Source organism: Campylobacter sp. S4:11 (assembly GCF_024723695.1).
Classification (GTDB): Bacteria; Campylobacterota; Campylobacteria; order Campylobacterales; family Campylobacteraceae; genus Campylobacter_D; species Campylobacter_D jejuni_C.
Window position 1 is genome coordinate 1 of the sequence record NZ_JANQDC010000001.1, and the last position, 115,343, is coordinate 115,343.

At 30.0% G+C, this 115,343-nt stretch carries 116 protein-coding genes and 2 pseudogenes (2 of these 118 only partly in view); 102 read left to right on the forward strand and 16 right to left on the reverse strand.

The features are described from left to right. Positions 1–405 precede the first annotated feature (405 nt). From CAMP5053_RS00005 to CAMP5053_RS00125, 25 genes are all read left to right on the forward strand, one after another. Complete coding sequence (locus tag CAMP5053_RS00005) at positions 406–4,197, forward strand: class I SAM-dependent DNA methyltransferase (protein ID WP_337217031.1); 3,792 nt, start codon at positions 406–408, stop codon at positions 4,195–4,197. Then, positions 4,194–5,828, forward strand: coding sequence for a hypothetical protein (locus CAMP5053_RS00010; protein WP_337217032.1), 1,635 nt, complete (start codon positions 4,194–4,196; stop codon positions 5,826–5,828). Before CAMP5053_RS00005 ends, CAMP5053_RS00010 begins: the two co-directional genes overlap by 4 nt. A gap of 34 nt (positions 5,829–5,862) precedes the next feature. Continuing rightward, positions 5,863–6,318, forward strand: coding sequence for a hypothetical protein (locus CAMP5053_RS00015; RefSeq protein ID WP_337217033.1), 456 nt, complete (start codon positions 5,863–5,865; stop codon positions 6,316–6,318). A 69-nt stretch (positions 6,319–6,387) separates the two neighbouring features. Further along, positions 6,388–8,343 carry a pentapeptide repeat-containing protein gene (locus CAMP5053_RS00020; protein WP_337217034.1) on the forward strand — a complete coding sequence of 652 codons (1,956 nt, stop codon included), beginning with the start codon at positions 6,388–6,390 and terminating at the stop codon, positions 8,341–8,343. Between the two features lie 100 nt (positions 8,344–8,443). Then, positions 8,444–10,387 (forward strand): BCCT family transporter, encoded by a 1,944-nt coding sequence (locus tag CAMP5053_RS00025; protein ID WP_337217035.1) that lies wholly within the window; start codon positions 8,444–8,446, stop codon positions 10,385–10,387. Positions 10,388–10,429: 42 nt separating this feature from the next. Then, positions 10,430–11,965, forward strand: a complete 1,536-nt coding sequence (locus tag CAMP5053_RS00030; RefSeq protein WP_337217036.1) for an ABC transporter substrate-binding protein — start codon at positions 10,430–10,432, stop codon at positions 11,963–11,965. An 11-nt stretch (positions 11,966–11,976) separates the two neighbouring features. Further along, entirely contained in the window at positions 11,977–12,915 is a 939-nt protein-coding gene (locus CAMP5053_RS00035) for an ABC transporter permease (RefSeq protein ID WP_337217071.1), read from the forward strand. Further along, entirely contained in the window at positions 12,908–13,684 is a 777-nt protein-coding gene (locus CAMP5053_RS00040) for an ABC transporter permease (protein ID WP_263679538.1), read from the forward strand. Before CAMP5053_RS00035 ends, CAMP5053_RS00040 begins: the two co-directional genes overlap by 8 nt. After that, positions 13,681–14,454 (forward strand): ATP-binding cassette domain-containing protein, encoded by a 774-nt coding sequence (locus CAMP5053_RS00045; RefSeq protein ID WP_337217037.1) that lies wholly within the window; start codon positions 13,681–13,683, stop codon positions 14,452–14,454. Before CAMP5053_RS00040 ends, CAMP5053_RS00045 begins: the two co-directional genes overlap by 4 nt. Next, positions 14,438–15,109: an ATP-binding cassette domain-containing protein gene (locus tag CAMP5053_RS00050; protein WP_257943448.1), complete on the forward strand. Its 672-nt coding sequence runs from the start codon at positions 14,438–14,440 to the stop codon at positions 15,107–15,109. The genes CAMP5053_RS00045 and CAMP5053_RS00050 overlap by 17 nt, the downstream gene beginning before the upstream one ends. A 116-nt stretch (positions 15,110–15,225) precedes the next feature. Then, on the forward strand, positions 15,226–15,645 hold the full coding sequence (locus CAMP5053_RS00055; RefSeq protein ID WP_039629108.1) for an NAD(P)H-quinone oxidoreductase subunit 3: 420 nt from the start codon (positions 15,226–15,228) through the stop codon (positions 15,643–15,645). Further along, positions 15,624–16,121, forward strand: coding sequence for a NuoB/complex I 20 kDa subunit family protein (locus CAMP5053_RS00060; protein WP_039619352.1), 498 nt, complete (start codon positions 15,624–15,626; stop codon positions 16,119–16,121). The genes CAMP5053_RS00055 and CAMP5053_RS00060 overlap by 22 nt, the downstream gene beginning before the upstream one ends. Then, on the forward strand, positions 16,121–16,912 hold the full coding sequence (locus CAMP5053_RS00065; RefSeq protein WP_039629104.1) for an NADH-quinone oxidoreductase subunit C: 792 nt from the start codon (positions 16,121–16,123) through the stop codon (positions 16,910–16,912). Before CAMP5053_RS00060 ends, CAMP5053_RS00065 begins: the two co-directional genes overlap by 1 nt. A 1-nt stretch (position 16,913) precedes the next feature. Further along, positions 16,914–18,140, forward strand: coding sequence for an NADH dehydrogenase (quinone) subunit D (nuoD, locus tag CAMP5053_RS00070; protein ID WP_039619347.1), 1,227 nt, complete (start codon positions 16,914–16,916; stop codon positions 18,138–18,140). Next, a complete protein-coding gene (locus CAMP5053_RS00075; protein ID WP_039619346.1) occupies positions 18,137–18,364 on the forward strand; it encodes an NADH-ubiquinone oxidoreductase subunit E family protein in 228 nt (75 codons plus the stop codon). Before nuoD ends, CAMP5053_RS00075 begins: the two co-directional genes overlap by 4 nt. Beyond that, on the forward strand, positions 18,361–19,077 hold the full coding sequence (locus CAMP5053_RS00080; protein WP_214118733.1) for a hypothetical protein: 717 nt from the start codon (positions 18,361–18,363) through the stop codon (positions 19,075–19,077). Before CAMP5053_RS00075 ends, CAMP5053_RS00080 begins: the two co-directional genes overlap by 4 nt. Beyond that, entirely contained in the window at positions 19,074–21,527 is a 2,454-nt protein-coding gene (locus tag CAMP5053_RS00085; RefSeq protein WP_337217038.1) for an NADH-quinone oxidoreductase subunit G, read from the forward strand. The genes CAMP5053_RS00080 and CAMP5053_RS00085 overlap by 4 nt, the downstream gene beginning before the upstream one ends. Beyond that, positions 21,524–22,522 (forward strand): NADH-quinone oxidoreductase subunit NuoH, encoded by a 999-nt coding sequence (gene nuoH / locus CAMP5053_RS00090; protein ID WP_133319476.1) that lies wholly within the window; start codon positions 21,524–21,526, stop codon positions 22,520–22,522. The genes CAMP5053_RS00085 and nuoH overlap by 4 nt, the downstream gene beginning before the upstream one ends. Positions 22,523–22,530: 8 nt before the next feature. Further along, complete coding sequence (gene nuoI, locus CAMP5053_RS00095; protein WP_214126238.1) at positions 22,531–23,163, forward strand: NADH-quinone oxidoreductase subunit NuoI; 633 nt, start codon at positions 22,531–22,533, stop codon at positions 23,161–23,163. Continuing rightward, positions 23,156–23,662: an NADH-quinone oxidoreductase subunit J gene (locus tag CAMP5053_RS00100; RefSeq protein WP_337217039.1), complete on the forward strand. Its 507-nt coding sequence runs from the start codon at positions 23,156–23,158 to the stop codon at positions 23,660–23,662. Before nuoI ends, CAMP5053_RS00100 begins: the two co-directional genes overlap by 8 nt. After that, on the forward strand, positions 23,662–23,973 hold the full coding sequence (gene nuoK, locus CAMP5053_RS00105; protein ID WP_087699810.1) for an NADH-quinone oxidoreductase subunit NuoK: 312 nt from the start codon (positions 23,662–23,664) through the stop codon (positions 23,971–23,973). The genes CAMP5053_RS00100 and nuoK overlap by 1 nt, the downstream gene beginning before the upstream one ends. Next, a complete protein-coding gene (nuoL, locus tag CAMP5053_RS00110) occupies positions 23,961–25,763 on the forward strand; it encodes an NADH-quinone oxidoreductase subunit L (protein ID WP_337217040.1) in 1,803 nt (600 codons plus the stop codon). Before nuoK ends, nuoL begins: the two co-directional genes overlap by 13 nt. A 1-nt stretch (position 25,764) precedes the next feature. Beyond that, a complete protein-coding gene (locus tag CAMP5053_RS00115; RefSeq protein WP_261544925.1) occupies positions 25,765–27,234 on the forward strand; it encodes a complex I subunit 4 family protein in 1,470 nt (489 codons plus the stop codon). Beyond that, positions 27,234–28,637 carry an NADH-quinone oxidoreductase subunit N gene (locus tag CAMP5053_RS00120; protein WP_087699773.1) on the forward strand — a complete coding sequence of 468 codons (1,404 nt, stop codon included), beginning with the start codon at positions 27,234–27,236 and terminating at the stop codon, positions 28,635–28,637. Before CAMP5053_RS00115 ends, CAMP5053_RS00120 begins: the two co-directional genes overlap by 1 nt. 61 nt (positions 28,638–28,698) lie before the next feature. Continuing rightward, positions 28,699–31,020: a tetratricopeptide repeat protein gene (locus CAMP5053_RS00125; RefSeq protein WP_087699771.1), complete on the forward strand. Its 2,322-nt coding sequence runs from the start codon at positions 28,699–28,701 to the stop codon at positions 31,018–31,020. Here CAMP5053_RS00125 and miaA read toward each other — a convergent pair. Beyond that, positions 31,017–31,886: a tRNA (adenosine(37)-N6)-dimethylallyltransferase MiaA gene (gene miaA / locus CAMP5053_RS00130; RefSeq protein ID WP_214100006.1), complete on the reverse strand. Its 870-nt coding sequence runs from the start codon at positions 31,884–31,886 to the stop codon at positions 31,017–31,019. The two genes, CAMP5053_RS00125 and miaA, sit on opposite strands and share 4 nt — an antisense overlap. A 69-nt stretch (positions 31,887–31,955) precedes the next feature. Here miaA and mqnP point away from each other — a divergent pair, with 69 nt between their 5' ends. The 22 genes from mqnP to purF all read left to right on the forward strand — a co-directional run bounded on the left by mqnP (position 31,956) and on the right by purF (position 47,606). Beyond that, positions 31,956–32,831: a menaquinone biosynthesis prenyltransferase MqnP gene (gene mqnP, locus CAMP5053_RS00135; protein WP_087699766.1), complete on the forward strand. Its 876-nt coding sequence runs from the start codon at positions 31,956–31,958 to the stop codon at positions 32,829–32,831. Then, complete coding sequence (locus CAMP5053_RS00140; RefSeq protein WP_261544928.1) at positions 32,822–33,325, forward strand: hypothetical protein; 504 nt, start codon at positions 32,822–32,824, stop codon at positions 33,323–33,325. The genes mqnP and CAMP5053_RS00140 overlap by 10 nt, the downstream gene beginning before the upstream one ends. Further along, positions 33,318–33,839 carry a hypothetical protein gene (locus tag CAMP5053_RS00145; protein ID WP_087699764.1) on the forward strand — a complete coding sequence of 174 codons (522 nt, stop codon included), beginning with the start codon at positions 33,318–33,320 and terminating at the stop codon, positions 33,837–33,839. The genes CAMP5053_RS00140 and CAMP5053_RS00145 overlap by 8 nt, the downstream gene beginning before the upstream one ends. A gap of 9 nt (positions 33,840–33,848) precedes the next feature. Beyond that, a complete protein-coding gene (gene moaA, locus CAMP5053_RS00150) occupies positions 33,849–34,817 on the forward strand; it encodes a GTP 3',8-cyclase MoaA (RefSeq protein ID WP_214135784.1) in 969 nt (322 codons plus the stop codon). Continuing rightward, on the forward strand, positions 34,817–35,566 hold the full coding sequence (locus CAMP5053_RS00155; protein ID WP_337217041.1) for a 7-carboxy-7-deazaguanine synthase QueE: 750 nt from the start codon (positions 34,817–34,819) through the stop codon (positions 35,564–35,566). Before moaA ends, CAMP5053_RS00155 begins: the two co-directional genes overlap by 1 nt. After that, the gene (locus tag CAMP5053_RS00160) at positions 35,563–36,147 is read left to right on the forward strand and encodes a 6-pyruvoyl trahydropterin synthase family protein (RefSeq protein WP_214126232.1); all 585 of its coding nucleotides are present in this window, start codon (positions 35,563–35,565) and stop codon (positions 36,145–36,147) included. The genes CAMP5053_RS00155 and CAMP5053_RS00160 overlap by 4 nt, the downstream gene beginning before the upstream one ends. Beyond that, positions 36,147–36,344, forward strand: coding sequence for a hypothetical protein (locus tag CAMP5053_RS00165; protein WP_087699757.1), 198 nt, complete (start codon positions 36,147–36,149; stop codon positions 36,342–36,344). The genes CAMP5053_RS00160 and CAMP5053_RS00165 overlap by 1 nt, the downstream gene beginning before the upstream one ends. Before the next feature lie 2 nt (positions 36,345–36,346). After that, positions 36,347–36,757, forward strand: coding sequence for a hypothetical protein (locus CAMP5053_RS00170; RefSeq protein WP_214126230.1), 411 nt, complete (start codon positions 36,347–36,349; stop codon positions 36,755–36,757). Next, a complete protein-coding gene (locus CAMP5053_RS00175) occupies positions 36,757–37,419 on the forward strand; it encodes a 16S rRNA (uracil(1498)-N(3))-methyltransferase (protein ID WP_087699753.1) in 663 nt (220 codons plus the stop codon). The genes CAMP5053_RS00170 and CAMP5053_RS00175 overlap by 1 nt, the downstream gene beginning before the upstream one ends. A 77-nt stretch (positions 37,420–37,496) precedes the next feature. Continuing rightward, positions 37,497–37,697 (forward strand): 50S ribosomal protein L31, encoded by a 201-nt coding sequence (gene rpmE, locus CAMP5053_RS00180; RefSeq protein WP_012662118.1) that lies wholly within the window; start codon positions 37,497–37,499, stop codon positions 37,695–37,697. Continuing rightward, the gene (gene rsmI / locus CAMP5053_RS00185; RefSeq protein WP_214126228.1) at positions 37,697–38,515 is read left to right on the forward strand and encodes a 16S rRNA (cytidine(1402)-2'-O)-methyltransferase; all 819 of its coding nucleotides are present in this window, start codon (positions 37,697–37,699) and stop codon (positions 38,513–38,515) included. The genes rpmE and rsmI overlap by 1 nt, the downstream gene beginning before the upstream one ends. A 19-nt stretch (positions 38,516–38,534) precedes the next feature. Continuing rightward, on the forward strand, positions 38,535–39,215 hold the full coding sequence (gene rlmB, locus CAMP5053_RS00190; RefSeq protein WP_337217042.1) for a 23S rRNA (guanosine(2251)-2'-O)-methyltransferase RlmB: 681 nt from the start codon (positions 38,535–38,537) through the stop codon (positions 39,213–39,215). Beyond that, positions 39,208–40,083, forward strand: coding sequence for a hypothetical protein (locus CAMP5053_RS00195; protein ID WP_087699747.1), 876 nt, complete (start codon positions 39,208–39,210; stop codon positions 40,081–40,083). Before rlmB ends, CAMP5053_RS00195 begins: the two co-directional genes overlap by 8 nt. Beyond that, a complete protein-coding gene (locus CAMP5053_RS00200; protein WP_087699745.1) occupies positions 40,077–40,883 on the forward strand; it encodes a hypothetical protein in 807 nt (268 codons plus the stop codon). The genes CAMP5053_RS00195 and CAMP5053_RS00200 overlap by 7 nt, the downstream gene beginning before the upstream one ends. 11 nt (positions 40,884–40,894) lie before the next feature. Continuing rightward, positions 40,895–42,097 carry an LL-diaminopimelate aminotransferase gene (locus CAMP5053_RS00205; protein ID WP_087699743.1) on the forward strand — a complete coding sequence of 401 codons (1,203 nt, stop codon included), beginning with the start codon at positions 40,895–40,897 and terminating at the stop codon, positions 42,095–42,097. Between the two features lies 1 nt (position 42,098). Further along, positions 42,099–43,352: a homoserine dehydrogenase gene (locus CAMP5053_RS00210; protein WP_214099994.1), complete on the forward strand. Its 1,254-nt coding sequence runs from the start codon at positions 42,099–42,101 to the stop codon at positions 43,350–43,352. Next, positions 43,352–43,690 carry a YraN family protein gene (locus CAMP5053_RS00215; RefSeq protein ID WP_087699740.1) on the forward strand — a complete coding sequence of 113 codons (339 nt, stop codon included), beginning with the start codon at positions 43,352–43,354 and terminating at the stop codon, positions 43,688–43,690. Before CAMP5053_RS00210 ends, CAMP5053_RS00215 begins: the two co-directional genes overlap by 1 nt. Before the next feature lie 50 nt (positions 43,691–43,740). Next, the gene (trxA, locus tag CAMP5053_RS00220) at positions 43,741–44,055 is read left to right on the forward strand and encodes a thioredoxin (protein ID WP_039619298.1); all 315 of its coding nucleotides are present in this window, start codon (positions 43,741–43,743) and stop codon (positions 44,053–44,055) included. Between the two features lie 117 nt (positions 44,056–44,172). Then, positions 44,173–45,111 carry a thioredoxin-disulfide reductase gene (gene trxB / locus CAMP5053_RS00225; RefSeq protein ID WP_214099993.1) on the forward strand — a complete coding sequence of 313 codons (939 nt, stop codon included), beginning with the start codon at positions 44,173–44,175 and terminating at the stop codon, positions 45,109–45,111. 102 nt (positions 45,112–45,213) lie between these two features. Beyond that, a complete protein-coding gene (locus CAMP5053_RS00230) occupies positions 45,214–45,465 on the forward strand; it encodes a PepSY-like domain-containing protein (RefSeq protein ID WP_391527392.1) in 252 nt (83 codons plus the stop codon). Between the two features lie 71 nt (positions 45,466–45,536). After that, the gene (gene dapB, locus CAMP5053_RS00235) at positions 45,537–46,265 is read left to right on the forward strand and encodes a 4-hydroxy-tetrahydrodipicolinate reductase (RefSeq protein ID WP_047208648.1); all 729 of its coding nucleotides are present in this window, start codon (positions 45,537–45,539) and stop codon (positions 46,263–46,265) included. After that, positions 46,266–47,606, forward strand: a complete 1,341-nt coding sequence (gene purF, locus CAMP5053_RS00240; RefSeq protein WP_087699734.1) for an amidophosphoribosyltransferase — start codon at positions 46,266–46,268, stop codon at positions 47,604–47,606. A gap of 3 nt (positions 47,607–47,609) precedes the next feature. Here purF and CAMP5053_RS00245 read toward each other — a convergent pair whose 3' ends face one another. The 4 genes from CAMP5053_RS00245 to ilvE are packed head-to-tail and all read right to left on the reverse strand — an operon-like array spanning position 47,610 to position 50,686. Continuing rightward, entirely contained in the window at positions 47,610–48,140 is a 531-nt protein-coding gene (locus tag CAMP5053_RS00245) for a DUF2393 family protein (protein WP_087699732.1), read from the reverse strand. Then, the gene (locus CAMP5053_RS00250; RefSeq protein ID WP_087699730.1) at positions 48,141–48,677 is read right to left on the reverse strand and encodes a DUF2393 family protein; all 537 of its coding nucleotides are present in this window, start codon (positions 48,675–48,677) and stop codon (positions 48,141–48,143) included. An 11-nt stretch (positions 48,678–48,688) separates the two neighbouring features. After that, positions 48,689–49,759, reverse strand: coding sequence for a prohibitin family protein (locus tag CAMP5053_RS00255; protein WP_087699728.1), 1,071 nt, complete (start codon positions 49,757–49,759; stop codon positions 48,689–48,691). A 12-nt stretch (positions 49,760–49,771) separates the two neighbouring features. Next, positions 49,772–50,686 (reverse strand): branched-chain-amino-acid transaminase, encoded by a 915-nt coding sequence (gene ilvE / locus CAMP5053_RS00260; protein WP_087699726.1) that lies wholly within the window; start codon positions 50,684–50,686, stop codon positions 49,772–49,774. Positions 50,687–50,783: 97 nt separating this feature from the next. Here ilvE and CAMP5053_RS00265 point away from each other — a divergent pair, with 97 nt between their 5' ends. The 11 genes from CAMP5053_RS00265 to CAMP5053_RS00315 all read left to right on the forward strand — a co-directional run bounded on the left by CAMP5053_RS00265 (position 50,784) and on the right by CAMP5053_RS00315 (position 61,650). Beyond that, complete coding sequence (locus CAMP5053_RS00265; RefSeq protein ID WP_087699724.1) at positions 50,784–50,990, forward strand: tautomerase family protein; 207 nt, start codon at positions 50,784–50,786, stop codon at positions 50,988–50,990. Next, positions 50,987–51,448, forward strand: coding sequence for a thioredoxin-dependent thiol peroxidase (gene bcp, locus CAMP5053_RS00270; protein ID WP_337217043.1), 462 nt, complete (start codon positions 50,987–50,989; stop codon positions 51,446–51,448). Before CAMP5053_RS00265 ends, bcp begins: the two co-directional genes overlap by 4 nt. Next, entirely contained in the window at positions 51,442–52,515 is a 1,074-nt protein-coding gene (locus tag CAMP5053_RS00275; RefSeq protein WP_337217044.1) for an epoxyqueuosine reductase QueH, read from the forward strand. The genes bcp and CAMP5053_RS00275 overlap by 7 nt, the downstream gene beginning before the upstream one ends. 68 nt (positions 52,516–52,583) lie before the next feature. After that, a complete protein-coding gene (fabZ, locus tag CAMP5053_RS00280; RefSeq protein ID WP_039619275.1) occupies positions 52,584–53,024 on the forward strand; it encodes a 3-hydroxyacyl-ACP dehydratase FabZ in 441 nt (146 codons plus the stop codon). Beyond that, positions 53,024–53,815: an acyl-ACP--UDP-N-acetylglucosamine O-acyltransferase gene (gene lpxA / locus CAMP5053_RS00285; RefSeq protein ID WP_087685677.1), complete on the forward strand. Its 792-nt coding sequence runs from the start codon at positions 53,024–53,026 to the stop codon at positions 53,813–53,815. The genes fabZ and lpxA overlap by 1 nt, the downstream gene beginning before the upstream one ends. Next, a complete protein-coding gene (gene clpX / locus CAMP5053_RS00290; RefSeq protein WP_337217045.1) occupies positions 53,808–55,037 on the forward strand; it encodes an ATP-dependent Clp protease ATP-binding subunit ClpX in 1,230 nt (409 codons plus the stop codon). Before lpxA ends, clpX begins: the two co-directional genes overlap by 8 nt. A gap of 2 nt (positions 55,038–55,039) precedes the next feature. Continuing rightward, positions 55,040–56,077, forward strand: coding sequence for a rod shape-determining protein (locus tag CAMP5053_RS00295; protein ID WP_012662095.1), 1,038 nt, complete (start codon positions 55,040–55,042; stop codon positions 56,075–56,077). Then, on the forward strand, positions 56,067–56,807 hold the full coding sequence (mreC, locus tag CAMP5053_RS00300) for a rod shape-determining protein MreC (protein WP_087699719.1): 741 nt from the start codon (positions 56,067–56,069) through the stop codon (positions 56,805–56,807). The genes CAMP5053_RS00295 and mreC overlap by 11 nt, the downstream gene beginning before the upstream one ends. Before the next feature lie 89 nt (positions 56,808–56,896). Continuing rightward, positions 56,897–57,868: a catalase gene (locus CAMP5053_RS00305; RefSeq protein WP_337217046.1), complete on the forward strand. Its 972-nt coding sequence runs from the start codon at positions 56,897–56,899 to the stop codon at positions 57,866–57,868. A 99-nt stretch (positions 57,869–57,967) separates the two neighbouring features. Then, a complete protein-coding gene (gene carB / locus CAMP5053_RS00310; RefSeq protein ID WP_214099988.1) occupies positions 57,968–61,231 on the forward strand; it encodes a carbamoyl-phosphate synthase large subunit in 3,264 nt (1,087 codons plus the stop codon). After that, complete coding sequence (locus CAMP5053_RS00315) at positions 61,228–61,650, forward strand: Sua5 YciO YrdC YwlC family protein (protein WP_087699713.1); 423 nt, start codon at positions 61,228–61,230, stop codon at positions 61,648–61,650. The genes carB and CAMP5053_RS00315 overlap by 4 nt, the downstream gene beginning before the upstream one ends. On the opposite strand, the gene CAMP5053_RS00320 is transcribed toward CAMP5053_RS00315, so the two are convergent. Continuing rightward, a complete protein-coding gene (locus CAMP5053_RS00320; RefSeq protein WP_087699711.1) occupies positions 61,647–62,681 on the reverse strand; it encodes an isoaspartyl peptidase/L-asparaginase family protein in 1,035 nt (344 codons plus the stop codon). The genes CAMP5053_RS00315 and CAMP5053_RS00320 overlap by 4 nt on opposite strands. A 185-nt stretch (positions 62,682–62,866) precedes the next feature. On the opposite strand from CAMP5053_RS00320, the pseudogene CAMP5053_RS08570 reads away from it, so the two are divergent. The 5 genes and pseudogenes from CAMP5053_RS08570 to bioD form a co-directional block, all read left to right on the forward strand. Beyond that, a pseudogene (locus CAMP5053_RS08570) lies at positions 62,867–63,523 on the forward strand (cache domain-containing protein); the annotation flags it as partial. 936 nt (positions 63,524–64,459) lie between these two features. Beyond that, positions 64,460–64,861: pseudogene (locus CAMP5053_RS08575) on the forward strand (methyl-accepting chemotaxis protein); the annotation flags it as partial. A gap of 63 nt (positions 64,862–64,924) precedes the next feature. Next, positions 64,925–65,272, forward strand: coding sequence for a DMT family transporter (locus tag CAMP5053_RS00330; protein ID WP_087699708.1), 348 nt, complete (start codon positions 64,925–64,927; stop codon positions 65,270–65,272). Next, positions 65,272–65,586 (forward strand): DMT family transporter, encoded by a 315-nt coding sequence (locus CAMP5053_RS00335; RefSeq protein WP_087699706.1) that lies wholly within the window; start codon positions 65,272–65,274, stop codon positions 65,584–65,586. Before CAMP5053_RS00330 ends, CAMP5053_RS00335 begins: the two co-directional genes overlap by 1 nt. 7 nt (positions 65,587–65,593) lie before the next feature. Then, positions 65,594–66,157: a dethiobiotin synthase gene (bioD, locus tag CAMP5053_RS00340; RefSeq protein ID WP_337217047.1), complete on the forward strand. Its 564-nt coding sequence runs from the start codon at positions 65,594–65,596 to the stop codon at positions 66,155–66,157. Here bioD and CAMP5053_RS00345 read toward each other — a convergent pair. Further along, on the reverse strand, positions 66,154–66,432 hold the full coding sequence (locus CAMP5053_RS00345) for a hypothetical protein (protein WP_261544942.1): 279 nt from the start codon (positions 66,430–66,432) through the stop codon (positions 66,154–66,156). The genes bioD and CAMP5053_RS00345 overlap by 4 nt on opposite strands. A 54-nt stretch (positions 66,433–66,486) precedes the next feature. Beyond that, positions 66,487–67,755 carry an adenosylmethionine--8-amino-7-oxononanoate transaminase gene (locus CAMP5053_RS00350; protein ID WP_337217048.1) on the reverse strand — a complete coding sequence of 423 codons (1,269 nt, stop codon included), beginning with the start codon at positions 67,753–67,755 and terminating at the stop codon, positions 66,487–66,489. 129 nt (positions 67,756–67,884) lie between these two features. On the opposite strand from CAMP5053_RS00350, the gene CAMP5053_RS00355 reads away from it, so the two are divergent. From CAMP5053_RS00355 to CAMP5053_RS00370, 4 genes are read left to right on the forward strand one after another with little or no spacing between them, the layout of a single operon-like run. Next, the gene (locus tag CAMP5053_RS00355; protein WP_337217049.1) at positions 67,885–68,505 is read left to right on the forward strand and encodes a tetratricopeptide repeat protein; all 621 of its coding nucleotides are present in this window, start codon (positions 67,885–67,887) and stop codon (positions 68,503–68,505) included. Beyond that, positions 68,505–69,629, forward strand: a complete 1,125-nt coding sequence (locus CAMP5053_RS00360) for an aminotransferase class I/II-fold pyridoxal phosphate-dependent enzyme (RefSeq protein WP_337217050.1) — start codon at positions 68,505–68,507, stop codon at positions 69,627–69,629. The genes CAMP5053_RS00355 and CAMP5053_RS00360 overlap by 1 nt, the downstream gene beginning before the upstream one ends. Next, the gene (locus CAMP5053_RS00365; protein WP_337217051.1) at positions 69,626–70,252 is read left to right on the forward strand and encodes a pimeloyl-ACP methyl esterase BioG family protein; all 627 of its coding nucleotides are present in this window, start codon (positions 69,626–69,628) and stop codon (positions 70,250–70,252) included. Before CAMP5053_RS00360 ends, CAMP5053_RS00365 begins: the two co-directional genes overlap by 4 nt. Further along, a complete protein-coding gene (locus CAMP5053_RS00370; RefSeq protein ID WP_337217052.1) occupies positions 70,237–70,935 on the forward strand; it encodes a methyltransferase domain-containing protein in 699 nt (232 codons plus the stop codon). Before CAMP5053_RS00365 ends, CAMP5053_RS00370 begins: the two co-directional genes overlap by 16 nt. On the opposite strand, the gene blaOXA is transcribed toward CAMP5053_RS00370, so the two are convergent. The 4 genes from blaOXA to surE are packed head-to-tail and all read right to left on the reverse strand — an operon-like array spanning position 70,909 to position 73,525. Beyond that, positions 70,909–71,676: an OXA-493 family class D beta-lactamase gene (gene blaOXA, locus CAMP5053_RS00375; protein WP_337217053.1), complete on the reverse strand. Its 768-nt coding sequence runs from the start codon at positions 71,674–71,676 to the stop codon at positions 70,909–70,911. The genes CAMP5053_RS00370 and blaOXA overlap by 27 nt on opposite strands. Further along, positions 71,673–72,122: a GNAT family N-acetyltransferase gene (locus CAMP5053_RS00380; protein ID WP_337217054.1), complete on the reverse strand. Its 450-nt coding sequence runs from the start codon at positions 72,120–72,122 to the stop codon at positions 71,673–71,675. Before CAMP5053_RS00380 ends, blaOXA begins: the two co-directional genes overlap by 4 nt. Beyond that, entirely contained in the window at positions 72,106–72,759 is a 654-nt protein-coding gene (locus CAMP5053_RS00385; RefSeq protein ID WP_257942006.1) for a ThiF family adenylyltransferase, read from the reverse strand. Before CAMP5053_RS00385 ends, CAMP5053_RS00380 begins: the two co-directional genes overlap by 17 nt. After that, entirely contained in the window at positions 72,752–73,525 is a 774-nt protein-coding gene (gene surE, locus CAMP5053_RS00390) for a 5'/3'-nucleotidase SurE (protein ID WP_337217055.1), read from the reverse strand. Before surE ends, CAMP5053_RS00385 begins: the two co-directional genes overlap by 8 nt. A gap of 119 nt (positions 73,526–73,644) precedes the next feature. Between surE and pepE the strand changes: the two genes are divergently transcribed. Both pepE and dcuC read left to right on the forward strand, forming a co-directional pair. Next, positions 73,645–74,349, forward strand: a complete 705-nt coding sequence (gene pepE / locus CAMP5053_RS00395) for a dipeptidase PepE (protein ID WP_337217072.1) — start codon at positions 73,645–73,647, stop codon at positions 74,347–74,349. A gap of 9 nt (positions 74,350–74,358) precedes the next feature. Next, positions 74,359–75,651, forward strand: coding sequence for a C4-dicarboxylate transporter DcuC (gene dcuC, locus CAMP5053_RS00400; RefSeq protein WP_337217056.1), 1,293 nt, complete (start codon positions 74,359–74,361; stop codon positions 75,649–75,651). 24 nt (positions 75,652–75,675) lie between these two features. On the opposite strand, the gene pepT is transcribed toward dcuC, so the two are convergent. Further along, entirely contained in the window at positions 75,676–76,902 is a 1,227-nt protein-coding gene (pepT, locus tag CAMP5053_RS00405) for a peptidase T (RefSeq protein WP_337217057.1), read from the reverse strand. 150 nt (positions 76,903–77,052) lie between these two features. Between pepT and CAMP5053_RS00410 the strand changes: the two genes are divergently transcribed. The 14 genes from CAMP5053_RS00410 to CAMP5053_RS00475 all read left to right on the forward strand — a co-directional run bounded on the left by CAMP5053_RS00410 (position 77,053) and on the right by CAMP5053_RS00475 (position 93,419). Continuing rightward, a complete protein-coding gene (locus CAMP5053_RS00410) occupies positions 77,053–77,859 on the forward strand; it encodes an RICIN domain-containing protein (RefSeq protein WP_087699680.1) in 807 nt (268 codons plus the stop codon). Positions 77,860–77,868: 9 nt separating this feature from the next. Further along, positions 77,869–78,675, forward strand: a complete 807-nt coding sequence (locus CAMP5053_RS00415; RefSeq protein ID WP_214099977.1) for a cytolethal distending toxin subunit B family protein — start codon at positions 77,869–77,871, stop codon at positions 78,673–78,675. Between the two features lie 9 nt (positions 78,676–78,684). Further along, positions 78,685–79,263 (forward strand): cytolethal distending toxin subunit A, encoded by a 579-nt coding sequence (locus tag CAMP5053_RS00420; protein WP_087699677.1) that lies wholly within the window; start codon positions 78,685–78,687, stop codon positions 79,261–79,263. 113 nt (positions 79,264–79,376) lie between these two features. Then, complete coding sequence (locus CAMP5053_RS00425) at positions 79,377–81,692, forward strand: site-specific DNA-methyltransferase (protein ID WP_337217058.1); 2,316 nt, start codon at positions 79,377–79,379, stop codon at positions 81,690–81,692. Then, entirely contained in the window at positions 81,692–82,615 is a 924-nt protein-coding gene (locus CAMP5053_RS00430; RefSeq protein ID WP_337217059.1) for a hypothetical protein, read from the forward strand. Before CAMP5053_RS00425 ends, CAMP5053_RS00430 begins: the two co-directional genes overlap by 1 nt. Positions 82,616–82,878: 263 nt before the next feature. Continuing rightward, positions 82,879–85,719 (forward strand): DEAD/DEAH box helicase family protein, encoded by a 2,841-nt coding sequence (locus CAMP5053_RS00435; RefSeq protein ID WP_337217060.1) that lies wholly within the window; start codon positions 82,879–82,881, stop codon positions 85,717–85,719. Further along, positions 85,716–86,813: a lipid-A-disaccharide synthase gene (gene lpxB, locus CAMP5053_RS00440; protein WP_337217061.1), complete on the forward strand. Its 1,098-nt coding sequence runs from the start codon at positions 85,716–85,718 to the stop codon at positions 86,811–86,813. The genes CAMP5053_RS00435 and lpxB overlap by 4 nt, the downstream gene beginning before the upstream one ends. Positions 86,814–86,822: 9 nt before the next feature. Next, complete coding sequence (gene greA, locus CAMP5053_RS00445; protein WP_039619215.1) at positions 86,823–87,308, forward strand: transcription elongation factor GreA; 486 nt, start codon at positions 86,823–86,825, stop codon at positions 87,306–87,308. Between the two features lie 3 nt (positions 87,309–87,311). Continuing rightward, positions 87,312–88,040 carry a UDP-2,3-diacylglucosamine diphosphatase gene (locus tag CAMP5053_RS00450; protein WP_214126203.1) on the forward strand — a complete coding sequence of 243 codons (729 nt, stop codon included), beginning with the start codon at positions 87,312–87,314 and terminating at the stop codon, positions 88,038–88,040. Continuing rightward, complete coding sequence (locus CAMP5053_RS00455) at positions 88,040–88,993, forward strand: chemotaxis protein (RefSeq protein WP_087699663.1); 954 nt, start codon at positions 88,040–88,042, stop codon at positions 88,991–88,993. Before CAMP5053_RS00450 ends, CAMP5053_RS00455 begins: the two co-directional genes overlap by 1 nt. Positions 88,994–88,995: 2 nt before the next feature. After that, a complete protein-coding gene (locus tag CAMP5053_RS00460) occupies positions 88,996–91,302 on the forward strand; it encodes a hybrid sensor histidine kinase/response regulator (protein WP_087699661.1) in 2,307 nt (768 codons plus the stop codon). 4 nt (positions 91,303–91,306) lie between these two features. After that, the gene (locus CAMP5053_RS00465) at positions 91,307–91,825 is read left to right on the forward strand and encodes a chemotaxis protein CheW (protein WP_039619209.1); all 519 of its coding nucleotides are present in this window, start codon (positions 91,307–91,309) and stop codon (positions 91,823–91,825) included. Continuing rightward, positions 91,825–92,451: a phosphoserine phosphatase SerB gene (gene serB / locus CAMP5053_RS00470; RefSeq protein WP_214099973.1), complete on the forward strand. Its 627-nt coding sequence runs from the start codon at positions 91,825–91,827 to the stop codon at positions 92,449–92,451. The genes CAMP5053_RS00465 and serB overlap by 1 nt, the downstream gene beginning before the upstream one ends. Beyond that, positions 92,448–93,419, forward strand: a complete 972-nt coding sequence (locus CAMP5053_RS00475; RefSeq protein WP_214099972.1) for a transaldolase — start codon at positions 92,448–92,450, stop codon at positions 93,417–93,419. Before serB ends, CAMP5053_RS00475 begins: the two co-directional genes overlap by 4 nt. Positions 93,420–93,441: 22 nt before the next feature. Here the strand turns inward: CAMP5053_RS00475 and CAMP5053_RS00480 are convergent, their stop codons facing one another. Beyond that, the gene (locus CAMP5053_RS00480) at positions 93,442–93,924 is read right to left on the reverse strand and encodes a glycine-rich domain-containing protein (RefSeq protein WP_214135799.1); all 483 of its coding nucleotides are present in this window, start codon (positions 93,922–93,924) and stop codon (positions 93,442–93,444) included. Between the two features lie 116 nt (positions 93,925–94,040). On the opposite strand from CAMP5053_RS00480, the gene CAMP5053_RS00485 reads away from it, so the two are divergent. The 18 genes from CAMP5053_RS00485 to uvrA all read left to right on the forward strand — a co-directional run bounded on the left by CAMP5053_RS00485 (position 94,041) and on the right by uvrA (position 113,473). After that, entirely contained in the window at positions 94,041–94,268 is a 228-nt protein-coding gene (locus CAMP5053_RS00485) for a helix-turn-helix domain-containing protein (protein ID WP_039627042.1), read from the forward strand. Positions 94,269–94,333: 65 nt separating this feature from the next. Beyond that, on the forward strand, positions 94,334–94,870 hold the full coding sequence (locus CAMP5053_RS00490) for a 50S ribosomal protein L25/general stress protein Ctc (RefSeq protein WP_087699653.1): 537 nt from the start codon (positions 94,334–94,336) through the stop codon (positions 94,868–94,870). Between the two features lies 1 nt (position 94,871). Continuing rightward, positions 94,872–95,411 (forward strand): aminoacyl-tRNA hydrolase, encoded by a 540-nt coding sequence (gene pth, locus CAMP5053_RS00495; RefSeq protein ID WP_214126200.1) that lies wholly within the window; start codon positions 94,872–94,874, stop codon positions 95,409–95,411. Between the two features lie 3 nt (positions 95,412–95,414). Continuing rightward, on the forward strand, positions 95,415–96,476 hold the full coding sequence (locus CAMP5053_RS00500) for an LptF/LptG family permease (protein WP_261529785.1): 1,062 nt from the start codon (positions 95,415–95,417) through the stop codon (positions 96,474–96,476). A 17-nt stretch (positions 96,477–96,493) separates the two neighbouring features. Next, positions 96,494–97,699, forward strand: a complete 1,206-nt coding sequence (gene lysA / locus CAMP5053_RS00505; RefSeq protein ID WP_261529786.1) for a diaminopimelate decarboxylase — start codon at positions 96,494–96,496, stop codon at positions 97,697–97,699. Between the two features lies 1 nt (position 97,700). Then, positions 97,701–98,462, forward strand: a complete 762-nt coding sequence (locus CAMP5053_RS00510; RefSeq protein ID WP_337217062.1) for an HAD-IIA family hydrolase — start codon at positions 97,701–97,703, stop codon at positions 98,460–98,462. Beyond that, on the forward strand, positions 98,459–99,532 hold the full coding sequence (gene pheA / locus CAMP5053_RS00515; RefSeq protein WP_214099967.1) for a prephenate dehydratase: 1,074 nt from the start codon (positions 98,459–98,461) through the stop codon (positions 99,530–99,532). The genes CAMP5053_RS00510 and pheA overlap by 4 nt, the downstream gene beginning before the upstream one ends. Further along, the gene (hisC, locus tag CAMP5053_RS00520; RefSeq protein WP_337217063.1) at positions 99,522–100,613 is read left to right on the forward strand and encodes a histidinol-phosphate transaminase; all 1,092 of its coding nucleotides are present in this window, start codon (positions 99,522–99,524) and stop codon (positions 100,611–100,613) included. Before pheA ends, hisC begins: the two co-directional genes overlap by 11 nt. 14 nt (positions 100,614–100,627) lie before the next feature. Beyond that, positions 100,628–102,313, forward strand: coding sequence for a flagellar basal-body MS-ring/collar protein FliF (fliF, locus tag CAMP5053_RS00525; RefSeq protein WP_261529795.1), 1,686 nt, complete (start codon positions 100,628–100,630; stop codon positions 102,311–102,313). Next, complete coding sequence (gene fliG, locus CAMP5053_RS00530) at positions 102,313–103,341, forward strand: flagellar motor switch protein FliG (protein WP_039619192.1); 1,029 nt, start codon at positions 102,313–102,315, stop codon at positions 103,339–103,341. Before fliF ends, fliG begins: the two co-directional genes overlap by 1 nt. A 4-nt stretch (positions 103,342–103,345) precedes the next feature. Next, positions 103,346–104,161, forward strand: a complete 816-nt coding sequence (fliH, locus tag CAMP5053_RS00535; RefSeq protein WP_214126195.1) for a flagellar assembly protein FliH — start codon at positions 103,346–103,348, stop codon at positions 104,159–104,161. After that, on the forward strand, positions 104,158–105,987 hold the full coding sequence (gene dxs / locus CAMP5053_RS00540) for a 1-deoxy-D-xylulose-5-phosphate synthase (RefSeq protein WP_214126194.1): 1,830 nt from the start codon (positions 104,158–104,160) through the stop codon (positions 105,985–105,987). The genes fliH and dxs overlap by 4 nt, the downstream gene beginning before the upstream one ends. An 81-nt stretch (positions 105,988–106,068) precedes the next feature. Beyond that, positions 106,069–106,482 (forward strand): peroxide-responsive transcriptional repressor PerR, encoded by a 414-nt coding sequence (perR, locus tag CAMP5053_RS00545; RefSeq protein ID WP_087699633.1) that lies wholly within the window; start codon positions 106,069–106,071, stop codon positions 106,480–106,482. Next, on the forward strand, positions 106,457–107,668 hold the full coding sequence (locus CAMP5053_RS00550; protein ID WP_261529806.1) for a hypothetical protein: 1,212 nt from the start codon (positions 106,457–106,459) through the stop codon (positions 107,666–107,668). The genes perR and CAMP5053_RS00550 overlap by 26 nt, the downstream gene beginning before the upstream one ends. A gap of 7 nt (positions 107,669–107,675) precedes the next feature. Continuing rightward, positions 107,676–108,377 carry a bifunctional demethylmenaquinone methyltransferase/2-methoxy-6-polyprenyl-1,4-benzoquinol methylase UbiE gene (gene ubiE / locus CAMP5053_RS00555; protein WP_261529807.1) on the forward strand — a complete coding sequence of 234 codons (702 nt, stop codon included), beginning with the start codon at positions 107,676–107,678 and terminating at the stop codon, positions 108,375–108,377. After that, complete coding sequence (gene xseA / locus CAMP5053_RS00560; RefSeq protein WP_337217064.1) at positions 108,374–109,537, forward strand: exodeoxyribonuclease VII large subunit; 1,164 nt, start codon at positions 108,374–108,376, stop codon at positions 109,535–109,537. The genes ubiE and xseA overlap by 4 nt, the downstream gene beginning before the upstream one ends. Before the next feature lie 12 nt (positions 109,538–109,549). After that, positions 109,550–110,626, forward strand: a complete 1,077-nt coding sequence (serC, locus tag CAMP5053_RS00565) for a phosphoserine transaminase (RefSeq protein WP_214126491.1) — start codon at positions 109,550–109,552, stop codon at positions 110,624–110,626. Between the two features lie 21 nt (positions 110,627–110,647). After that, complete coding sequence (gene uvrA / locus CAMP5053_RS00570) at positions 110,648–113,473, forward strand: excinuclease ABC subunit UvrA (protein ID WP_337217065.1); 2,826 nt, start codon at positions 110,648–110,650, stop codon at positions 113,471–113,473. An 18-nt stretch (positions 113,474–113,491) separates the two neighbouring features. Here the strand turns inward: uvrA and trpB are convergent, their stop codons facing one another. Further along, positions 113,492–114,667, reverse strand: coding sequence for a tryptophan synthase subunit beta (trpB, locus tag CAMP5053_RS00575; RefSeq protein WP_214136288.1), 1,176 nt, complete (start codon positions 114,665–114,667; stop codon positions 113,492–113,494). A gap of 261 nt (positions 114,668–114,928) precedes the next feature. Here trpB and CAMP5053_RS00580 point away from each other — a divergent pair, with 261 nt between their 5' ends. Beyond that, a protein-coding gene (locus tag CAMP5053_RS00580; protein ID WP_087699619.1) for a YqaA family protein crosses the window boundary here: on the forward strand, positions 114,929–115,343 show its 5' portion. The gene runs 29 nt beyond the window's last position; 415 of the gene's 444 nt are visible here — the first part of the coding sequence; the start codon lies at positions 114,929–114,931; the stop codon falls past the right edge of the window. Next, positions 115,328–115,343, reverse strand: partial view of a nucleoside hydrolase gene (locus CAMP5053_RS00585; RefSeq protein ID WP_337217073.1) — the 3' end only. The gene runs 989 nt beyond the window's last position; only the last 16 of its 1,005 coding nucleotides appear in the window; its start codon lies off the right edge, out of view; its stop codon occupies positions 115,328–115,330. The genes CAMP5053_RS00580 and CAMP5053_RS00585 overlap by 45 nt on opposite strands.

Here is a 115,343-nt window from a genome sequence, read left to right on the forward strand (position 1 = left end):
TTTATTTGTGACACTATTTTTAAATTTTTCTTATTTTTCTTTATGACTCTTAGTTATTTATAGTTTTTTGTTTTTTATGGGTTTTAATGATTGAACTTTTGGTTTTTTGGATGGTTTTGTGGTTGGATGGTTTTATTTATGTTTTTATTTCTATATCTTTAGTAATTTATTTGGCTTGACTGTTTTAATTTTTTTGCTTTTAAAATATTTATAGTAAATTTGGGTTTTATATGTTTCTTTAATTGTTTTTGGTTGGTAGATTTTTTTGGTTGGTTGTGGCTATATTTAAGATATGTATGATTGTAGTGTTGAAATAGTATAAATTGTAATTATTCAACTATTTCTTTCTTAATCCTTTAAAGTAAATTTTAGTAAAATACAAAATATTCTTTATAAAGGTTAAAAATGCACTTTACTTTGCTAAATGAAAAAGATTTTTTCAACCCTTACTACCGCAAAAAGCAAATCACACAAAATGAATTTGACACTTTTAGCAAGGCTTTAACGCAGTATATAGAAAGGCTTGAAAGCTCACAAAGTGAAAATGAAGACTATCTTGTGGCTAACGCACTTAGTCCATTTTTAACCACGCTAAATTTCAAAACCCACATCAAAACCAAACAAAAAGGCAAAAGCGAGATTGATTTAGCCATCGCTAAAGATGAGATTAGCAAAGATTTAGAAGTTCTCATCGAAGCTAAAAAGCCCAACTCAAAAGAATTTATCACCCATACAAAGCCAAATTTTAAAGCCTTGCATGAAGCTATTTTGTATTATTTTAGAAATAGAGAACATAGCTTTAGTTTGAAATTTATCATCATCACAGACTTTTACAAATTTTACATTTTCAAAGCTAGTGAGTTTGAAGAGCTTTTTTATAAAAATACAAGCTTTAAAAAGCTTTTTGAAGAATTTCAAAGCCCAAATTCACTTTTTAAAGGCAACACCGATGAATTTTACAAAGAAGCAAGCAAGCTCATAGAAAATTCCAAAGAAAACTTAAAAGGCTTTTTCATCGATTTAGCCTTTTTAAAAGACAAGCAAAAGTCAAATTTCAAAAATCTAGCAAGCATTTTTAAAACCTTTCATAGAGACTTTTTGCTAAATGAATTTAGCCCAAATGACGCAAACTCACTAAACAACGCATTCTATAAAGAGCTTTTATACATCTTAGGTTTAAGCGAGAGCAAACAGCTTTCTAAATTCATCATTACACAAAGTGAGCAAAGCAAACAAGCCCAAGGCACGCTTTATTATCTCATATCGAGCAAACTCCCAAATCATGACTTTGAAGAGGTGCTAAAATTCATCATACTTTGGCTAAATCGCATTTTATTTTTAAAGCTTATTGAGTCAAATTTGGTTAGATTTAACGATGATAAAACCCTAAAATTCTTAAACTATGAAAAAATTCCAAATTTTACTACCCTTTCACATCTTTTCTTTGATATCTTAGCTAAAGAAAAACACACAAGAGCGCAGAGTAAATTTAGCTATTTGCCTTATTTAAATTCATCACTTTTTGAAAAACAAGCCATCGAAAAAACCACACTAGAAATCGCTACTTTAGAAAATGACGCTTTGCTAGAGTACCACCCACACACGCAGTTAAAAGATGACAAAGGCAAAAGTAAAAAAGGCAAAGTAGGTTTGCTTGAGTATTTGTTTGAGTTTTTAGACAGCTTTGACTTTGGAGCAGATGAGCAAAGTGAAGAACTCATCAAGCAAAAAGAACTCATTAACTCAAGTGTTTTGGGAAATGTCTTTGAAAAGCTAAATGGCTACAAAGAAGGCAGTTTTTATACCCCAAGCTTTATCACTTCATATATGTGTAAAGCAAGCATAGAAAAAGTCGTGCTAGATAAGTTTAACCATACTTTTAAGCTAAATGCCACCAAGCTAAACGAGCTAAGAACCCAGCTACGCCAAGAAAAAATCCCTCAAGAGCAAAAGCTAGCCTTGCTAAATTCCATACGCATTTGCGATCCTGCGGTGGGAAGTGGGCATTTTTTAGTTTCAGCTTTAAATGCCATGCTTATGGTGCATTATGAGCTTGGTTTGTTTGAAGAGGACTTTTACCTAAGCGTGCAAAATGATGAAATTTTAGTGCAAAATCACAAAGGCCAGTTTTTAGAGTATAAACGCCCTGATTTTGACAAAGACAAAACCCACCTTTGCCAAAAAGAACTTTTCGAGCGTAAAAAAGACATCATAGAAAACAACCTTTTTGGAGTAGATATCAACCCAAACTCATGTGAGATCACTAAACTAAGGCTTTGGATAGAGCTTTTAAAACACAGCTTTTATGAAAGCTTTGATGATACAAACTATCATGATCTTAAAACCCTACCAAACATCGATATTAACATAAAATGCGGGAATTCATTAATATCAAGATTTAAATTTAATGATAAATTTGTAAATAGCAATATAAAACATCAGGTAGAAAAATATAAAGCTTTTGTGAAAGATTATAAAAATCCAAGTCGAGCGCTTTATCACAGAAGTAAAGAAGAGCTTCGTGCTAAAATAAAAGATATTAAATCAACTTTTATTTTAGAGTTGAAAAATCCTAAAGAAACAAAAAAACTTCAAAAAGCTATTGATGAGCATATATATAATTTTGGAAATTTTATGCTTGATGATGAAATTTTACTTGAGGGGTTGTATGGAGTAAGCAAAGATGGTATTTTATTTGAAAAAGAACTTTCTTTAGATGGTGAGAAAAAAGCTATAGAGTCATTTTATAAGCTTAAAGCTATAAAAGCTAAAATTGACCATGAGTTAAGTGGTAAAGAATTTGAAAATAGTTTTGAATGGCGTTTTGAATTTCCTGAAATTTTAGATGATTTTGGGAATTTTCAAGGGTTTGATCTCATCATCGGTAACCCACCTTACATCAGACAAGAAGACATCAAAGAACTAAAGCCAAATTTAGCCAAAAACTATAAAGTATATAAAGGCACAAGCGACATTTATACTTACTTTTATGAGCTTGGGTTTAATGTGCTAAAGCAAAATGGTGTTTTGTCTTTCATCACTTCAAACAAATACACAAGAGCAGGTTATGGAGAAGCTTTAAGAGAGTTTTTACTCAAAAATACCACACTTTTAGAATACATTGATCTAAATGGTATAAAAGTCTTTGATAGTGCCACGGTAGATACTTCCATACTAAGCTTTGAAAAAGCAAAAACTAAAGATAGTAGCTTTAAGTACCTAGCCCCAAACACCGAGCTTTTAAAAGAAAATGACTTTAATATAGAAAGCATTTTAAATTTTAACAAAATCGCACAAAATTCCTTAAGCAAAGAAAGCTTTACTTTTAACGATGAAAGCACAAACGCACTAAAAGCAAAGATAGAAAAGCACGGCACTCCGCTTAAAGACTGGCATGGACTTAATATAAACTATGGTATAAAAACGGGCTACAATGAAGCCTTTATCATCACTACTGAAAAAAGAGATGAAATTCTAGCTAAATGCAAAGATGAAGCCGAAAAAGAACGCACCGCCAAACTCATACGCAAAATGCTACGCGGTAGAGATATAAAAAGATATAGTTATGAGTGGGCGGGACTTTGGGTGATCAACACTCACAATGGCTATAAAAGCAAAAGCGGAGAAAAGGTAGAAGCGATAAATATAGATGAATACCCTAGCTTAAAACAGCATTTAAAGCCGTATTATAAAACTTTAGAAAAAAGAACTGACAAAGGAAAAACACCTTATAACCTTAGAAATTGTGCTTATTTGGAAGAATTTGAAAAAGAAAAGATAGGCTGGCAAAGAGTAACCCAAGAACCGAGTTTTATTTTAGAAAATGAGTGTGTTTTATTGGATTCTATGGCTTTTATGGTAGGAAATTCTAAAAATGAACTTAAATATCTTTTGGGATTTTTAAATTCTAGTTTGATATTTTATTATTTTAAAAATATCGGACATTTGTATTCAGATAAAGGTTTTTTATTATCAAATCAATATGTAGAAAAATTTCCTATACCAAAAATAAATTCTAAAAATGAAAAACTAGCAAACGAGCTTATAAGCTTAGTCGATGAGATTTTAAAAGCTAAAGAACAAGACAAAAACACAGACACTAAAACCCAAGAAGACAAAATAAACTCTATCGTTTATAAACTTTACAACCTAAACGAAGAAGAAATAAAAATAATTGAAAACAAGGAGAAAAAATGAAGTTAAAACTTGATTTAGAAAATTGTTATGGTATAGGGAGGTTGCAAAAAGAGTTTGATTTTTCAAATAAAAATGTTGTATTGTTTTATGCTCAAAATGGTATTTTTAAGACTTCTTTTGCAAAAATATTCAAAAGCATTAAAGATGATAAGCAAATTAAAGACGAAATATTTTCAGAAAGAATACCAAAAGCTGATATTGAATTTAATGGCGAAAAAATTAAAAAAGAAGATATTTTTGTTTTTGATTCTTATGATAAAGAATTTGATTCTTCTAAAAGTGTAACTACTTTCATGGCTAGTCCTAAGTTAAAAAAAGAGTATGATGAAATTTTTTCAGAACTAGATAAGCAAAAGAAAAGTTTATTAAAAAGTTTAAAAAAATATACAGGCAGCTCTGATTGTGAGAAAGAAATTTTAAAAGTATTTTCAAATAAAAATTTTTATCAAATTTTATCGGATAATATTGATTTTATAAAAGAAATAAAAGAAAATTATGAGTTTAAATACCACGATATCTTTGATGATAAAAACAAAGTAAAAGAATTTGTTGATGCAAATAGGAATCTTTTACAAGAGTATTTTTATAAATATAATGAAATTTTATCATCATCTGACATTTTCAAAAAAACAGAAAATGGAGAATTTGGAACGCATAAAATCAAAGAATTACAAAGTGCTTTAAGTGATGATAGATTTTTCTTAGCAAACCATAAATTGTTAATTTCTAATCAAGAGATAACAACAAGTGAAAATTTAAATAATTTAATACAAAACGAAATTGATAGAATTTTAGAAAACAAAGAGATAAAGAGTAGATTTGATGAAATTGAAAAAAAGATTACAAAAAATCAAAATTTAAAAGATTTCAAAGAAGCAATTAATAAAAATAAGGGAATATTGCTAAAATTAATTAATTATGAAGATTTTAGAAAAGAAGTGATATTTTCATATCTTAATAAAAAAATAGAGGAAATTGAAAATTTAGTTTCATTGTATGAAAGTCAAAAAGAGAGAATACAGCAAATTATAAATGCGTCAAAGCAAGAGCAAGAATCATGGAAAAAGATTATAGAAATATTTAATAGCAGATTTATAGTTCCTTTTGAGGTTGATATAGAAAATCAGGACGATGTTTTATTGAAAAACGAAGTGGCAAAATTTGTATTTAGATTTAAAGATAATTCAAATGAAAGAATTATTAATAAAGAGAAGTTAGAGAATATTTTGAGTAATGGAGAAAAAAGAGCCTTGTATATTTTGCAGATATTATTTGAAATAGAAGCTCAAAAAAATACAAACAAGCCTATTTTGTTTATATTTGATGATATTGTAGATTCTTTTGACTATAAAAACAAGCATGCTGTTACGGAGTATCTTGATGAGATACGAGAAAATATAAATTTTAAGATTATAGTTATGACGCATAATTTTGATTTTTATAGAGCTGTAGCGAGGTTTGGTGCATTAAAATTTATGATACATAGAAATGATGAAAGAAAAATTATATTTGAACGTGGTGAATATACTAACGAGTTTATAAAATCTCTTAAAGGAAATAATGGAAAAATAGAGAAAAATTTTATTACTCTAATACCATTCATTAGAAATATTTTAGAATACACAAAATGAACAAGATAAAGAATATTTATTACTAACAAGTTGTTTGCATATAAAAGATGATACAAAAGATATAAAAGTAGAACAAGTATTGAATGTTTTAAAAAATAATATTCAAGGATATGAAGTTAATATAAATACAAGTGATAATTTGCTAGACTTTATTTATAGCAATTGTAATGAAATTGCAAATTCTAACAACATTAATCCTATAGAGCTACAAAATAAAATAGTCTTATCGATTGGAATTAGATTAAAAGCAGAAGAATTTATGCTATCTAAGATAAATTTACAAGAAGTAATAACTAAAAATCAAACTAGAGAATTATATAAGTTGGCCAAAGAGCAAAATGTGATAAATGAAGTGCAAGATTTTATTATTAGAAAAGTTTTAGCTATAACTTCAGACAATATTCATATAAATTCCTTTATGTATGAACCTATTTTAGATACATCTATTGAGCATTTGGTAAAGTTATATCATGAAATAAATGAAATTTGACATAAGGGTACTCCAAAAAAACTGCACGTAAAAACTCCATAGTGCCAAGTTAAAATATAGGAAGATGAAATGATAGAAGAAACACTTGAAAAAATACTTCATATCTTAGAGAAATATTCAGAAAAAACACATCAGAATGGTAAGAATGAAGTTGATGAAGATAAAATTAAAGATGATTTATCTAAGATTCTAAAAATAAAAAAGGATAATATACACACCCCAAGCGATATAGAAACATTAAAAACATTAAAAACAATAAGAAAAGAACAAAAGCATATAAGACAAATAAATGAGATAATTCCTAGTGATGAAAAATGGTTTATGATTTGTGGTATAACAATAGAAAAGAAACTATTATTTGAAATAATAAAATTGTCGCAATGCAATATCCTTTTTAATGAATGTAAAGTAATTTTCAATATCGATAAAGATAGTTATATTATAAAAGATTGCTTATGTTTTTATAATTGTGTTTTTAATAGATGCGAAACAAAGATTAAAAATAATATTTTTGAAAAATCATTAAGTTTTTTTCAGTGTGAAATTGAAAATAATATGCTAATTTATAATAATACATTTTTAAATCATTTGGTATTTTTTGATTGTCATGATAAGTATGGTAAAAAAATTAAGTTTTTAAGTTTGGAAAAAAATACATTTAAAGGATGTTTCTTTGTAAAAAATTGTGCTATAAAAAATATAAATTTGTGGAAAAATAAATTTGAAAATAGGTGTTATTTTGTGGATAGCGAATTTGGATATAAACGAGATGGGGATAATAAAGCAAAATTAAATTTTTCAAATGCTTGTTTTGAAGATAATGCCTATTTTAACAATTCTAAATTTTATAGCTATGCTGATTTTCACGAGTGTGAATTTGAAAAAATAGCTTGTTTTTACGGAGTAACTTTTGATAAAGCTCCAAATTTTTCTCAAATAATTTTGAAAGATAATTTTAATGCTTTAAATATAACTTTAAATTTTACATTTGATGATTTAGAAAAACAAATCAAACAAGAGCATGAATATTTTAATAAAAATAAAAACGAACAATATCAAAAATCTTTAGATAAATTTGCAAATGATTTTAGAGATTCTTTTAGGGTTTTTAAAAATGCATTGATAAAAGATAATAATCTTCTGGAAGCTTCAAATTTTCATAAATACGAGCTTTATTGTAAAGAGATAGAATTGAAAGAAAATTGGAATAATAGAGAAACAAAGACAACAGCACGAAAAAGTTCATTGCATTTAAAATATTTTATAGATTCTTTGCTTTTGGGTTTTTATAGAAAATTAAGTGATCATCATACCGATTTCTTAAAAGTTTTTAATAATATTGTATTATTAGTTGCTTTGTATAGTGTATTTCTTTTTATGGGAGGATATGAAGACAATCTTAAATCATATCAATATTCTGATAATTCATTAGATAATAATAGTAGTTTGATAAATGCTTTCAAAGATATAAAAAATTCCATTATCGAGTCATCGTTTGTTCAAGAATATTCTTTGTGTATTTTAATATTTTTTTGTGTAATTGGACTTTTGATGATTTGTTGGGATATTTTGAAAAATATCAAAAAGATTTATGAGGTAATTAAGAATGAAATTTGTATTAAAGAAATAATATTTTGTGTATTAAATTTAGTTGCATATTTTTTAGGTTTATTGATTGTTTTGATTTATTTAAATATTTATATACCAAAGAGTCAAGACAGTCTTGTAGTCCTTTCAAATATAGGTATATTTTTTGCATTTATCATTTTTTATTTATGGTTGGTGTATTTAAAATCATTAGCGTTAAGATTAATGTTTGTAGTTGTTAGCTACATTATCGTGATTATAGTATTGGGGATTAGCATATCTATCTTAAATCCTTTTATCGGAAAGATATTTAATGATGAACAAAATTTTACAAATCCTATATTTGTATATATAACATTTGCATATACTATCTTGTTGATTTTAATTCTTTTTTCTTTCCAAAAAACTGCACGTAAAAACTCCATAGTGCCAAGCTAAATCAAAAGGCTTATCAAAGCCTTTTTTTGTTTTTTGGTTTTTAAATTTTGCTCGTTTTTAGCTTATGGTATAATGAAAATTATCCAAAAAAAGGAGTGCCATGCTAAAGACAAGTTTTAAAAAATCAGTTTTTATCCCAAGCATTAGTATCATAATTATCTTAAGTCTTAGTTGTATTTTCTTACCTAAGCTTACAAATGATTTTATCAATCATATCAAAAGCGGGATTTTTGCAAATTTTTCATGGTTTTATATACTAAGCGTGAGTTTTTTTGTGTGTTTTATGCTAGCACTTGCTCTTTCAAAATTTGGTGATATCAAACTTGGCGATGATGATGAAAAACCTTATTTTAAATTCACTTCATGGCTTGCTATGCTTTTTGCTACGGGTATGGGTGTGGGGCTTATGTATTTTGGTGTGGCTGAACCTCTCATACATAAAAAAGCCTTACAAACAAGCGATGAAGAAGCTATGCTACATACTATCTTTCACTGGGGAATTCACCCATGGGCTATTTATGGGGTGTGTGCTTTGGCTATGGCGTATTTTGGTTTTAGATATAAAATGCCCCTTAGCTTGCGTAGTGCTTTTTACCCTTTGCTTAAAGACAAAATTTATGGCTTTTGGGGAAATTTAGTCGATATACTAGCTTTGATTGTCACGGTTTTTGGCATTAGTACCACACTTGGTTATAGTGCTTCTCAGCTTAATGCTGGCTTTTTAAATTTAGGCATTTTAAACGAGCAAAGCTTTTTAGAACAAAGCGTGATTATAATCATCATCATTTCTTTAGCTACGCTTTCATCGATTAGTGGCTTAACAAAGGGCTTAAAAATTTTAAGTGAGGCAAATTTGGTTTTTGCAGTGTGTTTAATGCTTTTTGTGCTTTTTTCAACCAACACCATTCAAATTCTTTCACAATTTAGCTCTAATATTGGCAATTATTTGCAAAATTTAATTTCTTTGAGTTTTAAGACTTATTATTATGAAAAAGAGCATATAGAGTGGTTTAATAACTGGACTATTTATTATTGGGCTTGGTGGCTTAGTTGGGCGCCTTTTGTGGGCTTTTTCATCGCTAAAATTTCTCGCGGTAGAACGATAAGGGAATTTATCTTTGGTGTGCTTGTGGTGCCTACTAGTTTTAATATACTTTGGTTTAGCATTTTTGGCAATAGTGCTTTAAATTTCAATGATATTTTAAGTCCTTTTACTTCAGCACCCGAAAGCTTGCTTTTTTATTTTTTACAAAATTTTTCTTTTTCTTATTTTAGCTCTTTGCTTGCACTTTTGGTTTTAACTTTGTTTTTCATCACTTCAGCAGATAGTGGGATATTTGTGTTAAATTCTTTAAGCAGTGGTGGGGCTCATGAGCCATACAAATGGCAAAATATCCTTTGGGGTTTTGTGCTTGCGCTTTTAGCTACTTCTTTGCTGTATTCAGGTGGTTTGGGAGCGATTTTAAGTATTACTATGATAGTGGCTTTGCCTTTTGCCTTTTTGCTTTGCTTGATGTGTTTTTCACTGCTTAAAGGTTTAATCGTAGATGTAAATTACTCTTTAACTAAACTTAGTCAAAGTAGCGTATATTTTTCAGGGGAATTTTGGCAAGAAAGACTAGCCAGAATTTTAAAACAAAGCAAAGAGCAAGACATACAAAATTTCTTAAACACCAAAGTTAAAAATGCTATGGAATCACTCAGTCAAAGTCTAAAAAATTACGGCTTAAAAACACAGATCGTTCAAGAAAAATCAAGTATAAGTTTGATTATAAAAAAAGAATTTGCAAAAGATTTTATCTATGGAGTACAAGTAGTAAAAAAACAAGCAAGTCAAAGCATAATCGATGATAAATTTATGCCAACTTATTCTAAAGAATTTATTTTTGAGCCACAAACTTTCTTTGCTGATTCGCGTAATGGTTATAATATAGAGTATTTAAACGAGCAAGAAATCATCGTAGATATACTAAAGCAGTATGAGAGGTATTTGCAACTTTTATTTGATGATAAAAATGAAATTTTTACCAAAGCTTATGATTAAAAAGCGTTATAATTACACTTTATTTTATAAGAAAGGCCTTTTATGTTGAGATTTTTTATCATGCTTTTTTGTGCTTTAAATCTTTTTGCTACCACCCCAAAAGATACGATTGTTATAGCAGTGGAAAATGAGCCAGAGCGTATTAATCCGCTTTTTAGTGAAGATCATGATGTAGCAATTGCTCTTGTGTTTTCAGGACTTACACGCTTTGATGAGAATATGAAGTTAACACCTGATCTTGCTAGTTCTTGGAAAGTTAGTAAAGATGAGCTTGTTTATGAATTTACTTTAAGAGATGATGTGTTGTGGCATGATGGGGCTAAATTTAGTGCTAAAGATGTAGAATTTAGTATAAATGCTTTAAAAGATGAGAAGTTAAACTCACCTTCAAAAGTAAATTTTGATGCAGTTAAAGAAGTAAAAATCATCGATGATTATCATTTGTCTATCACACTTTCAAAGCCTTTTCCTGCATTTTTAGACGCTTTGAGTGTAGGGATTTTACCAAAACACTTGCTTGAAAAAGAAAATTTAAATACCACTAAATTTAACCAAATGCCTATAGGAACAGGACCATATAAGCTAAAGCAATGGAAACAAGGTCAATACATGATCTTAGAAGCAAATGAAAATTATCATTTAGCTAAAGTAAAAACACCAAAACTCATACTAAAACACATTAAAGATCCAAGTATTAGTGCTATTGAGCTTAAAAATGGTTCTATTGATGTGGCTTTGGTTGATTTTGTTTTAGCTTCAAATTTTGAAAATGATAAAAACTTTAAAATGCTTGTAGAACCTTCGGCTGATTACCGTGCTTTGATGTTTAATCTAAATCATGAGTTTTTAAAAGATCAAAATGTGCGTTTAGCGCTAAATTATGCTATTGATAAACAAGCTATTATAAATTCACTTTTGCATTCTTTTGGAAAGGTAGCAAATCATCCTTTAGAAAAATCATGGGCAAATCCTAAAGAATTTGCAAGCTATGCTTATGATGTAAAAAAAGCAAATGAGCTTTTAGCAAAAGCAGGCTTTGTGAAAAACAAAAATGGCATTTTAGAAAAAAATGGCAAAGAATTTAGCTTTGAAATGTATGCTATGAGCGAAGATCCGCTAAGAGTGGCTTTGGTAAATATCTTACAAAGTGAGTTTTTAAAGCTTGGCATAAAAGCAAAAGCAGTAGCTAAGCCAAGTGGAAGTTTTGATTATACGAAAATTGATAGCTTTTTAGTGGGTTGGGGTAGTCCTTATGATCCTGATTTTCATACCTTTAGAGTTTTTGCAAGCTCTCAAGATAGTGCTTTAAACTCAAGTGGATGGAATTTTGGCCATTATCAAAATGCTAAAGTTGATGAGGCTTTGACAAAGGCTAGAAATTCACTTGATGTAAATGAAAGAAAAAAACACTATAAAGAATTTATTGATGCTTTATATAAAGATCCTGCGTTTTTATTTATAGCTTATATTGATTATCCTTTAGTTTTTGCTAAAAATATCCAAGGTATAAAACCTCACATTTTAGGTCATCATGGAGTAGGTTTTACTTGGAATGCTTATGAGTGGAGCAAAAATTAGTGTTAAAACTCATTTTTAAACGCCTTTTATGGGCGTTTTTTTTGATGATTTTTGCAAGTTTTTTATGTTTTGTGATGATTTATCATGCTAAAGGAAGTGTGGTTTTTGCTAGTGTGCCTCAAGGAACTAGCCTTAAAATAAAAGAAGAAATCGAGCGTAATTTAAATTTAGACAAACCCTTATTAGAGCAGTATGAAAATTGGCTTTTTAATGCCATGAAAGGTGACTTTTCCTACTCTTTAATTAGCGGAGAAAAGGTTAGTGAAATTTTAAAAGAAAAACTTCCCTATACCATCATACTAGGGAGTTTAGCTTTTTTGGTGCTTTTTGTGTTATCTTTGGTTTTAGCACTTTTTTGTGTTCTTTATAAAGATAGTTTTTTGGATAAATTTATCACCTTTTTAACGATGAGTTTTTTTGCATTGCCTGCTTTTTCTTTATCGCTAATGCTTATTTTGGTTTTTGCTGTATTTTTTAAGCTTTTTCCAAGTTCAGCTATTGCTGATATTGGCTTTGAAGATGATGTGTTTAATCGTTTGTGGCATTTGTTTTTACCAGTATGTGCTTTAGTGCTTTCGCATTTAGCTGTTTTTGTGCGTTTTATAAGGACAAGTTTGATTGATAGTTTAAATCAAAGCTTTATAGAAAGTGCTTTTGCAAGAGGGCTTAGCAAAACAAGAATTTATTTGCACTTTGTGTTAAAAGATGCTTTTGGTTCTATACTTGCGTACTTTGGTGCTTCTTTTGTGAGTTTTTTAATGGGAACTTATATAGTAGAAAGTGTGTTTTCTTATGAGGGTGTGGGAAATTTGGTGATTAAAAGCATATTATTTAAAGATTATCCTGTGGTGCTAGCTGTGGTGATTTTTAGCATTTTAGTAGTGGTGCTTGTAAATTTGATTGTAGAAATAATTTGCAAGATGATTAATCCAAGGTTTGCTAATGCGTAAGTTTTGCGTGATGATGATTTTGCTAAGTTTTATTTTAGCACTTTTTGCACCTTTAATAAGTTCTTATGATCCTAATTTGGTGGATTTAAGTAAGGCTAAAATAGCCCCAAATTTAAGTCATATTTTTGGTACAGATTTACTTGGTAGAGATGTTTTTACGCGTATTTTATATGCCTTGCGTGTTTCCTTGTTTGTAGGAGTAATGGCAGCATTTTTTAGCGTGCTTTTTGCTTGTGCTTATGTGTTTTTAACAAGATTTTTTGCTTATGCTTTTTTTGCTAGGGTGCTTGATATGCTTTTAGCACTACCTTCTTTGCTTGTGATTATGTTTTTTCAAAGCTTTTTGGCGGGATCTTTATGGAGTATGATTTTTATCATCGCTTTGGGGCATTTTGCTTTTGTGGCAAAGGTGCTTGATACCCAGCTGAATAAATTTCAAAAACTTGAGTTTTATCAAAATGCTATCATTTTAGGCTCTAGTAAGATGAAAGCTTTATTTAGCGAGCTTTTACCTGCTTGTTGGAATTTGCTTTTTGTGCTTTTTGTTTTAAATATCGCTCATGCTATTACAAGTGAAGCCACTTTGAGCTTTTTTGGCTTGGGTGTAGAGCTTTGGACTCCAAGTTTAGGAAATATGCTAAATGAAGCAAGCAAGGCTGTGTTTTTAGGGTTTTGGTGGATGATAGTTTTTCCAGTAGCCTTTATACTTATGCTTATCTTGCCTTTGCTTGCTTTGGGTAATGATTTACAAGAAGAGATTAAAGCATGATAGAAATTTCAAATCTTAACCTTAGCTTTAAAGATAAAATCTTATTAAAGGATGTAAATCTTAATTTAGAAGATGGCAAAGCTTTGGCTATCATGGGTAAAAGTGGAGCGGGAAAAAGCTTGCTTTTAAAAAGTATGATTAAGCTTTTTGATAAACATTATAAACTCAATGTACAAAAATTTCAGATAGATCAAAAAGATATTTTAAATTTAAAAGAAAAAGAACTAAACGCCTTAAGAGCTAAGGTAAATTTGCTTTTTCAAGATGTTTATGGGAGTTTTTATCCTCTTGTTGATATAGGGAGTTATTTTAATATAGTTTTAAAAACTCATACTAATTTAAGCACAAAAGAGATTAAAGAAAGGGCCTTTTATTATTTTGAGTGTTTAGGGCTTAAAAATCATGATCTTTTGTGGCATTCTTTTATATATCAGTTAAGTGGTGGTATGGCAAGACGTGTTCAAATAGCTCTAGCTTTGTTAAGCGAGGCTAAGTATTTATTGTGTGATGAGATTACAAGTTCTCTTGATAGAGCTAATGAAGAAAAAATCATTGTCATTTTAAAAGAGTTAAAAACAGAATTTAAAAATCTCATTTTCATCACACATGATATAAATTTAGCCAAAGAGCTTTGCGATGAGGTGGCTATCATAGAAGATAAAACTTTGCTCTATCAAATGCCTATGAAAGAGTTTTTAAGCAATCCAAAAGGTATTTTTGCCAAAGAATTGTTAAATTATTTTGAGAATGAAAATGTTTTTAGAAGTTAAAAATTTAAGCAAATCTTATAAATTTAAAAAACACTGGTATTTAAAAGAAGAAGAAATTTTTGTTTTTAAAGATGTGAGTTTTGCTTTAAATCAAAATGAGAATTTATTGCTTTGCGGGGAAAGTGGTAGTGGCAAAAGCACCTTGGCTAAAATTCTTTGTATGCTTGAACGCGCAAATACTGGAGAAGTTTTGTTTGAAAATGAAAGTATATTAAATTTAGATTTTAACGCTCAAAGAAAATTACGCCAAAAAATTCAATATATTTTCCAAGATCAAAAGCTAGCTTTAAATCCTTACAAAAGCACTAAAAGACTTTTACTTGATGTGTATGAAAATTTTAAACTTAAGCCCGATTTTGAAGAGCTTTTTAAGCTTTTTGATGCTTTTGAGCTTGAAAAAGATATTTTAAATTTAAAACCCTCTAAGCTAAGTGGTGGTCAAAGTCAAAGATTAGGTTTGATTAGAGCTTTGCTTTTAAAGCCAAAATTGCTTATTTTAGATGAAATTACAGCAGCGCTTGATGTAGTGACTGCTTATAAAATTTTAAACTACTTACACGCTTTTCAAAAAACACACGATATTACTTATATATTTATTTCTCATCAAGAAAAAATCTTACAAGATATATGCCATAAAAAAGTGTTTTTGCAATAAAGATAAAAATTGTTTCATTTTGAAATATCATAAAATTTATTTTTTTGATAATAAGTTTTTATATAGCTAAGTTAAAGTAAAATAAATTTTAATTATGCTTGAATAAAAGGTTTATTATGACGCACGCAACTATAGAGCATCAATACTTTGGCATCTTTGCAATGCTTGTTATTGCAAGTGTTATATTTTTTACTTTGGTGTATATTTCTTCTAAAATAGGCTCCAAACTCGCCTCTCATAATAGAAAAAAACTCGGACTTGGAATTTATGAATGTGGGCCTATGGCTTCTAAGCAAGCAAATAAAATCAATTCTCAATTTTTTGTTTTTGCTTTGATTTTTATTTTGCTTGATATTGAAGTGGTGTTTTTATTTCCTTGGGCGGTGATTTTTAAAGATTTAACCGCAGAGCTTTCAAAATACGGCTTATCTTTATTTGCCTTAGTGGAAGTATTTGTTTTTATTTTATTGCTTGCAATAGGTTTTTTATACGCTTATAAAAAAGGAGCATTCGCATGGCAGAGTATCAAAAAATGAGCAATGCGCCAGTTGTTTTAACTACGGTTGATAAGTTAGTGCAATGGGGTAGGAGTAATTCTTTATGGGCGCTATCTTATGGGCTTGCTTGTTGTGCTATTGAAATGATGGCAGCAGGTGGTGCAAGATATGATTTTGATAGATTTGGAACGATTTTTAGAGCAAGTCCAAGACAATCTGAAGTAATGATTATAGCGGGTACTTTAAGCAAAAAACACGCTGAATTTACAAGAAGACTTTATGATCAAATGCCTGATCCTAAATGGGTTATTTCTATGGGTTCTTGTGCAAATACTGGTGGTATGTTTAATACTTATTCTACCGTTCAAGGGGTAGATAGAATCATTCCTGTTGATATTTATGTACCAGGTTGCGCCCCACGCCCTGAAACTTTTCAATTTGCTTTGATGATTTTGCAAAAAAGAATTCGTAAAGAAAAAGCAAGTAGAAAAATAGCTCCAAAAAGGCTTATATGATGAGAAAATATAGCGATAAGAAAAATGCTCAGCTAAAAAATTATTATGAAGATAGATTTTACCATGCACCTGCAACTAAAAAACTAAGCACAGAGAGTAGTGTTTTTGAGAGTGATCATCAAATCTTAAACCAAGAATTTGAGTTAAAAAATTCTTTTATAGAGCTTGATTTTTGGGTGATTGAGATAAACAAAGATGATAATGTTGCTATTCTTAGCAAGCTTAAAAATTTAGGTTATAGTTGTTTTACTGACGCAAGTGCGATTGATTTTGTTGCTCAAAAACAAGGTTTTGAAGTATATTATCAGCTTTTAAATATGGAGAAAAATTTAAGAGTGAGGGTAAAGACTTTCGTTGGTTTAAAAGAAAAACTTCAAAGTGTTATGAGTGTTTTTAAGGGTGCTAATTGGTGTGAGAGAGAAATATATGATATGTTTGGAATTTTCATTATCAATCATCCGAATTTAAAAAGACTTTTAATGCCTGATGATTGGTATGGACATCCTTTTTTGAAAAGCTATCCTTTGCATGGTGATGAATTTGCTAAATGGTATGAGATAGATAAAATTTTTGGAAAAGAATACCGCGAGGTAGTAGGAGAGGAAAATAGAGATCCAGGTTTTGTAGATGAAAAAGACACGCTAAACTTTAGCAGAATTTATCATGAGGTTGGTAAAGGCGAAGCCCCAAGAGAAGATAAATATCTACAAGAATATCAAGAAGAAGGTGGTGTGCCTTTTGTGAAAAAAGCCAAAAGAACGCAAGTAAAAATTTTAGATAAGAGAAGATAAAATGCAAATTTCTACTAAATTAAAACCTTATTATGAAAATATAAGCTTTGAGCGTGAAGATGGTACTATGATAGTAAATCTTGGTCCCCAACATCCAAGTGCTCATGGGAATTTACGCCTTATTTTAGAACTTGATGGAGAAGAAATCACCAAGGCTGCTCCTTGTATAGGCTATATGCATCGTGGTATGGAAAAAATGGCTGAAAATATGATCTATCAAGAGTTTATCCCGACTACTGATAGAATGGATTATATCGCAGCTAGTGCAAATAATTATGCCTATGTAGCTGCTGTAGAAAAACTTTGTGGTTTGGAAATTCCGCGCAGGGCAAGTGTGATAAGGATGATTTTGCTTGAGTTAAACCGCATTGCTTCGCATTTGTTATGGCTTGCCACACATGCTCTTGATATTGGTGCGATGACAGTATTTTTATACTGCTTTAGAGAGCGTGAATATGTGCTTGATCTAATAGAAAAATATTGTGGGGCAAGACTTACACATTCATCTATGAGAATAGGCGGGGTAATGCTTGATTTACCTGAAGGTTTTTTAGATGAACTTTTAGCATTTTGCAATAAATTTCCAAATGATATAAAAGATTATGAAGCCTTGCTTGATGATAATAGAATTTGGCGTGCAAGAACTGAAAATGTAGGAGTGGTAAGTAAAGAACAAGCACTAAGTTGGGGTTGTAGCGGGGTTATGCTAAGAGGAAGTGGGATTGCTTATGATGTTAGAAAAGAAGAGCCTTATTTGCTTTATGATGAGGTAGATTTTGGCGTACCTGTGGCCAAAATGGGTGATTCTTATGCAAGATATAAAGTTTATATGCAAGAATTTAGAGAAAGTTTGAAAATTTTAGTTCAATGTGCTAAGCTCTATCAAGATACTCCACCTGAGATTTTATGCAATCATCCTGAGTATGTAAGTGCTTCAAAAGAGCAAATCATGACACAAAATTATTCACTTATGCAACATTTTGTCCTAGTAACTCAAGGCTTAAAGCCACCAAAAGGAGAGGTATATGTGCCAACTGAAAGTCCAAAAGGCGAACTTGGGTTTTTTATTCACTCAGATGGTAGCGGTAGGCCATATAGATTAAGAGCTAGAACCCCAAGTTTTTTTCACTGTGCATTTTTAGAAGAAATGCTTGTAGGATCATATTTGGCTGATGCGGTGGCAATTTTAGGAAGTATTAATATAGTTTTAGGTGAGATAGACCGATGAGACGCGTGGATTTAAGAAAAAGTCAAGATTTATTTAAGGATTTAGAACAAATCATTCAAAAAGCCTATATGGGTGAAGTTTTAGTGGTTTTGTTTGAAATAGGAGATTTTTCTAATGTAGAAAAAAGTTTTGCTTTCATAAAAGAGCAAAATTGTGAACTTTTAAATTCTTTAAAATTTAATCAAGTAGATTGGACTATAGTTTTTAAAAAGGTAGGACAATGAAATTAGCAAAATATCAAGAAGGCTTAAATGCTTTGTGTTTTGTGGATTTACTTTCTTTAAAAAATCCTTCGCTTTGCGCTAAGCTTAACAAAAGTAAAAATTATAATATTTCCTGTTTAGAAGATAAAAATTTAAAAGCAAGTTTTTATAAATGTGAAATTGCAAGTGTGCCTTTTGTGCTTGCATTACTTTGCAAGATGGGTTTGGAGACTGAATTTAACGAGCTTGATGAGGGTTATTTAAGTGCTGAATCTTGCTTTGGCGAAGAAGAGGCTTTAGAGATTTTGGAGTTTTTAAAAGAAGCAAAGTGTATTATTTTTGATGAAAATTTATACCAACATAAAGACTTTGAAAATATTAAGTATTTTTTAGAAAAACTTTGTCATAAATTTAATCTTTTGCTAATTTGCTCTAATGAAAATGAAGAAAATTTGTCAATACAAAATTCTTTTAGTGCACTTTTAGAACTTGATAATTTTGATGGAACTATCATCATGCAAGCACCTTTAGGGGATAAAAATTTGCATTGTTCTCCATCTTTTGCTTTGATTGCTAAGGTTAAAGATGAGGATAAAATTAATTTAAAAATAAACACTCAAGAATTTACAACTATAATAAAAATCAATCATGATTTAAAAGGCACGGTGGCTTTGTTTGATTATGAAAGCGCTGGTTTTGCTTTTTCAAAAGCTCAAGTTAAGGTTATAAAATGAAAGTTATCATTAATGGTATAGAATGTGAGGCAAATGAGGGTGAGTATATCTTAAATGTCGCAAGAAAAAATGATATTTTCATTCCCGCAATTTGTTATTTAAATGGTTGTTCTCCAACACTTGCTTGTCGTATGTGTATGGTGGAAGCTGATGGTAAAAAGGTTTATTCTTGTAATACTAAAGTTAAGGAAGGTATGGTAGTAGAGAGTGATTTGCCAAATTTATGGGATGAGCGCAATGCTATTATGCAAGCATATTGTATCAACCACCCTTTACAATGTGGGGTGTGTGATAAATCTGGCGAATGTGAGCTTCAAAACTTTACACACAAAGCAAGAGTAAATGTGCAAAATTATTGGATTAAAGATACCCATAAAGAGCATAAAAAATGGGGCGAGATTAATTATGATCCAGCTTTATGTATAGTGTGTGAAAGATGTATTACAGTTTGTAAAGATAAAATAGGAGAAAGCGCTTTAAAAACTACTCCAAGAGGGGCAAGCGCGCCCGATGTAAGCTTTAAAGAAAGTATGAGTAAAGACGCGCTAGCGATTTGGACTAAATTTCAAAAGAGTTTAATTGCGCCAAGTAGTGGTGATATGCTTGATTGTTCTTTTTGTGGAGAATGTACAAGTGTATGTCCAACAGGAGCCTTGGTGGGTTCGGCTTTTCAATATACATCTAATGTTTGGGAGCTAAAGAAAATTCCAGCTAGTAATCCACATTCTAGTGATTGTGAGTTGATATATTATGATATTAAACAAACTAGTATTAATAATCAAAAAGAAAAAATTTATAGAGTGAGCAATGATTTTGCTTTTGCTACGCTAAATAAAGCCGCAAGATATGGTTTTAATACCCAAAATGAAGTTCAAGGTAAAGATGAAAAAGCCTTTGAAAAATTAGTAAATATGATAAAAAATGATGAAATAAAAAATATTTTATTTAATAGCTTTATTACTAATGAAGAAGCCTTAATCTTGCAAAATTTAAGTAAAAAATTTAATCTTAATCTTATAAATCATGAAGCTAAAAAATTCCAAGATTTCCTAGCTTGTTTTTATCAAAATGCAAATGCAATGTATAATGCAAATACAGATGATATTGCTCAAAGTGATTTTTTAATCATCGTAGGTTCGTTTTTACGCTATGATGCGCCAACGCTAGGATATAAAGTTAATAACGCTTTGGTAATGAATAAAGGTGCAGGGCTATATTTTCATCCTATAAAAGATAAAGGTGTGGATAAATATTCTAAAAATTTCTTGCAGATTAATCATGATATTAAAGATAATGAAAGTATTTTATTATTTATCTTGCAAAAATTTGCCAAAGAGCTTCCGCAGGATTTTAAAAACACATTAGAAAATGCATATTATCAAGATACAAAAGAAATAGAAGAAACTATTAATGAAGAAGTTACTGAAAAGATAGAAAAGCAAAATGAAAATGGCGCAACTATTATAGAAGAAGTTAAAAAACTTGTGCCTAAAAAAATTAAAAAAAGCATAGAGGTGCAAAGATCAAATTATGCGAAAAATTTTGGCATAGATGAGGATATTTTGGAAACTTTACTCGCAAAAAAGCAAAAATTTACACTTATTATAGGAAGTGATTTTTACTATGATGAGCAAAGTGTAAAGCTAGCAAAACTTTGTGCTTTGGTACAAAAATATACTGAATTTAAAGTCTTTTTAAATCCAACTTGCACTAATACCTTAGGCGTGAGTTTAATTTGTGATTTAAGTCAAGATTTTCAAGTAGGAAAAACATTAGGTTATAACGAAAAAGGCGATTTTACTTTTTCTTATGATGGGCATTTTGATCTTGCAAGTTCTAGTTTAAATCAACAAGAAGGTAGCTTTGTAAATTATGATAAAAGATTAGTTCCTACAAATGCGGCTTTAGAATTTAAAGGTTATTTTTTAAATGATTTGGCAAATGCCTTAGGTTTTGATGAAGAATTTACAATCAACTATACTAAATTTTTACCACAAAATAAAGGCTTTAGGGTAATTGACTTTGATGAGTTAGAAAATCATTATGATAATGGTGGGGTAAATCATAGAGGTTATGAGCTTGATTTTTCTCATTTTGAGTTTGAAAAAACATTAAGCTCTCAAGAAGTTAAAGAGCAAAATGAAGGAAATTTAACTTTATATCATGCAAATAGCATTCATCAGTTTTCAAAGCTTAGTAATAGAGCTTTTAATGAGGTTGGAGCTTTATTTTTATCGTCTGATTTAATGCAAAAATTTGATTTAAACCAAGATGATAGTGTTATTTTAAAAAGTGAAAAAACTCAAATTGCTATAAGTGTAAAATGTGATGAATCTTTAGAAAATGGTGCGTATTTAGGGGATTATGATAGTAAGATTGATTATAAATCTTTATTTGATAATACTCGATATGTAAAAGTTTGGCTTGAAAAAGCAGGAGCTAAAATATGAGTGATATTACTTTTTTTATTGTAGAAACAATTATAAAATGTGTGCTTGTTATAGCTATTTTTGCTACTTTAGCAGGCTTGGCAACTTATCTTGAAAGAAAGGCTTTGGCATTATTTCATCGTCGTTTAGGGCCTGATATGGTAGGTCCTTTTGGATTGCTTCAAGTAGTTGCTGATATGATTAAACTTTTTACTAAAGAGGATATAGTGCCAACTTATGCTCAAAAAGTGGTATTTTTAATTGCTCCATTGATTGCAGCAATTTGTGCTTTTGTAGCAATTGCAGCTATACCTATTTTTCCTGAATTTACTTTATTTGGTAGAGTGATTCGTCCTATTATCGCTGATATTAATGTGGCCTTGCTTTTTGTTGTAGGTATGGGTGGAGTTAGTTTTTATGCGATTTTTTTAGGAGGTTTAGCAAGTAATAATAAATGGTCGCTGCTAGGCGGGGCAAGAGGGCTTGTTTCTATTATCTCTTATGAGAGCGTTGCAGGACTTTCTTTGGTGTGTGTTGTAATGCTTGTTGGATCTTTGTCTTTAGTAGATATTAATAACTATCAAAGTGATGGCATACTTTCTTGGCTTATTTTTAAACAACCTTTAGCTTTTATTTTATTTGTGATAGCTATTTTTATAGAAACTAATAGAACTCCACTTTGTTTGAGTGAAAACGAAACTGAACTTGTTTCAGGTTATGGCACTGAATATAGTGGGCTTAGATGGGGTATGTTTTTTATTGGTGAATACACAGCCATGATCACTGGAGCGATTATGATATCGCTTTTATTTTTGGGCGGATTTAATGATTTTTGGATTATACCAGGGGCTATTATGATGCTTTTGAAAGTGTCTTTTGTGTTCTTTTGGTATTTTTGGGCTAGAGGGGCTTTTCCGCAACTGCGTCCTGATCAAGTAATGAGAATGTGTTATTTGATTTTAATTCCTTTAGCGGTTTTAAATTTATTAATTAGTGCTTTAGTACTTGTGATATAGGAAAAACAATGAAAAAAGGTTATTTTAAAGTAGATTTTGAGCGTAAAAATCCTCAAAATGCTTATGAAAAATTCATACAAGTAATCAAGCGTTCTTTAAATACAGAGCTTTTTGTAGGTTTATTTGTTGTATTAAGAGAAATGTTTAAAAAAAACAATAGTGCAACGATTAAATATCCTATGGAAAAAGTTGCTTTAGATGATAGATATCGTGCAGTTCATCGTTTGATGCGTTTTATTGAAAGTGAAAATGAGTGTTGTATTGGTTGTGGTTTGTGCGAAAAAATTTGCATTAGTAATTGCATAAGAATGGAAACGAGTTTAAGCGAAGATGGTCGTAAAAAGGTTGAAAATTATAGTATCAATTTAGGGCGTTGTATTTATTGTGGCTTTTGTGCTGATGTTTGTCCTGAACTTGCCATTGTGCATGGTAAAGAATATGAAAATGCCGCAGAGCAAAGATCTTATTTTGGTCAAAAGGAAGATTTTTTAACTCCTATTGATGAGCTTAAAAATCAAGTGGTGTTTGAAGGAAGCGGTAGTTTAAGAAAAGATGCTGATGATTTAGTAAAGAAAACTCCAAATTATTATGAGATAGATTTGCAAAGACAGCAAGATGCTCCAAAGGAAGAAAATGTTTGAAATGATAGCTTTTTGTTTATTAAGTGTTTTGGTGTTGGGATTTTTTTTAATTAGCGTTTTAAGTACTAGTGTGCTTTATGCTATTAGTTCTTTGGCTGTGGCTATGGTTTTTTTAAGTGGATTTTATTTTTTACTTAATGCTGAATTTATCGGAGCAATTCAAATTATCGTTTATAGCGGGGCTATTTTAGGTCTTTATAGTTTTGCTATGATGTTTTTTGATGCTTCTATAAAAGTAAAGGAAAGTTTAAAGGGCAAAAGAATATTTATTTTTGCTGTGATTTTTAGTGCTGTTTTATTAGTTAGTATTATTATGGGATATGAGTTTGGTTTAAATGAAACTAGTGAAGTTTATAGTCTTGATTCTACCCAGCAAATAGGCTTTGCTCTATTTACAAAATATATGCTTGCTTTTGAATTTATGGCAATTTTACTTTTAATAGCTTTAATTTGTGCTATAGCACTTACTCAAAAAAATATAAAAAAGGACGAACAATGATGTTAGAAAAATACTACATTGTGGCTATTTTGATGTTTATCATTGGTCTAATAGGTATCATAAAACGCCAAAATTTAATTATGCTTTTTATTTCAAGTGAAATTTTATTAAATGCTGCTAATTTGGCTTTAGTTACAGCAGGAGCTTCTCATAAAGACATAGAAGGTCAAATTTTTGCTTTATTTGTAATGGGAGTTGCAGCTTGTGAAGTAGCTGTTGGGATAGCACTTTGTGTTTTATGGTATAGAAAAACAGGAACACTAGAGCTTAGCTCTTTAGCTGAAAAAGGAGAGATAAAATGCAAAATTTAGCTTTAATTGCACTTTTTTCTCCTTTGGCTTCAGCTGTTATTTTAGGTATTTTTGCTTTTAGTGCTAAGAAAATTATTTTAGGTTATTTGGCTTCTTTATTTATAGCTTTTTCAGCTCTTGCTTCAATTGTTTTATTAAACAATGGAGTACATTTTAATTTTGAACTTGGTACTTGGATATCTTTAGTAGATGTTAGTTTTGGTTTTAAAATAGACTCTATTACTCTAATTATGATGAATGTAGTAAGTATAGTAGCGACTTTTGTGCATTTATATAGTATATTTTATATGGAGCATGATGAAGGATTTAATCGCTATTTTAGCTATTTGGGGCTTTTTGTTTTTTCTATGATGTTTTTGATTATGAGTGATAATTTCTTAGGGCTTTTTATAGGTTGGGAAGGTGTTGGACTTTGCTCATGGCTTTTGATAGGTTTTTGGTATCATAATGAAAAATACACTTTTGCTGCTAATGAAGCATTTATCATGAATAGAATTGCAGATTTGGCTTTGCTTTTAGGAATTTTCTTAATTTATATAGAATTTAATTCTTTAAAATACGATGAGTTTTTTACCCTTTTATCTTTAGGGCATGAAAATGATACGATTTTGATTTTAATAGCGCTTTTACTTTTTGTAGGTGCTATGGGTAAATCAGCACAATTTCCTTTCCATACTTGGCTTGCTGATGCTATGGCAGGACCTACGCCAGTTTCAGCTCTAATCCATGCTGCTACTATGGTTACTGCGGGAGTTTATTTGGTAATTCGCGCAGGGGAGCTTTATTTACAAGTTCCTGAAGTAGGGTATTTTATCGCTATACTTGGAGCTTTTGTAGCACTTTTTGCTGCTTCTATGGCTATGGTGGCTAAAGATTTAAAAAGAATTATTGCATACTCGACGCTTTCTCAACTTGGGTATATGTTTGTAGCAGCAGGTCTTGGAGCTTATGCAATAGCTTTATTTCATCTTGCAACTCATGCATTTTTTAAATCTTTATTATTCTTAGGTGCGGGTAATGTTATGCATGCTATGAATGATAAGCTTGACATTAGTAAAATGGGTGGACTTTATAAAAGTATGCGTTTTAGTGCTATTTTAATGCTTATAGGTTCTTTAGCTTTAGCAGGAATTTATCCTTTCGCAGGATTTTTCTCTAAAGATTTAATTTTAGGATTTTCTTTTATAAGTCATCATCATGGAATTTTTTTAGTACTTTTAATAGCAGCTTTTATGACAGCTTTTTATAGCTTTAGACTTTTAATGCTTGTATTTTTTACTCCAAAAAGACATGAAGAACATCCCCATGAAGCTAGTAAAATAGCTTTGCTTGCGATGAGTCCTTTGGCTTTGCTTGCTATTATTGCGGGTTTTTTTGAGCATAGCTTTATGAATTTTGTAAGTAAAAATTTAGCTTTTATTGATGGTCAAAATTCTTTAGTTATGGTACTTGCAAGTGCTGCTGCAGTGCTTGGAGTGCTTTTAGCTATCATGGCTTATTGGAAAAATTGGTTTAAGCCATCACTTTCTAAAACAAGTATTTATAAGCTTTTGTTTAATGAATATTATATACCAAGATTTTATCATCAATTTGTTGTTGGTAAATATGCGTTATTTTGTGACTTTTTAAGAAGAAATGACAAAGAAGTTTTGGATGCTTTGGTAGATAGTGTTGCTTATTTTCTCAAAATGTTTGCAAAAACTCTTAGTATAGAGAAAGGATTTTCATTAGTGTTAAGAATTTCTGTTTTGGCTTTTGTGTGCTTATTTTGTTTAGCTTTGGCGGTGTAGAATGCTTGGTCTGTTAATATTATTTCCATTTTTTGCAGCTTTTATGTCTTTGTCTTTACAAAAAGAAGATTCTAAAGCTTTTGCTATTTTAGTTAGCTTTTTGATTTTAATTTTAAATGTTTTTTTGTTGTTTAATTATCATGGTGGCATAGCTTATGAATTTAATTTAAATTCTTTATTGGTTAATTTTCATATTGGTGTAGATGCTATAGCGCTTTATTTGATGTTGCTTTGCTCTATTATGATTTTTTTATCTTTTATATGTTTGGATATTCAAGATAAAAGTGTTGTAGTAAGTATATTTTTATTACAATTTTGTATTATAGGACTTTTTGCTTCATTAGATGCTTTATTGTTTTATATATTTTGGGAGTTTTCTCTTATACCACTTATTTATTTAATAGGTAGATATTCTAATAACTACAAAGCAGGGATTAAATTTTTCATTTATGCATTTTGTGGTTCTATGCTCATGCTTTTAGCGATTATTTATGTAGGATTTTTGTATTATCAAAGTTTTGGGTATTGGAGTTTTGATTTGCTTGCTTGGTATAAGAGTGAATTTTTTATACCTGAAAGTGTGCAAAATTTAATCTTTATAGGTTTTTTTGTTGCTTTTGCGATTAAAAGTCCTTTATTTCCTTTTCATACTTGGGCTCCAAAAGTTTATGCAAAAAGCCCAACACTAGTTTCTGTAATGCTTGTAAGTTTTAAAATGGCGCCTTTTGGATTTTTAAGATTTATTTTGCCTTTAGCGCCCGATACTTTGAATCATTATTATTCTTTACTCGCTATTTTATGCATAGTTGGGATTTTATATACAGCCTTAATTGCTTTTAAAACTAAAGATTTAAAAGAATTAATTGCTTATAGTTCTATTTCGCATTTGGGTGTGGTGATTTTGGGTATTGTAACTTTTACTTATAATGGAGTAAGTGGTTCTGTATTTTACATGTTTGCGCATGGTATAGTAACAGGTGGTTTGTTTTTGGCTGCTTACATACTCTATAAAAGATACCATACTTTTGATTTAGACTTTTATAAAAATTTAGCTAAAACAGCTCCACTATTTAGCTTTTTCTTTGCCGTGTTATTATTTTCATCTATTTCATTGCCTTTAACTATTTCTTTTGTAGGTGAGTTTTTAATATTGCAAGGTGTAGCAAGTGTAAATTTATGGTTCGCATTATTTGCAGGTGGTGTGATTATTTTAGGGGCTATTTATATGCTAAATGTTTATAGGAATATGTTTTTTGCTACTAATGCAGAAAAAATAGAAAAGCTAGTATTGAAAAAAAGTGAAATTTTTATTTTAAGTATTTTAAGTGCAATAGTGATTTATTTAGGTATAGCTCCAAGTGCTATGCTTGATCAAATTGCTTTAAATGTAAATAGTATTCTTGAAGTTATGCAAACAAGAAATATCGCAATAGAAAATCAAAAAATTATAGATAATATAAGAGGTTTTTAATGAGTGGCTTTAGTTTAGAAAAATTAAATTTTGTATTATTATTTCCTATGTTATCATTGCTTTTTTGGGCTATTACTTTGCTTTTGTTGAGTGTGTTTAAAAAACTTTCTAGAAATTTTTACATAGGAGCAAGTGTTATAGCTTTATTTAGCGCTTTATGCTTTTTATTGCTTTATAATGGTTTTGTTTTAGATAATTCTCATGCTTTTTTTGGTTTATTTGTAAGTGATAATTATGCAATTTTTGCACAAATAATTATTTTGGTTTTTTCTATGCTTTATTTATTAATGGATAAAGATGAGCAAAAGGCAGAGTTTTTTTCTTTATTTTTATTTATGGTTGCTTCTTTGATATTAATGGTATCAAGCACTAATTTAATTGTAATTTTCTTAGCATTAGAAGGGTCTTCTTTAGCTCTTTATACATTAATAGCATTAAGAGGAACTCATAATGCTATTAGCTCTAGTATAAAGTATTTTACTCTAGCAGCAGTAGGAGCTGGATTTTTTGTTTTTGCTTGTGCTTTTGTGTATTTAAAAACTCAGTCTTTGGATTTAGATAATCTATTGTATTCTGAATATATTTCAGATCCTATTTTACTTTGTGCTGGAGTAATGTTTTTGGTTATTGTTGGAGTGAAACTGTCTATTGCACCTTTTCATTTTTGGTTAAAAGATGTGTATTATGGGGTGCATACAAATTTTATAGCATTTATATCTATAGTGCCAAAAATAGCTATGATAATAGTGGTTTTAAGAATTTTTTCTGCTTTAGGTGGTGGAGTAAAATTTGAATATATAGTGGCATTACTAGCAATTTTTTCTATGCTTACTGTAAGTATAGTAGCTTTAATCCAAAAAGATGTAAAAAAAATGCTTGCATATAGTTCTATTACTCATTCTTCTTTTATATTGGCAGTTATTGTTTCTAGCATGAGCGTGAGCTCTCAGGGTGATGGTACTTCTTATTGGCTTTCAATTTTTGCTTTATTTGCATATTGGATATCGTTTGCTTTTGCAAATTATGGAATTTTCCTAATATTAAGTTTATTTCAAAAAAGCTCATTTGAGAGTTTTTCAGGCTTGTTTGATCAAAGACCGGTGTTGTCTATAATACTAACTATATTTATTTTATGTATAGCAGGTATTCCACCTTTTGGAATTTTTTGGGGTAAAATTTTAATTTTAGCTTCTATTTTAAACTCAGGTTATTATGTACTTGTATTTGCCATAGCTTTAAGCTCAATGATTATGCTTTATGCTTATTTGAAAATTTTAATTTATGTTTTTTTTAAAAAATCATATTTAGTAGAAAGTATGAAATTGAATATTAAACAAAAGATTATTTTGAGTATATGTTTGATAGGGAGTCTTTTTTTATATGTTTTTGCTTTTGTAGAATAATATTGCTATAATCACGCTTATGATAAGGGTTTTAGTTTCATTTTTATTAAGTATAACTTGTATGTTTTCTTTTGAAATTATTGTTAATAAAGGAGAAGAACATAAGCGTCCTTTTACTCTTTTGCATTTAAAAGATGACAAAGAATTTTCTTGCAAGAGTGTTTTTGAATTTGAAAGAAATTATTTTGAATGCAATGTTTTGGGTGTTAGTAATATGCAATTTCAAAATAAGGAATTTGATGATTTTTTAATTTCTTTTGAAAAACATCAAACTTTTTTGACTATTAAAATTTATCCAAAAACTTTAGCTAAAATGTTTAATTATTCTCAAGATATTTTCAATACCAAAGAAATTCAAAATCATAGTGGAGATTCTTTTAAGCATTTTGTTTTTGTATTTACAGAAGATTTGAGACACTATAAACCTAGTGACGGACTTGACTTTGATATTTATTTTGATAATGCTTTAATGCCTTTTATTGGCGCTTTAGATTTAAATTCAGATCCTATGGAAACTTCACAAAGTGCAGATTTTAATGCGTATTTTAGCATCAAGCAAGAATATGAAGCTAAAAAGTATGATCAAGTTTTAAGAGATTCTATAAATGCAATTAAACGTTATCAAGGTAGTGTATTTATGAATGAATTTGAACTTTATAAATTAAGAGCACAGAATAAGCTTTATACTTACGAACTTGATAAAGATCAGCAAGTTTTAGAGCAAATGCTTAATGATGCAAAAAGATGGGTAAGAACTTATATTAACGATAAAGACTATACAGAAGTAATGTATATTATGATGAGAGTTTATATGGGTCTATCTCAAAGATCTAATGTTGAATATGTTGTGGATATTTTAAATACTGAACATAAAGGGGATAAATATACAACAATAGCTTTACTTGATTATGCAGATTATTTATATCATTTGGGTAAGAAAAATATTGCAAACAATATTTATCAAGATGTGTATTATTCTACCGTAGACACTGATTTGGCAAGTAGAGCAGCGCTATTTTTATCAAAAAATTATTTAGAACAAAAAAATTTTAAGGAGGCAAAAGATTTAGCAAGTCGAATTTTAACTTCTAATCCTGATTTTTTTATTCAAGATTTATCTAATGCCTTGATATTGGCAAAAACTTTAGATAACTATAGAATTTATGACTTAAGTTCTAAAATTTATGAATATATTTTTACTCATTTAACAAAAGTGGATAAAGAATATGAAAGAGTGTTAAAAGATCTTGCTTTGGCTATGTTAAATGCAAATGAGCATACCAAGGCTCAAAAATATTTAGATCTTTATGCAGAAGATTTTCCTTTGGGTGAATATGCAAGTTTAATCAAAGAAGCTCAAGATAAAAACTTTTTGTATTTAAAAGATGCTAATGCAAGTTTTTTACATCAAAGATATGAAGAAATTATACAAAAATATGCCGGAGAAATTTCTAGTAAGGCATTGTTTGATAATGTAAAATTGTATTTTCAAGAAAAAAACTATGAAAAAGTTGTAAGTTATCAAAAAGATATTGAAAAATATTCTAACAAAGAAGCTAAAAATCTTTTAGAGCAAGCTGCTATTTTAGTTTTAGAACAAAAATTAAAAAACGATGAGTGTTTAGCTGCTGTGAAAATATATGATGATTTTAAAACTTATAAGGTAGGAGGTAAAATACAAAACAAAAAGCGTATGCTTGAGTGTTTTAAACGTACTTCTCGTATAGAAGAAGCTAAAAAGTATATCGTGGAAAATGAAAACGATGATGTGATTTTTTATAAGCTTCAGAGTGCAGATTTGGCTTTAAAAGATAAAAGTTATAAAAATGTTATTAAAACCATTAACGATATTTTAAATACAAGAACGATTATTAGTGATAGTGAAAAATTCGAAGCAAATTATATTAAATTTTTTGCCGAGCTTGGATTGCAAGATTATAATGCCATGATAAGAACTTTGCAAAAGTTAGAGCAATTTCCTATGAATTATCGTATGGTGGAATTATATTATGAATTTTTGCGTTATTGTGAAAAAAATAATTTTTTAACAAGTATTTTAACCTATGCTCCAAAGGCAATTAACTATCAAAATTTAAAAGGAGTAAATCTTTTTAGTCCTGATTTAGAATTTATCTATATCAAAGCTTTAAAACAAAGCAATCAAGCTCAAAAAGCCTTAACTTTGTTTAAAGATTTGCTTGCTAATCCTTTAAAAGATGATGAGCGTGCAAGAGCTTTTTATATGCAAAGTAATGTATATGAAGACTTAAAAGATGTGCAAAATCAAAAACAAAGTTTACAAAATTGTATAGATATTAACACAACAAGCAATTGGCAAAATTTATGTAAAGATAAATTAAATATTTTAAATACTCAGCCTTAATATTTTTTTAAAATATAAGCTTTTAAATTCTCATAAGCGCTTTGAAAATCTAAAATTTCTTTATTAAATTTTTTATTAAAAGTTCTTTGTCTTTTAGCAAGTTGTCTTGTGTGAATGATGATGAGTTCTTCAAGCTCTTTTAGATTTATTTTTTTATCTAAAAACTCTTTACATTCTTTCAAACCTATGGAATTTAGTGCTTTTAAATTATGATCATAATTATCAAATAGCATTTTAGCTTCATCTATTAAACCCTCATCAAGCATATTTTGCGTGCGTTTAATAATGCGTTTTTCCAAAAGTTCTTTTTGCCAAGAAATTTCAAAAACATCAAGCTCTTTAATTAAAGCTTCTTGTTTAGTTTCTTTTAAAACTTCACTTGGAATTTTATTAGTTTGTTCATAAATTCCAAGCCATTTTTTCAAACGATAAGTATCATTTTTTTCTATTTTTGCTTGTGGATCAATTTTTATCATTAAATGATAAATTTCATCATTATTTAGTGTACTTTGACTTTCTTTGAATTTTTCACTCAAGCCATCCATTAAAGCTTTTAAATAAAAACTAGTTCCACCTGTGATAATAAGCATTTGATTATTTTTTTGGGCAAAAGCTTTTGCTCTTTTGTATTCTTCAAAAAATAAAGCAATATTAAAATGCTCATTAACATTTAATAAATTTATGCCAAAATAATCAAGCTCATCTAGGGTTTTTTGCTCTGTTTTGGCTGAAGCGATGTTGATTTGTTTATACACGCAAAGACTATCAAGGCTTAAAATACTTGCATTAAATTCATAAGCTAGTTTATTTGCAAGTTCTGTTTTGCCACTTGCAGTAGTTCCAATGAGTGCAAATTCAAAAAACATCGTAAAAATATCCTAAATTTAAAATTATTTTAGTAAAATCATAACAAAAATATATTATAAAGAGAAAAAATGCCTATATTAAAAGAAAAATTAAAAGATATTTTAGATTTGATTGTTTTTAAGCATTCTATTTTTGCCCTACCTTTTTTATTTACTTCAATGATTGTGGCTTCTGTTATTTTAAATGATAGCACTTGGTTTGGTTTTAAAGCTTTGTTTTTGGGTGTTATTTGTGCAGTGAGTGCAAGAAATTTTGCAATGGCGATTAATCGTTTAATGGATGAGGATATTGACAAAAACAACCCAAGATGTGTAAATAGACCTAATATTGATGGGCGTATAGGTAAAACTAGTATTTTACTTTTTATTATTTTAAATGCTATTATTTTTGTTTTAGCAAGTTATTTTATCAACAAATTAGCTTTTGCTCTTTCTTTGCCAGTATTGTTTATTTTAGCTATTTATTCAGCCTTTAAAAGATTTTCATCCTTAGCGCATTTAGTATTAGGATTTTGCTTAGGACTTGCTCCTATTGCAGGTAGTATTGTAGTTTTGGGAAGTATTGAAATTTATAGCGTGATTTTGTGTTTGGGTGTTACTTTCTGGACAGCTGGTTTTGATTTACTTTATGCTTTGCAAGATATGGAATATGATAAAAAAACAGGCTTACACTCTATACCTGCTAAATTTGGACTCGATGCAACCTTGTTTATCTCAGCGTTTTGTCATGTTTTAGCAGTGCTTTTTTGGCTTTTATTTGTTTGGGTAGCTCCAACGGGAAATATTGCTTTTTTAGGCGTGATAATTAGTGCGATTATTTTATTTTTTGAGCACCGCATTGTTAGAAAGAATTTTGCAAAAATTGATAAAGCATTTTTTACTTTAAATGGTTATTTAAGTATAGTGTTTTTTATATTTATTTGGGTTGATCTTTTATGGAGATAAAATTTTTTAAAAGCTCGTTAGAGCTTGAGTTTGAAGAGAGTAAAGAAAGATATGAAGAGTTTTTGCAAGAATATCTTTCAAGTAATAATTATGTCAATTTAAGTAAATGGAAAAAACTTGCTTCAAGAGTGGAATTTAGTGAAGGTGAGCAAATTATTTTTGATTTGCTTATGGATATAAAACAAGAATTATATTTGATGAAAAATGATATCAATAAAACAAAATTATTCACAGATTTAAAATATAAAGCCTTTGTGGTGGGTGTAAATTTTGCACACATTCAGTTTAAAGAAAAGTGTTTAGCTCAAGATGAGCAATATTATGCAAGATTTGAGTTAAATGGTCAAAAAATTAGTATTTTTTTTAAAGCCTTAAATGAAAATGAAGCAAAAATTACACAAATAAAAGCAGAAGATGAGCTTGTGTATGATAATTTTGTAGCAAATATGCAAAGAGCGATGATTAAGATTTTAAAGGAGCAAGAAAATGGATAGTGATTTATTGTTGTGGCTAGTTGTAGCTTTATTAATTTTTGCTATGTTTGCTTATATGATGATTAAAGAAAAAGAAAGTATTGTCAAAATTAATGAGCTTGGTAAGATGATAGAAGATTTAAATAAGCAATATCATTATTTAAAAAAAGAAAGTTTGGACGAGCAAGAACAAGAAAAAGAAGAAATAGATACTGAAGCTATTAAAGAAGAATTAAAAGAAGAACTTTTGCAGGCGCTAGAACAAAAAATCAATCAAAATATTATTCCTATTTTAAATGCTTTAAAAGAAGTAGAAGAGGTAATTGAAGAATTTCAAAGTGAACAAAAAAATCGTTTGTTAAATTTAGAACAAAAAACCCAAAGTATTACAAAATTAAGTCCAAGTTATGATAATGAAGAACAAAAAGTGATAGAGCTTTTTAATCAAAAAAAATCCATAGAGCAAATTGCCAAAGATTTGCGTATAGGCATGGGTAGGGTTGAACTTATCTTGAAATTTAATAAATTATTATAAAGGTTCTTTATGTTAGTGGATAGCTATGGAAGAGTGATAGATTATTTAAGAATCTCAGTAACACAAAGATGTAATTTTCGTTGCCTTTATTGTATGCCAAAAACTCCGTTTGAATGGAGTGCTAAAGAAAATCTTTTATCATTTGAAGAGCTTTTTATGTTTGTTAAAGTTTGCATTGATGAAGGGGTTAAAAAAATTCGTATTACAGGTGGTGAGCCTTTAGTAAGAAAAGATTTGTATAAATTTATTGCTATGATTAGTGAATATAAGCAAGATATAGACTTAGCACTTACTACTAATGCTTCTTTATTAAAACAACAAGCAAAAGACTTAAGACAAGCGGGTTTAAAAAGAATTAACATCTCTTTAGATACCTTAAAAGAAGAAATAGCTTTTAAATTAGCTCAAAAAAACATACTCAAAGATGTGTTAAATGGTATTAATGAAGCTTTAGAATTAGGTTTTAATATTAAATTTAACACCGTAGCGCTTAAAGGGATTAATGATAATGAATTTATTGATCTTTTAGAATTTGCTAAAGCACGCAAAAGCCAAATTCGCTTTATAGAATTTATGGAAAATTACCATGCTTATGGGGATTTGAAAGGCTTAAAATCAGCAGAAATTTTAAACATCATTGCTCAAAAATATTCTTTTAAACAAGGACAAAAAAGCCCAAATGCACCCGCGACTATTTATGAGCTTGAAGATGGGTATGAGTTTGGTATTATTGATCCACATAGTCATGATTTTTGTGATAGTTGTAACCGTATAAGACTTTCAGCCGAAGGACTTTTAATACCTTGTTTGTATTATGATGAGGCATTAAGCATTAAAAAAGCTATACGTAATAAAGACATAGCAGGTGCTTGTGAAATTTTAAAAACCGTGATAAAAAACAAATCAGAAAAAAATAGATGGGCTGAAAATGAAGCCAATCAAAGTTCTACAAGAGCTTTTTATCAAACAGGTGGATAATGGAAGTTGTTGAGACTTTTTTAAGCTTGCAAGGTGAGGGAAAATATAGCGGAAATTTGGCTATATTTGTAAGGTTTGCTGGATGTAATTTTAACTGCACAGGCTTTGGAGTAAAAAAAGAAAAAGATTCTAAAATACTTTTAGGCTGTGATACTATAAGGGCTGTTTTTACTAAAGAATTTAAAACTTGTTACAAAACATATACTTCAACAAAGCTTTTTGATGAGGTTTTAAAGTTAGCCAATTCACGCAAAGTTATAGTAGTAATTACGGGTGGTGAGCCCTTGTTAAATCATCAAAACAAAGATTTTTTGTGTTTTATTAATTTGCTTTTAGAAAATGATTTTAAAGTGCATTTTGAAACAAACGCAAGTATTGAAATTGATTTTGAAAAATATCCTTTGTATAAAAAATGTTATTTTGCTTTAGGAGTAAAGCTTAGTAATAGCGGGGTTAAAAAAGAAAAAAGGATTAATGAAAAAGCCTTAAAGGATTTTAAACATTATACTAAGGATAGCTTTTATAAATTTGTTTTAGACAAGGATTTTTTACAAGAAAATAAAGCCTTAGAGGAGATTAGTGAAATTTTACAGATTTGTGAAAATGAGGTGTTTTGTATGCCTATGGGGTCAAATGAAGAAGAAATTTCTAAAAATGCCTTAAGTGTTGCTGAATTTTGTATAAAAAATGGATATAATTACTCTGATAGAATGCATATTAGAATTTGGGGAGATAAAGAAGGCGTATGATTATTAGAAAAATGTTTGAATTTGAAAATGCTCATATTGTTAGATTTTGTAGCTCCAAGCGATGTAAAACAAGCATACATGGCCACTCTTATAAGGTAGAAATTTTACTTGAGAGTAAATACCTTGATAATGCTGGAATGGTGTATGATTTTGGCTTGTTAAAAGATGAGATAAAACAAATTATTGATAGTTTTGATCATGCTATTACACTTTTTAAATATGATGATAAAGTTTATTTAGAAGATATGAAAAAGCACTCACAAAGATGGGTAAGTTTGCCTGTGAATGTAAGTGCGGAAAATTTTGTACGTATATTTTTTGTTTTGATTGATGCTTTGCTTTTAAAAACTAAGATGGTTAATGGAGAGCAAGGTGTTAGTTTAAAAAGTATTATTGTGCATGAAACAAGAACAGGTTATGCACAAGGTTTTAGAGAAGATGCTTATAGTGAGTTTTTGCCAAAGATAAATCTAACAGATATTGAATTTTCACAAGCTGTAATTGATGAATGGAGAGATAAAGATTTTTTTAAAAAACTTCAAGACTCAAATTTTGTTTTTGTCAATCAAAAGGAGGTGTGATGAAAAAGGTTTTACTAATTGTGCCATTGTTGCTTTTTATGGCTTGCTCAAGTCAAGAAAATAAAAATACAAAAAAAGAAGTTCAAACTGAACAAGTTCAGATTGAGCAAAGTGATTCTAATGTTATTATAGATGATGAGACGCTTCCTATACCTGTAGATGATGATATCAAAGATGAAAATAGCACACAAGGATAGTGATGGATCAAAGTTATGAGTTTTTCTTAGCATTGCATGTATATAGTCTATATGCAAATGGCTTTTTAATGTTGTTTTATTTATATCTAACTCAAAGTAGTTTTTCGCAAGAGTTTATTTTTATAAAAAGAATTCGCCTTTTTTTGCCAATTTATTATTTATTTTTAGCAATTACACTTTTTACAGGAAGTTTGCTTTGGGCTTTAAAGTATTTTGAGCTAAATCTCTATATACTTTCTATGTGGTTTTGTTGGATTTTGATTTTTGCTTTGGCTATTTATCAATTTATTTTATTTAAAAAAGCAAGATTGTTTAAGCGTTATGCCAAATTTAGGTTTTTAAGCTTTTTTATTTTGTGTTTGGGTATATTTTTACTTTTTGTGCCTTATTTGCTTCAAAGGTTTTATTTTTAATGCGATTTTTATATCACCCACAAAGTGGTGCTTTAAATTTAGAGTTGGAAAATGAAGCTTTCTTACATTTAAAAGCTAGAAGAATTAAAGTAGGTAATAAAATCATATTAAAAAATTTAAAAGATTTTTTTGCTTACACTTATGAATGTATAGAGCTTTCTAGACGCTCTTGTGTATTAAATTTACTTGATAAAAAAGAAGAAAAACAAGAATTAAAAACATATTTGCACTTAGCTTTAGCAGTGATTGATCCAAAGATCATAGAAAAAACCTTGCCTTTTTTAAATGAACTTGGAGTGGCAAAGCTTTCTTTTGTGTATATGGACTATTCACAAAAAAATTTTAAATTAGATTTTAAAAGAATGGAAAAGATTCTTATAGAATCATCCCAACAATGCGGTCGTGCTTCTTTAATGGAGCTTGAAAGCTTTGGTGATTTTAAAAAATTTCAACAAGCTTATGAAAATATTGTTTTGATAGACTTTGAAGGTGAAGATTTGATGAGTTTTGAGCCTAGTAAGCATGTTTTTTTAGTAGGCGCTGAAGGTGGATTTTCTCAAAAAGAAAGAGAAGTGAATACAAAAAAAGCAAAATTACAAGCTAATTTCATACTCAAAGCGCAAACAGCTTTGGTAGGGGTTGCTTCAAAATTCATAATTTAAAAACACGCTTAAATTTAGCTATTTTTTATATAAAAATCTATATAATTACGCCTTAATGTTTTGAAAAAGGATAAACAATGAAAAAAGAAATTCATCCAGAATATGTAGAATGCAAAGTTAGTTGTGCTTGTGGAAATTCTTTTACTACTAAGTCAAATAAACCAGAAATTAAAGTTGATATTTGCTCAAGTTGTCATCCATTTTTTACAGGTAGTGAAAAAATCGTAGATGCTGCGGGTCGTGTAGAGAAATTTAAGAAAAAATACGCAATGCAATAATGTTATATTTTATTCCTACACCCATAGGAAATTTAAACGATATTTCTTTTCATTCTTTAGAAATTTTACAAAAATGCAAACTCTTTTTATGTGAAGACACGAGAGTTTGCAAATCTTTAGTCCATCTTCTTAACGAAAAATTTAATTTAGAAATAAAACCTGATAAATATCTAGCCTTACATACTCATAATGAAAAAGATTTTTTGGCAAAAATAGATGAGAGTTTTTTTGAACAAGATATTGCATATTTAAGTGATGCGGGTATGCCAGGTATTAGCGATCCGGGACAATTTTTAATTGAATATGCTATTAAAAACAATATTGACTATGAAGTCTTAGCAGGATCAAATGCTGCTTTGCTTGCATTAGTTTCAAGTGCATTTTGTAAAAAAGAATTTATTTTTATGGGTTTTTTGGCTAATAAAAATCCTCAAAGACAAAAAGATATTGAAAATTTAATGCTTAATCCTTATCCTAGTATAGTTTATGAAGCGCCCACTAGAATACTTAATTTAGTAGAAGAAATTAGTAAAATTGATCCTTTAAGAGAAATTTTTATCATAAAAGAAGCAACAAAGAAATTTGAAACTAAATTTAGAGCAGAAGCTTTAGAGGTTTTGGAAAAATTAAAAATAATGGATTTGCGTGGTGAATGGTGTGTAGTGGTAAGTGCCAAAGAAAAGCAGTTTCATCAAAATACCTTGTGTGAGCAAGATATTTATGAGCTTGATTTACCTTTAAAAGCAAAAGCAAAACTTCTTTCGAAAATCAATGCAAAATCTCCAAAAGAAAATTATCAAAAACTGCTTTTAAGTTGAATTTGGTTATTATTTAAAAATGATAGTTTATGGTAAGCAAGTGTTTTTTTATATCTTAGAAAAGCATAAAGAAAAAATTAAAGAAATTTATTTAGCAAAAGAATGTGAAAAAGCTGATTTTTCAAAAATAGCAAAGGTATCAAAAAAAATTAAAAAACTTGATTTTAAGGCCGCACAAAGTTTAGCAAGAGGTGGAAATCATCAAGGTTTTTTAATGGAAATTGATGAGTTTGAGTTTAGTTCTTTTGAGAGTTTAAAAGAAAAAGATTTTATAATTATTTTATATAATATTAGTGATGTTGGAAATATAGGTGCTATCGTGCGCAGTGCTTATGCTTTGGGTGCTGATGGGATTATTTTGGTAGCTAAAAGTGTGGCTATAGATGGAGTTATCCGTGCAAGCAGTGGTGCGGCTTTAGATATGAAAATAGTCTTAAATGATGATATTTTAAGTATGATAAATGAGTTAAAACAAAAAGGTTTTTATATCTATGCTAGTGCAAGTGGAGGTAGTGATATACATACTATTAAGGCCAAAGATAAAAAAGTTTTGATTATGGGAAGTGAAGGTTTTGGTATAGCACCTAAGATACTTAAAAAATGCGATGAGTGCGTAGGTATAAAAATGCACAATGATTTTGATAGTTTAAATGTTAGTGCAGCGTTTGCAATACTTTGCGATAGGATGAAAAATGGATAGTTGGAAAAAATTAGAAGATTTAAATTTATTAGAAGTTCAAAAAAGAACACAAATAGAAATAGCTTGTCTTGAGTATATCATCAAAAAAGATTTCAAGTCTTTATCTCGCTTTAATGTAAACGGTTTCATTAAAATTTTACAAAGAGAGTATGAGCTTGATTTTTCTAATTTTTTAGAAGAATATCATATGTATTTAGAGGAAAATGGCATTGAGAGAAAAAATCATGTGCATATTTCACCTAGAATGAACTCATATACTAAAGAAAGCTCAAGTGTATGGTATATTGTGATTATAGTAGTAGTGCTTTTGATGGTAGCTTTAGCTTGGGGTGTTTCAAGATTTTTTCAAAGTTCTACTTTAGATGAAAATACTACCAATGTATTAAATCAAGAGCAGGTTGTTTTAGAAGAAAAAGTTGATGAAAATGAAACACCAGTTCTTAATTTTTTTATTGATAATGTTATGGAAAATAATGAAACAAATACAACTATTTTAGAGCCAATAGATGAGAGTAATAACACCATAGAAGAAACACTAGAAGATAATGCTAGCTCAAATATGCCTGAAGAAAATATCATTTTACTCAATGAAAGCATTATAAAACCAAGTGCAGAGCTTTGGCTTGGTATGGTGGATTTAAAAACTTTTAGAAAGAGTTCTTTAACTATTAAAAATGATTATGTTTTATCTTTAGATAAGGATATGTTAATTACTACAGGTCACGCTGCTTTTAGTTTAAATGATGAAAATAACAATACTTTAGAGTTTAAAAATGGCGTGTCTAAATTTTTAATGATTAAAGATGGTAAAATCAAACAAATTACAAAAGCTGAATTTATCAAAGAAAATAGAGGAAAATTATGGTAAGAATTTTAATATTTTCCATTTTTTTTACCCTTAATGCTTTTGCACTAAGTGCTTTAGAAGTTGCAAAACATATTGTTAATGATAATTCCAAAGATGCAAAATTAGAGCTTTTGTTTGCAAGGAATGATTATAAAGATGAACGCGGAAATGTAGATATTTACACTATTTCTCAAATTTTAAAAACTAATTCTTTGGCAAATTTTATATTAAATGAGCCAAAAACTCTAACTTTTAGTTTTAAAGCTCAAGCTGATTCTGTTTTATTTTTTAAAACAATTAACGATACTTTAAACGAGCTAGGCTATGTGTATTTTATACCAACTGAATTAACTTTAAGAGAAAATTATATCACTTATAAATTAGCTGTAGATTCTCAGTACATGCTTGATCCGGGAGTTTTTTATAAGGCTTTATTAGGAAGTTCTGTTTTTATTAAAGACATTTCTAAAATTTCAGAGCTAAATTATGAGTATGAATTGGACTTTTCAAAAGCAAAACCCAAAGTTAATACTCAAATTTCACTAAATACCATTACTCAATTAAACAAACCTTTAAGAGAATATATTATTGATTTGCAGGGTGCAAAAAGTATGGAGCTTAGTGCGCATAATCTTGATTCTTGGTTTTGTAAAATTCAGTTTTTAGATAAAAATTTAAATTTTATTCAAGGTGTAGAAAATACACACAAGCAAAATGAAATAAATGTAAATATACCATTGGGTGCAAAATATGCTATTATAGGGGACATGTTTAGCCTTGATAATATAAAAAGGGGTTTAAAAATTTACTTAAGACGCTAAAAGGATGGACGATGTTTGAAGAAATTCATTTTAATACCATAGAAAGACTTCCAAATTATGTTTTTGCTGAAGTTAATGCGATTAAAATGGCAGCAAGAAGAGCAGGGGAGGATATAATAGATTTTTCTATGGGAAATCCTGATGGCAAAACTCCTCAGCATATTATAGACAAGCTTTGTGAAAGTGCAAACAAAGAAAAAACTTCAGGTTATTCCGCTTCTAGTGGAATTTATAAACTAAGACTTGCAATTTGCAATTGGTATAAAAGAAAATATGATGTCGATTTAGATCCCGAAAGTGAAGTTGTCGCAACGATGGGCTCTAAAGAAGGCTTTGTAAATTTAGCAAGAGCCGTTATTAACCCAGGAGATGTAGCTATTGTGCCTACACCTGCTTACCCTATACATACCCAAGCTTTTATCATAGCAGGTGGTAATGTAGCGACTATGAATTTTGATTTTAATGAAAATTATGAATTAAATGAAAATACTTTTTTTGAAAATTTACAAAAAACATTACATGAAAGCATTCCGCGTCCAAAATATGTAGTAGTAAATTTTCCGCATAACCCTACAACGGTTACAGTGGAAAAAAGTTTTTATGAGAGATTAGTTGCTATGGCAAAAAAAGAAAGATTTTATATTATTTCTGATATTGCTTATGCAGATTTGACTTTTGGGTCTTATAAAACTCCTTCGATTTTTGAAGTTGAAGGTGCTAAAGATGTAGCAGTAGAAACTTATACGCTCTCAAAATCTTACAATATGGCAGGTTGGCGTGTGGGCTTTGTGGTAGGCAATAAATGCTTAATTGCAGCTTTGAAAAAAATCAAATCTTGGTTTGACTATGGTATGTATACTCCTATACAAGTCGCTGCTACTATAGCTTTAGATGGAGATCAAACTTGTGTTGAAGAGATTAAAGCAACTTACGCAAGAAGATTAGAAGTCTTGCTTGATTCGTTTTTTCAAGCAGGATGGGAGCTGAAAAAGCCTAATGCAAGCATGTTTGTTTGGGCAAAACTTCCTCAAAGTAAGGCTCATCTTGGTAGTATGGAATTTTCCAAACAGCTTTTGCAGAAAGCAAATGTAGCGGTAAGCCCTGGAGTTGGCTTTGGTGAAGCGGGTAATGAGTATGTTAGAATAGCTTTAATAGAAAATGAAAACCGCATTCGTCAAGCAGCAAGAAATATAAAAAAATATTTAAGAGAATAAAATGAAAATAGCAATTTTAGGCTATGGCACGGTAGGAAGTGCTGTTGTAGAAACTTTGTTAAAAAATCAAGATTTAATCAAAGCAAGATGTGATGAAGAAATTATTCCAGTGATTGCTTTGGCAAGAAATCCAAAGCCAAATGCATTGATTCCTGTAGTAAATGATATTGATGAGGTTTTAGAGCGTGAAGATATTGATGTGTTTGTGGAGTTAATGGGCGGTATTGATTTACCTTTTGAGATAATTTCAAAGATTTTAAAAAGAAAAAAATCAGTAGTAACCGCTAATAAAGCTTTGCTTGCTTATCATCGCTATGAGCTTGAAAAATTAGCACAAGATACAGCTTTTGGTTATGAGGCAAGTGTGGCAGGTGGAATTCCTATTATTAAAATTTTAAAAGAGGGTTTGAGTGCTAATAATATTGTTTCTATTAAAGGTATTTTAAATGGTACAAGCAATTATATTTTAAGTAAAATGACTGAGGATAATGCTAAATTTCAAGAAGTATTAAAAAAAGCACAAGATTTAGGATATGCTGAAACTGATCCAACTTTTGATATAGAAGGTTTTGATGCTGCGCATAAACTTTTGATTTTAGCAAATATTGCTTATGGACTAAGAGTAAAACCTGAAGATATCTTGATTGAAGGTATTAGTAAGGTAAGTGATGAAGATATTTATTTTGCAAAAGAATTTGAATACACCATAAAGCATTTGGGTATTGCTAAAATAAAAGATGAAAAAATAGAGCTAAGGGTTCATCCTGCTATGTTAAATAAAGACAAAATGTTAGCAAAAGTTGATGGAGTGATGAATGCTATTAGTGTTGATGGAGATATTTTGGGTGAAAGTTTATATTATGGCCCAGGAGCAGGTGGCAAGGCAACTGCAAGTGCTGTGATAGCAGATTTAATCGATATAGCAAGAAAAGAAAAAAACAGTGCTATTTTTGGATATTTAAATGATACTTCTTATAAAGTTTTAAACAAAGATGAAATTTATACAAGATATTATTTAAGATTAAAAGTATTAGACAAAATAGGGGTTTTATCAAAAATTACACAATTAATGAGTGAACATCAAATTTCAATTGATACATTTTTACAAAAACCTAAAAAAGAAAAGCAAGATTGTAGTACTTTATTTTTCATTACTCATCAAACATATGAAAAAAATATACAAATTTTAACTCAAAAGCTTAGAGAACAAGAATTTGTAAAAGATGATGTTTTTATGATGAGAATAGAAGATTAATGGCGCTTATGCAGTATCTTTTTGGTAAAAAAGGAGAGGATTTAGCGTGTGAGTATTTAAAAACTCAAGGTTTTGAAATTTTAAAAAGAAATTTTCATTCTAAATTCGGAGAAATCGATATCATTGCTAAAAAAGATAAAATTTTACATTTTGTTGAAGTTAAAAGCACACAAGGTGATTATGAAGTAGAATATAGATTAGATAATAAAAAATATAATAAAATTGTTAAGACTATAGAATATTACTTTATGAAACACAAAAGTGATGAGAATTATCAAATAGATTTGCTTTGTGTATATAAAGATGATATAAAACTTTTAGAGAACATCGGTTATTAAGAGAATATTTATTCTAATTTAATAAAATGTGAAAAAATAAAGGAGAAAAAATGGGAAAATATATTGATTTAACTACAGAAAATTTTGCACAAGCAAAAGAAGGTGTAGCTTTAGTAGATTTTTGGGCTCCATGGTGTGGACCTTGTAGAATGCTTGCACCAGTAATTGATGAGCTTGCAAATGATTTTGATGGTAAGGCTAAAATTTGTAAAGTAAATACAGATGAGCAAGGCGATTTGGCTGCACAATTTGGTGTAAGATCTATCCCAACTATCATTTTCTTTAAAGATGGTGAAGTGGTTGATCAGCTAGTGGGCGCTCAATCAAAACAAGCTTTAGCAGACAAACTAAACTCACTTTTATAATCTTAAGCCACTTTTTGTGGCTTTTCTTCATATTTTTTACTATTTAATAATTTTTATTATTTATAATTAAAGAAAAATTTGTATAATACCTATAAATAAAACTACAAGGAAAATATTATGTTGGATTTAGCTATTATAGGTGGTGGACCTGCGGGTTTAAGTGCCGGTTTGTATGCTACAAGAGGTGGATTAAAAAATGTTGTCATGTTTGAAAAAGGTATGCCTGGCGGACAAATTACTTCAAGTTCAGAAATTGAAAATTACCCTGGCGTTGCTCAAGTTTTAGATGGAATTTCTTTTATGGCTCCTTGGAATGAGCAATGTATGCGTTTTGGTTTAAAACATGAAATGGTAGGTGTAGAACAAATTAGCAAAAATACTGATGGAAGTTTTAATATAAAATTAGAAGGTGGTAAAAATGAACAAGCAAAAGCTGTAATTGTATGCACAGGTTCTACACCGCGTCGTGCTGGTTTTAAGGGTGAGGATGAATTTTTTGGTAAAGGTGTAAGTACTTGTGCAACTTGTGATGGCTTTTTTTATAAAAACAAAGAAGTAGCTGTTTTGGGTGGTGGAGATACAGCCTTAGAAGAAGCATTGTATCTAGCTAATATTTGCTCAAAAGTATATTTAATCCACAGAAGAGATGAATTTAGAGCAGCACCTTCAACAGTTGAAAAAGTAAAGAATAATGAAAAAATAGAATTAATCACAAATGCAGTAGTTGATGAGGTTTGTGGCGATAATATGGGTGTTAATAAAATTAAAATAGCATTTAATGATGGCTCTAAAAGAGAACTTGATGTGCCTGGAATCTTTACCTTTGTTGGATTGAATGTAAGAAATGAAATTTTAAAACAAGATAATGGTGAGTTTTTATGTGCCATGGAAGAAGGCGGTCAAGTGAGTGTAGATCTTAAAATGCAAACTAATATTGCAGGATTATTTGCAGCAGGTGATTTAAGAAAAGATGCGCCAAAACAAGTAATATGCGCAGCAGGTGATGGAGCGGTTGCAGCGCTTAGCGCTTTAGCTTATATTGAAAGCTTACATTAATCTTCACTTAAATTTCACAAAAACTAATTAAGATTCTCCTATAAAAATTAAGGAGAATCTAAAATGAAAAAAATACTAATTCTAAGTACAACTTTAGTGCTAATGGCTAGTGCAAATATTACACAACAAAATGCTAACTTGTATCAACAAAATATGCCTCAGCATAATCCTTATGCGCAAAATTATTACGGACTTTCTAAACCTATTATGGATAAAATTCAAAGTTCCTTTCCTAGAGCTTTTATTGTAGATGTAGATTGGGAAGAGTTTGGATATGAAATTAAACTAAGTAATAATATGGAAATGTTTTTTGATAGAAATGGAAATTTTTTAGGTCAAAAATGGGATGATTAATTAAAAGAGTTATTTGCTTTTAAATAAATAAACGCTACAATTTTCCAAATTCTAAAAAGGCAGATTTTAAAATGATTAATATTGGAATTCATGGAAGTAACGGGCGTATGGGCACTCAAATAAGACTTTGCTTAGAAGATGATGAGCAGGCAAAGGCTAGTGCGTTTTTTGATCAAGGATCAAATTATGAAGATTTTTTTAATAAATGTGATGTGATTATTGATTTTTCTACTCCAAAGGGTTGTGAGGATTTGCTTTTATACGCAAGAAGTAATCCTAAGCCTTTGGTGATAGGCACTACAGGTTTAGATGCTAAGCAAAATGAATTGATGCAAAGTGCAAGTATTACTATGCCTATTCTTTATGCAACTAATATGTCTTTGGGTGTGGCGATTTTAAAAAAACTTTCTTATTTAGCTAGTGAGGCTTTGAGAGATTTTGATATAGAAATACTTGAAATGCACCATAATAAGAAAAAAGATGCTCCAAGTGGTACTGCGATGACTTTAGCACAAAGTGTTGCAAAGGCTAGAAATTTAGACTTAGAAAAAGTTAGAGTAAGCGGTAGAGATGGGATTATTGGGCAAAGAAGCAAAGATGAAATTGCAGTGATGAGTTTAAGAGGTGGCGATATAGTGGGTTCACATAGGGTTGGTTTTTACAATGAAGGTGAATTTATAGAGTTAAATCATACCGCAACATCACGAGCTACTTTTGCAAAAGGTGCAATAAAATGTGCAAAATGGCTAGTTTCTCAAGAAAATGGCTTATATGATATAGATGATTGTTTAGGAATTTAAATGTGTGCAGTAGTTGGAGTAATTAATTCAAAAAATGCAAGTACGGTGGCTTATTATGCTTTATTTGCAATGCAGCACCGCGGACAAGAAGCAAGCGGGATTAGTGTAAGTGATGGTTTAAATATCAAAACTCATAAAGCTAAAGGTGAGGTTGGACAAATTTTTAATACTCAAATTTTAGCAGGATTAAAAGGTGAGATAGCTATAGGACATAATCGTTATTCTACGGCAGGAAATTCTTCTTTGCATGATGCACAGCCTGTTGCGGCTACTTGTTCTTTGGGGGATATTTCTTTAGTACATAATGGAAATTTAATTAATAAAGAAGAAGTTAGAAAAGAGCTAATTGATAGTGGCGCTATTTTTCACTCAAATATGGACACAGAAAATGTGGTACATTTAATAGCAAAAAGCAAAAAAGAAACTTTAAAAGATAGATTTATAGAAAGCTTGACTCAAAGCAAGGGAGCATATTGCTTTATGCTTGCTAGTAAAAATCAACTTTTTGTAGTAAGAGATCCTTACGGGGTTAGACCTTTGTCTTTAGGCAGATTAAAAGATGGCGGGTATATTGTAGTGAGTGAAACTTGTGCTTTTGATTTGATAGAGGCTGAATTTATTCGTGATGTAAAGCCAGGTGAGATGCTAGTTTTTACTCAAGGTAGTGATGAGTTTGAAAGTATTCAAGTTTTTGATAAGACAGATCCAAGAATTTGCGCATTTGAATATATTTATTTTGCTAGACCCGATAGTATTATAGAAGGTAAAAGCGTATATGAAGTGCGTAAAAAAATGGGTGAAGCCCTAGCTAAAAAATTTAAAGAAAAAGTGGATTTTGTAGTGCCAGTTCCAGATAGTGGCGTGAGTGCTGCTATAGGTTTTGCGCAATATTTAAAAATCCCACTTGAAATGGCAATAGTGAGAAATCATTACGTAGGCAGAACCTTTATAGAGCCAACTCAAGAAATGAGAAATTTGAAAGTAAAACTAAAACTCAATCCTATGAAAAAAGTTTTAGAAGGCAAAGATATAGTGGTGATTGATGATAGTGTGGTAAGAGGAACAACTTCTAAAAAAATCATCGCACTTTTAAAACAGGCAGGTGCAAGAAAAATCCATTTGGCTATAGCATGCCCAGAAATCAAATTTCCTGATATTTACGGTATAGATACTCCTACTTTTGAAGAACTAATCTCGGCTAATAAGAGCGTTGAAGAGGTTAGAGAATATACAGGCGCAGATAGCTTGACTTTTTTAGATATTGATGAATTAGTTTCAAGTATAGGCGATGAAAGAAAATATTCTTTGATTAGTTTCGATGGGGATTATTTTATTAAATAACCCTCATCTGCATTTTAATTGTTTGAATATCTTGTAACTTTGAAAATGAGGTGGCAACCCCACTTCAAATGAAAAATCTTTATAGGTATGCCCTGGTAAGTTTTTTGCAATATTTATATTATATGACGCATCTCTTTGTTGTTGGTTTGCTCTTTTGATACTATCAAAATTTTGTTGATTAAAAATTTCGCCACTAACTTCATGTTTTTTATTATCATCAATTATTCTAAGCTCTAAAAAACACTCTGAAAGCTTAAAATTAGTGTCGTTGGTAATTCTACCTTTGACTATAATGCTTTCTGTTGCTAAGCGTCTGTAGGTTGAAAAATTACTCAAACTTGCCTTTTTAGTGTATTGATCTATGGTTAGCAGTAGTGAGATGGTTAAAATTAAAGCAAGTATAAAACTTACTACGCAAAAAATAATCATATATTTTTTATTTTGAACTTTTAAGTAAAGTAAAACCCAAGTCAAGCCTGTGGAAGCTAACATAATGAAAATGATTAGAATATGAAAAAAATTAAAATATCCCATTTAAAAACACTTAGAATAAATTTTAATGTCAAAATTTTGACCTTCCTTAAAATCGGAAAATTTGGTTTTAAAATTAATGGTTTGGTTAGGGTTTATTGTTTCTTCTATAATGGTAGATTTGCTTTTTAAAGGTTTTATATTGTGCAATAAATCTCTAAAACTATTATTTTCATCACTTTTTTTAAAGACTTCCACATTTAATTTGCAATATTTAAAACTTTTTTTAGAAGTGTTTGTTAAGCTGTAATCAACACTTAATGAGGTGTCATATACAAAGTATTGTACATGATCTAAATTAGTTATTCTAGATCTTACTTTGGTGTCAATTAAAAAATATCCCAAATATGCAATACTAATTGAACATAAAATTCCTAAAAAAATAACCATAAAAGCAAAAGCAGGTTTATTTCTAATAATTAAAGCAATAAATAAAGTGATAATAAAAAAAAATACAACCAAAGCTATTAGTAAAAAATCAATCAAGTGCAAATGGGTTGTATAAAAAACCATTTGCTCTCGAAAATACTGAACATTCATCAACTAATCTTTTAATTAGCTACCGAGCTCGTTCTTTTGTTATCTTTACTATCAACCCAAATATTTGGCACAGCTCCACCAGGTGTTAAGAAAATTTTAGCATCTTTGTTAACCTTAAGAGCCTCATTAAATTGCTTTTGAGTTTCGATTTGCTTTAAATCAAGTAAAGGATTGTTTAAACTTTTTGCTATTTCTCTGTTTGAATATGCTTGAGCATCAGCTTCAATTTTAACTGCACTCGCTCTACCTTTAGCACTAATAATGGTTGCATTTGCTTCCCCCTCAGCTAAAGCTGCTTTTTTAAGTGCTTCTTGGTTAGCTCTTTCAACCTCATATTTAGTTCTTTCAGCTTCTTGTTTGGCAATTTGCACTCTTTCGATTTGCTCTTTTACTTTTATAGGTAAGATAATTTCTCTAAGCTGTACTGCTTGGAGTTCAGCAGGTTCATTTGGTTGGCTTTCTATAGTTTTTCTAATGCCTTGATCAATTTGCACTGCTATGGTGTTACGATTTGTTGGAAGTTCTTCCGCAGTATATTGACCTACTACATTTCTTACTACATCTCTTACAACTGGATCAATGATTTTATTTTCCCAATTAAGCCCCCAAGTAGCTATGGTTTGAGGAACTTGCAAAGGATTTAATCTATATTGAACGGTTACATCAATAGATACGGGCAAACCTCTTGAATCAAGTACTGAAATACTATTTTTATTTACAACTCCTGAGCCTATTTGTAAATTTTCATTTACGCCTTCAATGGAAGCATAATTAATTTGTCTTACTCTAGTATCTACTATAGTGATTTTTTGCAATACTGGCATAAAAAAATGAAGTCCTGGCTCAAGCGGAGTAGGACTGTATTTACCCGTGGTAGACTTGATCCCCATTTCCCCTGAATTAACTATTGCAAAAGGTTTAAAAAGTGCAAAAACTAAAATAATCGCAATCGCACTATAAATTAATGGAGAAAATTTTCCAAAACCCTTGAAATTAAAATCAGGAGCTTTGAAATTTAAATTTTGCTTATTGTTGTTTTGATTGTTTTTTTTATTAAAATAATCATTCAAATCAGCTGGCATTTAGTTCCTTTATTAAATATAAGTTAGCATAGAAGCGTATTTTTCATTGCGTCCATAAACTATATCAAAATACGCATTTTGAAGCTTTGTTGTTAGCTCACCTCTTTTTCCATTTCCTATAATTCTTGCATCAATATTATTTATCGGAGTTATTTCTGCTGCAGTTCCTGTGAAAAATGCTTCATCGGCCACATAAACTTCATCTCTTGAAATTCTTTGGCGCATTACGCTTATGCCCAAATCATGTGCAATTTTTAAAACAGTATCTTGAGTGATACTTTTTAATGAAAAATCATTTGGCGGGGTGATTAATTTTCCATCTTTAACCATAAAAAAGCACTCGCCTGTTCCTTCTGCTACAAAACCCTCTTCATCAAGCATTAAAGCTTCTTCATATCCTGCTTCTATAGCTTCATATTTAGCCATTTGAGAATTCAAGTAATTTGCGCTTGCTTTGGCTTTACCTAAGCTAGATTTTACACTATTTCTAGCAAAAGAAGAAATTTTAACCTTAATACCTTTTTCCAAGCCTTCTTCGCCCAAATAAGCACCCCATTCCCAAGCAGCAATAGCCACTCTAACAGGAGCTTTAGCATGATAAACTCCCATTGTTCCATCACCTAAAAAGATCAATGGGCGCAAATAAGTGTTATTTTGAAAATCATTTGCTCTTAAAAGTTCAACTTGCGCATTTTCAAGTTCTTCTTGAGAAAAAGGTGAGTTGATTAAAGTGATTTTTGCAGACTCTAAAAGTCTTTTAGTATGTTCTTTTAATCTAAAAATTGCTAAACCATTTTGTGTTTTATAAGCTCTTGTTCCTTCAAAAACTGCATTTGCATAATGTAATGAATGTGTTAAAACATGAATTTTTGCATCATCAAAATTAATGATTTTTCCATCCATCCAAATTTTTTTTGCCCTAATCATAACCAAGCCTTTATTGAAAATAAAACTAATTTTATCAAAAATATACTAATAATTGCTAGAATATAGTAAAATTCTTTATTTAAAGCAAGGAAAAACAATGCCTATTATTAATATAAAACTTGCTAAACCAGAATTTAGCAAAGCGCAAAAAGAAGAGTTGATAGCAGATATTACAGAGCTTTTACATACAAAATATAATAAGCCAAAGCAAAATATAGTCATAATGCTAGAAGATATTGAGCCATATAATATTGCTTTTGGTGGTGAAAGTGTAGAAAAATTAAGAATGAAAGGTAAAAAATGAAAGAATTACAAATTGGTGATAAAGCCCCGGTTTTTGAACTTTTAAATCAAGATGGAGTTAAAATTTCTCTAAGTGATTTTTTGGGTAAAAAAATTATTTTGTATTTTTATCCAAAAGATAATACCCCAGGTTGTACTACACAAGCTTGTGAATTTAGTCAAAGTTATGATGATTTTTTAGGACAAAATGCTGTGATTATAGGTATTAGTCCAGATAGTGTGAAATCACATGAAAATTTCATAAAAAAATATGATTTAAAACACACTTTGTTAAGTGATAGTGAAAAAGAAATTTGCAAACTCTATGGTGCTTGGGGTTTAAAGAAAAATTATGGAAAAGAGTATGAAGGGCTTATAAGATCTACTTTTGTAATTGATGAGGAAGGAAATATCGCAAAAATTTATAAAAATGTAAAAGCTAAAGATCATGCTTTTAAGGTGTTAAAAGAATTATGCTAGTGCATATTTGTTGTAGCGTGGATAGTCATTATTTTATACAAGAATTAAGCAAAGCCTATCCTGATGAGAAAATCATCGGGTATTTTTATGATCCAAACATCCATCCATATAGTGAGCATGAACTTAGATTTTTAGATGTTAAGCGTAGTTGTGATAAATTAGGCATTAAACTTTATAAGGGTGAATATGAGTATGAAAAATGGCTTGAGAGTGTAAAGGGCTATGAGGATGAGCCTGAAAAAGGCGCAAGATGTCAAATTTGTTTTGATTTTAGAATGCATAAAAGTGTTGAATTTGCCCAAAAAATAGGAGAAAAAAAACTTACAACAACTCTTTTAACATCTCCTAAAAAAGATTTAGAGCAATTAAAATTAGCTTTACAAAAAGAATGTGATAAATTTGGCATAGAGTTTTTAGCACCTGATTTTAGAAAAAATGGAGGCACACAAAGACAATTTGCCCTAGCAAAGCAAGATATGCTTTATCATCAAAATTATTGTGGTTGTATTTATGCGCTTTCTAAACAAAAAGGTCAAAAAGCCTTTATAGATGAGCTGATGAGTCCTATTAATAAACAAATATTGCCTTCAAGTATAGAAGAAAAAATAAAATTTTATAACCAAGTAAAAAGTTTAGAAAAAAAAGGCATTAAATTTGAAATTCAAAGAGAGAAATTTTTAAATTATCGTTTGTTAAGAGCTTTGATAAAACAAAACAAACAAGCCATAAAAACTCATGTTTTATTTTACTCACATTTTAAAAATTCTTATACCAAATTTAGTATTTTAGATGAGGGTTTAAAGTATTATAAAAGTGCAAAGGATGAGATTAATTTATGGAGTTTTGATTATTTTAATAGCTTATGTAAAATGCGATTTAAAAATTACGAAGATTTTTTACAAAATCCTTTAAAAATAGAGCAAGAAATCAAAATAAGGCAAAAGCATTTTGGTGCTTATGATCTTTCACCGGTGATTATTGTTGAAAATATTATTAAAGGCGCTTATGAATTTATGGCAAAAAGTGAAATTTATTTTGATAGTAAAGAAAAGATTGTGAAGTTATAAAACTTAATTAATTTATTAATATTTTTTTTGTAAAATCTGAATTTTGAATATATTTTAAGGCTAAATTTATGATAGATGTAATGCAAATTCAAAAAATTTTACCACATAGGTATCCATTTTTACTTGTAGATAAAATCGTAGAATTAAAAAACAAAGAAGTTGTTAGAGGTTATAAAAATATTAGTATAAGCGATCATGTTTTTATGGGGCATTTTCCAGATCATCCAATTTATCCAGGTGTGTTAATTTTAGAAGGTATGGCGCAAACTGGAGGGGTTTTAGCGTTTGAAAGTATGGATGATAAAGTAGATCCAAGTACTAAAGTAGTATATTTTACAGGTATTGATAATGCTAAATTTAGAAATCCAGTGCGTCCAGGCGATAGACTTGATTATGAAATGAGTGTGGTGAAAAATCGCGGAAATATGTGGATTTTTCAAGGAAAAGCTTTTGTAGATGGACAATTAGTAGCAGAAGCTGAACTTAAAGCTATGATAGTAGATAAATGATGAGCAAAATTCATCCAAGTGCAGTTATAGAAGATGGAGCTATTATAGCAGATGATGTTGTAGTAGAAGCTTATGCTTATGTTGGTAAAAATGCCAATATAGGTGCAAATACTATCATCAAACAAGGTGCAAGAATTTTACCCAATGTAACTATAGGTGAGAATTCTAAAGTGTTTTCTTATGCCATAGTTGGAGATATCCCACAAGATATATCTTATAAAGATGAGATAAACTCAGGCGTTATCATAGGAAAAAATGCGGTTATTAGAGAATTTGTTACTATTAATTCAGGTACAGCTAAGGGCGATGGATTTACAAGAATAGGTGATAATGCTTTTATCATGGCTTATTCTCATATTGCACATGATTGTACTTTAGGAGATCATATCATCTTAGCAAACAATGCTACTTTAGCAGGTCATGTAGAACTTGGAGATTATACCGTAGTAGGTGGGCTTACTCCAATACATCAATTTGTAAAAGTAGGCGAGGGGTGTATGATAGCAGGTGCTAGTGCGCTTTCTCAAGATGTGGTGCCATTTTGTTTAGCTGAGGGAAATCGTGCAAGCATTAGAAGTTTAAATTTAGTAGGGATTAGAAGACGTTTTGACAAAGAAGAAGTAGATGTTTTAAGCAAGGCTTTTAAATTTTTATTCAGACAAGGAAATCTAAAAGATAATGCTTTAAATTTATTAGAAAGTACTTCTAGTGAAAATGTTAAAAAAATGTGTAATTTTATCTTAGAAACAAAAAGAGGAATTCCTATATATAAGGAAAAGAACCATGGTTAAAAGATGTAGTTTTTGCAATGAAATAGAAACAAGTGAAAGAAGAATTTTAGTAAATGATTATAATAATGCCTTTATATGTGAGTATTGTGCTGAAAGTGCTTGCAATATTTTCTTTGGAGAGGAAAAAGAGCTAAAAAATAAAGAAGTTGATAAAGAAAATTTTAAAGACATAACTCCTAAAGAATTAAAAGCATATTTAGATAAATATGTCATCGGACAAGATAGAGCTAAAAAAATCTTTAGTGTAGGGGTGTATAATCACTACAAAAGGCTTTTTAGATCTGACTTAGAAGATGATGATACAGAATTAGCAAAATCAAATATTTTATTAGTAGGTCCAACAGGAAGTGGAAAAACTTTGTTGGCGCAAACTTTAGCTAGATTTTTAGATGTGCCTATTGCAATTTGCGATGCGACTTCTTTAACTGAAGCAGGTTATGTAGGAGAAGATGTTGAAAATATTCTTACTCGTCTTTTGCAAGCTGCTGATGGAGATGTACAAAGAGCACAAAAAGGGATTATATTTATCGATGAGATAGATAAAATTGCAAGAATGGGTGAAAATCGCTCTATTACAAGAGATGTGAGTGGTGAGGGCGTGCAACAAGCTTTACTTAAAATCATTGAAGGATCTTTGGTAAATATCCCACCAAAAGGCGGTAGAAAACATCCAAATCAAGACTTTATACAAATAGATACAACTAATATTTTATTTGTGTGTGGTGGGGCTTTTGATGGTATTGGTGATATTATTAAAAGAAAACTAGGCGATAATGTCATGGGATTTTTTACTGATGATAAAAAAGATGAAAAAGAAGCCTTGCTTCAAAGGCTAGAGCCTGATGATTTGGTGCATTTTGGGCTTATTCCTGAGCTTATAGGAAGATTACATGTGCTTGCTTCTTTAGAAGAGCTTGATGAAGAAAGCATGGTGCGTATTTTGACAGAGCCAAAAAATGCCATTATTAAACAATATCAAAAACTTTTTGCTATTGATAATGTGGAATTAAAATTTGAAGATGAAGCACTAAGAGAGATTGCTAAGCTTTCATTAGAGCGTAGAACAGGGGCTAGAGGTTTAAGAAGTATTATTGAAGAGATGATGGTAGATTTGATGTTTGATTTGCCAGAGTATAATGGATATAGCATAGTAATTACTAAAGAAGTGATCAAAGAAGGTGCAAAACCTTTATTTATAAAAAATAAAAAAGTTAAAGGCTGAGAATGATTTTAGATCAAATAATTGGATTTTTTTCAAGTGATATGGGGATTGACTTAGGTACTGCAAATACTTTAGTTTTGGTAAAAGATAAAGGTATAGTGATTGATGAACCTTCGGTTGTTGCAGTAGAGCGTGAAAGATATGGTAGGGTTAAAATTTTAGCTGTTGGAAAAGAAGCTAAGGAAATGGTAGGAAAAACCCCAGGTAATATCGAAGCAATCCGTCCTATGAAAGATGGTGTGATTGCTGATTTTGATATGACTGAAAAAATGATCCGTTATTTTATAGAAAAAACTCATAGAAGAAAATCTTTTTTAAGACCTAGAATTATCATTTCAGTTCCTTATGGATTAACCCAAGTAGAAAGAAAAGCAGTTAGAGAAAGTGCTTTGAGTGCGGGTGCTAGAGAAGTATTTTTGATAGAAGAACCTATGGCAGCAGCTATTGGTGCGAATTTACCAATCAGAGAGCCTCAAGGGAGCTTGGTGGTAGATATTGGCGGTGGCACAACTGAAATTGGCGTTACTTCTTTAGGTGGACTTGTAATATCAAAATCAATTCGCACAGCTGGCGATAAGCTTGATACTAGCATAGTAAATTATGTAAAAGAAAAATACAACCTTGTCATAGGTGAAAGAACGGGCGAGGAGATTAAAATCGCAATAGGCTCAGCAGTTCAGCTCCCAAAAGAGCTTTCTATGGTGGTTAAAGGGCGTGATCAAGTAACAGGATTGTTAAATAGAATTGAACTAACAAGTGAAGATGTAAGAGAGGCTATGCGTGAGCATTTAAAAGAAATCGCTGATGCTTTAAAAATCGTTCTTGAAATGATGCCACCTGATCTTGCGGCAGATATTGTTGAAAATGGTGTTGTTTTAACAGGAGGTGGAGCTTTAATACGTGGGCTTGATAAATATTTATCTGAAATTGTAAAACTTCCAGTATATGTAGCTGATGAGCCACTTTTAGCAGTTGCAAAAGGTACGGGTAAAGCTTTAGAAGAAATTTCATTATTACACCAGCTAACGAATGAAGAGTAAAATTCTTAGCGTTTTAATATTATCTTTTTTAGTATTTATTTCGTTTTATTATGGAGATGTAATAAAACGAAATGTTTTAGATTTAAACATTGCTATTGTTAATCAATTTTCTCAAAGTATTGATCTTTTAAAAAATAAATTCAACGAACATTTTAATCAAGCTGAAGAAATTAGAACTTTAAGAGAAAGAAATGCCGAGCTTGAGAAAAACAATATCTACATGAAAAACTTTGCTAATGAGCTAAATAACATTTTAAGCGATAAAAACTCAAGTTTTTATTATCCTAGTGTGAGCATAGTTAAGGCAACTTCTTATGCTCAAATTAGTGATTATCATAAGGTTTGGCTTGATGTTGACTATAAAGGAAAAATCAAAGGTTTAATTTATAATGGCTATACAGCAGGTATAGTTATAGAAAAAAATGGCAGAGCTTTGGGCCTTTTGCAAGGTGATGAGGAATGTATTTTTTCTGTTTACATAGGTAAAGAGCAAGCACCAGGTATAGCTTATGGAAGAAATGATTATGTTTTAGTTAAATATATCCCTAAATGGCTTGAGCTTAAAATGGGTGATAAGGTTTATACAAGTGGCTTAGATGAGATTTTCTTTTCAGGAATTCCAGTGGGAGAAATTTTTAAAATAGAAGAAGAGGGTGCTTATCAAAATGCTTATGTTAAACCTTATGTTAAAATGAAAACACCAAGTTATTTTTATATGGTAGAAAATTAATAGTAAAAAATTATTTATTTTAATTGATATAAATTATTATTTATAATTAAATATTACAATAGCTTCTAAGTTTGAAACTAGGAGCTTTAATGAAAAAATATATTAGCAGTTGTTTGGCTATTTGCTGTTTAAGTGGTGCTATTTATGCAAATGAAGTAGAATATGATGCACAAAAAATAGCAGATATTTTTTATCAACTTAATGCAGATCCTAAAAATCCAAAATCAAAAGTTAATCATGTAAAGGGCTTTTGTGCTATGGGAACTTTTGAGCCAGATTTGTCTATCAATAAAGAAGTTGATGTACCTTTATTAACACACAAAAGCTTACCAATCCAAGTAAGATATTCTTTAGGCGGGGCTTTTAAAGATGATAAAAGCAAAACAAGAGGCATGGCTATTAGAATTACTGATCCTAAAGATTCTGCTTCTTGGACTATGGTTATGCTAAATACAGAAATAAATTTCGCAAAAAATCCTAAAGAATTCGGTCAGTTTTTTGAAATGAGACTTCCTGTAAATGGTAAAGTCGATCAAGAAAAAATAAGCAAAATGATACAAGAAGTTGATTCTTATAGAAATTTTGCTGCATATACTGATAAAATTGGTATTAGTAAAAGTGTAGCAAATACTCCATTTTTTAGTATTCATACTTTTTATTTTAAACAAGCAGATAGAGAAAACTATTTACCAGCAAGATGGAAATTAGTTCCAAGTGAAGGTGTGGCATATTTAAATGAAGCACAAATGAAAAGTGCAAGTAGTGATTTTTTAAAAGAAGATTTTCAAAATCGCATAAAGGCTAATAAACCGGTGGAATATAAAATGTATTTAGTATATGCAAATAAAAATGATATTACCAATGAAACAACGGCTTTATGGAGTGGTAAGCACAAAGAAAGTCTAGTTGGGACTTTTAAGGTTAATGCCTTGAGCGATGAAGATTGTAATTTTGATGTATATTTTCCTTCGGATGTACCTCAAGGGGTTAATCCACCACAAGATCCTTTATTTGATATAAGAAATGAAGCTTATGCTATAACTTTTGGTAAGCGTCAATAAATTTTTTAGCTCTTTAAGAGCTAAATTCTTTGTTAAATTCAACTTCTAAAAAACTTATATTTGTTATAATTTGGCTAAAAATTCAGCTTAGGAAAATACATGCCAAAAAGAACAGATATAAAAAATATATTATTAATAGGCAGTGGGCCTATCGTTATAGGTCAAGCTTGTGAGTTTGATTACTCAGGGACTCAAGCAGCAAAAACCTTAAAAGAGCTAGGTTATAGAGTAGTTTTGATTAATTCTAATCCAGCTACGATTATGACAGATCCTGAATTTGCTGATGCAACTTACATAGAACCAATTACCAAAGAAAGTATTCTAAGTATTATCAAAAAAGAAAAAATCGATGCGATTTTACCTACTATGGGTGGTCAAGTTGCTTTGAATGTTGCTATGGAAGTTTATGAAAGTGGTGAGCTTGCAGATGTAAAATTTTTAGGTGCAAACCCTGAAGCGATAAAAAAAGGCGAAGATAGACAAGTTTTTAAAGAATGTATGAAAAAAATTGGTATGGATTTGCCAAAATCTATGTATGCGTATAATTATGAAGAAGCTTTAAAAGCTGTTGATGAGATTGGTTTTCCTTTGATGATTAGAGCTTCTTTTACCTTAGGTGGTGCAGGAAGTGGCGTGGTGTATAATATGGATGAGTTTGCAGAACTTGCAAATACCGCTTTAGCGCTAAGCCCTATCCATGAAATTTTAATCGAAGAAAGCTTGCTTGGTTGGAAAGAATACGAAATGGAGGTTATCAGAGATAAAAATGATAATTGTATTATCGTTTGCTCTATTGAAAATGTTGATCCTATGGGGGTTCATACGGGCGATTCTATTACTATAGCTCCTGCTTTAACTTTGACTGATAAAGAATACCAAGCAATGCGTAATGCTTCTTTTGCGATTCTAAGAGAAATCGGAGTAGATACAGGCGGATCAAATGTGCAATTTGCTATCAATCCAACTAATGGTAGAATGATAGTTATTGAAATGAATCCTAGGGTTTCAAGATCTTCAGCCTTAGCTAGTAAAGCTACGGGCTATCCTATAGCTAAGGTAGCTACGCTTTTAGCAGTTGGATTTAGTTTAGATGAGATTAAAAATGATATCACAGGAACTCCTGCTTCATTTGAACCGGTAATTGATTATATCGTAACTAAAATTCCTCGTTTTACTTTTGAAAAATTCCCAAATGCAAACACAGAGCTTGGCACTGCTATGAAAAGTGTGGGTGAGGTTATGGCTATAGGGAGAACTTTTAAAGAAAGCATTCAAAAAGCACTTTGCTCACTTGAGAGAAATTTAAGCGGGTTTGATACTATAGAATGTGATAAAAATGAGCTTTTGGCAAAAATTCGCCAAGCTAATGAAAAACGCTTGCTTTATATAGCACAAGCTTTTAGGGAAGGTTTTAGCACACAAGAGCTTTTTGAGCTTTGCAAAATAGATCCTTGGTTTTTAAATCAAATCAAAGAAATAGTGGAATTTGAAAATCAAATAGATATGGATATTTTAAGCAATAAACAACTATTAAGAAAAGCTAAAACCTTAGGTTTTTCAGATAAAAAAATCGCTAGTTTGATTAATCAAAAAGATAATCTTGAGCTAAGCCAAAATGATATTTATTATGCAAGAATTAAACATAAAATCATCGCTCAATATAGCGAAGTAGATACTTGTGCGGGAGAATTTGAAGCGCTAACCCCGTATTTATACTCAAGTATTAATGCAAATGAAGCTACACAAGTAAAAGAAAGTAAAGATAAAAAAGATAAAAAAGTAATGATTATAGGTGGTGGGCCAAACCGCATAGGACAAGGCATTGAGTTTGATTATGCTTGTGTGCATGCTTCTTTTGCTCTAAAAGATATGGGCGTAAAAACTATAATGTATAATTGTAATCCAGAAACGGTTTCAACAGATTATGATACAAGTGATATTTTATACTTTGAGCCGATTGATTTTGAGCATTTAAGAGCGGTTATTGATAGAGAAAGACCAGATGGAGTGATAGTGCATTTTGGTGGTCAAACTCCGCTTAAATTTGCAAAACGCCTTAGTGCTTTTGGAGCAAAGATCATAGGAACAAGTGCAAGGGTGATAGATTTAGCTGAAGATAGAAAGAAATTTGCTAAATTTATTGAAGATCTAGGCATAAATCAACCTAAAAATGGCACAGCTATAAGCGTTGAAGAAGCGATTATAAAAGCAAATGAGATAGGTTATCCTGTGCTTGTTAGACCAAGCTATGTTTTGGGTGGTCGTGCAATGCGTGTGGTGCATGATGAGAGCGAGCTTAGGCTTTATATGCAAGAAGCCGTAGATGTGAGTGATAAATCTCCGGTATTAATTGATCAATTCTTAGACAATGCAACCGAACTTGATGTAGATGCAATAAGTGATGGAAAAGAAGTTTATGTAGCAGGTATTATGGAGCATATTGAAGAAGCAGGAATTCACTCAGGCGATAGTGCTTGTTCTTTACCTGCTGTAAATATTGATGAAGCTATGCTTGAAATGATTGAGCAAAAAACAAAAGATATTGCTTTAAATTTAGGAGTAGTAGGGCTTTTAAATATACAATTTGCTATCCATGATAATAAACTTTATATGATAGAAGTAAACCCAAGAGCTAGTAGAACTGTGCCTTTTGTGAGCAAGGCTACAGGAATTCCTTTAGCTAAGGTTGCAACCCGCGTGATGTGGCAAGGAAATTTAAGAGAAAGTTTGAAATTTTATGATACCTTTAAAGTGGTAGAGGAAAAAAATGGAATTTTAAGAGCTAAAAAACCAAAACACATTAGCGTAAAATCAGTGGTATTTCCTTTTGCCAAGCTTAGTGGAAGTGACCTTGAGCTTGGGCCTGAAATGCGCTCAACCGGTGAGGTTATGGGGGTAAGTAAAGACTTTGAAAACTCTTATGCAAAAAGCCAACTTGCTTCTTCAAATTTCTTACCAGAAAGTGGTAATGTGTTTTTATCATTAAGAGAGCAAGATAAAAAATATGCAGTAGATTTAGCTAATGAATACATTAAGCTAGGTTTTAAAATCATTGCTACAAGTGGAACTTATAAAATTTTACAAGAAGCAGGTTTGGAGTGTGAGTTTGTGCATAAAATTTCTGAAGGACGTCCAAATGTAGAGGATAAGTTAAAAAATTCTCAAATTCAACTTGCTATTAATACTAGCGATGAGCATAGTTTTAGAGGTGATACTAAAAAAATTAGAGCAAATATTTTACGCTTTAAAACTCCGTATTTTACAAACCTAAGAGCAGCGTATGCAGGTGCTAAAGCGATTAAAGCTATACAAAATAAATCGTGTCTTGAAGTAAAGAGTTTACAAGAATACTTAAAAGCATGATTTATCTTGCTCAAACTGATACAACAGCAGGGTTTTTAAGCAAGGACTTAAAAGCCCTTAATACTTTAAAAAAAAGGCCTTTAAGCCAAGATTGTTTGATTACCACAGCTAAATTTGGTGAGCTTAAAAAACTTACAAGAGTACCAAATCATTTTAAAAATACTATTAGAAAATCCAAAAAAACTACTTTTTTATATCCTAATTCTAAAGCAATACGCGTTGTAAAAGATTGTGCTCATGAGGAATTTTTAAAAGAGTTTGATTGGCTTTATTCTACTTCTGCAAATCTTCATGGAAAAAAATTTGATCTAAATTGGGCTATGCAAAATGCAGATAAAATAGTAGATGAAAAGTTTTTTGAAAGTGGAGCCTCAAAGATTTTTAAACTTCGAGGCGTTAAAAAAGTTAAACTGCGTTAATTTCCAAGCGGCCAAAATACTTTTGGCTCTTCGCCGATTTTTGCTTGTCCATGATACATTCCAAGTTTATCTTTAGTCCAAGCATAACCAACTTTTCCATTTTTATCTATAGAGATGATTCCACCTGTGCCACCAAGTTTTGCAACTTGTTTGATAGTTTCTTCAGCTGCTTTTTGCACTGAAAGTTTTTTGTATTTATACAAAGATGCAACTTCATGAGCTGCAGCTACTCTTATGTAAATATCACCTGTCCCTGTGCAAGAAATTGCTACTGAGTCATTATTTGCATAATTTCCTGCCCCTATGATAGGAGAATCCCCAATGCGTCCTGTCATTTTATTTGTAGTGCCACCTGTGCTTGTACCTGCTGCTAGGTTGCCATTTTTGTCTAAAGCTATTGCACCTACTGTGCCTAAATATGGCTCAGTGCTTACACCAAGATGAGCTTTGGCTTTGTCACTATCTAATAAAACCTCCTTGCTTTTTTTAGCTTCTTGAAGTTGTTTGTATCTGTGTTCTGTAAAGAAGTATTTTTGTCCTACTATTTCTAAGCCATGTTTTTTGGCTAATTTATCTGCTCCCTCTCCCGCTATTAAAGTATGAGGTGTTTTTTCCATAACAAGTCTTGCTGCTTCTATAGGATTTTTAATCGTCCTAGCCATAGCAACTGCACCTGCTTTTAAATTTTTTCCATCCATTAAAGATGCATCAAGTTCATTAAATCCATCAGAAGTAAAAACAGCGCCTTTTCCAGCATTAAATTCAGGACTATCTTCCATTACTTTAATGGCAGCTATAACTGCATCAACCGAGCTTCCTCCTTTTTCAAGTATGCTTTGACCCGCTTTTAAAGATTCTTTCATTACCTTTTCTCTTTTGGTAAATTCTTCTTTAGTAAGTCCTAAGCCACTTGTCCCACCGTGTATAACGATAATAGGCTCAAAATCTTTTGCAAAAGTATTATTGCTTGTTAAAAATGCTAAACTAGCTAATACTAATAAAGCTTTTTTGCTACCTGCTAAAAATTTCATATTTATCTCCTTTTTTTGTAAGCTATGTATTATATTAAATATATATTAAATAAAAATTAATTTAAAATAATAAATGTGAAAAAACAAAACAAATAATTTATATTTTCTGTAAAATATTTAATATAAAGATAATATTTTATATAGTTATATTACAATAGACATAACTATGTTAAATTGGAGGTAAAATGATATTTAAAACAATTATTGCAAGAAGAATTTCTATATATACTGCTTTGATTTTGTGTATAGGTTTTGGGGTTTTTGTGGGGTTAAATTATTATTCTTCTAAAAGAGATATTTTACAAAGTATTACACATGGAAAACAAGAAAGTGTCAAAAATGGTAGAAGTTTTACCGAGCTTTATTTTAATTCTAAGAAAGAAGATATAGAAAAAATAACTCAAAGTATTACTTCCAATAAAGATTTGAGTGAAGATTATATCGCTGGTTTTTTAGAGCATGTTTTTACTTTATACTCTTTTACGGCTATTTATGTTGGGTATGAAAAGGATGGAAGTTTAATTGATGTGGATATTAATTCTAAAGGAAAGCATTTCTTTTTAAATCAAGAAAAAGATGGATTTGATGCTAGAACAAGGGATTGGTATAAACTTACAAAAGATACTAAAAAAATTAATATTTCAGATCCATTTGTGGATGTTGTGACTAAAAAAATGGTTGTATCTATAACAGCTCCTATAGAGATAAATGGAAAATTCTTAGGGGTATTGGCAGGTGAAATTTTTCTTGATGATATGCGAAAGGCTTTTGAGGGGTTAAAAATAACACCAAGTAATAGTGTATTTTTAATAAATGATAAAGGAAATTTAATAGCACATTCTTCAGGATATATTGATATTAACAAAGAAACCGAAATAGCAAATGCTATTAAAATGTTTATAGAAGTAGCAAGACTAACACCTAATGAACCAACAAATTTGATTGAATATACATTGAAAAATGATAAACGTGTAGCTGTATGTTTAAACACTACAAATGGAATGATGTTGTGTTCTGCAAATTCATTGAAAGATTATGACAATATTTTCAATAAGCTTTTGATAACACAAATTGTTTTTGGAATAATGTTTGTGTTGATTATTATTGCTATTTTAGGAGGAATGATAGATTATTTTCTTAAAAAGATTATTATTATTAAAAATACATTAGAGAGTTTTTTTGATAGTTTAAATTATAAAAAACAAATGGATTCTATAAAGATTAATCTTAAAGGAAATGATGAATTTTCAATTATAGCACGTGAAATTAGCGAAAGTATTGCAAATACTCAAAGTAATTTACACAAAGATCAAGAAGCAGTGATGGAAAGTGTGCAAAAAGTTAAGAAAATAGAATTAGGAGATTTATCTGTTAGAATTGAAAAAAACCCAGTAAATCCACAACTTATTGAATTGAAAAATATTCTAAATGAAATGCTAAAAGTTTTAGAAGAAAAAGTAGGATCTAACATCAATGAGCTTGATAGAGTGCTTGAAAGTTATAAGGCATTAGACTTTTCAACACAGGTTCAGAATGCAAAAGGTAATGTAGAAATTACAACAAATGTTTTAGGTGATGAAATTAAAAAAATGCTTATTTCTTCCTCTACTTTTGCAAAAGAACTAACTTTGCAAAGTGTAAAACTAGAAGAATCTATGCAAAAATTAGTAGATGGGACACACTCTCAATCTCAATCACTTGAAAAATCAATACACGCGGTAGATCAGATCAATATTTCCATGCAAAATGTGGGGGATAAAACAAAAGAAGTAGTAACACAAGCTGATAATATCAAAGAAATTGTGAATGTGATTAAAGATATAGCAGATCAAACTAATTTGCTAGCTTTAAATGCAGCTATTGAAGCTGCACGTGCGGGTGAACATGGCAGAGGTTTTGCGGTGGTGGCAGATGAGGTACGTCATTTAGCTGAAAAAACAGAGAAAAGCTTAGGGGAGATAGAAGCCAATGTTAATATTTTAGTTCAAAGTGTTAATGATGTTTCTATATCAATGCAAGAGCAAACACAGAGTATTACTCAAATTAATGATGCTATAGTTAATTTAGAAGATGTTACAAAGGAAAATGTAGAAATTGCTAATTTCACAAATGAAGCTACCAAAGCTGTAGGAAACATATCTCAATCTATATTAAAAGAGGTAGAAAGTAAGAAAATTTAATTTTATAGAGCTTATTGTTTTGTAAATTTAGCTATAATTTGCGCTTTTGAAAAAAGGTAGATTATGATAGAAAGAACAAAAATAAGCTCTAATTTTGGTTGGTTTATGGTGATTTTAGGTGGTTTGGTTGAGTGTTTTTGGGTGAGTGGCTTAAAATACTCAACTGAAATTTGGCATTATGCTTTAACAGCCATTGGGGTGTGTATATCTTTTACATGTTTTTTGAAAGCTTGTGAAAGACTTGAAGTAAGTATTGCTTATAGTGTTTTTGTAGGTATTGGCACGGTTGGAGTGGTGCTTAATGAGATGTTTATTTTCAATGAGCCAAGCTCTATTACCAAGCTTACTTTAATAGCCATTTTGCTTTTAAGTATCATAGGCCTTAAAATCATTAGCAAGGAAGCTAAATAATGGAATGGTTTTTTTTATTTTTAGCGACCGCTTTTGAAATTTTTGGTGTGATTATTATGAAGCAACTTGTAAGCACTAAAAATAAGCTTTACCTTTTAGCTTTGATAGTATGTTTTGCTTTTTCATTTGGATTTTTAAGCCTTAGCATGCAAAGTATTGCTATGAGTGTGGCTTATTCTATATGGACAGGAGCTGGAACTGCAGGTGGGGTTATCATAGGGGTGCTTTTTTATAAAGAAAGCAAAAGCTTTTTAAAGCTTTTTTTGATCGCTCTTATCATTGCTTGCACCGTGGGTTTAAAAATACTTTCATAGGTTTAAAATGAAAATATACATTAGCGGTATAGACACAGATGTTGGCAAAACTTATCTAAGTGCTAGAATTTGTAAGGAATTGGGTTTTGATTATTTTAAGCTTATTCAAGCAGGTATGCCAAAAGATAGTGAGGTAGTAGCTCAATTTAGCCCAAAAACTAAGATTTTCAAAGAAGGTGTGTTTTTGCAAACCCCTGCTTCACCACATAAAGGTAGGATTTTAGAAAATTTAAGCTATAAAGCTTTTGATATACAAATTCCACAAAGTGAAAAACTCATTATCGAGTTAGCTGGTGGGCTTTTTTCGCCCCTTGATGATGAAAAAACAATGATTGATTATATGAGTGCGTTTAAGCACCCTACGATTTTAGTTGCAAAAGACTATCTAGGAAGTATCAATCACACGCTTTTAAGTATAGAAGCACTAAAACAAAGAGATATTAAAATCCTTGCTTTAATCTTAAAAACCCAAGATACTTTTAGCAAGGATTTTATAAGTAATTATGCTAAAATTCCTATCATAGAATTTGATGATAAAGTGTGTGAAAAACTTTTGAAAATTATTTATTAATTTCTTCTCGGTTTCGGTGGAAACTTATTTCTTATATATTCTTTACCTTTTTCTGTAATTTTCAATTCTCTTGCAATTTCGTCATATTCTATATAGTCTTTATTTATATAAGTTACCTTGTTGCCTCGATTTGAAATCGGATTGTTGGAATTTTGAAAGTCATATTCATTGCCAAATAAGTTTTCAATATCACGCGTACTAACAGTTCCTTTCTTATAAAGATACATTACAAGTAGTTCATCAAAAAAAGCATTTTGATTAATTTCTCTCATCATTGATTATCCTTTTTATTATTTATTTTTATTATATTAATTTAAAGTTAATTAAAATTAGAATTTATCAAAAATCTCTCTTAAAGACTCTACTACATAAGCAATCTCATCTTCATTTATAACATATGGTGGCATGAAGTAGATTGTATTTCCAAGTGGTCTTAAAAGCAATCCTTTTTCTAAGGCTCTTTGAAAGACTTCAAGTCCTGCTCTTTGATATTTGCTTTTTTGTATATCAAATGCACTTACCATGCCTAAATTTCTAAAATTTCCTAAAAAGTCAAATTCTTTTAAACTCTCCCATTGAGTTTTTATAAAAGCACTTTTGATTTTATTTTTTGTGATGATATTTTCTTTTTCAAAAATATCCAAAGTCGCATTAGCCGCCGCACAAGCTAGAGCATTACCTGTGTAAGAGTGAGAGTGTAAAAAGGCCTTTTGGCTCTCATAGCTATCATAAAATTTCTCATAAATTTCCTCTTTAGTAAGCACCACTGAAAGTGGTAAATACCCACCCGTGATAGCTTTAGAAAGACATATATAATCAATGCTTTGTGAGCAATAATCAAGCGCAAACATTTCCCCTGTGCGTCCAAACCCCGTAGCTATTTCATCAAATATCACTTGCACGCCATAATCTTTAGCAAGTTTAACTGCCTCATCTAAATACCCAAGCTCGTACATATGCATATTGCCCGCACATTGAAGTAAAGGCTCGAGTATAAAAGAACAAATTTCATGATGATGATTTTTTAAAATACTTTCTAAAATTTCAAGTTCTTTTGTATAGTCTTTGCTTGTTGGAACAGGCGTTGTGATACTTTTTAAAAGTAAAGGCTCATAGGTTTTTTTATAAAGTGTTACATCACCAACGCTTAATGCGCCTAAGGTTTCACCATGGTAAGAATTGCTAAGTGATAGGAATTTATCTTTTTTAGAGCCATTGTTTAAGTGGTATTGAAAACTCATTTTTAAAGCCACTTCTATGGCTGAACTACCATTGTCTGCAAAAAAGCATTTATCAAAAGGCAAAAGCTCACAAAGTCTTTGCGAAAGCTTTATGATAGGCTCATGCGAAAAGCCTGCAAGTATAACATGCTCTAAATTTTGAAGTTGATCTTTGATTTTTTCATTGATATATTCATTACAATGGCCAAAGATATTTACCCACCAAGAGCTAATGCAGTCTATGTAGGATTTTTCATCAAAATCATACAAATACACTCCCTTAGCCTTTTTTATAGGTATTAAAGGTAAAAACTCATGATCGCTCATTTGTGTGCAAGGGTGCCAAATGTATTTTAAGTCTAGTTCTTTTAAATTCATTTTTACTTCTTTGATTTTTATTACTAATGATACTACAATTTTTACTCAAATTTATGCTTTAAAATGAAAAAGGATTATTTAGAAAACATTTATATAATTAGCTTTTTATCTTAAACTTAAAGGTAAAGTATGAAAAAAGTTTTGATTATCTTAGCGATTTTATTTTTAAATTTTGCATACTCACAAGAGGATTTGGTTGAAAAAGGAATTAAAGCCTATGAGAGTGGTGATTATATAAATGCTATGAAGTATTATAAAAAAGCCTGTGATTTAAATAGTGGAAATGGCTGTTCTAATCTTGGTTTCATGTATGCAAATGGACAAGGTGTAAAAAAGGATAATTTCAAAGCAGTGGAATTGTATCAAAAAGCATGTAGTTTAAATAGTGGAGATGGCTGTTCTAATCTTGGTTTTATGCATAGAAATGGTTATGGTGTAAGAAAAGATAATTTCAAAGCAGTGGAATTATATCAAAAAGCATGTAGTTTAGAAAAAGGCTTGGGTTGTTTTAATCTAGGTGTAATGTATGCAAATGGACAAGGTGTAAAAAAGGATAATTTTAAAGCAGCAGAATTATATCAAAAAGCATGCGACTTAAATAATGGAAATGGCTGTTTTAATCTCGGAGCTATATATGCACTTGGAAAAGGCGTTAGAAAAGATACTTCTAAGGCTTTAGAATATTTTGGTAAAGCTTGTGATTTAAAAGATGATTTAGGTTGTCAAGCTTACGCAAGGCTTAAACAATAATGCAAATTGCACAAATTTTAGATGAGTTAAAACAACAAGATAATTTTAGAATTTTACGCTCATTAGGGCATGAGGGAAAATATGTTATTTATAATGGGCAAAAATTACTAAATTTAGCGAGCAATGATTATTTAAATTTAAGCAATGAAAAAGCATTAAAGCAAGATTTTTTAACACATTTAAAAGAATTTGAATTTTCTAGTTTAAGTTCAAGAAGCTTGAGTGGAAATTATGCGATTTTTGATGAATTTGAAAGCTTTTTAGAAGCTAAATTAGGCAGAAAAATCTTGCATTTTAACAACGGCTATGCTTTAAATGTTAGCTGTTTGCAAGCTTTAGCAAGCATTAAAAATACTTTGTTTTTAGCAGATAAACAAGTGCATGCAAGTATCATTGATGGTTTAAGGCTTGGCGGGGCTAAATTTATAAGATTTAAACACAATGATATAAAGCATTTACAAAGCTTAGTGCAAAAACACCATAAAGAATTTGAAAATATCATCATCATAAGTGAAGCTTTATTTAGCATGGATGGAGATTTTGCACCTATAAAAGAATTCATAAAATTAAAAAAAGAATTTAAAAATATCAAAATTTACATTGACGAAGCTCATAGCATAGGGTGTTTTAATGATGATGGTTTGGGTTATGTGAAATTTTTAGGCTTAGAAAAGGAAGTGGATTTTTTAGTTTTTACCTTTGGTAAGGCCGTAGCTTCTATGGGAGCTTGCATGATAAGTGATGAAAAAGATTTTTTTATCAACAAAGCAAGAGCCTTTATATACTCAACTGCTATTGCACCTATCAATGTAGCTTGGACTTTGCATGTTTTTAAGCATTTGCATGAATTTAATGCTCAAAGAAAAAAGCTTTTAGAGTTAAGTGCTTGGTTTAAAAATGCTTTAGCAAGTAAAGGTGCAGTTTTAGGTGAGGCTTATGTGATATCTTTTATTTTAGGACAAAATGTACTAGCTAGTGAAATTTCACAAAAGCTTTTAGAAAATGGTATTTTTGCACCTGCTATTAAAGAGCCAACCGTGGCTAAAAATACAGCTAGAATTCGCTTTTCTTTGCATGCTAGTTTAGTAAAAAAAGACTTAGAAAAGGTTTTGGAGGTACTTTGAAAACTCATTTTTTACATGAAAATGCAAATTCATCTGAGTTGATTTTATTTTTTTCAGGATTTTGCTCGCATTTTAGCCATTTTACGCATTTAAAAAGTGATGTAAATGTTTTAATGGTGTATGATTATACGAGTTTTGATTGGGAATTTGATCTTCATAAATTTGAAAAAATCACTCTTGTTGGCTTTTCTATGGGAGTTTGTGTGGCGAGTAAAATTTTAAAAGATATGAAATTTGATAAAAAAATAGCCATAAATGGTACAAATTTACCTATAGATGATGAATTTGGGATCAAAAAAGCCATTTTTAAACTTACGATAAAAAGATTTGCTTTAGAGGATTTTAAAACAAATTTGCTTGAAAAAAGAATGAGTTTGAGCGATGAATTTTATTTTGAAAAAAATGAGTATTTAAAAGAAGAACTTTTAAGTTTATATGAGTTTTGTACTAAGGATTTAAACGAAAATTTCACTTGGGATAAAGCCATAATTAGTAAAGATGATAAGATCTTTCCACCAAAGCATGTTTTAAATTTTTTCAAAGAAAAGGCAATGTTTATCGATGAGCCACATTTTGCATTTTTTAAATACCACACTTGGGAAGCACTTTGCAAACTTTCATAAGAGCAAAAGACACTTATAGTGCAAATACACCTGTTCAAAAAGCCATGGCTAAGGAGCTTTGTAAAATGCTTAGTGAGAATGATTTGAGCGATTTTAAAGCGGTATTTGAGTTTGGCTGTGGAGTAGGGGTTTTTAGTAAGGCTTTGCAAGAGTGTGTTAAATTTAAGCATTATTTTTTAAATGATATTTATACTTTTGAAAATCCTTGTAAGTTTGATGAATTTGGTGTTTTTGATATGAATGAGCTTAAAAATCATCATTTTTATACGAAAAAATTTGATCTTATAGCTTCAAATGCTTGTATGCAGTGGCTAAAGATAGATGAGCTTTTAGAAAATCTTGCAAATATGTTAAATAAAAATGGGATTTTGCTTTTTTCTACTTTTGGAGAAAAAAATTTCACTCAAATAAAGCAAAGCACTAATTTATCACTTGAATATTTAACTTTAGAGCAAATTACACAAAAGCTTTCTAAAAAATTTAAGATCATAAAGGCAAAAGAAGAATTAAAAGAGCTAAAATTTGATCATACTTTAGAGCTTTTTAGGCATTTGAAATTAAGCGGGGTTAATGCTTTGAGTGAAAAATTTTTCATAAGCAAGGCATTTTTAAAAAACTATGAAAAAGAATTTCAAAATACCTTGACTTATCATCCTTTATTTTTTATGTGTCAAGTTTATTAAATTTGATAGATATTTTTTTGCCAACTTTTCTCTTAGATAAAGTTTATTAAAATCACTTATATCCATACATAAAGCAAAAGCATAAATTTGATGAGTTTTTTTGTCTTTTATAAAACCTACGATTTGTCCGTATTTTTCTTTTCCCCAGCCTGTTTTTGCAAAAAACTCATAATGATCATTTTCACTAAGTTTTATTATATTTATAATTTCTTTTTGTATATTTTTAGGATAATCTAGTGCTAAATTTGCAAGTTTAAAAAGTAAAACAGATTGCTCTTTAGGACTAATTTGCAAAGAATCATCAAGCCAAAATTCATCGATTTTACTTATTTTTTGGTTGCCATAGTTGAGTTTATTTAGGTTTTTTTGCATTTTTTCCAAGCCTATTTTTTTAGCTAGTTCTTTATAAGCAGGTAGCTGAGATCTTTGCATAGCTAGGGCTAAATTTGCGTCATTTTTCCAAGAGGGTAAAAATACTTTTTCGCCTTTGTAATGATAAAAAATCTCATTAGTATTTTTCACAATACCTTCATTAAGTGCGATTAGGGCGTTGAAAATTTTAAAAGTAGAGGCAGGTAGAATGCGTTTGTTTACTTTTTTAAAATCATTACTATAATAATTTTTGCCATCATAAGCTATAAAAACTCCACTTTCATTGTAATCTTTAAAAAGATTTTCTAAATTTTCATTTGCCAAAGTAAAAGAGCAAAAAAGGCTAAAAAGTAAAAGTATTTTTTTCAATTTATTTCCTTTTTCATGAAGAAATTTTTTAATTCTTGTTGATCTCTTATAGCAATGTTTTCTTTGATGATTTTAAATCCTGCTTTTAAAAAGAAATTTTTAGCACTAAGGCTAGCAAAAGTATAAATTTCACTATAAGGGTAGTTTTTAAGAGCAAATTCTAATAAAGCTTTACCATAACCTTGATGAGCATAGTTTGCATGAGTAAAGCAAAGATCGAGTGTTTTTTCTTCTAAATTTATACTTATAAAAGATATGATTTGGCCTTTTTCTTCATAAACAAAGCCTAGTTGATTTTGAAATTTTTCCTCCCAAGCTTTTTGGTCTATATTAATCCAAGCATGAATTTGCTCTTTTGTATAATCATTTTTACAAAGAGTAGATACGCTTTGCTTAAAAAGCTTGATACAAGAAGCTAAGTCTTTTATATCAAGCTTTCTTATCAAGCACTTTCCTTAAAGCCAAAGAAGCTAAAGCAAGCCCAAAAGAGGCTGTCACACCCATAAATGAGCCAAGATCTTTACAATGAGCTTCTTCATCTGAAAATACCACATCAAAGTCTCCTTTAAAGCCTGATTTTCTAAGCTCATAGCGGAATTTTTTAGCTAGGGCATCGCCGTGAGTTTTAAATATGCTTGTCGTCTTAATACGCGTTGGATCAAGCTTTCTAGCTCCACCGGTTGATGAGATAAAAATTTGTTTTTTCAAATCAACCAAATTAGCCAAAGCAACCTTAGCAGGTATATCATCAATCGCATCAATGATTAAATCAAACTCACTTAGATCAAAACTTTTCAAAAACTCATCATCGATTTTACTAACTATACCTTTGGCATTGTAAATGCGTTCAAAAACCTTAGCTTTTTCTGCGCCTATATTTTCACTATGAAGCTGGCGGTTTTGATTAGTAGTTTCAAATTTATCCGCATCGATTAAGGTTAGATTGCTAAAGCCACTTCTAAAAAGCGCATCAACGCAAATTCCACCAACTCCACCCAAACCACAAACTAAAACTTTGGTATTTTGAAATTTAATAAAATTATCTTCATTAACAAGCCATTTTATACGCGTGTATCTATCCATTTTTCATCCATTTTTTGAGATTTTTCATTTGTTTATAAGCTGTTAGATCAAGCATTATAGGGGTTATTGTGGCATAACCTTGTTTTAAAAGTGCTATGTCTGAGTCTTTTTCATTTTCATGATCAAGATTAGCAGCAGCTAGCCAGTAGTATTCTATACCTCTTGGATTTGTATTTGAGTGTGCTTCATAACTATAAATTCTTTTGCCTGCTTTGCAAATTTTTAAGCCCTGAAAGGCTGTTTTACTAGAAGGAAAGTTGATATTTAAAAATTCTTTTTTATCTAAAGGAAAGCCTTTTTCAAAGATATTTTTGACTATTTTTTTAGTAAGCTTTAAAGCAAGTTTATAATCAAGCTCTTTTTGGCTATCTTTGTAAAATTGTGATAAAGCAATGGCAGGAATTCCATGAAGTACAGCTTCCATAGCACCTGCGCAAGTTCCTGAGTAAGTGATATCCTCGCCTACATTAGCTCCTTTATTGATTCCACTTATGACAAGATCAGGCAAACGCTTTTTATATAAAGCATGCAAAGCAAGATAAACGCAATCTGCAGGTGTGCCATCATCAAGCTTGTAAAATCTTTTACCAACCTTGTGAAATCTCAAAGGTTTGGTTAGTGTTATGGAGTGCGAGCATGCTGATTTTTCACTAGCAGGAGCTACTATGGTAATTTTAGCTTTAAAATGCTTTCTTAGCATTTTAATAAGCTTTTTTAAGCCTTCACTTTCATAGCCATCATCGTTTGTTATTAAAATTTCTTTCATGTTTTTTCCTTTTTTTAAATTTTAACACAAGTAATACAATATTTTTTATTGCTAAATTGTTTTTTCATTTTTTAAATATTAAAATTATAGTTTTGATTAATTTTTTAAAGGAAAGAATGATGTCAAAACTTTTGCTTTTTAGTGCTTCTGGTTATAAAGATAGTGCGTATCTAAGTCATACTAGAGAATTTATAGATGATTTTTTAAAAGAAAATTCCATGAAAGATGAAGAAATTCTTTTTATACCTTATGCGGGTGTTAGAAGGACTTATGATGCTTATGAAGCTAGGGTAAAAGAAGGCTTGAAAAAAGATAATATCAAATCATTACACCATTTTGAAAATTTAAAAGAAGCAATTTTAAATGCAAAAGTTTTTTTAGTAGGTGGAGGCAATAGCTTTATGCTTTTGCATAAATTATATGAAAATGATTTGCTTGAAGTGTTAAAAGAACGTATTGAAAAAGGAGCTTGTTATATGGGTTGGAGTGCAGGCTCAAATATAGCAGGACTTAGCATAAAAACAACTAATGATATGCCTATTGTTATGCCAAAAAGTTTTGATAGTTTAGGGGTTTTTCCTTATCAAATCAACCCGCATTTTATTAGTGGTAAAATTCCTGGCCATAATGGAGAAAGCAGAGAGGAGCGCTTGGAAGAGTTTTTATTAGCTAACCCAAAAGACATTGTTTATGCTATACCGGAGGGTTCTGCATTAAAAGTGCAAGATGATAGCTTAAAAATCATAGGTCATCATGATGTGCTAAAGCTAAGCTATCCTTTTAATGTGGAATATTTAAAAGTCAATCAAATAACTAAAATCTAAAGGAGAAAAATGCAAACTTTTTATCTTTTAGCTGCGATTTTTGGTATTGTGGCTGTGGTTTATTTGCTTATTAAAAAAGTAGAAACAAAAACAGCTTTAATTAGTGTTGGTTTTATTTTATGTTTGATTTCACTTAAGCCCATTGAAGCTTTGAGTGCTTTTACGCATGCTATGGTGCAACCTGCTTTGATTAAGGCAATTTGTGCAAGCATGGGCTTTGCTTTTGTGATGAAAGTGACTAGGTGTGATAAGCATTTGGTTAAACTACTTACAACACCTTTGAAAAATGTAGGATTTTTCTTAATCCCGCTTGCTTTTATGGTGACTTTTTTCATCGCTATAGCTATACCTTCAGCAGCAGGATGTTCAGCTGCAGTTGGTGCGACTTTGATACCGCTTTTAATGGCTTCAGGTATAAAACCTGCTATGGCAGCAACAACGGTGCTTTGTGGAACTATAGGAGGAATTTTAAGTCCAGGTGTTTCTCATACGGCTTTGATTTCTGAAATTTCAGGGAAAAATATACAAGAAATTGTTTTAACTCAAACTCCAAATGCATTAACGGCAGGAGTAATAGTGATGATTTCTTTGATGATTATGGCAGTGATTTTTAAAGACTATCAAAAAGGGCAAGTTTTTGAAGCGGCTAATCAAAGTAAGACTGAAGATAATATTGAAAAAGTAAATGTATTTTATGCACTTATGCCTTTAGTGCCTTTAATTGTGCTAATTATAGGCGCAAGTCCTTTAAATGATTATGAGTTTTTAACATGGACAAAAGAAGTTGGAGTTGCTGAAGCCATGCTTTTGGGAGCGATTATAGCTTTAGTAGTAACTATGAGTAAGCCTGATAGTATTTTTAAAGAGTTTTTTAATGGTATGGGAAAATCTTATGCAGAGATTATAGGGATTATCATAGCTGCTAGTGTTTTTGTTGCAGGTTTAAAAGCATGCGGGGTAATTGATATCATCATAGAATGGCTTAAAAATGAACAACATTATGTGCGTTTTGGTGGAACTTTTATACCATTTTTAATGGCTATGGTTACAGGTAGTGGTGATGCTGCTGCTATGGCCTTTAATAAGGCTGTAACTATTCATGCTCAAGATCTTGGTTTTAATCAAGTTAAACTTGGTACTGCAGTGGCAATGTCAGCAGTGCTTGGAAGATACCTTTCGCCTATTTTAGGAGCTTGTATTATCGTTTCAGCTATAGCAGGGGTTAGTCCTTTAGAAATTGTTAAAAGAACTGCTTTAGGTTGTGTTGTTTCTGTAATTGTAATTGCTTTTGTGTTATTATAAATTTAAGCCTTAAAAGGCTTAAATTTATTTTGCAGCTAGGATGATGATTTCTTGTATAACTTTACTCGCTGCTTTTAAAGATTTAACAGGTAAATACTCATAAATAGAGTGAAAATTATGTGCTCCAGTAAAGATATTTGGACAAGGCAAGCCTTTTTCTGAAAGCACTGCTCCATCGTATCCTCCACGCATAGGAATGATTTTAGTTTTGATATTTAAATTTTCATAAGCTTGTAAAGCAAGTTTAATAGGTAAAGATTTGGTTGTTTTTAGACTATTAAAGACATTTTTATAACGATCATTAAGCTTAATGTTAATTCTTTCTTCTCCGTATAACTTTTTAAAACTATCGTTTAAATCTTGTAAAAATTGCATTCTTTGTTTGTATTTTTCATCATCAAATTCTCTAATATCTATTTTTAAAATAGTTTTAGCGCTATTTCCTTGGAGTTCTTTAACCCAAAAATATCCTTCTTTATTTTCTGTATATTCAGGTGCTTCGCCATTTGGAAGCATAGAGATAAATTTGTGTGCTAAAAGTAAAGAATTAACTAATTTTCCTTTGGCGCTCATAGGATGAGCGGATTTTCCTATAAATTCTACTTCACAATCTCCTGCATTCCAATTTTCATAAATAAACTCTCCTATCTCACAGCAATCTAAACAATACCCAAAATCAGCATTAATTTCTTTTATATCAAAAGCTTTTGCTCCTCTTAAGCCTTGCTCTTCATCAGGTAAAAAGCAAGCATAAATATCGCCATGTTTAATATCAGGATTTTTAACAAAAAATTCAAGCATATCCATAATCGCTGCAATGGCTGCTTTATCATCAGCTCCAAGCAAGCTTGTGCCATCGGTGTGGATAATATCATCTCCTATGTAGTTTTTAAGCTCTTTAAATTCACTTTCTTTTAGATAAAGATCTAAGTTTTTATTTAAGCATATATCCCCACCTTGATACTTAGTGATTTGTGCTTTGGTATTGTTGGTTTGTTCCATACTTGTATCTAAATGCGCAAAAAAGGCTATTTTGGGAGCATTTGGAGTGTTTGCTGGTAAAAGAGCTGTGGTGATGGTGTTTTCTCTTCTTTTGATGTCTTTTAAACCTAGTTCTTGTAATTCTTTTTCAAGCAATTTTGCAAGCTCCATTTGATTAGGACTTGATGGCATAATGCCTTTAGCGCCATTTTCTCTATTTGTAGTGGTATTAATCTTAGTGTAGTTTATAAATCTTTGAACAATATCCATAATTTTTCCTTTTAGATTAAAATTAATAAATTATAACAATTCATTTTTTAAATACTTAATAAAATCAAGAAAAGCTATTAATGATATTTTTTATCAAAATGTTTTAAAATTATGTTAATATATTCAAACTTAAAAATTCAAGGAGGAAAAATGCATAAAATTAAATTTGCGATGATGTTGATCGCGTTTATAGCATTTCTTATGGGGTGTTCTTCTAAGGAACAATTAAATCCTTTAGGACGCTCTTTTGGTAATATAAATGATACTGATCCTTTAAAAATAGGTAAAAATCCAACACCACCTGCAAAGCAAACAATTCCAGCTTTAGTAGAAGGTAAAGATATAGTTCCAGCTGTGCCTTTAGATCCACCGCTTATAAAAACAAATACTTTTAAAGGTAATAATGCTATAAAAGGTCCTTTACCAAGATTGACATCAACTGGGAATTTTAGTGAGAGCTCGGTGTTTGAAAATAGAGGTTTTCCGAGTGATTTTGTTACTATTATGAATCCAAATGGAGCTGCGTTAACTGTATGGGCTTTAGCTGCTGGAAATTGGATTTGGGGTTATAATTTATATAATAGTAAACCTTTTGGCGATGCTAGGGTTTGGCAACTTATAGAATTTCCAAATGATATGGTTATGATTAAGAACGCAAAAACTAATACTTGCTTAAATGCTTACGGAAATGGTATAGTACATTATCCTTGTGATCAAAGTAATTACGCACAATTTTGGAAATTTTTTCCTATGAGTAATGGGTCTTTTCAAATTCAAAATTTTGCAACGCAACAGTGTATTCAAACTCCGGTAAAAGATGTAATGCATGAGTTTGATTTTAGTTTTTATAATATATATTTAACTGATTGTGTAAAAAAAGGGGAGAAAAATTTAGACAGACAATGGTATATAACTGTACCAACTTTCACAGCAAAAACCCCTTATATGGGAAAATAGGAGAAGAATATGAAAAAAATAATATTATCTTTTATTTTTAGTGTGAGCTTGGCTTTTAGCGCTTTAGATGATTATAATGTAGGAACTTGGAATTTACAAGGATCATCAGCATCAACTGAAAGTAAATGGAATATTAGTATAAGACAATTGGTAACTGGAGATAATCCTTTAGATGTTTTAGCAGTGCAAGAAGCTGGAGTTTTACCTTCTACTGCAATGATGACTCCAAGACAGGTTCAGCCACCAGGGGTAGGTATTCCTATTCATGAATATGAATGGAATTTGGGCTCTTTGTCGCGTCCAAATTCTGTTTTTATATATTATTCTAGGGTAGATGTTGGAGCAAATCGTGTTAATATGGCTATAGTTAGTAGAAGACAAGCTGATGAGGTTATAGTTTTACCTCCCCCAACTGTTGCTTCAAGACCTATTATAGGAATTCGTATAGGAAATGATGTATTTTTTAGTATACACGCTTTAGCAAGAGGTGGCAATGATGCAGGTGCTATTGTAACGGCAGTGGATATGCATTTTAGAAATATGCCACAAATTAATTGGATGATTATGGGTGATTTTAATAGAACACCTAATAATCTTATAGGATTACTTGATCCGGATTTAAGATCGCGTGTTAATATAGTATCACCGCCTTCTTTTACACAAACTAGTGGCAATATAATTGATTATGCAATTACCGGAAATTCAAATCAAGGTGCACTTTATACTCCACCTGCTTTTGCTGCTGTTTTAGCATTAGCTGGATTAAGGAGTTTTTTAGCTTCAGATCATTTTCCAGTAAATTTTAGAAGATTTTAGGAGTTTGTGATGAAAAAAATTATATTTTTATTATTTGCATATATTGGTTTTTCTTTTGGTGCGCCTCCTTCGCAAGGAGATTTACCAGATTTTACCCCTATGTTTGCTATAAGATCGCTTGAAACAGGAATTTCGTTAAGTCCATTTAGGGATAGTTCAACAAAATTAGAAGATCAAAACTGGATTCTAAGAGAAATTGTACTTAGCGAAGAATTAAAACAAAAAGATACTTTGGCAGATAAACTTCCTTTTGGTTATGTGCAATTTGTAAATCCAAGTGATGATGATTTGTGTTTAGCTATATTAGAAAGTGGTTTTTTTGGTGGAAAATCTTGCAAACAGGATTTAGAAGATGGAAAATTAGAAACGGTTTATTCTATTATGCCAACTACTACTTCTGCTGTACAAATTCGCTCTTTAGTGCTTGGGGGTGTAGAATGTATGGTAGTATTTAATAATCCTCAAGTTCCTATTGAACAGCGTTTTGGAATTCAACAATGTACTCTTGATGATCCTGCTTTATTTTTGGAACTTTATGAATTAATGTTTTTTACTCCTGCTATCGTTGAAGCAACTCCGCTTTATTAAAAATTTACTTGCTATTTTAGCAAGTAAATTTTTACTTTTCTTAAAGTAATATCTATTCATTTTTTTAAGTCAAAAAAAGATATTATTTTAACTTACAAATTTAAAGGTAAAGCATGGATTATAAAAAAGCATTTTATTTAAAATTAGAGGATTGCTATTTGGGAACAAAAATCAAACATTCACAAAATCAAGCTAAAAATGGTTTTACAAATTTACTCGTTATAAAAGAAAAATATTTTCAAAAAATTAAAGACTATTTAGACACACAAAAGCTTTATACAGATACTTATAATAAACTTTATAATTTTTTTAGCACTTATTTAAACGAAACAGGAACGCCGTTTTTTTACGATACACCTATGTATAAAAATATCTATGCAAGGGTATATTCAAATTCAAAAGACACAAGTCTTTTTTATAAAACACAAAATTTATACTATGTAAAATCAGATACTATTTATAATCCTTTAAGCTTGCAAAGTGAAGATAAAAAATACACTTTAAATTTTCTTACCGATGAGTATGAGCAAAATGCTGATAATAATAAAAGTAAAATCAATTTTTATTTGCAAAATATACAAGATGATAATATAAACATAAAAGTGATAAATTCTAAAAATAATGATGGCACAAATGTATTTAAACAAAACTCAAGCGAATTTAGTGATGTTTTTTTAAAGACTTTAAAAAATGCACAAATAAACATAAAAGAAGAAGAGCTAAAAAAGCTTTTTAAAACTTATAAAAAACAAAATGAAGTAGATTTTTTCATCCATAAAAATGCGAAAGAATTTTTAAAAGAACAATTTGATTTGTGGTTGTTTTTCTATGTGAATGATAGCATTACTGATTGGACTAAAGAAAAGATAGATGAAATCAACGATCTAAAACAAATTGCTTTTGCTATCATCGACTTGATAGCTGACTTTGAAAATGAGTTAAAAGCTATATGGTTAAAGCCAAAATTTGCTAAAAATGCTCACTATGTATTTAGCTTAGATACTATTAAATCACACTCAAATAACGCTGGTGAAATTTTAAACTCCATATATAAAGATGTAAATTTTAATGAGCAAATCACAGAATGGAAAGAATTAAATTTCATAAATGATGAGTTTGATATAAAATTCATAAATGATGAAAAATACAAATTCTTACCGCTTGATACAAAGTATTTAAGCGAGGAAAATTATTATAAACTTTTGCAAAGTTTTGAAAATTTAGATGAAATTTTAAATGGAGAGCTTGTAAAAGCAGATAATTTTCAAGCACTTAACTCTCTAATGCCAAAATATCAAGGTAAAATAGATCTAATCTATATAGATCCGCCATTTAATACAGGAAGTGACTTTGACTACAAAGATAAATTTCAAGATAGTACTTGGTTTTCTTTAATGCATAATCGCTTGGAATTAGCAAAAGAATTTTTAAGCGATAAAGGAAGTTTTTATTTGCATTTAGATTACAATGCAAATTATCGTGGCAGGGAGCTTTTAAATGAAGTTTTCGGGGAAGAGAATTTTGTAAATGAAATTGTGTGGAATTACAAGGGTACCACAAATACTAATATTAAATTTGCTCCAAAGCATGATACTATACTATATTATAAAACAAAGAATCATATTTTTAATTTTGATGATGTAAGAATTCCCTATGAAGATGATGATAAATTTTCCATAGATGAAAATGGAAAATATTATATGATGTGGAAAAAAGATCAGAGATATTATCCGCCACAAAAATTTGTAAATAATACTTGGATATTATTAGGAAAATCTCAGTATGATGTATGGAATGATATTCCATCAATGGCAACGGCTCATGGAAAAGAATTTTTAAATTTTCAAACACAAAAACAAGAAAAATTGCTTCAAAGAATAATAAAAGCAAGCAGTAATGAAAATTCTATAGTTTTTGATTATCATTTAGGAAGTGGCACTACAATAGCTACTGCACATAAACTAAAACGCAAATGGCTTGGAGTGGAAATGGGAGAGCATTTTTACAAAGTCATCATCCCAAGAATGAAAAAAGTTTTAAATGGTTTTGTTTGTGGTATAAGCAAAGAAGTAGAATTTAAAGGTGGTGGCGCTTTTAGATACTATGAACTTGAAAGCTATGAAGAAAGTTTAGAAAATTGTGAGTATGAGCTTGATAAAAACTCATTTATAGATTATAGAAAATCACGCAAACTCATAAAAGCACTCAAAAAAGGCGAAAATATATGTCTTGATATGAAAGCTTATGATAAAGAATTGGATATATTTTTAACGATGTCAAATCTTTTAGGACTTCAAATCAAAAATATTTTTATAGATGAAAATGGCATAAAATCTTGTAAATTTGAAAACGATGAGATTGTAAATTTAGAAAATATAGACTTAATTAAATATCAAAAACTAAAAAATCTAATATGGTGGGAAAAGTGATGAACGAGAGTGAATTATATATTTATTTAGGACAAGATGAGCATTATATTACTCTTGATGAAATGAATTTGATTATAAATACTATTAATACAATTAGTAATGATTTGTGTGTAAAGTTGTTATCAAATTATCAAGATATTTCATTGGTTATATATCCATGTGAACAAGGTTCGTTTAAATTAAAAATTAAACATATGTTGTTAGGTACAGGTGTTTGTATTTTGACTTGGCTCAATGAAAGTGAAGCTGGTAGAGCCTTTGTTGAAGGTTTAACAGGACATGAAACACCATATTACTATAAGAGGGCTGGACAAATTTTAGGAGATGCAATAAAAGGTGTGTTAGAAAAAGATATATTTACACTCGAAAAAATAAATAACGAATTAGGCAATTATGGGTATATTTTAGATAAATCTATAAAAGAAAAAAGCGTGTTGTATGAAGCAATCAATAAGAGCAAAACGATAAAATCAATAAGTTTTAACAATGAGAATAGAAATGTAATACCAAAAAAAGATTTTATTAATCATATTAAAAAAGGTGATATTATCCGTCAACTAGAACCTAATTATGAAATATTAGATTTGATAATTTCAAAATCGATCAATACTAAGCAACAAGGAAAATGGACATTTGAATTATTAGAGACTAAGAAAAAGTTTAATGCAAAAATACTAGATAATGTATTTATGTCAAAATTTTTAGATGGTTTTTATCCGCTTAAAGAAGGTAATCAGGATGATATTATCAAGGCTTTATTGCGTATAGATGCAAAAATAAAAAACGGAAATAAAGAAACAGAGGAATATTTTATTCAAGAAATTTTTAATTTTAATGAAAATAAAATTAAAGTTATTCCTCAAGAATTTGAAAAATATCTGCAAACAAAGTATGATTATAAAACGCCAAGTCTTTTTAATTGAGATCAGAGGTAATAAAGCTAATACAAAACAACATCATCTTTTGCATTATGCAAGTTAAAAAGTTCAAAGTAGAGTTTTATGAGTTTAGTGATAGTATGTATCAAATCAAAAGAGCTTGGTAAAACTTTTTGATGTTTTAAGAGAAAATATTGCTACGTATATTAAAAACATATTGCAAGATGAGCGTTTATAAGAATTTCAGTATGTAAAAATTCTTACATACTGCAAATGATAAAAACAATTAAAGCTTTAAAGGAAAAATAATGGCTAAAGCAAAACAAAACACAAGAAAACATTTATTGCTAAATAAATTTATCCATGATAAATCACTAGTGCAAAAGCTTGATGAAAGTTATGATTTTGGTAATTTTTCTCAAGCTATAAATTTGCAATTTTATCAGCAAGAAAGTGTTAAAAATGCTTTAGCTATACTCTCTTTTTATATGAAAGATGAGTTAAATTCGCATGAATATAATCAAGAGCGTAGAAAACTTTTAGAATTTTATCAAGATGAAAGCGAGAATTTAAAACTACAAAAAGAACATATCGCAAGAGCTTCATTTTGGATGGCTACAGGAAGTGGTAAAACTATAGTTATGATCAAACTTATAGTTTTGATACATGAATTTATTAAAAATAATCAATTACCTAAAAAGCCTATCATGCTTTTAGCACCAAATGATAAGATTTTAAATCAATTCAAAGCAAATATAGCTAAATACAACAATCATCACAGCAATTTTATCAAAATAAAAGATTTAAAAGATTTTGAAAGCATAGAAAAAGAAGCTAGTTTATTAAATGAAGCGGTAGTGTATTTTGCAAGAAGTGATTTACTTGAGAGTGAAGAAAATGTAGGTAAAGATAAAAAAGCAAAAAGATTAAACTATAAAAATTATCTTAATAAAGATGGTTGGTATATATTGTTAGATGAAGCTCATAGAGGTGATAGTAAAACATCGCTAAGAAAAAACTATTATCATGAACTTGCTAGAGGTTTTATCAAAGAAGATGAATTTCCAAAAGGCTTTGTTTTTAATTTTTCTGCTACCTTTGAAGATGAAATAGATTTTATAACTTGTGCGTATAATTATAATCTTCAAAAATTTAATCAAGAGGGATATGGTAAAAATATAGCAGTTTTAAATGAGAATTTAGATTTTAAAAGTGAAAATAACGAAGAAGTAAAAATTAAAACGATTTTAGAAAGTTTTATAATCTTCAATGCTATTGTAAAATCAAAAGAAGAATTGTTTTTAAAAAGACAAGATTTTATATATCACAATCCTTTAATCATAGCAGTTTCTGATAAAGTAAATACTCAAGATGCGGGTATAAAAGCGTATTTTAAGGCAGTGTATAATGTATTAAAAAATAAAGTAGATATAGGCAATATAGCTTTAGAGCTTTGTGAAAAACTTCAAAATCAAAATTTATATTTTGGTATAAATACACTAAGTGATGATTTTTTAAAATATATAAAAAATGCAAATAACGATGAACTTAGAGAAAATATTTTTTATGCAAATGCAAATGCAAAATTAGAATGTTATAGCATTAAAGGAAATGATAAAGAATTGGCTTTTAAGAGTAAAAATTCAAACAAACCTTTCATGCTTTTAAATATTTCAAATGCAAAAGAATGGGAAAAAGATTTTTTACTTGAGCTTGGGGTAGAAAGCATAAGTGATATATCACAAAGTCATTTTGAAAATATCAATAGCTCACAATCCTCTATCAATATAATGCTAGGAAGTAAGGTTTTTTCAGAAGGTTGGGATAGCAATCGTGTAAATTTAATTTCTTTTATCAATATAGGAAGCATTAATGCTAAAAAATATGTTTTGCAAACTATAGGAAGAGGTGTTAGAATAGAACCTTTCTTAAATATAAGAAAGAGATTAAATGCTTTAAAAGAGATGTTTAAAATCGATGAGCGATGTGTAAATTTAGCATGTGGTTTAGAAACTCTTTTTGTAATGGCAAGTGATAATGAAGCCATAAAAGCTATCATAGAGGGTATAGAATGTGAATTTATGGAAAATAGGCATTTAAAAGGATTTAAAGAAACAAAATTGTCATTTAATTTACCTGTGCCAAAATACAAAAACGAAGCAAAGCTAAAAAAGTTTTATAAAATTTCAGAAAAAGAAGCAAAATCTTTAAAAGAATTTATAAAATCTTACGATGAGGATGTTTTGATTTTAGAGCAGTGTTTGTATAAAAATTTTAAATATTCTACATTAGAAGAATTTTATAAATTTAGCGAAGGAAAAGAAAGTAAAATACAATTATCAGGAGATAGAGTAGAATTTAATGAAAAAACAACATTAAAAACAATCAATAGTGTGTTAAATTCTAATGCCAAAGTTTTGGATAAATTTGTAAAGCTAGAAGAAGAAATAACGCACTATAAAAATATACAAGCAAAGTTAGATTTTGAAACCGTTCAAAAAATTAATAAGACTATAAAAGATGTTTTAAACGCAAAAAGTGAAGATGAATTAAAAGCAGACTTTGAAAATAAAAAAATAAATTTAGATGAGCTAATGCAAGGTATAAAAGAAAGTCAAAAAAGCAAGGAGGTGCAAAACTATATAATTAGTGCAAAACTTAGCAAGCATTATTATAGCCCTTTAATCATTTACAATAAAAATGATAAAGAAAATAAGATTAATTTTGCCATTTCTAATAAAAGTGAAAAAGAATTTTTAGAAGATTTAGAAAGTAATTTAAATTTGTCTTTTTTTGAACAATATGAATGGTATTTTTCTAAATTGGTAGAAAATCAAGATGAAATTTATATCCCTTATTTTGATGAAGAACAGCAAAAAGAAAGAAAATTTTATCCTGATTTTATATTTTGGTTAAAAAATAAACAAAGTGGAGATTTTTTTATATATTTTATAGATCCAAAAGGCTTAAAAATAGAAGATAATCCTAGATTTAAATTAAAAGGCTTTAAAGCAATATTTGAAAATAAAAATTTAAGTTATGAAGATAAAAGTATAAAAGTTAATTTGTTTTTTTATAATAAAAATTATACTTTTTCAGATGAATTAAAAGACTTTGTTAAATCTACAATAGAGGATATTTTCAAATGAAAACCTTTTTAGTTTGTGCTTTAGAGCCTTCAGCAAATTTGCATTTAAAAGAAGTTTTAAAAGCTTATAAAAATGAGTATAAAGAATTTGATTTAGTAGGAATTTATGATGAGAATTTGTGTAAAAAATTTAGTCTAAATTCCAAGCCACTTTATAGCTCACATGAGTTTAGCGCTATGGGTTTTATAGAGGTTTTGCCACTCATTTTCAAAGCTAAAAGAGCCATAAAAGAGCTAGTGAGTTTAAGTTTTACTCAAAAAATTGATGCGATTTTATGTATAGATTCACCTGCTTTTAACATACCTTTTGCAAAGGCTTTAAAAAAAGCAAATTCTAAAGTAAAAAGAATTTATTATATCTTACCTCAAGTTTGGGCATGGAAAAAAGGTCGCATTCCTATCATAGAAAGTCATTTTGATGTGCTAGCTTCTATCTTGCCTTTTGATAGTGAGTTTTTTAGTAAAAGTACTTATGTGGGACATCCGCTTTTAGATGAGATAAAAGAGTTTAAAAACCAAGAAGATATAAATTCTATATTTTCAAAAAAAGATGATGAAAAAATCATCGCTTTCTTACCAGGTTCAAGAAAAAGTGAAATAAAGCGTTTGATGCCTATTTTTAGAGAATTAAGTGTTAAATTTGAAGGTAAAAAAATCCTTTGTGCACCTGAGTTTAATTTAAAGAGATTAGAAATTTACGGGGAAATGAGTAATTTTGAAATTCAAACTAACACCCCAAAGGTGCTAAAAAATGCTGATTTTGCTTTTATTTGTAGTGGCACAGCTACACTTGAAGCAGCTTTGGTCGGCACGCCTTTTGTGCTTGCTTATAAAGCTAAAGCTATCGATGTATTTATCGCAAGATGTTTTGTAAAACTCAAACATATAGGCCTTGCAAATATTTTTTTGGATTTTGCAGGAAAAAGCGAGCTTAATCCTGAATTTTTACAAGAGCAAGTGAATATGGAAAATTTATATCAAGCTTATCTTAAATACGATTATAAGGCATTTTTTGATAAAGTAGATTTTTTAAAAGAATATTTGCAATTTGCAAGTGCAAAAAATTTAGCTAAAATACTTTATGAAATCAAATAAGGATAAATCATGCAAAAAGAACCTATGAGTAAATACGGCTATGAGAAATTAGAAAAAGAATTAGAGCATTTAAAAAAAGTTGAACGTCCAAAAGTAGTAGAAGAAATAGACATAGCAAGAAGCCATGGAGATTTAAAAGAAAATGCAGAATATCACGCGGCTAGAGAAAAACAAGCTTTTATAGAAGGAAAGATAGCTGAACTTGGGGATTTGATCTCAAGAGCACAAATCATCGATCCATCTTCTTATGAGCATGATAGCGTGAAATTTGGCTCAACTGTTGTTGTAGAGGATTTAGAAAGTGAAAAACAAAGCACTTATACTTTGGTAGGGGTAAATGAGGGAAATTTAGAAAAAGGTTATATTTCCATTAGCTCGCCTATTGCTAAAGCAATGCTTGGTAAAAAAGAGGGTGATGATTTTAAAGTGCGTTTACCAAAAGGTGAGAGTGAATTTGAAATCATTTCTATAGAATACAAAGCTTTGGAATTTTAGTTTTTGCAAAAAATAATTATAAAAGAAAATGCTATTTTTATTGCTGATGTGCATGAAAATGAAAATAGGCGTGGTTTTTGGGAGTTTTTGCAAGCCTTAAAAAATAAAAAAATTCAAACTCCACAGCTTTTTTTGATGGGTGATATATTTGATCTTTTAATTTATGAAGTAAAAGCCACACATGATTTTGCAAAAGCTTATATAGACTTACTTGAAGAACTTGCGTGTAAAATTGAAATCATATATTTAGAAGGTAATCATGATTTTAATTTAGCTAAATTTTTTAAAAAAGTGAAAGTTTTTAGTATAAAACAGCAACCTTTGCTTTGTGAATTTCATGACAAAACCTTAGTAAAATTAGCCCATGGGGATATTTTTTTAAAACCTTTTTTGCAATTTTGCTTAAAAAGTTTGAGAAATCATTACTTGTTATTTTTTTTAAATTTTTTAAATGTTATTAGTAAAGAAAAAATTACTCAAAAAATTCTAAAAAATCAAAACAAAAAACAACTTATTAGAAAAATTCCTCATTTTTCTGCCTTAGTAAAAGAGCGTTTAAAGCACTATAATATAGGTTTTATAATAGAAGGTCATTATCATCAAGATGTGTTTTTAGAATATGAAAATATAAAATATTTAAATTTAGCTGCTTTTGCATACAAGGAAAGTTTTTTTGTAGTAAAATATGAGCCAGAAATCAGATTTCACAAAATAGAACTTAAGGAGGCATAATGTTTGATGAGAATGTCGTTAAAACAGGTTCAAATGAAATGGAACTTGTTGATTTTCGCATCTTTAAGCAAGGCCACGATAAAGTCTATGAGGGAATTTATGGTGTAAATGTTTCTAAGGTTAGAGAAATCATTAAAATTCCTTTTTTGACTGAAATTCCAGGAGTGCCTGAATATGTGGAAGGTATTTTTGATCTTCGTGGTGTGGTGATTCCTGTAATCAACCTAGCAAAATGGATGCAAATTCAAGAACCAGAAATGACAAATATAAAACCTAGAGTTATCATTACTGAATTTAGTAATGTATTGATCGGTTTTATAGTGCATGAAGCAAAAAGAATTCGTAGGATTAATTGGAAAAATATTGAGCCAGCTACTTTTGCAACAAGTGCGGGTAGCTTAGATAAGGGTAAAATTACTGGTGTGACTAAAATCGAAGGTGATGAGGTTTTACTTATCTTAGATTTAGAAAGCATAGTGCAAGAGCTTGGAATTTATACTCCACAAACTGATATTGAAGATGATAAAATCCAAAAAATAGAAGGTATGGCTTTAGCACTTGATGATAGCTCTACTGCAAGAAAACTTGTAAAAGATATTCTGAACAAAATCGGGTTAAAAGTTGTTGAAGCAAAAGATGGTGTTGAAGGCTTACAAAAACTAGAAGAGCTTTATAATGCTTATGGTGCTGATTTAAGAAAGCATCTAAAAATCATCGTAAGCGATGTTGAAATGCCACAAATGGATGGTTTTCACTTTGCAGCTAAAGTAAGAGAAGATGAGAGATTTAAAAATATTCCTATCGTGTTTAATTCTTCTTTGTCAAATGAATTTATGAGTGATAAAGGTGTTAAAGAAGCAGGTGGTGATGGATATTTAGTTAAATTTAACGCAAGTGATTTCTTTGCTGAAATTTCTCGTATTATAGCAAAACATGAAAAAGGTGAGGAGTAAAAATGGAAGATATTCAAGAAATACTTGAGGATTTTTTAGTTGAAGCCTTTGAATTAGTCGAGCAAATTGATCATGATTTGGTTGAATTAGAAGCAAATCCTGAAGACTTAGAACTATTAAATAGAATTTTCCGTGTCGCACACACTGTTAAAGGTTCATCAAGCTTTTTAAATTTTGATGTTTTAACAAAACTTACTCATCATATGGAAGATGTTTTAAATAAAGCAAGACATAATGAGCTTAAAATTACTCCTGAAGTAATGGACGTGGTTTTAGAGTCTATTGATATGATGAAAACTTTGTTAAATTCTATTAGAGATAATGGAAATGATACAGCAATAGGACTTGACATAGCTCCAATTTGCGCAAGATTAACCGCTATTTCAGAAGGTGAAAGCTTAGAGTCTGTTGCACCGGCTAAAGCTGAAGAGTCAAAAGAAGAAGTCAAAGAAGAGCCAAAAGCTGAAGAGCCTGAAGTTGATGTTAATAAACTTAGTGATGATGAAGTTGAAGCTGAAATAGAAAGGCTTTTAAAGGTAAGAAAAGCTGAAGATCAAGCAAGACGTGCTGAAAAGAAAAAAACACAAGAAGCAAACCCAGCTCCAAGTAAACCAGCTGCTCAAGCACAAAATGCAACTGCTGAGAAAAAAGTTCCTGCAGCAGGTGGTGGAAGCAGTGGTGCAAATATGGATCAAACCATTAGGGTTGAAGTTAAAAGACTTGATCATTTAATGAACTTAATTGGTGAGTTGGTACTAGGTAAAAACCGCTTATTGAAAATTTATGATGATGTTGAAGAAAGATATGATGGGGAAAAATTCTTAGAAGAATTAAATCAAGTTGTTTCTCAACTTAGTATTGTCACTACAGATATTCAGCTTGCGGTTATGAAAACAAGAATGCAACCTATTGCAAAAGTATTTAATAAATTCCCAAGGGTTGTACGTGATTTGGGTCGTGAGCTTGGTAAGCAAATGGAGCTTGAAATTTCAGGGGAAGAAACTGAACTTGATAAGTCTATTGTGGAAGAAATCGGCGATCCTATTATGCACATGATTAGAAACTCATGTGATCATGGTATAGAAGATCCAGCAACGCGTGTGGCTAATGGTAAACCAGAAAAAGGAACGGTTAATCTTAAAGCATACAATGAGGGAAATCATATTGTAGTAGAGATTGCTGATGATGGTAAAGGGCTTGATGCTGATGTATTAAAAGCAAAAGCTATGGAGAAAAATCTAATTACAGAACGCGAAGCTGATCAAATGAGCGATAAAGAAGCGTTTGCATTGATTTTCAAACCAGGTTTTTCAACTGCGAAAAAAATTACTAATGTTTCAGGCCGTGGCGTTGGGATGGACGTTGTTAAAACCAATATTGAAAAATTAAATGGTGTGATTGAAATCGATAGTGAGCTTGGAAAAGGCACTGTAATGAAGCTTAAAATTCCACTTACTTTAGCAATTATTCAATCATTACTTGTGGGTACGCAAGAAGAATTTTATGCTATTCCACTTGCAAGCGTTCTTGAAACAGTTAGAGTGCCAATTGATGATATTTATACTATTGAAGGTAAAAATGTATTACGTCTAAGAGATGAAGTGTTATCTTTGGTAAGACTTTCAGATGTGTTTGGTGTAAAACAAGTGCTTGAAAATACCGATCAAACTTATGTCGTTGTTATAGGTGTAGCAGAAAGTAAGCTTGGTATTATAGTAGATACTTTAGTGGGTCAAGAAGAGATTGTTATTAAGTCTATGGGTGAGTATTTACAAAACATTCAAGGTATAGCAGGAGCGACTATTCGTGGTGATGGTAGGGTTACTTTGATTATTGATGTTGCTGCTATGATGGATATAGCTAAAGAGATTAAAGTAGATATTAAAGCACAAATTGAATCACAATCTAAAAAAACTGCTAAAGAAAAACCAAGTGATTACACAGTACTTATAGTGGATGATTCTAAAATGGATAGAAATATCATGCAAAAATCACTAGAGCCATTAGGTGTGAGCATTATAGAAGCAACTAATGGTGTGGAAGCTTTAAATATGATCAAATCAGGTGAGCATGATATTGATGCAGTGTTAATTGATATTGAAATGCCAAGAATGGATGGTTATACCTTAGCAGGTGAAATCAGAAAGTATTCTAAGTATAAAAACCTTCCGCTTGTTGCAGTAACTTCAAGAACTAGTAAATCAGACCGCTTAAGAGGTGTGGAAGTAGGAATGACTGAGTATATTACTAAGCCTTACTCTCCAGAGTACTTAGAAAATGTAGTTAGAAAAAATTTAAAACTAGGATAAGAAGATGAATGATAAATTAAGCCAGGTTTTGCAAAAACAACAAGCGCAAATTGCAGAACCTGATGTAGATAAAGAAGAGGATATTATTCAGCTTGTTGGTTTTGTGGTAGGGGATGAGGAATATGCTATTCCTATTCTTAATATCCAAGAAATTATTAAACCTATAGAATATACTAGGGTTCCAAGTGTGCCTGATTATGTTTTAGGTGTGTTTAATATGAGGGGTAATGTTATGCCCTTGATAGATCTTGCTAAAAGATTTAATCAAGGTAGTTCTAAAATGACACCTCAAACAAGATATATTGTTTTAAAAGGTATGGCAAATGGTAATCAAACTCCTGCAGGTAATGCGGGTTTTGTGATAGATAGATTAACAGAAGCTATTAAAATTCACAGAAGCAGGATTGATCCACCGCCTGAAACTTTATTAAAAGAAAAAGGTATGATTTTTGGTATAGGCAAAAGAGAAGAAAATATCTTGACTATATTAAAAGCTGAAGCTTTATTAAAGCGTGAGTTTTAATGATAAAGCTTTGTGCCTTTGACTTTGATTCTACGCTAATGGATGGAGAAACCATCGATATTTTAGCGCAAGAATATAATGTTGGTGATGCTGTAAAAGCAATCACCAACAAAGCAATGAATGGTGAGCTTGATTTTTTTGAAAGCTTAAGTGCTAGAGTAGCCTTACTTGAAGGAATGCCTATTGATCAGGTAAGAAAGTGCTGTGAAAATTTACCTTTGATGAATGGCGCTAAAGAATTATGCGAGTATTTAAAAAATAAAAACATAAAAATTATTGTTTTTAGCGGTGGATTTCATGAAGGAATTGACTTAATACAAGATAAACTTCATTTTGATTTTGGTTTTGCTAACTTTTTACATAGTAAAAATGGTGTTTTAACAGGAAAAGTTGGCGGGGAAATTATGTTTAATAATTCAAAAGGTATTATACTACAAAGACTTAAGAAATTCTTAAATTTAAAAACAGAAGAAATTATGTGTGTAGGCGATGGAGCTAATGATATTTCTATGTTTAAAGAATGTGGATTAAAAATAGCTTTTTGTGCCAAAGAAATTTTAAGATCTCATGCAGATATTTGTATAGATAAAAAAGATTTAAAAGAAATAATAAAGGTAATACAATGAAAAAATTTTCACTATGGTGTGATTTTATAGAAAATGAATTTTTAGATCATGAATTTTTAGATTTAATTTACTCAAAAACAATTAACGGCGCTACTTCAAATCCTGCCATTTTTAAAAATGCGATTTTAAACTCTGCTATTTATAAAGAAAAAATCAAAAAATCAAATCTTAAAGATAAAAAAGCTTTATATGAGTATCTTGCGGTAGAAGATATAGCTAAGGCCGCAGATAAATTAGCTATTAATTATTATGAAAATAATGATGGTTTTATTAGTATTGAAATTGACCCAAGATTAAAAGATAATACTAGTTTATCTTTAGCTGAGGCAAAAAGATTATACACACAGATTGCAAAAGAAAATGTGATGATGAAAATTCCTGCTACAGAAGCTTCTTATGAAGTAATGCAAGAATTAATGAAAAATGGTATTAGTGTCAATGCTACTTTGATTTTTGATTTTGAACAAACTAAAAAATGCTTTGAAGCTTTAAATTTAGGTTTAAAAGAATTTAGAAAAAATAATATCATAGCCAAAAAAGAACCTCAAGCTGTTATTAGCATTTTTGTAAGTCGTTTTGATAGATTATTAAATAATCAAGTTTTAGATAAAAATTATATGGGAATTCTTACTGCAACTAAGGCTTATAATTATATCATTAAACAAAATGAAGCAAATATTAGAGCTTTATTTGCAAGTACGGGTGTTAAGGGTGATGATTTAGAAAAAGATTATTATATTAAAGAATTACTCTATGATAAAGCTATTAATACCGCACCACTAGATGCTATAAAAGCTTTTAAGGGTAAGCAAATTGTATTTAAAGAGCCTTTAAAAGATGAATGTATAGAGAAAAAATTAAATGCAAATATTTCAAAAGATGCTTTAAGTAAAGCTTGTAAAAATTTACTTGACGATGGTTTAGAGCAATTTTGTATAGCTTATGAAGATATTTTAAAATCTTTATAATGTGGCTTAATCTCAAATGAGATTAAGCACTAATACTTGCTAAAGTTGGTCTTTTTAGTGAAAAAACATTAGATGGAGATCTTCTACCGCAATTTGGACATCTAGCTATTGTTTTCCATAAATTTTCTTTTATATATTCCGAAGGTTTCCCAAATCTTTTTTCATATAAAACGCATGTTTCCTCCCAAGATTTATTAAGATTTTTGAAATCTTCCTCGCCTCTCATTCCAAAATAAGGAAAATGATGTAAGAAATAGCCAAAAAGATTTTCACAATCTTGAGCATATTTTAATGTATCTAAAATATGATAATGCCAAAATTTATCAACATCAGCTGGTGGTACTATTGAGGTATCTTTATTTTCTTGACATAAAAGAAGAAATTTTCTATATTCAGTTTCAATGAATTTAGTGTATTCTAAACTCCACCCTAACCCTTCGTTTTTGTCAATTATTTTTACTATGATTGGTTCTAAATCCAATTCTTTTAATAGTATTGTAGACATATTATTCCTTTTATTTTTAATTATAGTTTAATAACACTTAGTGTTATAAACGATTGTAAAAAAATTATATAAAAACTAGACTTATAAATAAATAAAGTGTTATAAGGCTTGGTTATATGAAGCAAGATATATCTGATAAACATAGAGAAATAGGTAAAAGAGTTGCAAAAATAAGAAAAGAAAAAGGAATTTCTCAACTAGAATTATCATTATTATTGGGACATAAAAGCGTTTCTATAGTTGCAAGCGCAGAAAGACATTATAGAGGTGCTCATTTTAATTTAAATCATTTATTTCAAATGGCTGAGATTTTTGAAATAGATATTTGTGATTTTTTTAAATAAATTTATACTTTACTAAGCCAGAAATTGATATTATTAAGTCTTTTATTTTATAAAAAAGGGAAAAAATGTTAGAAGGTATCGTTAGAGAGAGTATCGGTAGAAAAGCTGCTAAAGCTTTAAAAAGAGATGGTTATCTAATCGCAAACATCTACGGAAAAGGATTAGAAAACATTAATGCTGCTTTTAAAGTAAATGAATTTATTAAAGAAGTACGCAAAAAAACTACTTTAGCTTTTGATGTAAAAGTAGCAGATAAAGTATTAAATGTTGTTGTGGTTGATTATCAAAAAGATCCTGTAACTGCAGAATTAAAACACGTAGATTTAAAAGTAGCACAAAAAGGTGTTATTTCTAAATATATGGTTCCTGTAAAAATCGTAGGAACAGCTATAGGTCTTAAAAATAAAGGTGTTTTAATCCAATCAAAAAGAAGATTAAAAGTAAAATGTGCAGCTGAAAACTTACCAAATTATTTTGAACTAGATGTAACTAAACTTGATGTTGGTGATGCACTTTTAATCCGCGATGTAGTTGTACCTGAGGGTGTAACTATGGTTGATGCTGATAGAGTGGCTGTAGTTGGCGTAGAAAAAGCAAGATAAAATGACCTTAGTCGTAGGACTTGGTAATATAGGAGAACAATACACTCAAACCCGTCATAATGTAGGGTTTATGCTAATTGACTTAATTTTGAAAGATTTGCAAACAACAAAACTTTCAAATGCTAAATTTAAAGGAGAGCTTTTTAAAGGCTCTTCTACTCTTTTTTTAAAACCTTCCACTTATATGAATTTATCCGGAGAAAGTGTAAAAGCTGTTAGTGAATATTATAAATGTGATAGAATTATTGTAATCCATGATGATATAGACTTAAATTTAGGTGCATTGAAATTTAAAATAGGCGGATCAAGTGGTGGACATAACGGACTTAAAAGTATAGATAATCTTTGTGGTAATGCTTATGAGAGAGTACGCATAGGAGTAGGAAAAGGACAAGATGTGATTTCTCATGTTTTGGGGAAATTTAAACAAGAAGAGCAAGAAAGTTTAACTAAGGTTTTAGAACATAGTAAAAAAGCCTTACTTGAGCTTTTAAATTCTGATATAGAAAAAATCGCTTCAAAATATTCTTTAAAAAGTTAAACGATGAGTATATTTTTTCGCTATATTTCATCTTTGTATTTAAAATCATTTTTTATTTTGTTTTTTTCTTTGACTTTTTTCTTTGTAGCGATTGATTTTTTACTCAATTTTAATAGACTGCCAAAAAGTGCAAATTTGGAGCTTTTATATATATTTTTTTTAACATGCTCAGCAGCTTCTTATATACTGCCTTTAGCCATAGTCCTTGCTTTGGTTTTATGTATTTTTAATATGATACGCTCGAATGAATTTGTTAGCTTATATGCCTTGGGTTTAAGTAAAAACCAAGTGATTTTTTATCCTTTTTTATGGGCTATGTTTTTTTGTTGTGTTTATGTAGGACTTAATTTTAGTGCCTTTGCTTATGCAGATGAATATAAAAGTAATATTCTTAAGCGTGGTGTTGTAGATAGAGAAGGCGGGGAGGTTTTGATTAAATACAATGATAAATTTATTTATATACAAAAAATAAATTCTCAAACCCTATATAATGTAAAAATTTTTGATGTAAAAAATTTAGATATTCAAAGCACAATCCATGCAAAAACTGCTAAATTTAATGGAGATTCTTGGAATTTAAATGATGCTAAAGCTACTAATGTACCGCAAAATTTGATTGTTTCAAAAGAGGGTTTAAGTGTAGAAGAATTTAAAAATATTAAAGGCTTAGAAGATTTTTCTCCAAAAATTTTAGAAAGAATTTCTTTAGTAGAGAGTAATCCTTCTTATTCTATTTTAGACGCGCTAGAAAGTATGGCGATTTTTGTAAAACAAAATATTTCTACTAATACACTTAGAACAAGTTTATATTCTTTAGTTCTTACACCATTTTTTGCGCCATTTTTAATGCTTATTGTGTATTATTATTTTCCTTTAACAGCAAGATTTTTTAATCTCGCACTTTTAGCTTTTGTGTTTTTTGTGTGTATACTTTTAGTTTGGGGTTTGTTGTTTTTATTAACAAGATTGAGTGAAAATGAAATTTTACTTCCAGAGCTTGGTATAATGCTACCAGTATTTATTTTAATAAGTATAGGAAGTTTTTATTATTTTAAACACAAATAACTACAAGTGAGGTTTTTATGGATTATTTAAAACTAGCAAAAGAATACAACACACCATTTTATATTTACGATTTTGATAAAATCAAAGAGCGTTTTACAATGTTAAAAGATGCTTTTAAGGCAAGAAAATCACAAATTTTTTATGCAGTCAAAGCAAATTCTAATTTAAGTGTTTTAAAGCTTTTAGCTTCTTTAGATAGTGGGTTTGATTGTGTTAGTGCGGGTGAGATTTATAGAGCTTTAAAAGCAGGAGCTAAAAATTATAAAATTATTTTTAGCGGAGTAGGTAAAAGCGCTGATGAGTTAAAATATGCTTTAGAGCAAAACATACTTTATGTAAATTTAGAAAGCTATGAAGAAATGCTTCTTTTAGAGCAAATTGCTAAAGAAAGTCAAAAGATAGCTCGTATAAGCATAAGGGTAAATCCAAATGTAGATGCTAAAACACATCCTTATATTTCTACAGGTTTGCATGAAAATAAATTTGGCGTAGATATAGAAAGTGCTAAAAAAATGTATATTTATGCTAAAAACTCACAATTTTTAGAGCCAGTTGGAGTGCATTTTCATATAGGTTCACAAATTCTTGATATAAGCAGTATTCATGAGGCCTCAGTGATTGTTGCGAAATTAGTAAAAGAACTTTTAGCTTTGAAAATTAATATTAAATTCTTTGATATAGGTGGGGGTTTAGGAGTTTGTTATAAAGATGAGCAAGAATCAAATTTATATGATTATGCTCAAGGAATTTTAGCAAGTTTACAAGGTCTTGATGTGTGTATAGGTATGGAACCTGGTAGGTTTTTGGTAGCAAATGCAGGCGAGTTTGTTACTAAAGTTTTATATGAAAAATTTAATGATAAAAAGCGTTTTGTGATTGTTGATGGGGCAATGAATGATTTATTGCGTCCAAGTTTATATAGTGCTTATCATGAAATCAAACTTTTGAGCGAAAATAAAGAAGAAAGCCTTTGTGATATTGTTGGTGGGGTTTGTGAGAGTGGAGATTTTTTAGCTAAAGATAGAAAATTAGCCAAAACACAAGCAGGAGATTTGATCATAGTTAAAAGCGCAGGTGCGTATGGTTTTAGTATGAGTAGTAATTATAATACTCGCAATAGAGTATGTGAGCTAGCTTATGAAAACGGCACAGTAAGAATAATTAGAAAAAGAGAAAGTTATGAGGATCAAATTGCTTTAGAACTTGATTTTTTAAAGGATTGAAATGTTGTTTTTAGATGTGCAAGGGACTTTGATTTCAGATTATGACAAAAGTCCTATAAATGGTGCTTTAGAACTCATTAAATCTTTAAATAAGGAAAAAATTCCTTATGTGATTATTACTAATAATACCAAAAGATTAGATTTTTTAAATTATTTGCAAAATTTGGGTTTTGAAATTAATGAAAAAGTTTATATCGATCCTTTTTGTGTTTTAAAAGATCATTTAAAGCCTTGTAAAATAGCAGCTTTTGGAGCAAAAGAATTTTTAGATTCACTTCAAGAGTTAGACTATGAGCTTGATTATAAAAATCCAAAAGCATTTTTACTGGCAAGTTATGATGATTTTAAATTTCAAGATTTTGCTAGTATGATAGAGTATCTTAAAAATGGTGTGCAAGCTATAGCAATGCATGAAAGTAGTATTTATAAGAAAAATTCAAGGCTTTATCCAGGCGTTGGAAGTATTATGTCTATGCTTAAAAATGCATGCGAGTTTGATTATAAGGTGATAGGAAAACCTAGTAAGGCTTTTTATGAAAGTGCTTTAAATTTATTAAAACAACAAGATTGTAATGTAAGTTTTGAAAAGACTTTAATCATTAGTGATGATTTTAAAGGCGATTTGCTTGGTGCCTATGAGCTTGGTATGCAAACAGCCTTAGTTTTAAGTGGTAAAATTTCTAACACTCAAGGTCTTGATACAACTAAACTTAATTTTGTATATGATAGTATTAAGGATTACTACATATTGAGGTTTAAATGAAAGAGATAGAAAAATTACGCAATAAAATCGATACCATTGATGATAAAATTTTGGCTTTGCTTAATGAAAGAATGCTTCATGTTAAAGATATAGGAGTTATTAAGCAAAATTTAGGTGGGAGTATTTATAGACCTGAGCGCGAAAGAGCTATTATAAATAGACTTAAAAATTATAATCATGGTTTATTAGATCAAAATGCAATCGAAGCAATTTACCAAGAAATTTTTGCTGTATCAAGAAATTTAGAAATGCCTCAAAGTATAGCTTATTTAGGACCTGAGGGAAGCTATACCCATCAAGTGGCAAGAACGCGTTTTGGTGCTATGAGTCGTTATACTCCACTTGCAAATATAGAAGATGTTTTTAAAGAATTAGCTCACAAAGAGGCAAAATATGGAGTGGTACCTATAGAAAATAATACAGCAGGTGCTGTTGGTGTGACGCTTGATTGTCTTGGAAAATACGAAGATGTAAAGATTTTTGCTGAAATTTATATGGACATTCATCATTCTTTTGTAAGTATAAGTGAAAATTTAAAAGATATTAAACGCATATATTCTCATCCGCAAGGTTATAATCAATGTAGAAATTTTTTAGAAAGTCATGATTTAAGTGAAGTAGAATTTGTAGCAAGTAAATCCACAGCTCATGCGGCTTACTTAGCTTCACAAGATGTTACTTCAGCTGCAATTTGTTCTAAAATTGCAGCAAAGCTTTATAATGTACCTATATTGTTTGAAACGATTGAGGATAATTTGGCAAATCGTACTAGGTTTTTGATTTTAAGTGATATAAAAATACCTCAAATGCCTCATTGTAAAACTTCCATCTTAGCACTTGCTGCACATAAACCAGGTGGGCTTAGTGATTTATTATATGAGTTTAAAAAAGAAGGGATAAATTTAACAAAACTTGAATCACGCCCTATAAAAACAAGAGAATTTGTGCATAGTTTTTATATAGATTTTGAAGGGCATATTGATGATGAAAATGTCCAAAGAGTATTAAAAAAAGCTGAACATATAAAATGGCTTGGATCGTATTTATCAGGAGAAAGTAATGAAATTTAATCCTTTTTTGGAAGCTATTAAAACTTATGAAAGTGGCAAGGATATGGATTTAATTGCTAAAGAATATGGTTTAAAAGAAGTTATTAAGTTAGCAAGTAATGAAAATCCTTATGGTACAAGCAAAAAGGCCAAAGAAGCCATCATAAATAATGCACATTTAGCTCATTTATATCCTGATGATACTATGAGTGAGTTAAAACAAGCCCTAGCGCAAAAATATGATATTTTAAAAGAAAATCTCATCATAGGTAGTGGGAGCGATCAAATCATAGAATATATAGTGCATGCAAAACTTGATCATTCTAAGGCTTATTTACAATGTGGGGTTAGTTTTGCTATGTATGAAATTTATGCAAAACAACTAGGAGTTAAGGTTTATAAAACTCCAAGTTTAACCCATGATTTAAATGAGTTATATGAGTTATATCAAAAGCATAAAAATGAAATTAAAGTAATCTTTCTATGCTTACCAAATAATCCTTTGGGTGAGTGTTTGGATGCAAGTGCGGTTTTTGAATTTTTAGAAAAAATTGATGAGGATTGTTTGGTGGCCATTGATGGAGCTTATAATGAATTTGCTTCATTTAAAGATAGCAAAAAGCATATTAACCCTAAAGAATTAATTCATAAATTTCAAAATGTAGTATATCTAGGAACATTTTCTAAGCTTTATGGCTTGGGCGGTATGAGAGTGGGTTATGGCATAGCTTGCAAGGAAATTATCAATGCATTTTATAAGTTAAGAGCACCTTTTAATGTGGCTAATTTGAGTTTAAAAGCTGCTGTTGCTGCACTAGATGATGATGAGTTTGTGCAAAAAACCTTAGAAAATAATTTTTCACAAATGAAACTTTATGAAGATTTTGCTAAAAAATATAAAATTCGATACATTCCAAGCTATACAAATTTTATTACCTATTTTTTTGATGAAAAAAATAGCACAGATTTATCTGAAAAACTGCTTAAAAACGGTATAATAATAAGAAATTTACAAAGTTATGGTTTAAATGCTGTGCGTATAAGTATAGGTACAGAGTATGAAAATTCAAGGTTTTTTGAAGAGTTTTCTAAAAATTTTTAGTTTGTAGGAAATAAATGGATTATAAAACTATACTGCACCAAGTAGGTCAGCTTTATCAAAATTTAAGTTTAAGACAGCGTATTATCATTGCTGCTTCTATTGTTGTTGTAGTTGGATTTTTAGTATTTTTAACCCTTTTTAGAAGTGGCTCTACAGTGGCTAGCGAGGCTGGATATTCAGTATTATTTGAAAATGCTAATACTAGTGATTCAGCGATGATAGTAACGCAGCTTGAAAAAAGTGGAGTTCCTTATATTTTGCGCAATGAAGGAACGATTTTAGTTCCTAATGAGCAAGTATATAAACAGCGTTTAGCTATTGCCTCAGCAGGATTGTTGCCAAAAGATAATAAAGTAGGCTTTGAGCTTTTTGATAAACAAGAATTTGGAGCCACAGAAGCTGAACAAAAGGTAAAATACCAAAGAGCATTAGAAGGTGAGCTTGCTAGAACGATTGAAAGTTTAGAGCCTATTCATAGCGCTACGGTGCATATTGCTTTTGCTAAAGATACACTTTTTACCCAACAACAAGTTCCACCAACTGCTTCAGTAGCTTTGACAATAAAAGAAGGTTTAAAGCTTAATAAAAAGCAAATTATGGGGATTAAAAACTTAATTGCTTCTTCAGTGACAAAACTTACCCCTGAAAATGTAAAAATCATGGATCAAAAAGGTATTCCTTTAGATGATGAGGGTGCTTTTGAGAGTGATTTAATAGCTGCTCAAATTAAATACAAAAGAGATCAAGAATACGAATTAGAACAAAAAATCGTTGCTTCTATTGCTCCATTTGCAGGTGGCTATGATAGGGTGGTAGCAAAGGTTAGTATTGATTATGATTTTTCTAAAGAGGAATCACAAAGTGAAGTATATGATCCAAATACTGTTGTGCGTAGCGAGCAAACTTTAGAAGAGCATAGAGAAGGTTATAAAGATAAAGAAATTCAAGGTGTGCCAGGTGCTGTTTCAAACATCGGTCCTGTGGAAGGTTTGGATGATAAAGGCACGCGCGAGGTTTATACTAAAAACCAAACCACAACTAATAATGAAATTTCTAAAAAAATCACCAATACTACTAAGCAATTTGCAACCGTTAAAAGAATTTCTGCAGCCGTTGTGGTAGATGGAAAGTATAAAGTAATTACTGATGATCAAGGAAATGTTACTAATGAATACATTCCTTTGAATGATAAAGAAATTAAAGCGATTGAAAATTTAACTAAAGGTGCTATAGGTTTTAATCTTGCTAGGGGTGATGCAGTTGAAGTAAATAATTTAGAATTTCATAGAACAGCTAAAGTTGAAAATAAAGTTCAAACTTTTTATTCAAGATTTGTTGAGCCATTTATCCCGCCTGTTAAATATGTCTTTGCGGCGATTTTACTTTTCATCTTTTACAAAAAAGTTATTGTTCCATTTTCACAAAAAATGCTTGCGGATATTAAGCTTGAAGAAGAAATGGAAGGTAAGGACGGGCAGATTATTGATGAGGCTGAAGATGCTATTGAAAAATTCAACGCAGCACGTAAGAAAGTTGAAGAACAACTTGGTTTTGGAGATAGTTTTGATGAAGATGCGCTTCAATATGATGTTTTACTTGAAAAATTAAGAGCAGTAGCTAATGAAAAAGGCGAAGAAGTGGCATTATTGTTACAAAAACTTGTTGAAAATGAAGCTGAATTTGGTGAGAAGGATATCTGATGATAAAGCTTAGTGAAGAACAAAAAATGGTCTATGATGACCTTTCTATGCCAGAAAAGGTCGCAATTTTTTTAATCCAGCTTGGAGAAGATGTAACGACAGTTTTATTTTCTCATATGGATATTAATGTCATCACTGAAATTTCTCGCTATATTGCTTTAGCAAAAAATGTTGACAAACCAGTTGCTACTGCAGTTCTTGAGGAATTTTATACTTTATTACAGTCAAACCAATATCTAAAAAGTGGTGGTTTGGAATATGCAAAAGAGATTTTATTTAGAACTTTTGGTCCTGAAATTGCCAATAAAATTTTGGAAAAACTTACCAAAAGTATGGAAAATAACCAAAATTTTGCTTATCTTTCTCAAATCAAACCACAACAGCTTGCAGACTTTATCATTAAAGAACACCCTCAAACCATAGCTTTGATTTTAGCTCATATGGATACCACTCAAGCTGCTGAAACTTTGGAGTATTTTAGTGATGAGTTAAGAGCTGAGGTTGTAATAAGAATGGCAAATCTTGGAGATATTTCACCTTCAATCATTAAAAGAGTATCTGCTGTGCTTGAAAGTAAACTTGAAAGTCTTACTTCTTATAAAGTTGAAGTGGGTGGTCCAAGAGCAGTTGCTGAAGTGCTTAATCGTTTGGGTCAAAAAGCTTCTAAAACAACACTTTCTTATATTGAGCAAAGTGATGAAAAACTTGCTACAACCATTAAAGATTTAATGTTTACCTTTGATGATATTTCTCAACTTAGCACTAATGCGATTAGAGAGGTATTAAAGGCTGCTGATAAACGTGATTTGATGATAGGTTTAAAGGGTGCAAGCGAGGATTTAAAACAAAAATTTATGTCCAATATGTCTACGCGTGCTGCTGAAGCCTTTGTAGAAGAAATGGGATTTTTGGGCGCTGTGCGTGTAAAAGATGTTGAAGAGGCTCAAAGAAAAGTTGTAGAAGTGGTGCAAAAACTTGCAGAACAAGGTCTTATCCAAGTAGGTGAGGCTGATGAGATGATAGAGTAAGATTATGGCAAAATTAACTAATGTAATTTCACCTGAAAATATTTCTGCCCATGTGGTTGAAGGATATCATTTTAAAGTTATGAGTGAAATGTCTTCTAATGAAGAACAAAAACAAGAAGAAGTTCAAACTATAAATCAAACTCCACTTAGTCAAAATACTCAACAAGTAGTAGAAAATCAAGCAATAGAAGCTACTCCGCAAGCCCCACAACCTCAAATTCAACCCGATTTTGTAGAAGATTTACTTAAAAAAACTGATGAAATGTCAGGAAATATTATTAAGTTGCAAATGCAAATAGAAAGTCAAGAAGCTGAATTTAATAATCGCTTAAATACAGAATTAGAACATGCGAAAGAAAAATTTACCAAAGAAGGTTATGAGCAAGCTCAAAAAAATTTTGAAAGTGAATTAGAGGCTTTGAAAGAAAAATACTTAAAAAGCGTAGAAAAGCTTGAAAATACAGTGCAAAATTTAAATGAGTTTTTATCTAAAAATGAAAAAGAATTAGCCGATACAGCTGTAATTATTGCAAAAGAAGTGATTGCAAAAGAACTTGAGGAAAATTCCTCACTTATAGCTTTAAATTTAGCAAAAGAGCTTATGAATGAGCTTAAAAATGCTACTAAAATAGAATTAAAACTAAGCCCTGAAGATTTTGAATATGTAAAATCACATTTAGAACAAGAGCAAAGTAATATCAAATTCAGTCTTGATGATGCGATTAATAAAGGAAGTGTTTTAATATTAAGCGATGCAGGTAATATAGAGTCAAACCTTAATAATCGTTTGCAAAAAATCAAAAACATGGTTAATGAATGATAGATTTAAATAACTTAAATATTAAAAATATGCAAATTAAAGAACTAGAAAATTTAGCTAGTAATTTGCGTGAAGTTATCATAGATACAGTGAGTAAAAATGGCGGACATTTAAGCTCAAATTTAGGTGTAGTTGAGCTTAGTATAGGAATGCATTATGTTTTTGATGTGCAAAAAGATCCTTTTATTTTTGATGTTTCACATCAATCTTATCCGCATAAGCTTTTAAGTGGTAAAATAAATAATTTTTATACTCTAAGACAATTTAATGGTTTAAGCGGTTATACAAAGCCTGATGAGGGAGATTATTTTGTAGCAGGACACTCAAGTACTTCTATATCTTTAGCAGTTGGAGCTTGTAAAGCTATAAGATTAAAAAAAGAAGATCGTTTGCCTGTTGTATTAATAGGCGATGGGGCATTAAGTGCGGGTATGGCATATGAAGCTTTAAACGAGCTTGGCGATAGAGAATATCCTTGTGTGATTATTTTAAATGATAATGAAATGAGTATTTCAAAGCCAATCGGAGCTATTTCAAAATATCTTTCTCAAGCAATGGCAACGCAGTTTTATCAAAAATTTAAAAAACGTATAGAAAATCTTTTAGAGTATTTTCCTCAAAGTGCTTCTTATATGGCAAAGCGTTTTGAAGAGGGTTTAAGGCTTATTACGCCTGGGCTTTTATTTGAAGAATTAGGACTTGAATATATCGGGCCTATTGATGGACATAATTTAAATGAAGTTATTAACGCACTAAATCAAGCTAAGGCTATGAATAAGCCTTGCGTTGTGCATGCACAAACTATCAAAGGCAAAGGTTATACATTGGCTGAAGGTAAAAATGCTAAATGGCACGGAGTAGGTGCTTTTGATAGAAGTAGTGGAGAAAGCTTAAAAACAAATGTAAGTAAAAAAAGTGCGACAGAAATTTTTTCAAATACACTGTTGAAACTTGCTCAAAAATATGAAAATATAGTAGGTGTAACTGCTGCTATGCCAAGTGGAACTGGAATAGATAAGCTAATGGAAAAATATCCCGAGCGTTTTTGGGATGTAGCAATTGCAGAACAACATGCGGTTACTTCTATGGCGGCTATGGCAAAAGAAGGTTTTAAGCCTTTTATAGCAATTTATAGCACTTTTATGCAAAGAGCTTACGATCAAGTTATTCATGATTGCGCTATTATGAATTTAAATGTAGTTATAGCTATGGATAGAGCAGGAATTGTAGGAGAAGATGGAGAAACACACCAAGGTGTTTTTGATATTAGTTTTTTAAGTGCTATACCAAATATTACTTTAGCGGCCCCAAGAGATGAAGCTATGATGGAAAAAATTATGGAATATGCGTATTTTCATCAAGGTGTTTTTGCTTTTCGTTATCCTAGGGGTAATTTTTTATTAGATGATGATTTTAATCCATGTGAGATAAAACCTGCAAAAGCTCAAATTTTATCTAAAGCACAAAGCGATAAAGTATTTTTAGGTTTTGGTCAAGGTGTGGCTAAGGCAAAACTAGTTTTAGATAAACTTGGTTTAGATTATGCAAGCTTAATAGATTTGATTTTTGCAAAACCTTTAGATGAAGAGCTTTTAAAAGAATTAGCAAATAATACAAAAATTTGGTTTGTTTTTTCAGATAGTGCCAAGATAGGAGGAGTGGGAAGTTTAATTACAAATTTTTTACAAAAAGAAAATCTTTATCATATAAAACTAATAAGTTTTGAATTTGCAGACCAATTTATAACCCATGGTAAAACAAATGAGGTAGAAAAATTTTTAGAGCTTGATATTGATTCTTTATGCAAAAAGATCAAAAGTTATTAAAAGATAAAAAATATCCTTTAATATAATTATTTTTTTATAAAAAAAGCGTTATACTATATAAAAAATATCGGAGAATTAATAATGGAACTTATTCAAATGCTTAAAAATTGCGATTTAAAAGCTACTCCACAAAGACTTTGTATTTTAAAAATTTTAAAACGCCATGAACATCCTAATATTGAATCTTTATATGAAAGTATTAAGGAAGAATATCCTTCTATTTCTTTAGCTACAGTGTATAAAAATTTAAATACCTTAAAAGAACAAGGTTTAGTTGTAGAAATCAACACCCCAAATCAAAAAACTTGTTATGATATTTATGAATATCCTCATATTCATGTAATTTGTAGTAAATGTAATCATATAGAAGATGTATGCTATGAAGATAGTGGAATTAATAAATATCAAGAAGATCTTGAGAAAAAAATCGGTAATATTATTGATTACCTTGGTGTGTTTGCTTATGTGAATGGCTGTAAAGCTTGTAAAAAATAAAATGGTTTGTGAAGTTCAAAGACGCTTTTTACTTGAAAATGATGATTTTATAAAAATTATAAAAGAAGAAAAAATTGCTTACTCTAAGGATAAAATACGCGTTTTCTTTACGCGTATAAGTCCTTTTTGTGATGTCAAATATAAAAAAATCAATCAAGATTATTATCAATTTTCACTTTATAAACTGCACGATATTATAGATAAAAAAACTTATAAACTCTCTAAAAAAGAATTTAAACGCCAAAGTAAACATGCTCTAGGGGATATCATTAAAAAAACTAGAATTAGTTTTGAGATTGATGGTGTTTGGTTTTTTCTTTATAAATTTAAAAATAATTTGCAAGATTTAATTATTTTGAAAGTTATTTTTCCTACTTTTGAGCAAGCAAAACGCTTTAACCTGCCTCATTTTTTGCAAAACTATAAAGAAATTACAGATAATGAAAATTTTTATAGTAAAAATTTAGCATTATATGGAGATTTTTCTAAAATTTTTGATAGTGTAAAATGTATTAAAATTTTAGACAAGCAAGAAGATATTAGTTTATATTTTCCAAGCCAAATTCAAAGTTTTGAAGCGGGTAAAATTTTATTTTTTGCGCTTTTAAAAAGACTAAAAAATGATAGATTAAATTTTTTACAAAAATTAACTTTTGAAAGCTTAGAGCAATTTTTTATAAGCCTTAGGCAAATTTGTATTTTCTTTGAGTTTTTTAGCACTCTTTTTGAAAAAAGTATTCAAAATAAACTTCAAAATTATATTTTAAATTTGGAAAAACAAGTATGCAGTGGTAAAAATTGTAAATTTGAATTAGAAAAATATATTTTTATTTTAAGTGATGAAAAAATCAATGATATTTTTCTTGATATGGATTTTATCTTAAAGAATGATTGTGATTTTTATCAAGGAGAAAAAAATCAAATTTTAAAGTCTTTAGTGGCTTTTAAGCTAAGAAAAGAATTAGTTTTTTTAAAGAAAAAAATTGTAAAATCTCAAAGAAATCTTGAAGAAGAAGTAGAAAAAATAAAATTTTTATTATGTTATTTTGCAACTATGTTTGAAGAAAAAAGTATTGAAAAACTAAAAAATTATTTTGAATCTAATCATTTAGAGCAAATTTCATATGATGCAAATATAATAAAACAAATTGAAAAAAGCATTAAAAAATTAAAAATATATAGTTAGGAAAAACATGCAAAAACAAGAAAAAATAGTCAAAATGTTTGATGATATAGCGCCAACTTATGATAAGGCTAATAGAATTTTAAGTTTTGGAAGTGATGTGAGTTGGAGAAAAAAAGCTTGTTTGGATGTTTTTAAATTTTCTAATAATAAACTTGATATTATCGATGTGGCTTGTGGCACGGGCGATATGATTATAGAATGGCAAAATCAAGCCTTAAGAGCAAATAAAAATATCATTAGCATAAAAGGGGTTGATCCAAGTGTGGGCATGCTTGAAGTGGCTAAGAAAAAAATCCCTGAAGCAACTTTTGTGCAAGCAAAAGCACAAGAACTTCCACTTGAAAATGAAAGTGCAGACATCATAAGTATAAGTTATGGCATACGCAATGTGGTGGATAGAAAAGAAGCTATAAAAGAATTTGCAAGAGTGTTAAAAAAGGATGGGATTTTACTTGTACTTGAATTTACCAAAAGAGAGCAGGGTGGTTTTGTAGCTGCTTGTAGAGATTTTTACTTAAAAAATATTTTGCCAAAAGTGGGTGGATTTATCAGTAAAAATTATAGTGCTTATGAGTATTTACCAAATTCTATAGAAGATTTTTTAAGCAAAGAAGAATTTATTAAAGAATTGAGTGAGCATTTTGAAATGTTAGAGTATAAAAGTTTTAGCTTTGGTGTTTGCTCTATGTTTATTGCAAGAAAAAAATGAAAGTTTCAGAACTTAATCTAAAAGCTAAAAGTTTATTAGAATTTCATCTTGATAATATAGAGCTTAGTGGAGAAATTTCTAAAATTACCATTCATAGTTCAGGACATTGGTATTTTGATTTAAAAGATGAAAAATCAAGCATAGCTTGTGTGATGTTTAAAGGCTTTAATCAACTTGTCCAGGCTAAACCTAAGGTTGGCGATATGCTTGATCTTAGAGGTTATGTGAGTTTGTATGAAGCAAGTGGTAGGTATCAATTTATCGCTAAAAGTATGCAAAAAACAAGCCTTGGGGATTTAGAAGCTAAATTTTTAGCCTTAAAAGAAAAGCTTGAAAAAGAGGGCTTGTTTGATACAAATGTTAAAAAAAGTATTGTTAAATTTCCTAAAAAAATAGGTATAATCACTTCTTTTACTTCAGCTGCTTTACAAGATATGTTAAAGTTAATTTCACAAAAAGAATATAATCTTTGTAAAATAACTATTTTTAATGCTCTCACTCAAGGACAAAGTGCTCCAAATTCTTTGATAAATGCTTTAAAAAAAGCCAATGAGTATAATTTAGATGTGATTATTTTGGCAAGAGGTGGTGGAAGCAGAGAGGATTTGTTTTGTTTTAATGATGAAGAACTTGCAAGATGTATTTTTTCTTTAAAAACGCCTATCATTTCTGCTATTGGGCATGAGATTGATTATGTTATTAGTGATTTTGTAGCAGATTTAAGAGCACCAACTCCAAGTGCAGCTATTGATATGATTTTTCCAAATAAACTAAGTTTAGAACAAGGACTTGATGAACTTACTATGCGTTTTAAAAATCAAATGCTAAACCATCTTAAGTTTTATCAAAATAAAATTGATCATTTGCAAAATTTAGCCAAAGCGAAATCTTTGGAAAATGCTTTTTTTCTTAGAAAACAAAAACTTGATTTTTTACAAAGCCAACTAAAGGGTGTTTTAAATTTAAAATTATTAAACTATGAGAACAAACTTAATAATTTTGAAGAGCTTTTAACTCAGCATAAAAATTTTTTTGATAAAAGTAAAAATTTGATAAATTTACAAAAAGATGGCAAAAATATCTCTCTTGAAAAGCTAAAAAAAGGAGATATTATAAAACTTTGCTCAATAAATGAGAGTAAAGAAGCTCAAATACTATAAAAAGGAGACAAAATGAGAGTAATGAATTTTAGCGCAGGTCCTTCAAACCTGCCTGATGAGGTTTTAAAAGAAGCACAGGAGCATTTGTTTGATTATCATGGTAAAGGCTTTTCTATTATGGAAGTTTCTCATCGTGGAAAGGTTTTTGAAGAAGTGCATTTTGAAGCTATTAAAATGGCAAAAGAACTTTATGGTGTAAATGATGATTATGAAGTGCTCTTAATGCAAGGTGGGGCTAGTTTGCAATTTGCTATGATACCTATGAATTTATATATGGGTGGCGTTTGTGAATTTGCTAATACGGGAGTTTGGACTAAAAAAGCTATTAAAGAGGCTGAAATTTTAGGAGTAAATACAAAAATAGTAGCAAGTAGCCAAGAAAGTGAGTTTGATCATATCCCACAATTTGAATTTAGTGATAATGCAGATTATGCTTATATATGCTCTAACAACACCATTTATGGAACTCAGTATAAAAGCTATCCAAAGACTAAAAGTCCTTTGATAATTGATGCTTCTAGTGATTTTTTCTCCAAAAAGATAGATTTTTCTAATATTGCTATGCTTTTTGGTGGAGTGCAAAAAAATGCAGGAATTTCAGGACTTGCTTGTGCATTTGTGCGTAAAGATATGATAGAGCGTAGTAAAAACAAAAATATACCTAGTATGTTAAAATACAGTGTTTATGCTGAAAATAATTCTTTATTTAATACACCTGCAACCTTTGCTATATATATGTTTAATCTTGAAATGAAATGGCTTTTAAATCAAGGTGGCTTAGATAAAATCAATGAGCAAAACATACAAAAGGCTAAAATTTTATACGATGTGATTGATGAGAGTAATGGTTTTTATAAAGGTCATGCTAAAAAAGAGGATAGATCGCTAATGAATGTTAGTTTTAACATAGCTCATGATAAAAACTTAGAGCCAGTTTTTGTAAAAGAAGCTGAAGAAAATGGTATGATAGGTCTTAAAGGGCATAAAATTTTAGGCGGAATTCGTGCTAGTATTTATAATTCTATCAGTATTGAAAAGGTTCAAAAGTTAAGTGAATTTATGAAAGATTTTGCTAAAAAACATGTTTGATTAGATAAAAAGAGGATTTTTATGAATAATGACAAAATAAGTATCATTGGTGCTAAAGAGAATAACCTTAAAAATATCAACCTAGAAATTCCTAAAAATAAACTCATAGTTTTTACAGGACTTAGTGGAAGTGGTAAATCCACTTTAGCTTTTGGCACGCTTTATGCAGAAGGACAACGTCGTTATATTGAAAGTTTAAGTGCTTATGCAAGGCAGTTTTTAGATAAAGTAGGCAAGCCAAATGTTGATAAAATAGAAGGTTTAACTCCTGCTATTGCTATTGATCAAAAAACAACTTCTAAAAATCCTCGATCAACCGTTGGAACTATTACTGAAATTTATGATTATCTAAGACTTTTATATGCAAGGATTGGCTCACAACATTGTCATCAATGTGGCCAAAAAATCTCATCTATGAGTGCAGCAGATATCGTAGGTGAAATTTTAAAGCTTCCAAAAGGGGCAAAAATCATCATTTATGCTCCTTTAATCAAAGAAAAAAAAGGAACTTTTGCAGATCTTTTGGAAAATTTAGTCGCAAAAGGTTATGTTAGAGCACAAATTGATGGGGTTTTAACGCGTCTTGATGAGGATATTGAGCTTGCTAAAACCAAAAAACATACAATAAAACTTGTAATAGATAGGCTTGAAGTGCAAGATGATATGCTAGCAAGACTTGCAAGCGATATAGAAAAAGGTCTTAGTGAGAGCTTTGGTGAAGTGGAAATTGAAGTTTTGAATAATGAAGAATTAAACATAGCAAAACATTTTCATTATAGTGAGCATAATGCTTGTTTTGATTGTAAAATTTCTTTTCCTTTGCTTGAGCCTTTGAGTTTTTCTTTTAATTCTCCAAAAGGCGCTTGTCCAAGTTGTGATGGTCTTGGTATAAGATATACGCTAGATATGAAAAAGCTTATCAATGAAGAATTAAGCTTAGAAGCAGGAGCTATAAAGCTTTTATATGGGTTTAATAAAAGTTATTATTATAAGTTTTTAATGGCCTTTTGCGAGCAAAATGATATCAGGGTAAAAATTCCATATAATGAGTTAAGTGAAGAAGAAAAGCGTCTAGTGCTTTATGGTAATGCCAAAGAAATTAACTTTTTATGGAAAAGACATCGTTTAAATCGCAAATTTGAAGGTGCGGTTAAATATGCCTATGAAATGCTAAAAGATGAAAAAGATTTAAGCGAGTATATGAGCGAAAAAACTTGTAAAGATTGCAATGGTCATCGTTTAAGAGCTGAAAGTTTAGCTGTAAAAGTAGCTGAAAAAAATTTGGGTGAAATTTTAGATATGAGCATAGAAAATACCACTGCATTTTTTTCAAAAGAAGCTAATTTTGCGTATTTGAGTGAGCAAGAAAGATTGATAGCTAAACCTATTTTTAAAGAAATTAATGAAAGATTGTTTTTTCTTTATGATGTAGGACTTGGGTATTTATCTTTAGGGCGTGATGCAAGAACCATTAGCGGGGGTGAGGCTCAAAGAATTCGTATAGCATCTCAAATTGGTAGCGGTTTAAGTGGAGTGATGTATGTTTTAGACGAGCCTAGTATTGGTTTGCATGAGCGAGATACGGCAAAACTCATTAAAACTTTAAGAAATCTTCAGCAAAAGGGTAATACTTTAATTGTAGTTGAGCATGATAAAATGACTATAGAAGAGGCAGATTTTATCGTAGATATTGGTCCGAATGCTGGTAAATTTGGCGGTGAGGTTGTATTTAGTGGAACTTATAAAGAATTGTTAAAAAGCAAAAGCCAAACCGCCCTTTATATGAGTGGCAAAAAGCAAATTGCTCATCAAAAAAATAGAGAACAAAAAGATTTTATTAGTTTAAAAGATGTGAGTATTAATAATATTCAAAATTTAAGTGTAGATTTTCCATTACGTAACCTTGTGGCAATTACAGGTGTTTCAGGAAGTGGTAAAAGCTCATTAATTTTACAAACTTTGCTTCCATTTGCAAAAGAAGAGCTTAACCGTGCTAAAAAAGTTAAAAAACTAAGCGGGGCTAAAATAGAAGGTTTAGAAAAACTTGATAAGGTGATTTATCTTGATCAAAGTCCTATAGGTCGTACCCCGCGTTCAAATCCTGCTACTTATACAGGTGCTATGGATGAAATTCGTAATCTTTTTGCAGCTACTAAAGAAGCTAAAATGCGAGGTTATAAAGCAGGACGTTTTTCTTTTAATGTTAAAGGTGGAAGATGTGAAAAGTGCAGTGGAGATGGTGAAATTAAAATCGAAATGCACTTTTTGCCTGATGTGATGGTAACTTGTGATGTTTGTAATGGTAAAAGATATAATGATGCAACTTTAGAGATTAAATATAAAGGTAAAAGCATAGCTGATGTTTTAAATATGAGTATTATTGAAGCAAGTGAATTTTTTACTTCTGTGCCAAAGATAAAGCAAAAACTTGATACTTTGGTAAAAGTTGGGCTTGATTATCTTACTTTAGGACAAAATGCAACTACTTTAAGTGGCGGGGAGGCTCAGCGTATCAAACTAGCTAAAGAATTAAGCAGAAGTGATACAGGAAAAACTCTTTATATTTTAGATGAGCCTACAACAGGACTTCATTTTGAAGATGTTAATAAGCTTATTTTAGTTTTGCAACATTTAGTTGATCTTGGAAATAGCGTGTTTGTGATAGAGCATAATTTAGATGTGATTAAAAATGCTGATTATATCATCGACATGGGACCTGAAGGTGGAGTTAAAGGTGGTAAGATTATAGCTAAAGGTAGTGTTGAAGAGCTTGCTAAAAATCATGAAAAAAGTGGTTCTTATACAGGGTATTATCTAGATTTAGAGCTAAAAAACACAAAAAAATAAATCGGTTGAAGTTATCCTTCAACCATAAATTTCACCTTTTTTATACTCATAAATACTTTGCATATCTTTATCGCCTCTTCCTGAAAGATTTACAACTATCACACTTTTTTTCTTTAAAGTTGGACAAAGTTTTTCTAGATAAGCTAATGCATGTGAGCTTTCAATAGCGGGTATAATACCTTCTTCTTTGCATAATAATTTTAAAGCATTAATACACTCATCATCGCTAATAGCATGATAACTTGCTCTTTTACTTTCTTGCAAATATGCGTGCAAAGGACCTATGCCAGGGTAATCAAGCCCAGCAGAGATGCTAAAAGTATGAGCAATGTTTCCTTTATCATCTTGTAAAACCTTAGTTTTCATACCATGGATAATACCTTCTTTGCCTTTAGTAAGTGTGGCTGCATGATAAGGTGTATCTTTTCCTAAACCTGCTGCTTCAACGCCTATGAGCTTAACTTTTTCATCTTTTAAAAATGCATGAAAAATTCCAGCAGCATTGCTACCACCTCCAGCTGCTGCTATGATGTAATCTACTTTTTTATTTAATTTTCTAAGTTGTATTTTGCATTCTTTACCTATAATGCTTTGAAAATGCGTAACAATTTGTGGATAAGGATAAGGCCCTACCGCACTTCCTACTACATAAAATACTTCTTTGGTGTTTTTAACCCAAAAATTTAAAGCCTCATCTACCGCATCACTTAAAGTTTTACTTCCACTTTCTACTGCATGAACTTTTGCTCCTAAAAGTTCCATTTTATAGACATTTAAGGCTTGTCTTTTTACATCAATAGCCCCCATAAATATCTCACATTCAAGTCCCAAAAGAGCTGCTGCAGTAGCGGTTGCAAGTCCGTGTTGTCCTGCTCCAGTTTCAGCAATAATTTTTTTCTTATTCATTTTCTTTGCCATTAAGGCTTGAGCTATGGCATTGTTGATCTTATGAGCTCCTGTGTGAGTTAAGTCTTCTCTTTTTAAATAAATTTCATGATTATAAAGCTTGCTTAAATTTTTAGCATAGTATAAAGGCGTAGGTCTTCCTACATAATTAGCTAAGAGTTCTTTTAGTTCTGTGTTAAAATCTTTATCTTTTTTGAGTTTTAAAAAAGCTTTTTCTACTTCATCTAATGCTATTTTTACTTCATTTGGCACAAATTGCCCACCAAATTTTCCATAATATTTTTTCATAGTATTTCCTTAAAATGATTAATAATATAAAATCAAAAATGATCAACTAAAAATAAAAATGATTGAAAATGTAGTAGCAGGCTTAACGCCAAGAAAAAGAAGCTTTGTTAAATGAGTATTCTAAATTTAGTTTAGAAAATTTTTTCCTTTCCATAGTTTTTCCTTTTAAAAAATTGCCAAATGACTTTACATTCTAAGATAATTATTATTAAAAATTCTTTAAAATGATAGTTTATAAAATAAATACTAAGAAAATTTATAATGTTTGATTTTTTATATAATGATATAAGCTATATAGGACTTTTTATAGTATGTTTTCTCTCTAGCACGCTTTTACCTATGGCTAGCGAAGCTTTTGTACTTGCTTTTGTGAAATTAGATTTTAATGCTTATATGGTTTTATTTATAGCAAGCTTGGGGAATACTTTGGGTAGTTTAAGTACCTATGTGTTAGCTTATTTTGGAGAGAGTCAAATTTTGGAAAAATATTTTAAAGGCTCTTTGTGTAAATTAGAAAAAATCAATGCAAACTTTAAAAAATTTGGCTCTTTATATGCTTTTTTTACTTTTTTGCCCATAGTGGGAGATCTTTTTGCACTAGGGCTTGGATTTGCTAAGTATTCTTTTTTAAAAGCAAGTATTTTTATAGCCTTGGGTAAATTAAGTCGTTATGCTT

Excerpts from the sequence above, each read along its gene's own strand:
- CAMP5053_RS00005 (WP_337217031.1), top strand. The coding sequence starts at position 406 with ATGCACTTTACTTTGCTAAATGAAAAAGATTTTTTCAACCCTTACTAC.
- CAMP5053_RS00010 (WP_337217032.1), top strand. The coding sequence starts at position 4,194 with ATGAAGTTAAAACTTGATTTAGAAAATTGTTATGGTATAGGGAGGTTG.
- CAMP5053_RS00020 (WP_337217034.1), top strand. The coding sequence starts at position 6,388 with ATGATAGAAGAAACACTTGAAAAAATACTTCATATCTTAGAGAAATAT.
- CAMP5053_RS00025 (WP_337217035.1), top strand. The coding sequence starts at position 8,444 with ATGCTAAAGACAAGTTTTAAAAAATCAGTTTTTATCCCAAGCATTAGT.
- CAMP5053_RS00030 (WP_337217036.1), top strand. The coding sequence starts at position 10,430 with ATGTTGAGATTTTTTATCATGCTTTTTTGTGCTTTAAATCTTTTTGCT.
- CAMP5053_RS00040 (WP_263679538.1), top strand. The coding sequence starts at position 12,908 with ATGCGTAAGTTTTGCGTGATGATGATTTTGCTAAGTTTTATTTTAGCA.
- CAMP5053_RS00045 (WP_337217037.1), top strand. The coding sequence starts at position 13,681 with ATGATAGAAATTTCAAATCTTAACCTTAGCTTTAAAGATAAAATCTTA.
- CAMP5053_RS00050 (WP_257943448.1), top strand. The coding sequence starts at position 14,438 with ATGTTTTTAGAAGTTAAAAATTTAAGCAAATCTTATAAATTTAAAAAA.
- CAMP5053_RS00055 (WP_039629108.1), top strand. The coding sequence starts at position 15,226 with ATGACGCACGCAACTATAGAGCATCAATACTTTGGCATCTTTGCAATG.
- CAMP5053_RS00060 (WP_039619352.1), top strand. The coding sequence starts at position 15,624 with ATGGCAGAGTATCAAAAAATGAGCAATGCGCCAGTTGTTTTAACTACG.
- CAMP5053_RS00065 (WP_039629104.1), top strand. The coding sequence starts at position 16,121 with ATGAGAAAATATAGCGATAAGAAAAATGCTCAGCTAAAAAATTATTAT.
- nuoD (WP_039619347.1), top strand. The coding sequence starts at position 16,914 with ATGCAAATTTCTACTAAATTAAAACCTTATTATGAAAATATAAGCTTT.
- CAMP5053_RS00075 (WP_039619346.1), top strand. The coding sequence starts at position 18,137 with ATGAGACGCGTGGATTTAAGAAAAAGTCAAGATTTATTTAAGGATTTA.
- CAMP5053_RS00080 (WP_214118733.1), top strand. The coding sequence starts at position 18,361 with ATGAAATTAGCAAAATATCAAGAAGGCTTAAATGCTTTGTGTTTTGTG.
- CAMP5053_RS00085 (WP_337217038.1), top strand. The coding sequence starts at position 19,074 with ATGAAAGTTATCATTAATGGTATAGAATGTGAGGCAAATGAGGGTGAG.
- nuoH (WP_133319476.1), top strand. The coding sequence starts at position 21,524 with ATGAGTGATATTACTTTTTTTATTGTAGAAACAATTATAAAATGTGTG.
- nuoI (WP_214126238.1), top strand. The coding sequence starts at position 22,531 with ATGAAAAAAGGTTATTTTAAAGTAGATTTTGAGCGTAAAAATCCTCAA.
- CAMP5053_RS00100 (WP_337217039.1), top strand. The coding sequence starts at position 23,156 with ATGTTTGAAATGATAGCTTTTTGTTTATTAAGTGTTTTGGTGTTGGGA.
- nuoK (WP_087699810.1), top strand. The coding sequence starts at position 23,662 with ATGTTAGAAAAATACTACATTGTGGCTATTTTGATGTTTATCATTGGT.
- nuoL (WP_337217040.1), top strand. The coding sequence starts at position 23,961 with ATGCAAAATTTAGCTTTAATTGCACTTTTTTCTCCTTTGGCTTCAGCT.
- CAMP5053_RS00115 (WP_261544925.1), top strand. The coding sequence starts at position 25,765 with ATGCTTGGTCTGTTAATATTATTTCCATTTTTTGCAGCTTTTATGTCT.
- CAMP5053_RS00120 (WP_087699773.1), top strand. The coding sequence starts at position 27,234 with ATGAGTGGCTTTAGTTTAGAAAAATTAAATTTTGTATTATTATTTCCT.
- CAMP5053_RS00125 (WP_087699771.1), top strand. The coding sequence starts at position 28,699 with ATGTTTTCTTTTGAAATTATTGTTAATAAAGGAGAAGAACATAAGCGT.
- miaA (WP_214100006.1), bottom strand. The coding sequence starts at position 31,886 with ATGTTTTTTGAATTTGCACTCATTGGAACTACTGCAAGTGGCAAAACA.
- mqnP (WP_087699766.1), top strand. The coding sequence starts at position 31,956 with ATGCCTATATTAAAAGAAAAATTAAAAGATATTTTAGATTTGATTGTT.
- CAMP5053_RS00140 (WP_261544928.1), top strand. The coding sequence starts at position 32,822 with ATGGAGATAAAATTTTTTAAAAGCTCGTTAGAGCTTGAGTTTGAAGAG.
- CAMP5053_RS00145 (WP_087699764.1), top strand. The coding sequence starts at position 33,318 with ATGGATAGTGATTTATTGTTGTGGCTAGTTGTAGCTTTATTAATTTTT.
- moaA (WP_214135784.1), top strand. The coding sequence starts at position 33,849 with ATGTTAGTGGATAGCTATGGAAGAGTGATAGATTATTTAAGAATCTCA.
- CAMP5053_RS00155 (WP_337217041.1), top strand. The coding sequence starts at position 34,817 with ATGGAAGTTGTTGAGACTTTTTTAAGCTTGCAAGGTGAGGGAAAATAT.
- CAMP5053_RS00160 (WP_214126232.1), top strand. The coding sequence starts at position 35,563 with ATGATTATTAGAAAAATGTTTGAATTTGAAAATGCTCATATTGTTAGA.
- CAMP5053_RS00165 (WP_087699757.1), top strand. The coding sequence starts at position 36,147 with ATGAAAAAGGTTTTACTAATTGTGCCATTGTTGCTTTTTATGGCTTGC.
- CAMP5053_RS00170 (WP_214126230.1), top strand. The coding sequence starts at position 36,347 with ATGGATCAAAGTTATGAGTTTTTCTTAGCATTGCATGTATATAGTCTA.
- CAMP5053_RS00175 (WP_087699753.1), top strand. The coding sequence starts at position 36,757 with ATGCGATTTTTATATCACCCACAAAGTGGTGCTTTAAATTTAGAGTTG.
- rpmE (WP_012662118.1), top strand. The coding sequence starts at position 37,497 with ATGAAAAAAGAAATTCATCCAGAATATGTAGAATGCAAAGTTAGTTGT.
- rsmI (WP_214126228.1), top strand. The coding sequence starts at position 37,697 with ATGTTATATTTTATTCCTACACCCATAGGAAATTTAAACGATATTTCT.
- rlmB (WP_337217042.1), top strand. The coding sequence starts at position 38,535 with ATGATAGTTTATGGTAAGCAAGTGTTTTTTTATATCTTAGAAAAGCAT.
- CAMP5053_RS00195 (WP_087699747.1), top strand. The coding sequence starts at position 39,208 with ATGGATAGTTGGAAAAAATTAGAAGATTTAAATTTATTAGAAGTTCAA.
- CAMP5053_RS00200 (WP_087699745.1), top strand. The coding sequence starts at position 40,077 with ATGGTAAGAATTTTAATATTTTCCATTTTTTTTACCCTTAATGCTTTT.
- CAMP5053_RS00205 (WP_087699743.1), top strand. The coding sequence starts at position 40,895 with ATGTTTGAAGAAATTCATTTTAATACCATAGAAAGACTTCCAAATTAT.
- CAMP5053_RS00210 (WP_214099994.1), top strand. The coding sequence starts at position 42,099 with ATGAAAATAGCAATTTTAGGCTATGGCACGGTAGGAAGTGCTGTTGTA.
- CAMP5053_RS00215 (WP_087699740.1), top strand. The coding sequence starts at position 43,352 with ATGGCGCTTATGCAGTATCTTTTTGGTAAAAAAGGAGAGGATTTAGCG.
- trxA (WP_039619298.1), top strand. The coding sequence starts at position 43,741 with ATGGGAAAATATATTGATTTAACTACAGAAAATTTTGCACAAGCAAAA.
- trxB (WP_214099993.1), top strand. The coding sequence starts at position 44,173 with ATGTTGGATTTAGCTATTATAGGTGGTGGACCTGCGGGTTTAAGTGCC.
- CAMP5053_RS00230 (WP_391527392.1), top strand. The coding sequence starts at position 45,214 with ATGGCTAGTGCAAATATTACACAACAAAATGCTAACTTGTATCAACAA.
- dapB (WP_047208648.1), top strand. The coding sequence starts at position 45,537 with ATGATTAATATTGGAATTCATGGAAGTAACGGGCGTATGGGCACTCAA.
- purF (WP_087699734.1), top strand. The coding sequence starts at position 46,266 with ATGTGTGCAGTAGTTGGAGTAATTAATTCAAAAAATGCAAGTACGGTG.
- CAMP5053_RS00245 (WP_087699732.1), bottom strand. The coding sequence starts at position 48,140 with ATGGGATATTTTAATTTTTTTCATATTCTAATCATTTTCATTATGTTA.
- CAMP5053_RS00250 (WP_087699730.1), bottom strand. The coding sequence starts at position 48,677 with ATGAATGTTCAGTATTTTCGAGAGCAAATGGTTTTTTATACAACCCAT.
- CAMP5053_RS00255 (WP_087699728.1), bottom strand. The coding sequence starts at position 49,759 with ATGCCAGCTGATTTGAATGATTATTTTAATAAAAAAAACAATCAAAAC.
- ilvE (WP_087699726.1), bottom strand. The coding sequence starts at position 50,686 with ATGATTAGGGCAAAAAAAATTTGGATGGATGGAAAAATCATTAATTTT.
- CAMP5053_RS00265 (WP_087699724.1), top strand. The coding sequence starts at position 50,784 with ATGCCTATTATTAATATAAAACTTGCTAAACCAGAATTTAGCAAAGCG.
- bcp (WP_337217043.1), top strand. The coding sequence starts at position 50,987 with ATGAAAGAATTACAAATTGGTGATAAAGCCCCGGTTTTTGAACTTTTA.
- CAMP5053_RS00275 (WP_337217044.1), top strand. The coding sequence starts at position 51,442 with ATGCTAGTGCATATTTGTTGTAGCGTGGATAGTCATTATTTTATACAA.
- fabZ (WP_039619275.1), top strand. The coding sequence starts at position 52,584 with ATGATAGATGTAATGCAAATTCAAAAAATTTTACCACATAGGTATCCA.
- lpxA (WP_087685677.1), top strand. The coding sequence starts at position 53,024 with ATGAGCAAAATTCATCCAAGTGCAGTTATAGAAGATGGAGCTATTATA.
- clpX (WP_337217045.1), top strand. The coding sequence starts at position 53,808 with ATGGTTAAAAGATGTAGTTTTTGCAATGAAATAGAAACAAGTGAAAGA.
- CAMP5053_RS00295 (WP_012662095.1), top strand. The coding sequence starts at position 55,040 with ATGATTTTAGATCAAATAATTGGATTTTTTTCAAGTGATATGGGGATT.
- mreC (WP_087699719.1), top strand. The coding sequence starts at position 56,067 with ATGAAGAGTAAAATTCTTAGCGTTTTAATATTATCTTTTTTAGTATTT.
- CAMP5053_RS00305 (WP_337217046.1), top strand. The coding sequence starts at position 56,897 with ATGAAAAAATATATTAGCAGTTGTTTGGCTATTTGCTGTTTAAGTGGT.
- carB (WP_214099988.1), top strand. The coding sequence starts at position 57,968 with ATGCCAAAAAGAACAGATATAAAAAATATATTATTAATAGGCAGTGGG.
- CAMP5053_RS00315 (WP_087699713.1), top strand. The coding sequence starts at position 61,228 with ATGATTTATCTTGCTCAAACTGATACAACAGCAGGGTTTTTAAGCAAG.
- CAMP5053_RS00320 (WP_087699711.1), bottom strand. The coding sequence starts at position 62,681 with ATGAAATTTTTAGCAGGTAGCAAAAAAGCTTTATTAGTATTAGCTAGT.
- CAMP5053_RS00330 (WP_087699708.1), top strand. The coding sequence starts at position 64,925 with ATGATAGAAAGAACAAAAATAAGCTCTAATTTTGGTTGGTTTATGGTG.
- CAMP5053_RS00335 (WP_087699706.1), top strand. The coding sequence starts at position 65,272 with ATGGAATGGTTTTTTTTATTTTTAGCGACCGCTTTTGAAATTTTTGGT.
- bioD (WP_337217047.1), top strand. The coding sequence starts at position 65,594 with ATGAAAATATACATTAGCGGTATAGACACAGATGTTGGCAAAACTTAT.
- CAMP5053_RS00345 (WP_261544942.1), bottom strand. The coding sequence starts at position 66,432 with ATGATGAGAGAAATTAATCAAAATGCTTTTTTTGATGAACTACTTGTA.
- CAMP5053_RS00350 (WP_337217048.1), bottom strand. The coding sequence starts at position 67,755 with ATGAATTTAAAAGAACTAGACTTAAAATACATTTGGCACCCTTGCACA.
- CAMP5053_RS00355 (WP_337217049.1), top strand. The coding sequence starts at position 67,885 with ATGAAAAAAGTTTTGATTATCTTAGCGATTTTATTTTTAAATTTTGCA.
- CAMP5053_RS00360 (WP_337217050.1), top strand. The coding sequence starts at position 68,505 with ATGCAAATTGCACAAATTTTAGATGAGTTAAAACAACAAGATAATTTT.
- CAMP5053_RS00385 (WP_257942006.1), bottom strand. The coding sequence starts at position 72,759 with ATGGATAGATACACGCGTATAAAATGGCTTGTTAATGAAGATAATTTT.
- surE (WP_337217055.1), bottom strand. The coding sequence starts at position 73,525 with ATGAAAGAAATTTTAATAACAAACGATGATGGCTATGAAAGTGAAGGC.
- pepE (WP_337217072.1), top strand. The coding sequence starts at position 73,645 with ATGTCAAAACTTTTGCTTTTTAGTGCTTCTGGTTATAAAGATAGTGCG.
- dcuC (WP_337217056.1), top strand. The coding sequence starts at position 74,359 with ATGCAAACTTTTTATCTTTTAGCTGCGATTTTTGGTATTGTGGCTGTG.
- pepT (WP_337217057.1), bottom strand. The coding sequence starts at position 76,902 with ATGGATATTGTTCAAAGATTTATAAACTACACTAAGATTAATACCACT.
- CAMP5053_RS00410 (WP_087699680.1), top strand. The coding sequence starts at position 77,053 with ATGCATAAAATTAAATTTGCGATGATGTTGATCGCGTTTATAGCATTT.
- CAMP5053_RS00415 (WP_214099977.1), top strand. The coding sequence starts at position 77,869 with ATGAAAAAAATAATATTATCTTTTATTTTTAGTGTGAGCTTGGCTTTT.
- CAMP5053_RS00420 (WP_087699677.1), top strand. The coding sequence starts at position 78,685 with ATGAAAAAAATTATATTTTTATTATTTGCATATATTGGTTTTTCTTTT.
- CAMP5053_RS00425 (WP_337217058.1), top strand. The coding sequence starts at position 79,377 with ATGGATTATAAAAAAGCATTTTATTTAAAATTAGAGGATTGCTATTTG.
- CAMP5053_RS00430 (WP_337217059.1), top strand. The coding sequence starts at position 81,692 with ATGAACGAGAGTGAATTATATATTTATTTAGGACAAGATGAGCATTAT.
- CAMP5053_RS00435 (WP_337217060.1), top strand. The coding sequence starts at position 82,879 with ATGGCTAAAGCAAAACAAAACACAAGAAAACATTTATTGCTAAATAAA.
- lpxB (WP_337217061.1), top strand. The coding sequence starts at position 85,716 with ATGAAAACCTTTTTAGTTTGTGCTTTAGAGCCTTCAGCAAATTTGCAT.
- greA (WP_039619215.1), top strand. The coding sequence starts at position 86,823 with ATGCAAAAAGAACCTATGAGTAAATACGGCTATGAGAAATTAGAAAAA.
- CAMP5053_RS00455 (WP_087699663.1), top strand. The coding sequence starts at position 88,040 with ATGTTTGATGAGAATGTCGTTAAAACAGGTTCAAATGAAATGGAACTT.
- CAMP5053_RS00460 (WP_087699661.1), top strand. The coding sequence starts at position 88,996 with ATGGAAGATATTCAAGAAATACTTGAGGATTTTTTAGTTGAAGCCTTT.
- CAMP5053_RS00465 (WP_039619209.1), top strand. The coding sequence starts at position 91,307 with ATGAATGATAAATTAAGCCAGGTTTTGCAAAAACAACAAGCGCAAATT.
- serB (WP_214099973.1), top strand. The coding sequence starts at position 91,825 with ATGATAAAGCTTTGTGCCTTTGACTTTGATTCTACGCTAATGGATGGA.
- CAMP5053_RS00475 (WP_214099972.1), top strand. The coding sequence starts at position 92,448 with ATGAAAAAATTTTCACTATGGTGTGATTTTATAGAAAATGAATTTTTA.
- CAMP5053_RS00480 (WP_214135799.1), bottom strand. The coding sequence starts at position 93,924 with ATGTCTACAATACTATTAAAAGAATTGGATTTAGAACCAATCATAGTA.
- CAMP5053_RS00485 (WP_039627042.1), top strand. The coding sequence starts at position 94,041 with ATGAAGCAAGATATATCTGATAAACATAGAGAAATAGGTAAAAGAGTT.
- CAMP5053_RS00490 (WP_087699653.1), top strand. The coding sequence starts at position 94,334 with ATGTTAGAAGGTATCGTTAGAGAGAGTATCGGTAGAAAAGCTGCTAAA.
- pth (WP_214126200.1), top strand. The coding sequence starts at position 94,872 with ATGACCTTAGTCGTAGGACTTGGTAATATAGGAGAACAATACACTCAA.
- CAMP5053_RS00500 (WP_261529785.1), top strand. The coding sequence starts at position 95,415 with ATGAGTATATTTTTTCGCTATATTTCATCTTTGTATTTAAAATCATTT.
- lysA (WP_261529786.1), top strand. The coding sequence starts at position 96,494 with ATGGATTATTTAAAACTAGCAAAAGAATACAACACACCATTTTATATT.
- CAMP5053_RS00510 (WP_337217062.1), top strand. The coding sequence starts at position 97,701 with ATGTTGTTTTTAGATGTGCAAGGGACTTTGATTTCAGATTATGACAAA.
- pheA (WP_214099967.1), top strand. The coding sequence starts at position 98,459 with ATGAAAGAGATAGAAAAATTACGCAATAAAATCGATACCATTGATGAT.
- hisC (WP_337217063.1), top strand. The coding sequence starts at position 99,522 with ATGAAATTTAATCCTTTTTTGGAAGCTATTAAAACTTATGAAAGTGGC.
- fliF (WP_261529795.1), top strand. The coding sequence starts at position 100,628 with ATGGATTATAAAACTATACTGCACCAAGTAGGTCAGCTTTATCAAAAT.
- fliG (WP_039619192.1), top strand. The coding sequence starts at position 102,313 with ATGATAAAGCTTAGTGAAGAACAAAAAATGGTCTATGATGACCTTTCT.
- fliH (WP_214126195.1), top strand. The coding sequence starts at position 103,346 with ATGGCAAAATTAACTAATGTAATTTCACCTGAAAATATTTCTGCCCAT.
- dxs (WP_214126194.1), top strand. The coding sequence starts at position 104,158 with ATGATAGATTTAAATAACTTAAATATTAAAAATATGCAAATTAAAGAA.
- perR (WP_087699633.1), top strand. The coding sequence starts at position 106,069 with ATGGAACTTATTCAAATGCTTAAAAATTGCGATTTAAAAGCTACTCCA.
- CAMP5053_RS00550 (WP_261529806.1), top strand. The coding sequence starts at position 106,457 with ATGGCTGTAAAGCTTGTAAAAAATAAAATGGTTTGTGAAGTTCAAAGA.
- ubiE (WP_261529807.1), top strand. The coding sequence starts at position 107,676 with ATGCAAAAACAAGAAAAAATAGTCAAAATGTTTGATGATATAGCGCCA.
- xseA (WP_337217064.1), top strand. The coding sequence starts at position 108,374 with ATGAAAGTTTCAGAACTTAATCTAAAAGCTAAAAGTTTATTAGAATTT.
- serC (WP_214126491.1), top strand. The coding sequence starts at position 109,550 with ATGAGAGTAATGAATTTTAGCGCAGGTCCTTCAAACCTGCCTGATGAG.
- uvrA (WP_337217065.1), top strand. The coding sequence starts at position 110,648 with ATGAATAATGACAAAATAAGTATCATTGGTGCTAAAGAGAATAACCTT.
- trpB (WP_214136288.1), bottom strand. The coding sequence starts at position 114,667 with ATGAAAAAATATTATGGAAAATTTGGTGGGCAATTTGTGCCAAATGAA.